Source organism: Priestia sp. FSL W8-0524 (genome assembly GCF_038005965.1).
GTDB lineage: Bacteria > Bacillota > Bacilli > Bacillales > Bacillaceae_H > Priestia > Priestia zanthoxyli.
On record NZ_JBBOUG010000001.1, the window covers coordinates 1,845,483 to 1,960,825 of the forward strand.

Below are 115,343 nucleotides of genomic sequence, written 5' to 3' on the forward strand. Positions count from 1 at the left end.
TGATTAAACGCTATAGACGTTTTTAAAAAGAAGCTCTAGCTTTTGTAAGCTAGAGCTTTTTATGATGCTCTTTTGATTGTAAAAAAGCAGCTGTAAAAGCAATTAAGCTAATTAAAATACCAAAAGGAACAACAATTGGTACGAATGATAAAATAAATGTCATAAGCGTAACCTCCATGTTGCATCGGTGCATAATGAAAAATTCAACTTTTTAAATTGAAGTTCCGCTATTATAGTATGCTAGGCTTTATGTTTGGAGCCTATATGTTTAGAAATAAACGAAAAAGGCAACATACGTTACATATAGTTTATATAGGAGGAGTTAAAATGGAAACATATTTAGTGGCTTACACAGATAAAGACGATATGGAATATAAACAAGTGACGTGCGAGAGTTATGAAGATGCAGAGCGTACGGTTCTTCGTTTAGAGAGAGAAGGGCATATGCATATTGAAGAAATATCAAATCAAGAAGCCTACCGTGGAGACGAATCATCGTACAGAGAATAATTTTTGAATAGAAACATCAAACTCAAAATGAAGAGGCAGCTGCTTCTTCATTTTTTCTATTCTATATAGATATCGTTTTATAGAAAAAAGTAAAACGGGAATGATTTTCTTCTGCATTTATGGTACAGTACTAATCAGGTGAGTTTTGAGTTTAGAAGAGGAGAGAGTAACATTATATGAGTAAAGGAAATCAGTGGTCTTCACGCCTCGGTTTTATTTTAGCATCTGCTGGGGCAGCAATTGGTCTAGGAGCGATATGGAAATTTCCATACGTAACCGGAACCAGTGGCGGTGGAGCATTTTTTGCGTTGTTTATTTTATTTACAATTTTTATTGGATTGCCGCTTCTGTTGGCAGAATTTATCATTGGAAGACATACGGGAAAAGAAGCGATTAGTGCTTATAAGGCAATTGCTCCAAAGTCCGCTTGGGTATGGATTGGCAGGCTGGGAGTACTCAGCTGTGTCGTTTTGCTTTCCTTTTACAGCGTCGTTGGCGGCTGGGTGATTTTATATACGATTATGAGCGTAACCGGTATGCTAAGCGGAAAAGAGTACGGCCCGTTGTTCAATGCCGTCATTAGCCAACCTTATGTGGTATTAGGTGCACAAGCGCTGTTTTTATTAATTACAGTGTTTGTTATTTCAAAAGGCGTACAAAAAGGCATAGAGCGTGCTAATAAATACATGATGCCACTGTTATTTATCTGTTTTATTATCATTGTGGTTCGCTCTTTAACATTAGACGGAGCTATGGACGGAGTAAAGTTCTTTTTAAAACCGGATTTTTCAGCCATTACAGGGTCATCTGTTCTCTATGCGCTCGGTCAGTCGTTTTTCTCGCTTTGCGTAGGATTATCCTGCATGGTGACATATAGCTCTTATTTAGGGAAAAAAGTAAGCTTGACGCGTTCAGCTGGCACCATTGCTATTTTGAACTTGTTTGTTTCGCTGCTTGCAGGCTTGGCTATTTTTCCAGCTGTTTTTTCATTCGGATTAAAGCCAACCGAAGGACCTGGACTTTTGTTTGTGGTCTTGCCAACAGTATTTGAGAAAATGCCGTTTGGCACCGTCTTTTTAGCACTGTTTTTAATTTTATTTCTATTTGCTACGCTTACGTCTGCTTTTTCACTGTTGGAAATTATCGTAGCTGCTTTAACCAAAGACGATCAGACAAAACGAACTCGCTACGCTTCTTTAGCAGGGATTCTTGTGTTTGTAGTAGGTATCCCATCAGCGCTTTCGTTCGGTGTACTAAAACATGTCTCACTTTTTGGCAGAAGTATATTTGACGTAGCTGACTTTTTTGTGAGCAATTTAATGCTGCCTCTTGGAAGTTTAGCTATTGCAATTTTTGTGACATTTAAAATGAAAAAAGAAGCCGTGTATGAAGAGTTTATTTCAGGAAGTACAAAAGGCGCTAAATTATTCAACGCATGGTTCTTTCTAGTTAAATATGTATTACCTATTATTATTATAGCTGTTCTGTTAAGCTTACTTGTTGCATATTAAAAAAAGCACTCATCTGAGTGCTTTTTTGTTTATTTTGCAAAAACGTGATTTCCGATTGTAATCGTAACCTGTTTTTGACGAAGCCATTGATCGCTTGTTTTATCTGGGTTAAAGAAGAATAACGAACCTTTTCCTTGACCTCTAAACGCTAGTGCTTCATTTACAGCTTTTTTTGCTTCAGCATCCGCTGCTTTATTAATTTCACCGTTTTGTACAGGTGTAAACTGTGTACCTTGATAAATGACATCATGAATAGAGTTTGGGAAAGAATCGCTATCCACGCGGTTTAAAACGACTGTTGCTACAGCCACTTTGCCAGCGTAAGGTTCACCTTTTGCTTCAGCTTGTACAAGGCGAGCTAACAATTCTTTATCGCTTTCGCTAATAGAGTTAGGGATTGTTAATGTTTCATTTGCATTAATAGAGTCGGTAGATTTGTGATTCGCTTCTTTTAACTGTTTAACCGTAACGCCGTATTCAGCGCCAATCTTGTAAAGAGTCTCTCCGGCTTTTACGCGATGGGTTGTTTCAGCGGCATTTGCCCCGTGACTCATGCCGAACATAGGAACTGCTAGTGCTCCAATAATTGCTAGTTTCTTAAACATAAAGTAAGTACCTCCTGAAATCCTTTTGAACGCCCCTTTTATCACGGATCGGTGCGTGCTGTGCACCGAACTTTATATGTACGTTTCAAAGATTAACAGGTGTCAATACATCTTGTCACTGCTTAAAACATACCAATCTAGGAAGATATTATAATAGTTAACAGATAATTTGAAAAATACGTTGACTGATAATAAAGGAGTGAATTATAATGAACGAGTAAATAGTTAACCGTTTAACTGGAGAGATTTTATGGGAGAAAAGATAACGATTCGTGATGTAGCAAAGCATGCAGGGGTGTCTGCAGCTTCAGTATCTTACGTCTTGAACGGAATTAACAAAGTATCCGATGAAACAAAAGAGCGAATTTTAACAGCGGTAAAAGAATTAAACTACGAACCAAATTTAACCGCCGTTAGTCTTTCGAAACAAAAGTCAAATATGATTGGCGTGATGTTCCCGCTTACAGATGATTCACTTTCTACTATATTTAAAGATAACCATTATTACAGTGAAATGATTAGTGGAATTGAATATGTAATCCGTAAGCATGGTTATGATCTAGTCATATCTGGAGTGAGTAGCCCAGCTGATTGCCTAAAATGGATTCGAACGAGAAATGTTGATGGTCTTCTGTTTTTAGGAGCCTTCCCGCATCGATTGTATGAGAAAATGAAAGCGTTATCGAATCCGATTGTGCTAGTTGATACATACGAAAGGTACGAACGTGATTATCATCATATTTCTGTAGACGATGAGTATGGAGGATATCTCGCTACAACACATTTAGTGAGTTTGGGGCATAAAGAAATTGCCTTTGTTGCTCATCACCTCGTCAATAGTCCAGTGGATAAAAAGAGGTATATAGGCTACGAGAAAGCATTAAAAGAAGCGGGCATTACACCATCAAAGACGTTTGTTTTTGAAGTGAACGAAAGTTCCTTTGACAACGGTTACAATTTAGGGAACAAGCTGCTGCAAGAGCATAAGGATATTCGGGCGGTTTTTGCATCCTCTGATACGCTGGCGCTTGGAATTATGAAAGCACTGCAAGAAAAGGGGAAAAGAATTCCGCAGGACTATTCAATCGTAGGGTTTGACGACATCACGTTTAGCAGCTATGCATCTCCAAGTCTAACAACCATTCGTCAAGATGTATTTAACAAAGGAGTCGTCGCCGCGACGTCTGTTATTCAAGCAATCGAACACCGTTTCAGCACGCTGCAGCATGTAAAATTATCGGTTGAACTTGTTATTCGAGATTCGACTGCTAAGCGCGAGTGAACCACAGTAAGTTAACCGGTTAACCAAAGTTTAGCATTGATAAAAAAAGGGGATATAAGTTAGCATTCACAAAAAAGGGGATATGAAAATGATTAATGTTACAGTATGGAACGAAAATCGTCATGAACAGAAAAATCCGGTTGTAAGAGAAATTTACTCTGAAGGCATTCACGGTGCCATCGCTTCTTTCTTAGAAGAAGGAGGATTTCGTACGCACACAGCAACATTAGACGAAGTAGAACACGGGTTGACTGAAGAAGTATTAAATCAAACTGATGTTTTAGTATGGTGGGGTCATTTAGCACATGACGAAGTAAAAGATGACATCGTTGAGAAAGTAAAGCAGCGCGTGCTAGACGGTATGGGGCTTATTGTCTTACACTCAGGTCACTTTTCCAAGATCTTTAAAACGTTAATGGGCACAAGCTGCGACTTAAAATGGCGTGAAGCAGATGAAAAAGAGCGCTTGTGGGTAGTAGAACCGAGCCATCCGATTGTGGAAGGTATTGGTGAATTTATCGAGCTTGAGCGCGAAGAAATGTACGGAGAGCACTTTGATATTCCAGCACCTGATGAACTGATTTTCACGAGCTGGTTTGAAGGCGGAGAAATTTTCAGAAGCGGCTGCACGTACAAACGCGGAAACGGAAAAGTATTTTATTTCAGACCTGGACATGAAACATATCCAACATACCATAACAAAGACATTCAGCGTGTCATTATGAATGCTATTAAATGGGCGAAGCCGGCAGAGAGAAAACGTCCTGTTTACGGCAATGCGCAACCGCTTGAATCAATCGCTGTTAAAAACTAATGAATAATGCTTAAGCAAAGGGGATAGGAAAGATGGCAAAAGTAAAAATTGGCGTTATTGGGTGCGGAAGCATTGCGCAACACCGTCACTTACCAGAATATAAGATGAATGAACAAGTAGAATTAGTAGCCGTTTGCGATATAAACACAGAACGTGCAAACAGCGTAGCACAGCAGTACGGTGTAAAAGCGTACACAAACTATGAAGAACTTTTAGCAAGCGGTACAGTGGAAGCAGTGAGCGTATGTACGCCCAATTATCTTCATGCGCCTATTTCGGTTGCAGCGTTAAACAGCGGAGTTCATGTTCTGTGTGAAAAGCCGATGGCAACATCAGAAGAAGAAGCGAAAGCGATGATTGAAGCAGCAAAAACAAACGGTAAAAAACTAATGATCGGACATAATCAGCGCTTTGTAGCTTCTCATCAAAAAGCTCGTGAACTTATTGAAAAAGGGGAAATCGGTAAAATTTATAGTTTCCGTACGGCTTTTGGCCACGGTGGTCCTGAAGGCTGGAGCGTGGACGGAAAAGAAAGCTGGTTCTTCAAAAAAGACGAAGCGTTTATTGGTGCTATGGGGGATTTAGGCGTTCATAAAACCGATATGCTCCGCTACATATTAAATGAAGAAATTGTAGAAGTCGGTGCATTCGTGGAAAGCAATGCAAAAGACTTTGCAAATGTAGACGACAATGCTGTGTGCGTATTAAAAACGGAAAGCGGGATTATCGGGACGCTTGCGGCAAGCTGGGCTTACAATGGAAAAGAAGATAACTCCACGATTGTTTACGGCGAGAAAGGGATTCTTCGTTTAGAGGACGATCCGACGTATTCATTAGTTGCACAATATGCAACGGGTGAAGTGGTGAACTATGAATTAGGAAAAATCCAGTCGAACGATGAAGGCGGACAAAGTAATTCTCACGTCATTGAACAATTTGTAGATGCAGTTGCAGAAGATAAAGAATCTCCGGTTCCTGGTGAAGAAGGATTAAAATCACTTGCTGTTATTTTAGCAGCTTTAAAATCAAGTCAAACGAAACAAATTACGCGCGTGTAAGAGGTGAAAAACGTGAGAATTGGCATAATCGGAGCAGGAGGGATTGCTGTAAGCAGGCATATCCCAGCATTCAAACAACTGGGTGATGAATGTGTGATTTGGGGGCTTAGCGATATTAATAGTGAAAGAGCCACAGAAGTAGCCAATGAACATAATATCCCTCACGTATTTGTTGATTACAAAGATATGTTTAAAGAAGTGGATGCTGTATGTATTTGTACACCGAATAAATTTCACGCCGAGTTTGCAGTAGAAGCGCTAAAAGCAGGCGTTCACGTTCTATGTGAAAAGCCGATGGCGATGTCTAAAGAGCAAGGTGAAGAAATGCTTGCTGCTGCTAGAGAATCAGGTAAGCAGTTAGCGATTGCGTATCACTACCGATTCATGAAAGAAGCGCAGGCTGCGAAAAAAATGATGACAGAGGTAGGGCGTCCATTAGTTGCACGTGTCAGAGCAATGCGTCGCCGAAAGGTTCCCGGTTGGGGCGTATTTACGAACAAAGATCTTCAAGGAGGAGGCAGCTTAATTGATTACGGCTGCCATTTGCTTGATTTAACGCTTTGGCTAATGGGAAACCCAAAGCATACTGAAGTACTGGGAAGTACATATAATGACCTGAGTAAAACGCCTAACCAATTAAATCAATGGGGAGCATTTGATCATGAAACATTCGGTGTGGATGATCATGTAACGGCCTATATTAAATTTGAAAATGGAGCGTCGCTTCTTTTAGAAACTTCTTGGGCTGCTAATATCGAAGATGATGAAGAGCACGTAAGCATATCAGGGGTAGAGGGCGGTTTAAGCGTGTTTCCGTTTGAACTATACACGTCCAAAAACGGTATGCTCATGAACAGTACGTCACCTTGGATAGATGGAGAAGATGATTACAGCTTAAGTCAGGCTAAAAATTTCGTTGAAGCGTGTAAAGGAAATGCTGAATTAGTAGTAAAGCCACAAGAAGCGCTTCAAGTCTCAGCTATTATTGATGAAATATATCGCACAGGGGGAAATTAAAATGAAACTTGGAGTATTCACGGTCTTATTTGCGGATCTTTCTTTTGAAGAGATGTTAGATAAAGTAAAATCAGCAGGTCTTCATGCTGTTGAAATCGGAACGGGAGGCTATCCGGGAAACAGCCATTGTCCGCTAGATGAGCTGCTTGAAGATGAGGGAAAAAGAGAAGCATATATGAAGCAAATAAAAGACCGCGGACTTACAATCAGCGCATTTAGCTGCCACGGCAATCCTATTTCACCTGAGGCAAGTTTTGCAAAAGAATCTGACGAAACGCTTCGCAAGACCATCCAACTAGCATCATTAGTAGATGTTCCAGTGGTTAACTGCTTTTCTGGAACAGCAGGAGATCACGAAGAAGCGAAGTACCCAAACTGGCCTGTTACTCCTTGGCCTAACGAGTATGGAGACGTATTGAATTGGCAGTGGGAAAATAAGCTTGTTCCTTATTGGAAAGAAATTGGAGAACTAGCGGAGGAGCATAACGTAAAAATTGGTTTAGAACTTCACGGTGGATTTTTAGTTCATACTCCGTATACGCTCCTAAAGCTTCGCGAAAAAACAAGTCCAGCGATTGGCGCTAACCTTGATCCAAGTCATTTATGGTGGCAAGGAATTGATCCGGTAGGAGCTATTAAAATTTTAGCAAAAGAAAATGCGATTCATCATTTCCATGCAAAGGATACGTACTTGGACCAGGATAATATTAACATGTATGGACTGACGGATATGCAGCCATACGGAGAAGTCCAAACGCGTGCATGGACGTTTAGATCCGTAGGATGCGGACATGATGTAAAAGAGTGGTCTGATATGATGAGTGCCCTTCGCACATACGGATACGATTATGTAGTCAGCATTGAGCATGAAGATCCAATCATGTCGATTGAAGAAGGATTTAAACGCGCGGTTACAAACTTACAAAGTGTATTAATTGAAGAAACTCCGTCACAAATGTGGTGGGCGTAAGCAAAAAGAAGCATCTCTAAAAAGAGGTGCTTCTTTTATTTTCGATGATAAATTATTTGCCTTTTGTTCACCTGAATTTCGATACAAACGGGTGATTGGTAACCCAAAAGCGCCAAGGGTAATCCTTCGCTTCACCAGAATTATCAATGCCAACGCGAGGTCCGGCGGAAATCGCTGAAGGAGTGAAGCCACGAGCAATATAAAGAGGAGGGGTGGTTAAATCATGACCGTACAAATCCATTGAAACCTCTAGTGCTTTTGTTAGTTTCCCAGGACCGTTTGTCCAATTTATTTCATTTTCCATCCCTCGACGTCTAGTTTTCATCAAATCTTTTCCGCTAAATGGCTCAATAGCTCGAATGAGGACGCCTTCTGGACAATCGATGTCGCTGCTTACAACATTGAGTAAACAATGTGTATGCATTGTATGCGTATAGGCATGACCAGGAGGACCGAACATTACCTCTGTTCTTTTTGTGCGCCGGTTATTAAAGCTATGAGCTGCTCGATCGAAAGGCCCTTTATAAGCCTCTGTTTCTACAATAAAACCAGATGCAGCTCCTTCTGCCGTTTCGTGAACAAGAAGACATCCTAACAGCGACTGAGCTAGTTCAAGCGTAGGCTGTTGATAAAACGAAAGAGGAAGTGGTTCAATTGCTAAAAGAGAACGCGTCATTTGCTGTAGTCCATCCTTTCAAAGCAAAGTCATTCACGCTGTTATTGCGCATCTTTTATTATGATGTTTTCTTTGTTATTTTGCAAAGGGAGGGACTGATTCATACAGTAGTCTTTCTTACCCACGTTCAAGTATTTATCATGATTCAACTTACTCTATGAAATTATTTTAAAGAAGGGTTTCGTTTTGCACGTGTAGGGGGAATATTTTACTACAATACTTCGCTTTTGCTGCTGGTATGATATACACAGTTCATCCATATTTTACATGCTTTTAGTTTTTAAAAATAGTGATCCGTCTTTTCTTTATTTTCGTTCTACACATGAAAGCAAAATAAAAAGATTGAATGGTAGAAAGCTCTTTATAAATGGAGATAAAGAAAAAATATCCTTCAAAGAGTATTTAAGGGATTTTAGAACATATTAAAAATAAAATTTATACACTGTGAGGAATAGCTATGAACATCCACTTTGATACATTAACGAATTTATCAATTAAACATATTTTTGGGCCTGCATCTCAAACAATCACCCATCTCACATATCATTCAAAACAAGTTCACGACGGATCCGTATTTTTTAGTATAAAAGGTGAAAATGAAGATGGACATCAATATATTAAAGAAGCTATAGCTAGAGGAGCCGTAGCAGTCTTTGGGACAAGCATCGAGGAGCTTCGTCTTTTGAGCACTCAGTATTCTCACTGTACGTTTTTAGCTGTTGACGACGTTCGCAAAGTAATGGCGTCTTTTTCTAAAATGTATTTTGATTATACGGATGAAAAAATTGAGACAATTGGCGTTACAGGTACAAATGGCAAAACAACCGTAGCAGCTTACGTAAGGTCGCTTTTAACTCTTTTAAAATTGCCAACAGGATCGATTGGAACGACCGGCATTTGGTCATCAAAGCAGAAGTTAGTTTATAAAAAAAGTACGCCTACAACACCTGAGTCGGTAGACTTGCATAAAATTTTTTATGATTTGTATACAAGAGGTGATGAAGCGGCAGTGATGGAAGTATCTTCGATTGCGATTGATCAGCAACGAGTAGAAAATATTTATTTTGATGTAGCCATTCATACAAACTTATCGGAAGAACATTTAGAGTATCATAAAACGTTTGAGCACTATAAAAAATGCAAGATGAAATTATTTCAACAGGCCAAACATGCCGTTATTAATATAGATGATCGGGACATGGGCAAAGACTTAAGCAGGGTATTTGAAGGACCTAAAGTCACGTATAGTTTATTAAATAACAAAGAGGCAACTCTGCAAGCAACAAACATCACCGTCAAAGAAGGAGGCTCTTTCTTTGATTTACTTTATAAAGGACAGTCATACAAAGTAGCAGTGCCTGTATATGGTGATTACAACATTGCTAACGTGCTAGCGGCCATTGGTACAGCTCTTCACTTTGAATACCACATTGAAGATATTATTAGCGTGCTTCCTCAATTGGAAAGTCCAGAAGGGCGATTTCAGGTGATAGAAGGTCCTAATAACCAAAAAGTGATTTTAGACTATGCCCATACGCCTGTTGCCCTTACGCGTTTGGTAGAAGAAGTAAAAAAGATGGAGTATAACCAGCTGATTGTCATGATTGCAGGGATCGGCATTCGAGATTTTAATAAAATGCCTAAAATGGCGCGTACCATTGAAGGAAAAGCTGATGAAATTATCGTAACGGTTGATCACCCAGGTTATCATGATCCTAACGTAATTGTAGATCAAGTGATGACAGGTTTTTCGAATCCGAGCGCAAGCAATATTCACCGCGCCCCTACTCGAACAGAAGGAGTATTAAAGTCGCTTTCTTTAGGAAAGGCGAATGATATTATTTTACTTACAAGCGGCTGTATTAACGGCGCTCAGCTTGTAAAAGGAAACGAAATTCCGCATTCAGATGAAGACATTATTGCCTCTTATTATGCATCGTTAAGCAATATTTCCTGATATTCTTTTTCATTTATTGAACGAACGTGGAGAAATTGAAACATCATACGAAAGAAGGTCTCTTACTGTTTTTAGAGACCTTCTTTTTGCATGGGAACTATAGGCTGTTTTCGCGCTGTGTTTTTGGTTCTTCAATTTTTACATCATGTTCTTTAGCCAGCTTTTTAATAGCTGCATTGTAATCGCGTATACCTTTTCGTGCTTCATCAAGCATAGCGTTTGCCTCAGCAATAAGGTTGCGGTCCTGCTTTTCCAAAGCACTGACAATTTTAATAAAAGCATTATACTGGGTATTGGCAGCCTTTATATAGCCTTCATGAACCTTTCGAAGATCGTCGGTTTCTACATCGATGTTTTCCAGTTCGTCAACAAATTTACGATAGGTAGGAATGACTTCACTCGTCATCGTATCGTACATAACAGCGTCACTTGTGTAGTTAGCGCCTGTAACGGAATCGTATGCGTCAATCGCCTCTTTTTCAAGCTGAGCGGCTTTCTTTAAATCTTGATTGTTATAATCGATTAAATCATCTTGAACAGGATCACTAAAGCAGGCGGATAATAAAAACAAAAGAGGGACAAGACAAAATAAAACTTTCTTCAACGAATTTCACCTCCGTTTAACAATGTATGAAACATCTGCTTGGCAAAGTCTGTTTTAATAACTGGAGAAAAAGAAGGGAGTGTATAAAAGGATTTTTAAAGGTCGACAGTGAATGTATTCATAAGTTGGTTTGTAATTGACCACCCTTTAGTAGCAGGAAGGAAGAGAAGATGATTAAAATAAAAAGAGACCACTTAACGAACAATGAAGTTATTGAGCTAGTAAGTTCTCACCTTCAAGGAATGAACTTACATTCCCCCCTGAAAGTATTCATGCTCTAGATATTGAAAGTTTAAAACAACGTCATATTACGTTTTGGAGCGTGTGGGAAGGAAGTCAGCTAGCAGGGTGCGGAGCTGTAAAAGAGTTAGATGAGCACCACGGAGAAATTAAATCGATGCGAACAGCTACCGCTCATTTGCGGAAAGGAATTGCTAGAGAGCTGCTGCAGTACATAATAAATGAAGCGCAAAAACGAGGGTACCGACGCTTAAGCTTAGAAACAGGATCCGCACCCGCTTTTGAACCGGCTAGAAAGCTATACGCCAGTTTTGGATTTTACGAGTGCGAACCGTTTTCTACCTACAAAGAAGATCCATACAGTGTGTTTATGACAAAGAAATTGAATGAGTAAAAGACAGGAAAGAAGGCGCAGATGATTTGTTTATTTGTATGCAAACTGTGCGGGCAAGCAGCTGTCATTTATCCTGTTAGCAAGTAAGCTTTTTAGGCAAAGCCTTTTTAGGAGGCTTTGTTTTGGTCATGATTCATATAAAAAGGTATAAACTAGGTTTTCTCACTAGACAAAAAGGTTTTTCCTATGTAGTATAGGTGTCAGATAATACAAAACGAATGTTCAGTATAAATAATAAATGTACGGGGCGGTGGAAATAGCTTGAATAAAAAAAAGCTTCAAAGTGAACAAACCAAAAGAAAAGTGGCAGATGCCGCTAAAGCATTATTTTCTCAAAAAGGCTATAAAGCTACATCTATTGAGGAAATTGTAGAAGCTACGGGAAGCAGTAAAGGGAATATTTATTATCACTTTAAAAGTAAAGAAGGGCTTTTTCTTTATTTAATAGACGAATGGGATCTTGAGTGGGAACGAAACTGGAAAGAAAGAGAGTCTCTTTACAAAACAACAAGAGATAAGCTTTTTGGAATAGCGGAGCAAATCATTTTAGATGATTTGAATCATCCTCTTACGAAAGCTGCGGATGAGTTTTTTAACAACGAGGAGAAGGGCAGCGACATCGAAGAGCGAATTGATGAGATGGTGAAACGACACGTGGAGTTTAACCGGGAACTTTTGCAACAGGGCATCGATGAAAGCGAGTTTTCTCATAAAAATGCAGAGCAACTTGCAGTAATTTTAGAAGGGTTGTTTGTTGGAATGAGCCGCATGTCTCGAAAAACGAGTACGGAAAATGCCCTGCAGCTTTACCATTCAGCAATCGATGTATTTTTAAACGGAATTATAGCAAGGTCTTCTTAAATAAGCGGGGATGCTTATTGCGGCAATGAGTAATCCCTCATTATTTTGTATTTTTATAGACCGAACGTTCAGTATTTTTGTAATCAGGAGGTTTATATGTCATTATTGTTAAGAAATCGAGCGGCGATTTTGCTGCTCATGCTAAATATTTTTATTATCTTTACGGGAATCGGTCTCGTTATTCCAATTATGCCAACCTATATGACGGAGCTTCATATCAACGGCAGCGTGATGGGGCTTTTAGTAGCGGTGTTTTCACTAACTCAATTTCTGTTTTCGCCTTTAGCGGGGCGATTATCCGATTCGTTAGGGAGAAAGAAAATTATTGTAGCGGGAATGATTGTTTTTGCCCTGTCTGAATGGTTCTTTGGTTCAGTGAGTACACCTCTTTTATTATTTGTGTCCAGAATGCTAGGTGGGGTCGGAGCCGCGCTTATTATGCCTGCTGTTATGGCCTATACAGCGGACGTGACGTCTGCTAAAGAACGCGCTAAAGGAATGGGCTATGTGACGGCAGCGATTACAACAGGATTTATTATCGGGCCCGGTATTGGAGGCTTTTTAGCTGAATACGGCATGCGCGTGCCATTTTACATGGCCGCAGTAGCAGGAGGCTTGGCTGCAGTGATTACGCTTTTTGTTTTGCCGGAGTCTCGTCCTGTACAAGGTCATGCTGTTTCAAACAATGAGAATCCAAAAGAAGATCGGCTGCTACTGCAGCTTATGAATTCCTACAAAGAACCTTATTTTTTAAGTTTAATTATCGTTTTTGTGACATCGTTTGGATTATCCAATTATGAAACGATCTTTTCACTATTTGTTGATCATAAATTTAGCTTTACGCCAAAAGATATTGCGTTTGTTATTACGTTTGGCTCTATTGCAGGGGCTGTTGTGCAGGTTACGATTTTTGGCTGGATTTTAAATAAATTCGGTGAAAAAAGAGTGATTTCGTTTTGCTTGATGATGACGGGACTTTTTATTTTACTTACGCTATTTGTGCACACGTACTGGCTTATTATTGTTGTAACATTTATCGTCTTTTTAGCAACAGATATTTTACGTCCGGCAATCAGCACGCAAATGTCGATGATGGCACAAGACGATCAAGGGTATGTAGCCGGACTAAATTCTGCTTATACAAGTCTTGGGAATATTATTGGACCCGTTGTCGCAGGCTTTCTTTTTGATATAAACATTAATTATCCGTACGTATCAGCTGCACTTGTACTGCTGCTTTGTTTTCTTTTATCTTTAAGAGCAGGAAAGGACCGAAAAACAGCTGTGAGAAATCAAGCGATTCAAGAGAAATGATAGAATTTTTAGGGGATAGAAGACCTCCAGTAGTTTACTGGAGGTCTTTTAATGATGCTTTTAGTAAAGCTGTAAGATTTACAACACCACTCAGCCTATAGCGAAGCTTTATTTTATGGGCAAAACAGTGAAATGGTTGCAAATAAAAAAGGTTAATAGTAAACTTTAAACGTAACAAGAATAGTATGGGAGCTTGCGCGGGGCAGGCTGAGAGTACAGGGGCGCCTGTTGACCATTTGAACCTGTTGGATAATGCCAGCGCAGGGAATGTGAGTACATACCAAAGCACTTTGCGCATGCAAGGTGCTTTTTTGTCTTTTTTTTGCAGTGTTAAAACTAAATGAAAAGAGTGAGAGAACATGGATATTAGTAAAATTTCAGCTCAATTAGAAAAAGTAAGAGATACAAGTCCGCTTGTTCATAATATTACGAATGTTGTGGTAACCAATTTTACAGCAAATGGACTGCTTGCCCTAGGAGCGTCACCTGTTATGGCTTATGCGAAGGAAGAAGTGGCTGACATGGCTCGAATCGCCGGAGCGCTTGTCTTAAATATGGGTACACTGACGGCTCAAGAAGTAGAAGCGATGAGAATAGCAGGAAAATCAGCAAATGAAAACGGCGTGCCGGTTATTTTCGATCCTGTAGGAGCCGGAGCGACACCGTTTCGTACAGAAGTGGCACGTCAGCTTGTAGAAGAATTAAATATTGCCGTTATTCGCGGTAACGCTGCTGAAGTTGCGAATGTAGTAGGCGAGTCATGGCTCATTAAAGGCGTTGATTCATTAGAAGGGCAAGGAGACGTCATTGAACTTGCTGAGAAAGCAGCGAACAAATTAGATACAGTGATTGTTATTACGGGGAAACAAGATGTGATCACCGATGGAAACACAACGTATACAGTAGACAACGGTCACCCGTTATTTACGAAGGTGACGGGTACTGGATGTCTGCTGACATCAATTATAGGAGCTTTCGCGGCTGTAGAAAAAGAATATGTCGGGGCAAGCGTTGCTGCTTTAAGTTTTTACGGAGTGGCAGGTGAAATCGCCGCAGCGAAAAAAGGTGAAGAAGGGCCGGGGAGCTTTCAAATTGAGCTGTTAAATCAGCTTCATCTTTTATCTGGACAGGATATTGAATCATATGCAAGAGTACATCAACGTTAAAAGGAGCGGGAAAATGACAAACGAAGAAATTAAAAAGCTGCTGAAAGTTTATTTTATAATGGGCAGCAATAACTGTACAAAAGATCCGAAAGAAGTGTTGAAAGAAGCAATTGAAGGCGGCGTTACCGTGTTTCAATTCCGTGAAAAAGGTGAAGCTGCACTAAAAGGCGAAGCGAAATATCAGCTGGCGAAGGAACTTCAGCAAATTTGTCAGCAGCACAACGTTCCTTTTGTTGTGAATGATGACCTTGACTTAGCGATCCGTTTACAAGCGGATGGCGTTCATATTGGACAAGAAGATGAAAAAGCTCATATTGTTCGAGAAAAAATAGGAAAAGGAATTGTGGGCGTCTCTGTTCATAATGTACAAGAGCTGCAGCAAGCCATAAAAGACGGGGCGGATTATGTAGGAATGGGACCTGTTTTTCCTACTTCTACAAAAAAAGACGCAAAAGCAGTGCAAGGTACAAAATTAATTGAAGAAGTGCGAAACCAGAATATTGACTTTCCAATTGTAGGAATCGGTGGCATCACGCCTGAAAATGCCAAACAAGTAGTAGAAGCAGGTGCAGATGGTGTTTCTATTATTACCGCGATTAGCTTAGCAGCGTCTCCAAAAGAAAAAGCAGCTCAATTGAAAGAAGCGGTAGGAAAATAAAAAAAGCGCACAGTGTGCGCTTTTTTATTATAGCTGAACGGTTTGAGGAGTTTCTTCGCCTTCATTCATAAAGCGAATTTCGTTTGGTGTAATTTCCAGAACAACATACTCAGGGTCATTTGGACCGTCAAACCATTCTTTCATGTGATCGTTCCATATACGTCCTTTTAATTGATCACCGGTACGAAGAACAGCTGTTCCGGATAATTCTAAGTATTGATCGCCATATCCTTCGCCGCTGTAGCCTAATAGTACGTGCACGTTCGGATTGGCTTCGATTTCTTCTGCCTTATGTGTATTGATATTTGTTGGTGTGTAAAGAGCGATACCATCTTCATCGCTGAAAAATGTCATATAGCGAGAGTGGGGTTTGTTGTTTACAACTGTGGCTAATGTTCCTACACGATTTCCTTCTAATACTTCATTTACTTTTTTAGCAATTTTTTGTTCATTCATTTTATCCATCTCCTTTATTACTTTTTATGTTCCTCAATCGAAGATAAATAAAACATACATGTCTAAAAAAATATAAGTTAACAATAAAATAATTATGTAAACTAATAAATAAAAAAATAAAAAAAGCTAGCTACAGCTAACTAAAAAATAAGCCCGCACTGCCGTAACCCTAAGTGTCTTAAATACCCAGATCTACTAGGTGGGTGCCCTCATAGCCGGGTTTAGCGTCCCAAGAAGGGCGTGCTATCTGCAGCTAAATTTTGAGCTCCCTTTTAACACTCAAAGGTTTAAGACAACATGAGTATACGCACAGCGCAGGTATGTATAACAAATGTAAATAAAATGCCGATATATAAATGTTTTCTAATTAATCAACTTTCATCGTACAAGAAATGATTATAACGGAATAATGAATGGAACGCAAGACTTTTATTTAAAGTTTTTCTTCTCTAACATCTTGGCGGTTATGCCGTAACAAAATAAAAAAAGGGCCCGCAACTGGAATGAAACATAAGAGAAGGTAAGGCCGGGATGCTATCTTTTCTTTTGTCATAACGGAATAAGAAAGCCACGTTAAAACAAAAAAATCAGCGGTCATCACGCTAACAAGCTGTGACTGCATAAAAGCATCTTCATAAGCTCTTATTGAACCTATGGATAGTCCGTATACGTAACCAGCAATCGTGAGTGCTAAGCATAGTCCAATCCATAGACGAGAAGAAATGATGGCAATGAAACGTGAAGGAATACGCGAACGTGTTCGAACTTTTTGTCCTTTCCAATGATAATAGAACAAAAGAGAAAAAGCTCCAAGCGCAAATGATAGGAGAGAAAATGGCCATCCAGGCAGTTTGTACGTATCTTTTTTACAAATCATTACCATGAACAATACTGGGAAAAGTCCTAAAAAAGAGAATACCATAACTACGAGCGGATCTACCTGTTGAAAATTTCCTGTGACAAGGTTTTTAAACAGCATATCATCAGCGGCGCTTGCTCCCGGAGCTAGCAGAAAGGCGTATAGTACAAGCATAGTCCATACAATGATGTACATATTCTCAACTCCTTTTAATTGTTTTAGTATACAAAAACCATTTCAGTATATTTCCCCGTTTTGTGATGAAGGGAAACGCTTGAAACTCTTCTTTAATTAGGTGTAATATTACACTAAAGACATGTGCGTGTATAGAAAGAAAGGGCTGTAAAAATGGATAAACAAGAAGTGATTAAATCCGTATCGGATAAAATACGATTAATTCGTTTAGAAAGAAACTATTCACAAGACAGAATGGCTGAAGTTATTGGTATTTCAAAAAAAACATTGGTTCAAATTGAAAAAGGGCGCACGGAAGCAGGGTGGACGACCACTGTTGCAGTATGCGGTTTGTTTCGTGACAGTGAAATCCTTCAATCGGTTTTAGGAGACGTCCCCTTAGAAGTAGTAGAAATCATTGCTCATAACGGCGTATCTTCTCCAAAAGATAAAACGCTCGGAGGAAGAGTATGGTGGAAAGAGATTCAAAAAGAAGGTTCTTTTCGTCTGCAGCAAAATATGATTAGTCAGCACTATCGTATTTTAGATGACCAAGACTATCGATGGTTTAGTTCATTTGATAAAAGCGAAGCTGTAGAAAGGTTTGAAGAATTAACGAAGAAATAAAAACAAGCACTTGTTTTCAAGTGCTTGTTACTGATTCATTAACGTGCCGGATGAAGGGCGGTTGAACCAATTCCATAGCTCTACATCTCCAAGTGACGCGTAGGTGATAGACGGATCATTTTTTAATTTCAGCAGCTTTTTGGTAGGTCCTGTAATCACAACGCCGTACACACCGACTCCATGTTTCTTTACATAAGAATATCGCTGCTTTAGCAACAAATCGGAATGGTCTAGCTGACGAACTTTTTGGACTGTTTCTTCATTATCGGCTAATAGTTTCATCATATTTAAAACGTTCGACTTGCTAGTAGAGTGCGTTTGATTTCCTTTGTGCTCGTAAGGCAAGTCTAAAAACTCTGGAAAACCAAATGTTGATGTTAAGTCAATTAAGGGCTCATCTTTTGTGCTTGTTTTTTGTTCGTTCCCTGTATTAAGCGCATACCAAGAGGTAGAAAAATCACGGCTGTCGATGGCGTTCATTTTTTGCTGAACTTCTTTTAGCGAATACGTATCATCAAAAGAAATAGCCACTTCGCTTACCGTTCCTTTTGGTAGGTTTTCTAATGCATTCCATGTTTCATTCGTCCATTCCTTATACTCTTTTGCATGTAGCTTTAGTTTTTTTTGATCAGGATAGACAAAGGAAAGGTTAAGGTCGTATTTACCGCCGGAAAATTCTTTTTCTACACCGCTCGTTTTATCAAACAGCTGATGAAATGTAAACGTCCCAATGGCCTGCTCTTCACGTCCAATTTGCTTATAAGCTTCCATTTGCGACTGCATTCGGAAAAAGGACTGTGTATCAGAAGTGGTTTCACGTATATGAACGTTCGGAAAAGCAGATTCGATAGCCGCTTGATTGACGCTATTTATGTATTCGGTTTTTGATTGATGATAATATACAATGGATAAAAAGCTGCCGATCATCCATAGCAGAACGACAGAGCTAATGACAGTTGTCACATTTGAAAGGCGCTGCTTCCATTTGGCCATATAAATGGACTTTTTCACTTTTTTATTATCCAACATCGTATCGTCATTTAGTGAAGTAGTTGATGGAGTTGGCGATAACGGTTCATCTTCGGTTAGCAAGTGCTCTAAATGAGCTGAGCATGCTTCACAATTTTCCGTATGTTGTTCAAGTGTTTCTGCTTCTTTGTCTGTCAAAGTGCCGTTTTTATATTTTTCCCATTGATGCTTCATATCTTGACAGCTCATCCGTCCTCTTCCTTTCTTTTTTTCAATTGTTGACGACCACGATACAAGTCCATTTTCACTTTTGACAGAGTAAAGCCAGTCATTTCTGCAATCTCTTCATATGTGAAGCCATGATAATCTCGTAACAGTACAATATTCTGCTTAGCCGGAGGCAAAGCAGATACATCAGAAAGCCAGCCGTCGATTTCACTTTGAATCATCACTTGTTCTTCAGCACTTGGCTGAGGAGTAAAGTGCCATTCTTCTATTTCGACAGTAGGGCGTTTTTTTTCTTTTCGATACCAGTCAATAAAGGCGTGATAAGCAATTTTGAACAGCCAAGGCTTTACTTCCTCGCCTTTATACGTTTCTAAGTGTAAAAGTGCCCGGTAAAAGGTCTCCTGCATTAAATCTTCCGCTGATTCTTTTCTGCGAGTAAGAGAGAGAAGATAGCGCAGCAAATCATGCATGTGCTGTTTATAAATGTGTTCAAAGTTATGCTGTTGTGCCATTTTCTCCCCCTTTCATTTAATCAACGCAATTTGTGGATAAAAGTTTCGGTTTTTTTATCAAAAATCGTATGTAATAGATAAAAGATGCTTAAAATACGATATATAGCTTATCATACTAAAAAGAAAATCATATGAAATTCGACATAATTCCGTGTAATTTGTCATTTTTTTAAAAAACTAAAGGGTAATTGGTGTTCGAAGGAAACAGAAAATGTTATGATAGAACAAGGATGTGCTCTTACAAAAAACAGCTACATACATAATAAAAAATACAGCGTTTGTTTGCAGAATGAAAATGGACAAACATATGGTGTTTAACCATGGATGTTTGTGGGAAAATAAACTAAGTATTTTCAACAAAAAGTAAATTAAATTGTGTTTTCACTTATAAAAAACACGGTAAATTGGAAAAGGTGGGGTCATGATGGACGTAGAAAATACACAAGGTACAGAAGAACAAGCACCTAAAGTCAAGGCAGCTAAAGTTGGCGATACGATTCAGCCTAAAAAAGGCGACTATAAAGGATTTAAAGGAATTGTTATGGTAGTGCGAGACAATTCGGTTATCGTAGATTTTGGAAAAGATGCTGAAACAGGCGAATCCATGAAAACAGTCGTTAATCATAAAAACTATAAAATCGTAAAAAAGTAGGTGAATAACCTACTTTTTTTTACTGAATATATGTTTAAAGACGGCGATTTTTCTACCGGAAACCTTAGAGAAACGCATAGGTAAAGCAATTCTTTGAGAAGAAGAATGTTTTTTAGTAAACTATAGAAAGTATGTAGAAAGAAAGGATTTTTTGTTATGTCAATTCAATTATCACAATTATCATTACCAAAAGAGGTTCTTTCGCTTTTAGCGAATCGTAAATATGAAAATCTGTCTCATGCTGATCAGCTATTAATCGGAAAAGGCGGCTATACAGCAGAAGAAGCAGATATTTTAGAAGATGCCATTATTGCCTTATCACTAGGGAAAAACGTACTTTTAAAAGGGCCAACAGGTTCAGGTAAAACAAAGCTTGCTGAAACGCTGTCGCATTTATTTTCTCAGCCGATGCATAGCGTTAACTGCTCGGTGGATTTAGATGCAGAAGCGCTGCTTGGCTTTAAAACAATTTCTGAACAAGAAGGGAAAACAGGTATCGAGTTTGTAGAAGGACCTGTTATTCAGGCAATGAAAAAAGGCCATTTATTATATATTGATGAAATTAACATGGCGAAACCTGAAACGCTTCCTATTTTAAACGGGGTACTTGACTACCGGAAAATGATTACAAACCCATTCACTGGAGATGTAGTGCGCGGTCAGCAAACATTCGGCGTAGTAGCGGCTATTAACGAAGGGTATGTTGGGACTGTTCCATTAAACGAAGCGTTAAAAAATCGTTTTGTTGTCATTGAAGTGCCATATATTCAAGGGAGCAGCTTAAAGCAAGTTCTAATGTCTCAGTCTCAGTTAAAAGACGAAAAATTAATTGATAAATTTGTCACGCTCTCTGCAGATTTAATTACTCAAGTTCAAAGCGGCCATGTATCAGAAGAAGCTGCGTCTATTCGTGCGCTTATTGATACGTGTGATTTAGCTCTTTATATGCCGCCTCTTCGCGCGATTAAACGCGGTATTATTGAAAAGCTAGAAGATGAAAGGGAAAAAGCCGCCATTCAAAATATTGCTGAAACATTATTTGAGTAAGGAGTGGCGCTATGCGATTTATTAAATTTAACGACAAAAATGTAGATTCCTTTCTCTATATGGAGCTGGCAGATTTAACGAAAACATTAACAAAAAATGATGAAATTGAAGTAGAGTATCGCGTTTCATCTTATTATGATCCTGTACACGGCATTATTTATCTCAGTCACTTTTGGGATAACCGTCCAGAAGAAGACAAAGTGTACGGCTTAAAAAGTGATGTATTTTTAAGAAGTATTGGAAGCTATAAGCATTCAAACTTCAAAGAAATTAATGCATATTTAAAGAAAATAAATAAAACGTCGGTACCTAGCTTAGCTAAGCAGCTGTTTATGCTGTTTGAAGATATTCGTTTAGAAGAAGTATGCAAACGCGAACGTCCTGGAACGAAAAAAGCCTTCGCCGTCAGAAGGCAGCTCTATAGAAAATATTTTGCTACACAAATGAGCGCAAATTTAACAAAAAGCGTGTACACGGATGCACTTTTTAACGGCATTTACTTGCTATTAACGGCTGAAAATCCGTTTGAAGAAATTCCTTCAATGAGTGAATCGATTAACTTAGCGATGCCTTTTATTCGCAGACAGCTAACAAATGTATATGAAGCGAAAACAACAAAAGACGTATCGCGCATCTGCCTTGAACTCGTAGATGTTTTTGATGATATTATCGAAAAAGATATGCTTAATACTTATTTCTTCTTGGCTGAACTTCAGTATGATCAGTTAGAAGAAGGGTTAACATTTGAAGATTTAAAACGCAAAGATTCATTAGTGAACGATGATATTTTAGAACATGAAAAAGACGGAGATGAAGACATTCACGAAGAGAAAATGGAAATGTGGCATCGAGAGACAAGCGAAGCGACGCAAAGTTTTCTGCAGTTTGATATGGATCAAGGTTCAAAAACAGATATGTTAGGCGATGGGGTTCGTGAAGGCGACGATGGAGATCAAGCAATGGGCATGGTGCAAGGATCTTCTCAAAAAACATCCCGGAACGATTATTCTCAAATCGAAGCCATGGAGCAAACGCATCCGGAAAAAGACGGGGAAGCGGATTATGAGTATGGGAAAGAAAATAAGCATGCCTATGCTGTGTTTGTAGATTCTAAACTTCCAAGCGACGATCACGTTGTTCAGTATGATGAGAATAAAAAAATCATTGCATCGTATCAAAAAAAATTAAAGCAAATGATTGAAAAAACGCTTGAACATAAAAAAACGCTACCTAGAAGCGAGCTGCACTTTGGCCGATTAAATAAAAAACTTCTAAAACTATGGACGGATGATAATCCTCGTTTGTTTTATAAAAAAGATGAAGATTCTGCCCAAATTGATGCTGTGTTTTCTCTTCTAGTTGACTGTTCGGCATCGATGTACGACAAAATGGATGAAACGAAGCTCGGGATTACGCTATTTCATGAAGCGTTAAAGTCTGTTATGGTGCCTCATCAAATTGTTGGATTTTGGGAAGATACAAATGATGCTACTGAAACAAGCCAGCCTAACTACCTGCAGACGGTGATGGACTTTCAAGCATCATTAAAGCGTAAAAGCGGTCCTGAAATTATGCAGCTTGAGCCTGAAGAAGACAACCGTGATGGATTTGCCATTCGCCATATGACACGTCGCTTGCTTCAGCGTTCTGAGCAGCAAAAGTTTTTACTTGTGTTTTCAGACGGTGAACCAGCCGCTATGGGATATGAACAAAATGGTATTGTAGATACGCACGAAGCGGTATTAGAAGCACGCAAGCACGGAATTGAAGTCATCAACGTCTTTTTATCCAACGGGGAAATTGATGAAGGACAGAAGAAAACCATTCAAAATATGTACGGGAAATATAGTATTCTAGTACCAAACATCGAAGAACTTCCCGATGTGCTATTTCCTTTACTCAAGAAATTACTTCATAAAAGCATTTAAAAAAAGTCGAAGCATATTGCTTCGACTTTTTTTGCTATTGACCGTTAATGCGGAGGGAGGTAAGTTAAATATATATGAAAAAGAGAGAAGGAATGGTAAGTGGAAGGAGTTCAAACTTCATCTAAAAGAGCGTGGGGGCTGCTGCTTGTAATCATTGGTGCCACGATGTGGGGAGTGTCTGGCACGGTAGCTCAATATTTATTTCAGCATAAGAGTTTTAACGCAGAGTGGCTGGTCGTCGTTCGTATGTTAGTATCTGGATTGCTGCTTTTGGCAATAGCCTCTAAGCAGCGCAATATTTTTGCAATTTGGAAAACAAAAGAAGAGAGGACTTCGCTGCTTTTGTTTGGTGTAATCGGTATGCTCGGCGTGCAGTATACATATTTTGCAGCTATTGAAGCAGGTAACGCTGCTACAGCTACAGTGCTTCAATATACGTCGCCAATATTTATTATTGGCTATTTAGCCGTGCAAGCAAGAAAGTGGCCGGTGAAAGTAGAAATGATTTCTGTTGCGCTCGTCATAACGGGGACATTTTTTCTTGCAACAAGCGGAAATTTTAACGAGCTGTCTATTACAGGATGGGGGTTGTTTTGGGGGATTGGAGCAGCTGTGACGTCTGCTTTTTATACGCTTCAGCCTAAACGTCTTCTTGCAAAATGGAGCTCAGTTGAAGTAGTAGGCTGGGGAATGGTAATAGGCGGCGTAAGTTTTTCATTTATTCATCCGCCGTGGCATATAGCCGGTGAGTGGTCGCTATTGTCGCTGTGTGCGGTGCTATTTGTGATTATCTTTGGAACGCTCATTGCCTTTTATTGCTACTTGGAAAGTTTGAAGCACATTAGCGCTTCTGAAGCCATTGTTCTTGCGTCAGCAGAGCCTTTGTCAGCAGCCGCGCTATCTGTTCTATGGCTTCATGTGACTTTTGGGTGGACGGAGTGGCTAGGTACAATTCTTATTATCGCTACGGTATTTTTGCTTTCTCAGCGAAAGCCAGAGGTGACATCATAAGTAAAAAGGACTTTCATTTGAAAGTCCTTTTTATTTTTATAGAGGTTTTAGCGTAAACGTGTTTGTATACGAGCGGTTGGCGTATAGTGTGTAATCAGGATGTGTTTTAGCTCCCCAGCTGTCGTCTCCGCCAACGCCCATTTGCTTGTAGTTAACCCGCACGGTTACGGAATCGCTTAACGGCAATTTGTAAAAATGATCGTAAGCCTCCAGTTCAAAAGGTGAGTAAGGTAAAGCATTCAGCTCGACTGTTGGCAAACCTTTTAGTAAAAAGCCGCGTCCTTGATCGTTTGTAATAGTTGCCCATCTAACGTCCGTTTTGTTTCCGCATTCTTGAGGGCGTAAATACGGTGTAACTTGCTCTTTTACACTGCCTTTATGAAGGCCAAGCTTAGCGCCAGTTTTACGATCCCAATAATTTTCATGAGGGCCTCTGCCGTACCATGTTAAAGAATCAAAAGCCGCATCCATCGTAAACAGCATCCCAATTTCAGGAATTTCAGGCATTGCCTCAGAAGGTGCTAAAGATTGTTCAATCTTCATTTCACCATCGTTATATAGCGTATACGTTACATAGCAAGAAGCAAGAGAGATGTCTAAAGCTAGCTCAACCGAAATGATAACAAAGTCAATTTGCGGTTGAACACTTACTTTTTTCACGTGCTGCTCTAAACTTGCTTGACGCCACGTTTGACATCTTTCATGCAATTTATTGCCGAGGTCATTATCGGTGACTGCGCGCCAAAAGTTCGGACGGAAACCCGATGCAAGCAGCTCGGTATGCTCATAGTTGTAAGAGATAAACTGCCCTTTTTGCTTGTCAAAAATAGCCGTGAAGTTAGTTCCTGTAACCGTCAGCGTTTGTTCGTTTTGGTCAACTGATAAAGCAGGATAAACAGCTTTTACTGAAGGTACAGCGGTTTTGGCAGGCAGTACAAACTGTTCGTACGCCACTTCATATCCAGCTGAAGCCCAGGCTGTATCTTTGGATAATCTGAGAGAAAGAGTTAAAACAAATTCATCAGTTTCGTTTTCTTGCTCGTAAAGAGGATAAGAAAGCGTCAGTTCGTCTGTACTATCAGGAGCTACATTTAAAAGAGACGCATGTTTTTCAAGTAGTTCACCGTTTTTTTCAACAGTCCAAGCAAAATCATAGGCGTTCAAGTTTGTAAACAGGTGTTTGTTTTGAACGGCAAATTTTCCTTTAGAAGCGTCTACTGCTGTCCACTTTACAGGCTGATAGCATTTTTTTACTTCTGCAATTTTCGGGCTAGCTGTCCCATCAGCAAAGATTAAGCCGTTTCCGCAGAAGTTGCCGTCGTTAGGCGTATCACCAAAATCTCCGCCGTAAGCTAAGTAAGAAGTACCGTCTACTGCTGTTGTTTGAAGAGCTTGATCTTTCCAGTCCCATATAAAACCGCCTTGCAAGATTGGATATTGATCGAACAGCTCCCAGTATTTGTATAGATTTCCGCAAGAATTACCCATCGCATGACTGTATTCACACAGAATATAAGGTTTTTTCGGATTCATTAAAGCATAGCGCTCTACATCTGCTGGCTTAATGTACATCGTGCTTTCTATATCAGAAGCATCATAGTCGCGGTGATGGAAGATTCCTTCATAATGAACAAGTCTCGTGGAATCTTTCTCTTTAAAAAAAGTATACATATGCTGAAAGTTTTCTCCGCCAAATGATTCATTGCCAAGCGACCAAATAATAATAGAAGGGTGGTTTTTGTCACGTTCGTACATCGAACGACAGCGATCTAGTACGTTTTCTTTCCATTCTGGCTTGCTTCCTGGAACGGCTTTTTGTTCGCCTTCTTGTAAATAAGTCCACGTTCCGTGCGTTTCTAAATTGGTTTCATCAATCACGTACAGTCCGTATTCATCACACAGCTCATACCATACTGAATCGTTAGGGTAATGGGATGTACGCACCGCGTTAATATTATGCTGTTTCATCAGCAAAATATCGTGAATCATGTCTTCGCGTGTGATGCCTGCACGGCCTTTTACTGAATCAAATTCGTGGCGATTTACTCCTCGAAGTACAATACGCTTGCCGTTGATTGTCATAAGGCCATTCTTTAGTTCAAACGTACGGAAGCCGACTTTACAGCTTTCCGTTTCGATAATAGAACCAGCAGCATTCTTTAAGCTGAGTACAAGGGTATACAAATTAGGACTTTCTGCGCTCCATTTTGCAGGGCTTTTAATGTGTGTACATAAGGACGCTGTATATTGATCGCTCACACTTACATTTGTTTGCAGCGGAGCTTGTAGTACTTCTTGGCCATTCGCGTCATACAGCATGACTTCAAATGTTAGATCTTGAGTATCGTGCTGAAAGTAGTTTAAAATATCAGCTGAAACGCTAAGTTCACCATCTTCGTAGTTGTTATCAAGCGACGAACGAACGCTAAAGTCATAGATGTGAACCGGTGGAGTAGAGTACAGATACACATCTCGGAAGATGCCGCTCATTCGCCAAAAATCTTGGTCTTCAAGCCAGCTTGCGTCACTCCAGCGATATACTTCTACTGCTATCGTATTTTCACCGTCTTGAAGATAAGAAGTTATATCAAATTCAGCTGGAGTAAAGCTGTCTTCGCTGTATCCAACAAACTCACCGTTAACCCAGACGTAAAAAGCAGATTCGACGCCTTGGAAGCTGACGTACACCGGCTGATTTTCCCATTCTGATTTAGGTGTAAAAGTACGGACGTACTGACCGACAGGGTTATATTTAGTCGGTGCAAAAGGAGGTTCGAGGTTTTCGTTTTCAACCCAAGGGTATGTCACGTTTGTATATTGAGGATAGTCATATCCTTGCAGCTGCCAGTGTGAAGGAACTGAAATAGAGTCCCATTTCTTATATGAAAATTCAGGAGCGAAAAAGTTTTTGACGCGGCCATCCGCATTTTCAGCAAAATGAAAGTACCAGCTTCCATTTAAGCTTTGGTAGTAAACAGAAGATTTTCTATCATTTTTTAAGGCCTCTTCGACCGTTTGATAAGGCATTAGTAAAGCGTGTGCTTTCGAACGGTTCAATTGAAAAATTTCAGGGTTGTTATTCCATTCAGGGTATCCGTTTGCAGGTGCTGTATAATTAAATTTTTTGCCGGTTTTTAACATGTCGATCCCTCATTTCTAGATTACTAGGTTATTAGTTTATATGAAAATGATAACGTTTTCTGAAAACCTTATCAATCTAATTATTTTCATGATAATATAACTATATTCACATAAAAAGGAGGAAGTAATGTGGACCGTATGTACTTTCCGGCTCTTTCAGATGAAGATATGAAACTGCCATTCTATGTTACAAGCGCTGGAAGCTGGAGACATCAAACGCATATTAAACGTCAGGGAGAGTTTCCTGATTATCAATGGATTCAATGTATAAAAGGAAGAGGCGAGCTTCGTGTAAACGACGAGGTTTATATTATAAAAGAAAATGAAGGGATGTTTCTGACGCCGCATGTTCCGCACGAATACTACCCCATTACAAGCGAATGGCAAGTATGCTGGGTTTCTTTTAATGGAAGTGTAATTGATGATATCATGCTTTCTCTTCAATTTATTAATTCCGGAAAAATCGTCCTTACACATGCTGAAAGCCTTTATAGGATGCTGCAAGAGCTAATGAATTTGTTAGAAGAAAATCATACCTCTAGCACCATGAAGTGCTCTGAACTACTATATAGCGTCATTTTGAAACTGCGCCAAGACAGCGTATATATAGAAAGCAAAAGTCGCCTGCAGCAAATTACTCAGCTAAACCCAGTCCTTCGCTATATTGAGGAATATTATCATCAGCCGTTAACGCTAGAAGTACTGGCGAAGCAGCTCAACGTAACAGAGCAGTATACGTGTTTGCTTTTTCAACAATCTCTTGGTATCCGGCCGTTTGAATACGTAACGCGCGTCCGAATTCAAAAAGCAAAGAAACTGCTGCTTAAAAACAACCAAATCTCTGTACAAGATATAGCAAGACAAGTAGGGTATGAACATCCAAGCTATTTTATCAAGCGCTTCAAAGAACAAGAAAACGTGACTCCAACTGTTTTTCGGAAAATGTATTTTTCATAAGTTACATACATTGGGTTTTATCTAGGTTATAAGAAGTGATGTGGATGCTAGTTATTTCGTATGAGTTTTAAAAAAAGAATTTAAATGTAGTTTTAAGTAAAAACGGGGAGGAAAAGTAGAGAGAAGAAACAAAAAGGAGGGATAAACGTGTTTGGGTTAAATGATCTTCCAAAGTTTGTGTGGTCATTCTGTCTTGTATTGCCACTTGTATCATTTGTTCATCAGCTGGGGCATTCCGTCATGGCAATTATTTTCGGAGGGAAGGTCGATTTTACTATTGGGCGGGGGAAAACGATTCTTAAAATGGGGAAGTTTAAAATTAAGTCAGTCTATTTTCTAGACTCGTTTTGTAAATATGAAAATCTTAAGAACGACAGTCGCTTTTCCCATGCAGTGGTGTATGCGGGCGGTGTACTGTTTAATTTACTTACTATTTTTATAATAAATGGATTAATTATGGCTAATATTCTGCCTGAAGATATATTTTGCTATCAATTTGTTTATTTTTCAGTCTATTATGTTATTTTTTCACTGCTGCCAATTCAATATACAGAAACATCTGCAAGTGATGGACGTGCTATATATAACGTATTACGGTACGGGAAAACGTGTGATCCAGATTAAAGGGCTGTGTGTAGCAGCCTTTTTTGGTGCCTTTTTCTGTTTCATTTAAATCAAAAAAGGAAAACTTTACGAAAAGAAAATAGTAGCGGATAATAAAGATAGTAGATGTTGGAATGGAAGAAAGGAGAGGATTTATACGATTATTGAGACAGAGCGAATGACGCTGCGAGCTATGGCTGAAAGCGATGCAGGCAATTTAATGAAAATATTTGAAGATGCTGAAGCAATGAAGTATTATTCTTCTACTAAAAATGAACAAGACACATATCGCTGGATTCAATGGATGAAGCAGCATTATCAAACATATGGCATTAGCATGTGGGTCGCTGAGGATAAACAGAATCGAGAGTTTCTAGGGCAGTGCGGCATGGTTCTTCAAAAAGTAGACGGCAAGGTAGATCCAGAGCTTGGCTATTTATTTTTACGCAGCTGCTGGGGAAAAGGCTATGCGAGTGAAGCAGCAAAAGCTTGTTTAGATTATGGCCTTCATACGCTGAAATTTCAGAAGGTTATATCATTGATAGATCCTCACAATTTTCCATCGATTAAAGTGGCTGAAAAAATTGGCATGAAAAAAGAAAAGCAAGTTAACAAATGGGATAAATCATTATTCTTTTATAGTATATATAATGAAAAATGAGAGTAAAGGAGTGTTAGCATGATCAACATTAACAACGTTTCGGTAAAACGAGGAGAAAAAGAAATTTTAAAAAGCGTGTCGTGGTCAGTGGAAAAAGGGGAACATTGGTGTTTGCTTGGGTTAAATGGTTCCGGAAAAACGACGCTTTTAAATATCATCAACGGATATATTTGGCCTACAAAAGGGGAAGTAGAAGTTCTTTCAAGGAAATTTGGAGAAACAAATCTGTCTGAGCTCAGAAAAGAAATTGGATGGGTAAGCTCTTCGCTTCAACAGCGGTTTCGAGATGACGATACGGTTGTAGAAATGATTTTAAGCGGAAAATTTGCATCTATTGGGTTATATGAACAAGTGGAGCAAAAAGATATGAACCAAGCCATAGAATTAATGAAGCTGCTAAATTGCGAAGATTTACAAAATCAGGCCTACGGAACACTTTCTCAAGGAGAGCGCCAGCGAGTGCTAATTGCTCGAGCTCTTATGGCTTCACCAAAGCTTTTAATACTTGATGAGCCATGTACAGGTCTAGATATAATGGCCCGAGAACAGCTTCTTCAGCTGATTGCAAAAATGGCAGAGCAGCCAAATGCTCCTACGCTTATTTATGTTACTCACCATGTAGAAGAAATTTTGCCTTGCTTTACTCATACGCTTTGTATGCGCCAAGGAGAAGTGTTTTCTTCTGGAAAAACGAAAGACCAGCTCACTGAGCCGCATCTTTCTAAATTTTTTAATCACTCCGTAGAGATTCAGCAGCAGAAGGACCGCACTTGGCTGTCATTAAAAGAACCGGTAAAAAGCTGAGCTAGCGTCGAGAAACCTTCTTACATACCATGGGAAAAAGAGCGCTGCTTGCAATGGAAACAAGCTCATTGTGGAGATAATGTTTACATGCTACATAAATAGTGGTGCTGCAAATAATATCAATGAGTAAAAAAGCAGCAATGTCATGTTTATCAATGGTTACAAATACAAAAGAAGAGGAATCATAAGCTGTCATCGTTGGCTCCTTTGGTTATATCGTTATGTTACTTTATTCACAAAAGGCTTGGGCTATACGAACTTTTAAAGAAGTACGATGATGACAGCTGATTCTCTCCTCTAAAGCTGATAATACTCTTGTTCGAGTATACTCATGATAATATCTGTCTGAAATGCTTCTTCAATAAAAGCACCTTCACGCTCTATTCCTTCTTTTACAAAACCGCATTTTTCATAACAAGCAATGGCTCTATGGTTGTATTCGAGCACTCGTAAATCGACTCTGTGCAAGTGAAGGTGTTCAAATGCGTAGGCCAGCACCAATTTTGTAACTTCAGTGCCGAGCCCTTGATTCCAAACGGAAGAATCGAATAAACCAATAGCATACCGTGCGCGCCGGTCGTACTCGTTAACGGTCAGCCGGGCTTCTCCAACAAACTGCTGCTGATATTCAACACACCAATTCAGCTTTTGAGACTTTATGTACTCGACGTGCCGCTTGGCATCTTGTAATGTAAGAGGTTTTAAGTTTCGGGTATCGCCTCCGTACATACGAATAAGCTCTTTTGTTTGCTTGCACGCTAGATAGTCATGTACATCGCTGTCTTTTGGTTTTCTTAGTATCACGTTTTTTCCTTTTAAAAGTGGTGAAACATTATTCATTTGATGCATCCTTTCTTTCCCAACATTAAAAAGGTATTCCACTTGTCTCCTAAAAAAACCTGCTTTTATGTACAAAAAGAGGCTGGAATAAAAGGATTTTAGACAAAGTGAAAAACGAACCATTGATCAAGATGTTTGATTCGTGGTTCGTTTTTTTTGTTAGGGTAAACATAGGTTTCATGTGTGTAAGTCTTTCTAGCAGTTGATTGGAGGGCAAGGCGAAGACTCCCGCGGAAAGCGAAGCCTTGCACGGAAATCAACTGCCGTGTCACAAGCGATCCATAGGAGCTCATGTATCCTATATGTTCGTCTTTAGATTGGATTCATTTCGTCATGTCTCAACCCCTTTATGAAGAATGTTTTTTTGCGTAGTGGGCAAGTGCAAGAAGAGGAAAAATATCATTGTAGCTGTGGTACTGAATATAAAATTGTCCAGGAAGACCAATTCCCGTGGGATAATGAATTTGCTGCTCGGTAAGATTTGGATTCAGTAAAAATTTAATTCCTTTTTCAACGGCTCGATCTTTTAACGGACATATTGTCATTAAAGCATCGAGAGCCCAAGCCGTTTGCGAAGGAGTGCTAAAGGGTAAAGGCACATATTTTTTTAAAGAAGCGCTATAGCATGATTCTCCGAATCCGCCGTCTTCTTGTTGAATGCTTTTGAGCCAATTGATGGCTTTGATGATACGCGGATCAGAAGCAGAAATTCCTACAGCACGGAGTCCAGTAATAGCGGCCCACGTTCCGTAAATGTAGCAAACACCCCACCGGCCGTACCAGCTCCCGTTATCCAACTGATGATCAAACAGCCATTTTACTGCAGCTTTAATCGAAGGATGGGATTTATTCATACCGGCAAAGTTTCCGAGGCATTCAAGCACTCGACCGGTTAAATCGGCAGTAGCCGGATCCGTTGCTGCGTCTTTTGCGTTTTCAAGCGGCAGATAAGTAAATAAAATAGAATCGGTATTTTTTTCAAATGCAGCAAAACCCCCGTCTTTGTTTTGCATGGACAACAGCCAGTTAATACCTCTTTGCCAAGACTCCAAATAATCTGTATCGGTTTGCGCTCTTCTAGAAAGAGCTCTAATAGCAGCAGACGTATCGTCTAAGTCAGGGTTATTCGTATTAATATCGGAAAATCCCCAGCCTCCAGGCGCTGTATTGGGGTTATGAAACTGCCAGTCTCCAAGCTTTGTATGCTGTCTTTTCTTTAAGTAACGAGTTGTGCCTTTAATCATGGGATCTTGCTGCGGTACACCTGCTTCTTGTAGAGCGTAAGATAGCAGGGCGGTATCCCAAACGGTTGACGTGGAGTTTTCTACGTGCACGTGGCCGCTGCATGTACTAAGTAGTGAACAAATACCGTCAATTGCTTTTTGAACCACAAAGGAATCTTTTTTATAGCCAAGAGCCAAAAGACCGTAAATCATAAAAAAAGTAGAGGTTGCGTAGCTGTAGAGTGTTCCATCTTTTTCAAGTCTTTCTAGCATGTAACGCTCGGCTGCTTGATAACCAAGCTTGTGGATGTAAGAAGGTAAAGAAGCCAGCTGTTTTAAATGGTCGACTAAAAAAATAGAAGCGCGTGATTCTTGAGCAGCTTCATCCGCTTCCTGTTTCTGCTCTCTTACATCTAAATGAGAAAGAGAAGGTGTATGCCTAGAAGTAAGTGAAAATTTTTTGTTTCCAGCTACCATCATCGGGACGAAGTGAATTCTGGCATAGGTGCTTAGTTCATAAAAGTTAAGCGGTACATAGGTAGGCACGAGCAAAAGAGAAAGCGGGAGGTAAAATAGCTTTGGCCACTCGTATAAGCCGTTAACACAAAGCATCCATCTTGTGAGAAAATGAGCGCGAGAAATGCCTCCTGAATCTATAATATATCTTTCTGCTTTTCGCAAAATCCGGTCATTTTTTTGGTAATAGCCTGAATATAAAAGAGCTGTATAAGCTTGAATAGTAGCGGATAAGTTGTGTTCTTCATCATCAAACAACGTCCAAAGACCATCTTCATTTTGAAGGGAAACGATCCGTTCGGTTAATTGTTTAATCAACACTTCTTTATCTAAATCAAAGGTGCGAAGAAGCATAATTAAAAACGCATCAGGCATAACGCCTGTTTCAAAACAGTAGCGAAATGACCCGTCATTTTTTTGTGTTGGGCGCAGATAGGCGATTCTTCGCTGAATCTCTAGCTGAACTTCCTTTAGCAATATGATCACCTCTTATGATAATGCTTTTCAATCTTTCGACCTGTTTCTTTATAACTGTATTCAAAGGAAGAGCGTTCTATGAGAGGAGAAAGTTGCAAAGAATAGAGCGCTTGCTGCACAATAAAGGTACTGGAAAATTGGAGTGATAGAAGTGAAAGAAATACAGGTAGAAGTTATTCAAGGGCGAGGCTCTTACCGAGAGCTTGGTAAAATGCAAGGGGAATTACATAAAGGAACAAAGCTGTTTGAAAATCATCAAAAAAGAAGAAAACGTTCATTACGAAGCTATCAAACGATAGCAAAAGAAGCTCGTCATTATTACGACTTATTTGCTCCCGGACTGTGGAATGAGCTATTGGGCTTAGCAGAAGGCTTAGATTGGCCTCTTGAAGACGTTATACATGAGTACAGCGGATATCAGCAAGAGTGGAAGAAAACGGGATGTTCTGCTCTTATGCAGCACGGTGTGTATGTGCGGAACTACGATTATCATCCGAAAACGTACGAAGGTCGATTTTTGCTTTTTCAGCCAAATGAAGGATATGCAAGCGTCGGGTTTGGAACAAGAATGATTGGGCGAATGGATGGAATGAACGAAAAAGGATTAGCAATTGGCTATCATTTTGTTAATCGCCGCCGTCAAACGAACGGATTTATTTGCTGTACGCTTGCTCGGTTTATTTTAGAAACATGTGAAACAACAGAAGAGGCTGTTGCTATTTTAGAAAGGGCACCGCACCGTCATGCGTTTAATTATTCCATTTACGACCGCAGCGGACAGGGAGCAGTAGTCGAAGCATCTGGACGAGGCGTTCATGTACAAAGAGGAACGATGATGGGGTGTACGAACCATTTTAATCAGCTGGTCGAAGAAAATCGTCATCATTTGGTAGAGTCAAAGGAAAGGCTCGATCATATTCGAGATCATATTGAAAAAAAGCTATCGCCTCTTGAAGCTTTTTCTTTATTTAATGAGGATGAATACGGTATTTTTAAAGAAGATTACCGGAATTCTGCTGGAACGCTTCATACAGTGGCATATGTACCGGAGACGCTGCAAGTCATTGTGGGAATTGGACGAAAAGCAAAACCTCTTACTTTCTCGTTTGAGGATTGGGTGAAAGGAGAACAATTAACTATAACGAAAATAAAAGGAACGGTAAATACAGACGAACCATTTCCGTTTCAGTAAGGAGCAGCATAATGAGAATTGTAACGAATCAAGAGATGTATCAAGTAGATGATTATATGACGAATACAATTGGGATGAGTGAAGAGTCCCTTATGGAAAATGCCGGACAGGCTGCTGCAAACGCGCTGAGTGAGCGAATCGAAAAATATGAAAAAATAGGGCTGCTTATAGGAACGGGAAACAACGGAGGAGACGGCTTTGTTATTGCCCGTGCTTTGAAGTCAAAAGGCTATGAAGTTGACGTCTGGGTAGTTCCTGCACGGGAGAAAATAAAAGGCGCAGCTAAAAAAGCCATGATCATCTATGAAAATGCTGGATTCGCGTGGCAATCGGCGGGAGACAACTTCTCTGTGAAAAAGTATACGGTCCTTATTGATTGTTTATTAGGTATAGGCGTAAAAGGCAGCATCAAATCTCCTTATGATAACATTATAAAAAAAATAAACGACTCTAAGGCTTACATATACAGCATTGATGTCCCAAGTGGAGTAATGGAACAGAAGCAAGAGCTTACGGTACATGCAGATGCTACGATTACGCTTCAGCAGCCAAAGATCACGGCATTTACATACCCGAGTAAAGAAAGCTATGGTGAATTGATTGTAGTAGATATCGGTATCCCACCGCTAGCAATTGAAAAAAGCTCACCTCTTAAAGAGGTATGGTCAACTCAGCATATTAAGAAATCTTTTCCCATTCGGAATGCTTCGTCCAATAAAGGTACACATGGAAAAGGAATCATAATAGGAGGTTCACTTCAAACACCCGGAGCGCCGATGCTAACGTCAAAAGCAGCACTCACAAGCGGAGCAGGGCTTTTAACGCTTGCGCTTCCGAATGATATTCATGCGATTGCAGCTGCTCACATGTTAGAAGTGATGTATAAGCCATGCCCAAGCAAAGATGGCTTTTTTGCAGGCGAGATTCCTTTAGAAGAAGCAAAGTACGATGCAATTGCAGTTGGACCAGGGCTTGGGAGAACGGAAGAAACGAAGAAAGTTGTCGAACAAGTACTTCAACAGCCCGTTTCTGTTGTAATCGACGCAGATGCTCTTTTTCATCTGCCGGATTTGATGAAAGAAGTAAAAGAAAGAGAACACGCAACGGTTTTAACACCTCATCCCGGAGAAATGGCTAGACTCGTGGATACAACAATCGCAGAAGTAGAAGCAAATCGATTTTCGATATCTAGCCAATACGCAGTGGAAAATGGTGTGTATCTTGTATTAAAAGGCCCAAACACGATCGTTACAACGCCGGATGGAAAACAATACGTAAATACCACTGGAAACGCAGGACTCGCAAAAGGTGGAACGGGTGACACGTTAACCGGAATCATCCTCGCTTTTATTATGCAGCATGATTCTCTTCAAGAAGCAATCAGCAATGCGGTATATGTTCATGGAAAAGCAGCGGATGTGCTGCTCGATCAGGGGCATACAATGATAGATATGTTAGCAAGTGACGTTATTTCTGCACTTCCGGCAGTCTTCGGGCAGCTGAATGAGAAGTGATTTCTTCTGGATTATTAAAATTTGTTGACAAAATCCTTCAAAAAGTTGTCAAAACTCTGTGTAAATGATAACGTTATTTTACGTAAGATTTTACATAGAAAGAAAGTGATGTTGTGTACTACTCAATGAGACCAAGAGGCATTCATTTAGCTGTGCCTACACTTTTCTTCCTTATTACAGTCGTGTTATTTGCGATGATGCAGTTTGGTTTTTATTTGGATTCCAGCATTCTTCGTAAAATTTGGGTCATCATTATGGCTTTATTGCCCATTGCTGGACTAATCACGGCTATTAAAGGTAGAAGAGGAAGCGCAAAGCCGTGGTTAATTATAGGGAACGTGATTCTTATTTTAACCGTTACAATAATGAGCGTACAGGCTATTATTTATTAAACAAAAAAACGTGTTCGCCAAACAGGCGGACACGTTTTTATTAGGAAGAAGAAAAGAGCTGTTTCGCTTATTCTTGCATCGCGGCATTTATTCCTTCTTTTCTAACTTCTAGCATATGAGTAGCTTTTTTATCAATACCTTTAGCTGTATCGGAAGAAATGACGCCTACGCTGCTTAAGTCATAGGCAAGACTTGTAACAAGCAGCTGTTCTCTTTGTGCGAGTGTGCCGTATGTAAGTGCAGCGGTTTTAGCTTGAATGCCACTCATATTTAATTCATCAGTAGAAGAAGCTGCTTCTTTTTTTGCGGCTATTGCTTCTTGATAAAGAGAATCATATCCTCCAAACCCTACTTGGGCAATTAGAAAGTTATAAATGTCATCGGCCGATTTTTTCGAAGGCTGAGAAAAAGCTCTTTGAAATTTATTGCGCGGTAAAAAGTTTAGTGCCGCCTGTCTTCCGTCTTCATAAATTTTTTCTTGTATTTCTTTAGTAGCTTTTTCGTCATTTTTTTTCTGTGCTGCATCTAGCTGTTTGCGATATTTTTGAATAATGACTCCGTCCTGCTGATTGTTTCCCTCTTTGAAAGTAGCTGCGGCTTGTGGAACATCTGACGTTGCTAGCGTCTCAGCGGCGTTCTCTGAAGAAGAAAAGAACGTATTTTTGACAAAAATAAGTGCAAAGATCAGCAAAATAAACCATAAAAACCTAAATTTCTTAAACAAAACGTTCACCTCTGTATAATATTTCTAATTATGTAAAACAACATCGATCAGTATACAACAATTTTAGTGTCTTTTTACACATTTACCCAAAAATAAGAAAATAGTAAGAGGTGGTTTTATTAATCTAATAGATATATAGGTTCATTGTTATAGTTCGAAAGAAACCATTGATCTATTTGTACTGATTTACATAGTCGAATATGTTTTTGCTAATAAGGCTTAAAGTGACAAGAATAAAAAGCGTTCGGACGTACGTCACGCCTTTTGATAAAGCGACGTTTGATCCAACGAAAGAACCCACGATCATCGCAAACCCCATAATTAATCCGTAAGAAAATACAACAGAATCAAAATACAAAAATACAAGCAAAGCACCTAAATTACTGCCGAAATTTAAAAATTTTGCGCTGCCTGCTGACTGCAGGAAATCAAATCCCATAAATAAAAAAGCAAATAAAATAAATGAACCTGTGCCTGCTCCTAAAAATCCATCGTAAAAGCCAATGATAAAAATAAGTGCAGTAAAGAAAATAAGTTTCTTAATAGACAGCGGCTTATACGTGGACGTGGTGCCCCAGTTTTTTTTGAAGATTGTATAAATAGCAACTAAAACAAGGAGAATCAAAATAACAGGTTTCAAAAAAGCAGAGGATAGAAAATGAACGGTGATTGAACCTCCCAAAGAGCCAATAAATACAAAAGGAAACCATTTACCCACAACGCGAAAATCGACTTTTCCGGATTTGACAAATCGAATGGTACTCGTTAATACGCCCATCGTTCCAGCTAATTTATTTGTAGCTAAGGCAGCAGCGGGCGGCAGGCCTAAAAATAAAAGAGCGGGTGTAGAAATTAAACCGCCTCCGCCCACTACGGAGTCAATGAATGCAGCTAAAAAACCAAAGAGTAAAAGCAAAAGAACAATCTGTAAACTTAATTCTTCCATAAAGCACCTTCCTCATGTCATAATATATATATAGTGACTACTTAAATAGTAACTATATAAAAAGCAGTTGTAAATATGTAAATGATGAAAATTTCAAATAACTTAAAAAACAGGGAGGTTTCCTTTATGGAAAATATTATTCAGCAGCTGCAGTCGCTTGGATTTAATCAGTATGAATCAAAAGTATACGTGACGCTTGTCAAAAAAGGATCTTCCACTGCTTATAGCATTAGTAAACATTCAGGTGTGCCAAGAGCGCGTGTATACGATATTTTACAAACACTAGAGGAAAAAGGCATGGTGTTAAAAGAAGAGAGTAATGATGGCACCCAGTACACGTCGCTACCCGTCGATGCTTTTTTGCATTCGCTGCAGAAAAAATGGAACGAAACGTATGAAGACGTTAGCGAAACGCTTAAACGTCTTGAAGCTGCAGAGTCTATAGAAGAAAGCCGGGTTATGACGATGAAAGGAGAAACAGCCATTCTTGCTTTTTGTGAGTCGCTGCTGCTAAAAGCAAAAAATAAAATTGTCATCTCGCTTTGGCCTGATATTTATAATGAGTTGAAGCCTCTTTTATTACAGCTAAGGAAGAGTGTCACACTAAAAGGAATTGTGTTTGAACAAGATGAAGCGATGGAGGAATTTGACCGGCACCGCCATACAAGCTATACCGAAAATATTGGGAATCAAAACTGGTTTATTATATCTGTTGACAGCAGTGAAATGATTTATGGTCATAAAGAAATGGCTTACTATACCAATAACGGAGTTAACATTAATTTACTTGAAAACTATATTTGGCATGATATCCTCGTTAACAGACTTGTAGAAAAAAGTGATCGAGAAATAGACAGGTGGATCGAAAGGGAAAGAGAAAGCTTTTTTGCGTAGAAAAGAGACTTAGACATAACGAAATCACTTCCATCGAAAGACGAACAAACGGGATAAATGATCTAGTATGAATGGCTTGTTACATCGCAGTTAATTTCCGTGCAAGGCTTCGCTTTCCGCGGGCGGACGATGAGCCTCCTCGTCGCTTACGCGCCTGTGGGGTCTCATCTGTTCCGCTTTTCCCGCAGGAGTCTGCGCCTTGCCCTCCAATTAACTGCTGGAAGCAGCCACCATGCATGAAAGCTACGTTCACTTTACCAACAGAAAAATCCGAACAAAGTTGATGCTCCATTAAGAGTCTCAAGCCCTCGTTCGGATCTTCCTTCAATCAAAATATTTTTGTTACAGCCTCTTTATATTAAAAGGTTTGGGCAAGTTTTTTTGCTTCTGCTATTCCTTTTTCTTTAATTTCCTGAGCTTTATCTGGCATTGCGTTATGCCCTTCGACAAAAATGCCGTCTAACGAAGGGACTCCAAAGAAATTCATCATAATTCCAATATAGCGATGCCCCATTTCCATATCAGCTGCAGGACCTTCAGAATAAATGCCTCCGCGCGCTTGAATATGAAGCGCTTTTTTATCCGTTAATAGTCCAACCGGACCTTCGGCCGTGTATTTAAATGACTTACCTGCTACGGCTACAGAGTCTAAATAAGCTTTCATAACCGGTGGAAACGAAAAGTTCCACATAGGAGTTACAAAAACATATTTGTCCGCTCCTACAAACTGTTCGCTCAATTCTGCAAGGCGATTGACCTTTTCCTGTTCATGAGAAGAGAGTTCCGAGCCAGACTGAAGTTTGCCCCAGCCGCTAAATACATCTGCATCAATATGAGGGATATTTTCTTTATAAAGGTCAATATGTACAACTTCGTCACTTGAATTGTGCTCTTTGTAAGCATCGATAAATGCTTTTCCAGTTGCCATACTGAATGATTGAGACTCATCGTGAGGATGAGCTGTAATATAAAGTACTTTTGCCACGTCTTATCATCTCTTTCTTGTTTGAAATAATGTACTGTCTTATCGTTATCACTCCCATAAAAAACTATACGCGCTTTGTCAGGTAAGCTAAAAAAGAGCGCAAGAAATGGACGTCTATATAGAAAATAATGGTATAATAAATGTTTGAATATTTACATAACAAGTATGTGTAACAGAAAGTAGATAAGAGGTGTCGAGATGAAAGAAAAATGGGTAATCGTCACGGGTGCAGGTGCTGGAATTGGAAAAGAAATTGTAAAAGAATGTGTGTCGAAGTGCTATTCAGTTATTGCTTGTGATAGTAATGAAGGAGCTTTGAAACAGCTAGCTGAAGATACAAAGGGCCATATTGAAACGTATGTAGTAGATGTTAAAGAAGGGAAGGGCGTAAGAAATCTTTTCTATCAAATAAAAGATAAAAATTTATATGGATTAGTTAATAATGCAGGCGTGTATTTAGGGAAAAATTTATTGGATTATGAAGAAAAGGAAATAGATTTTGTGATGGACATTAATATTAAAGGATATATTTATTTCTCCAAATACTTTGGCGAATTATTAATGGAAAAGGAAACAGAAGGAGCAATTATTAATATATCGTCCGTATCAGGAATGGAAGGAAGCTCCGATGCTATATATGGAATGTCTAAAGCAGCGATATTAGGATTAACCAAAAGCTGTGCAATGAATTTTTCTCCTTATATCCGTGTGAATGCCGTAGCACCTACAATGGTAAATACCGATATGATGAAAAATATTCCAGAGTGGCGCAAAAATGAATACATCGATCATCAGCTGATTCCAAGCTTTGTTACGCCTCAAGACGTGGCAGATACCGTTCTTTTTTTACTGAGTCCTCAAGCAAAACATTATACAGGAGCTACCTTTGATTTAAATAGCGGATGTTATTTACGATAAATTATCTTTTAAACGAGTAATCGAGGCTGGACAAAAATATTTTAGTTAAGGATAAATTCGAATGATCAATCGGTATTATTGACTGACCATTCGGATTTTTTACTGTTATTATAAACGTTGGTTTCACCGCTTCTAGCTGTTGATTGGAGGGCAAGGTAGAAGACTCCTGCGGGAAAAGCGGAACAGATGAGACCCCACAGGCGCGTAAGCGACGAGGAGGCTCATCGGCCGGCCGCGGAAAGCGAAGTCTTGCACGGAAATCAACAGAGGTGTCAAGAGCAATCCATATGAGTTTATTAATCCAATTTGCTCGTCTTTAGATTGGGTTAATTCCGTTATGTCCCATCCTCCTTTTTGTTTTCTTAAGAATTCTTAAGAAATTTACTTAACGTTTCTTTAGATTTTTTTTCTATTCTAGAAAGAAAGAGTAGAAAGAAGGAATAGAAAATGAATTTAGCTTTTATGTATCAATATTTTCACCAGCCGCGAACGGTAGGAGCGCTTTTGCCAAGCTCTACGCACTTAGCGAAAAAAATGGTGAAAGGGATTGATTTTGAACATGCAGCCTGTATAGTAGAGTACGGGCCAGGAACCGGAGTTTTTACCCGTGAATTAATAAGAAGACGAAGCGCTTGTACAACTTTGCTTCTTATCGAATACAATCGGCATTTTTACGAAAAAGTAAAGGAACAAGTAAGAGATGAAAAAAATGTGTATGTGATACACGGCTCGGCTGAACATGTTCAAAAGTACTTGATACAGTATGATATTTCAAAAGTAGATTACGTACTATCAGGTCTTCCTTTTGCTTCTTTAGCAGCTGAGGTGTCAGATTGTATTTTGCAAAACACGCGAAGCGTATTAGCTGATGAAGGGAAATTTATTACGTTTCAGTATACGAATTTAAAAAAAGAGTTGATCCGCACGTTTTTCCCCCACATTAAAGTTGAAAAAGAGTGGAGAAACGTGCCTCCCGCATACATTTTTTCATGCGAAAAGAATGAGGTATAAGGAGTTTGTAAATGAAAGACAGAATTTTAATTATAGATGACGATGAGCAAATTCGTAATTTAATTGCTATTTACTTAGAAAATGAAGGATTTGAAACGCTGAAAGTTTCTAATGCTGTATCTGGATTAGCGCTTTTAGAGGAACAAGAAGTAGATTTAATTATATTAGATATCATGATGCCGCAGATGAATGGAATCGACGCAGCTTTTAAAATACGTGAAGAAAAAAACATGCCCATTATTATGCTTTCGGCGAAGTCAGAAGATATGGACAAAATTTCTGGTCTAACAGCAGGCGCAGATGATTACTTAACAAAACCATTTAACCCACTCGAACTCATCGCACGAGTCAAATCACAAATTAGACGCTATAAAAAATACAATGAACGCGCTGAGCGTGACGTTATTCAAATTGGCGATTTGGAAATTAACCGCAGCACCCGCCTTGTATTTGTGCGCGGCCAAGAGATTCGTTTAACGCCAAAAGAGTTTGATATTTTAGAGCTGCTGGCACGCAACAAAGGAACAGTGATGAGCATGGGGAAAATATATGAAGCCGTGTGGCAAGAAGACGCGTTTAAATCGGATAATAATGTAATGGTCCATATCACAAAAATTCGTGAAAAAATTGAGGATAATCCGAAAAAGCCCATTTATATTAAAACCATATGGGGCGTAGGATACAGGATATGAGAAGAATAAGTGTAAAGCTTCTTTTTGCTATCATTATAAGTTTTTTGGCTACCAATTTAATTTTTATTTTAATTGCTAGGCTTGTTTTGAGCAGGTATATACAAGAAGAGAAAATGAATGTCCCTGCATATAATGTATTAGCGTTTGGACTTTTCTTTATCGCCGTTGTGGTCTTTGTTTTTGTTTTCTTAGCACTTATTCGTTCCCATATTCGTTATCTGAAAGAAATCTCTAAACAAGTTCAAAAAATCTCAAATGGAGATTTAGGCGCAACCATCCAGGTACGAGGAAAAGATGAACTGGCTGAATTAAGTCAAAACATTAACAAAATGTCTGCGCAGCTTCGTACAAAATTTGATCGTGAACGAGAGCTGGAGCAAGCAAAAAATCAGCTAATATCCAGTGTATCTCACGATTTGCGTACGCCGTTAACATCCATCGTTGGGTACCTAGATTTAATCAAAAAAAGAGAAAGTATGGATGATGAAACATTAGATAGCTACTTATATATTGTTGATTCAAAAGCAAATTATTTAACGGATTTAATAGATGAGTTGTTTGACTATACAAAATTAACGAGTCCGGATTTTCAGCTTCAGAGAAATGAAATTGACATGAAACGTTTGCTTCAACAGGTAATAGGAGAGTACGAGCCGATGTTAACAAGAGAAGGCATTGACGTTCAGACTAACTTTGCTTGTGAATGGCATGCATTTATTGATGTAGAAAAAATGGTAAGAGTCTTTCAAAACTTGCTCGAAAATGCCAAGAAGTACAGCGAAAAGCCTTCCGTATTAGAGGTGAATCAGGAAATTGATGAGGATTCGTTGGTAATTTCCTTTAGTAACAGCATTAACATCAGTGAAAAACTTGAGGTGGAAAAGTTATTTGATCGATTTTATCGAGGTGATGAATCAAGAACGAACGTAAATGGTTCAGGTTTAGGGCTGGCTATTGCAAAACAAATTATTCAGCTGCATCAAGGAGAGATACGAGCAGAGCGTCAGCATAATAAGCTCACTTTTTCGATAAAGCTGCCGCCTAACACAAGAAAGCCTTAAGAATCACTTGTAAAGATTCTTAAGGCTTTTTGCGACTATTTTAATGCCGTATTCAAATTCTGCAAGCGTCGCATAAGAAAAGGATATTCTGATATGCTGTGACGTTTCATGGTCATACAATGCGCCTGGATTTAAAAGAACTCCTTCGTCGAGACAGTGCTTAAATAATTTCCGCATCGAAACAGGCTTATGCAGCGTCAGCCAAAAATAAAAACCTCCGCTCGGAGTATTCCACGCAGCAAGACTTTTTAAATACTTCTCTAAAATAGCCTGCGTTTGCTGAGATTTTTCTTTTAATTTATAGCGTACGCTGGCAACGTGCTTGTCATAAATTCCGGTTTTTAGAGCTTCAGCAGCGGCCCATTGAGATAAGGAACTGGCTCCGTAGTCAACTTGCATTTTAAGGTCGGCCAATCGCTCAATTACATGTTCAGGCCCTACAATCCATCCAATTCGAAATCCCGGACTAAATGTTTTAGAGAACGTTCCTAAATAAAGAACCACTCCATTTTTATCTCGAGCTTTTAATGAAAGTGGAGGCGGTGAATGGAACCAAAGCTCTCCGTAAGCATCATCTTCAATAATCGGCAAATGCATTCTTTCACACTGGCGAAGCAGCTCTTGGCGCCTTTGTTCACTCATCGTTACATTGGTAGGGTTATGAAAGTTCGGTATTGTATATAAAGCTGTGCCTTTTTCTTTTTCGTGCTGGTCTTTTAATGAAGTTAAATGCATTCCTTCTTCGTCTAATGAAACGCCCGTTAGTTTCATTTGTGCGGACTGAAATAACGGTAGAGAATAAAGATAAGAAGGCTTTTCAGCTAATATATTGGCACCTGGAGGCAGCAGGCCGATTGAAATTAACTGAAGGGCTTGAAGTGAACCGGATACAATTAAAATAGATGAAGGAGACGTTTCAATGCCGCGTTTTTTTACATGCTTCACTAACTCTTGTCGGAGCTCATCATTTCCTCTTGGGTGCTCGTAGCCCAAGTGTACGCTTCTATGGTTAGTTCCGCTAAATAGTTCCGCAAGATGATGGGAAGGAAGCAGGTCAGGTGCTAACTCTCCAGTTCCTAAACGAATAATGCCCGGTTGAAATTCAGCTTCGTTAATATGGCGGATAGTCGGAGAATTTGGTTGGTATATTCCCGCTTCTACATACGAATTCCAGTTCATGTGAGAACCTGATGCTAGTAAGCTCCACGTATTGTTGATGACCTTGGTGCCGCCTCCTTTGTTTCCGCTGAGCAGTCCTTCAGCAATTAAGTTTTCGGTTGCCGTCACCACCGTGCTTCTATTTACAGAAAAGCTAGCAGCTAAATGGCGCTGAGAAGGAATTTTCGTTCCAATAGGCCACTCTCCATTTATGATTTTCTCTTTCATATACTCTTGAATTTGTTTGTGCATTGGCTTTTTATCAGCCGGATTTGGAGTCCAGTTCATGTGAGACCACCTTTTTATAATTTGGTTGGTATTATAAATCAAAATTTGGATGGAGACAACAAGGGATGTCAATTGTAGGATAAAAGAGAAAGGAGAGAACAACATGTTTACAGTGGTTATACATGCTTTATTGTTAGCATTCGGTTTGATTTTACCTTTAGGAGTACAAAATGTGTTTGTTTTTAACCAAGGAGCAAATCAACGAACCATCAAACAGGCGCTTCCTGTAGTGGTAACGGCTTCTGTTTGTGATACGATTTTAATTCTAGTAGCAGTGCTGGGAGTTTCAGCAGTAGCCGCTACTTTTTCATTTTTTCAAGCGCTTATTTTTGGAATAGGTTTTCTTTTTTTAGCGTATATGGGCTTTGTGACGTGGAAGAGCGAACCTTCAAAAACGTCAGTAAAGGAAGGGATGACGGTGAAAGCACAAATTTTATTTGCTGCTTCTGTATCTCTGCTAAATCCTCACGCGCTGATGGATATTATGGGTGTAATCGGAACAAATTCTCTACTGTACAGCGGAAAAGAAAAATGGATTTTTACGCTCGTTACGATATGCGTTTCATGGATATGGTTTTTATCCTTAGCTTTTGCCGGAAAAGCGGTAGGAAAAATGGATTCAAATGGGAAAATAATGATTTGGGTCAATAAGGCTTCTGCATGTATGATTTGGGGAGTAGCTCTTTACATGGCAAAAAGTATGTTTTTTCAGTGAAATAGGCGCTAAAAGAAAAGTTATATAATAGAAAGCGAGGGGTAAAGATGATTCAAGGAATTAATCATATATGCTTTTCTGTGTCAAATTTAGAACGGTCCATCATATTTTATCAAAAAGTGTTAGGGGCGGAACTTTTAGTAAAAGGAAAGTCCACCGCTTACTTTAGTCTAAATGGAATGTGGCTCGCGTTAAACGAAGAAAAAGATATTCCTAGATCAGAAATTCAGTATTCGTATACTCATTTAGCATTTTCTATTTCCATTGAAAGTTTTGACCAAGCAAAAGAGCTGTTAAAACAGCATAATGTAAATATCTTACCTGGAAGAAATCGTGACGAGAGAGACAAAAAATCTATTTATTTTACGGATCCTGACGGTCATAAATTTGAATTTCATACTGGTACGCTCCAAGACCGTTTAGCGTATTACCAAGAAGAAAAGCCTCATATGACATTTTATTCGCCAAAAGAGTAGTACTAAAATAGTTATATAAGGTTACAGTTTTATTACATTCGCATTCCTCGCTCAGTTATCATTAAATAAACGATTCTGTTGTGATATAATGGAAAAAAAGTGAGGAGGAGGAAGAATGTATACCGCAAAACAGGTGAAGTTTGGTTCGCATATTGTGATAGGCGTACTTTTCGGCATCCTAGCTGCAATGTTAATCGGCACTTTTTATCAAAATGTACCAGGTGTATTACCGTACGGGATGATTAGCGGACTTGCAGTAGGACTCATAGCAGATACATATTATACAATTAAAACAAAAATAAAGGTTATCTAATATAGTGTAGTACTATTCTCAGGAGAAATAAAAGATTCCTTTTGAAAATAGTACTATTTTTGTGAGAAAAACAGTTAATTTCTATTTTAGAAAAACAAGTTAACGCGCTAAAAAAATTGTGAATTTACTATTTTGAATCAGCAATAGGGGATTGAAATATCGAATTAACTCTAAGTATAGAATTATATATTAAAGTAACTAACCGTTTTCTAAACAGTGAAACGGTTTTTACTTAGTTTCGTTGCGCGTCAGATAAAAGGTCTAATAATTAAGCAATTGTTCGTAAAACTGAGGATAAGAGATTTTTTAAAGCTGCTACTAACAGATAGAATATTGTTGCTTTTAATGGTTTATCTATAGAAAACTTGATAATTTTTCTAAAATCGTTCTTTTGGAGTACATAATATATGCTATCATTGTTTGGTGAAAAAACTACATACCAAAAAAAGGAGAAAAAATGAAGAATTTAAGAAAAATCGGCCTAGGACTTGTAGCATCTTTGCTATCTATTAGTTTAGTAGCTTGTGGATCAACGAAAGAAGAACAAAAACAAGGATCTGCTAAGCAAGAGCAGAAACAAATGGGGAAAGAGCAGAAAAAACTCGAACAAAAACTCTCTAAATTAGAGAGTGAGTATGAAGAATATACAAAAGAAAAAGGATATATGGAATCTGATGATTATCTTGTTTTTGAAGCAGACTTTAACATACTAGCAAAGTCAATTGAAAGCAAGAATATTCTTCAGGGCGATGATGGTGAACTAGACAAACATGTAAAAGACTTAAAAACTGAGATAGACCATTTAAGTAATGATCAAGCAATAAAAGCTCAGAAGCGTTATGGTTCCGCAGTAGATGTGTACAAGGCTGCAATTGGTACTCATATGCATATTGTGTTAACTAAAGCGGATATTACTCAGCACTTTAATGCGGTGAACACTATTGAGTTAGACAAAGATTTTAATGCAGATAGCTACGATTATGAAAAAATTGATGCAGACGCAACTGAGGCTATTAAGTCTATACAAGGAATGCCTATGAAAAGAATAAAGCTTATTAAGGAAGAGTTGGAGAAATATAAAGCTAGCTTTAGTACTGAAGAATATAATCAATTGAATTCCGCAGTCACTAGCGTAACTTCGTCATTAAATAAACAAGTTGAAATGCTAGAAGTTCTACAAAAAGAAAGTGGTAAGGATAAATCAACTTTAGAAGAAAACACAAAAGCTGCTGAAACACAATTTTTAGATGCTAAAGAAAAAGTGTCTGCATTTGAATCTAAATATGATATCCAAATGTAAAATATATGCTTTAAATACAATTGTTTATTAAAATAAAAAGCCGTTTCTTAACCAAAGAAACGGCTTTTTATTATTTCTCTCTATTGATCTTTGGTGTACGTAAGAAGAGAGAGTAATAACGCAATTAGAGTCAATAGCGTCGCAAATAAGAATACATCGTTACTACCATATCTATAGTCGAAGTTGTTATTGCTTTAGCGAGGTGTTCCGTAGTTTGTTGCGTCATAATTGTAACAAGTATAGCAGTACCAATTGAACCTGCAACTTGACGAATTGTATTATTTAAAGCTGTACCGTGAGAAATTAAATGTTGAGGTAATTGGTTGATGCATTCAGTCACAATCGGCATCATAATTAATGCACCTGGCAATAATAGTAGATCTGATTGAAGCGGCGTAAAGCCTCGAATGCTTTATAGATAGATTGGCAGCGGTTTTGAAATTATTTAGGATGAAACATAAAAAATTATAATAAGATTTGTTGAAAATCAACTTGGGAATTATTGATGTAATTTTCTGAAACTTTTATTAGTGCTATAACGTATAGTAAGTATAGGGAATGTTAATTTAAATTCCTTTTTGCGGAAAAACGTTTAACATAAAGTCGAATCATCTGTTAGTTCTGTTTTGTTTAAAAGAATGTGGAGGGGATAGTTATTAAAAAACTTGCCATTTTACTTGTTGGAGGGCTTTTATCCTGCGGAGGATATATGCTGTATTACGCGACGCTAGGTGAACTAAAGAAGAAAGAGGGGATATTAAAATGACAATGTGGCTATGGGCAGGCGGATGTATAGTGTTTTTGTTAGCAATGGGTTACATTGCAGATCGTGTAGCAATAAGGAGAAACATTGAATTTAGTCCCGAGGATGGAATTAAAAATGCTACAGATGCAGAACAAATTTATGTGGAGAGCTATTTGAATGAAACAAAAAATACGAATAATAATATACCGCTTTAATAGAAATTATAAATAAAAGGTTTATCCGCTGCTACTTGCATTAGGGATAAGCCTTTTTGTTTTATACTTAGTTCCAAACTTCGTCTAAAGTATCTCTAAACAATTGATCTAATTCATATGTAGGGTCATCTAATTCTACAGATAAAGTTCTGACGTATTTGTCTAAACGGCCAATTTCTAAGTTTAAAAATTCATTAATAACATTGATGCGTGGTTCTAAATCTAGCTCATCACCACTAATTTTACGCTTTAACAGCTTACTAACCTCTTCTTTTAATTCTCCTTCTGGTAACAGTTTCTCTAAGAGAATAGGGAATTCTAGTGGAGGAAATTCATTATATTGTTCAACCCACTTAGCAGCTAACACGGGTCTTAAAACGTAAAAATATTTTTTGATTTTTACTTCGTCACCTTGTAAATACTCTCTAAAGTTATTTCTAGCCATATTTAAATAGTGGTATATACAAGAAGTAGGAGTAAAGATGTTAGAATGTAGTTTTTTCATTTTATCAAATGTTGAATACGCCTTGTAATATACAATGTTTGATTGCATCCATTCTAGTAAAGGTGGGTTTGATTTTCTAAAAAGTTTTAATGTCTTGGTTAAGTCCCAGCCGCTAACATCTAATAGGTCATTAATAGGTAGCTCTATTACATCTCGCTTTTTACCTACACCGATTGGGTCAATGCTTAAATATTTATTTTTCTTATGAATATAAATAAATCTAACATCATAATCGCTATCTTTAGATGGAAAGTCCCACGCTCTACTTCCAGATTCACAAGCGTATAATACCTTTACGTCGTAATCTTCTTCAATTTTCTTTAAAGCTGCAACAATTGTTTCTCTCATAACCCAACCTCATTTTCTTTTAATGCTTTTTATATACAAAAGCTATTACTATTTCTCCTATTATATTTCATAATGTATGGAAAATGGTAAATAAATAAAAAAAGCTTCCTTTAAGCCTCTAAAAATCTACGAAAATATAGAGAGTGAAAAACTATATCACTCAAAAAGCACTATATCCAATCCCTTTCTGCGGTAACAGGTTAGAAGCGTATACAGTTCTGCACGGTGATGGTATAAATGAGACTGAATTTCAAGCAGCCACTCAAAACATGTATACGTGCATCCCCAATAGGACGTTTGCAGTGAAAAAAGCTTTCGTTCGTCAAAAGAAGAGTAGGCCGCTTTTAGCTGATTGAAGCCATCTATTAAAGCTGTTTTGAGTTCAAGCTTTGTATAAGCTGGATGCTGCAGATAAAAGTCGTTCATTTTATCTGCAGAGTAGCCTGAGGAAATAGAATAGTCTGCACTACAAATGAGACATAAATGCTGCAGCAGCTCTTGAATAGACCGCTTGTGAGGGAGGGGACGATAAGCAAGCTCTTCTTCTGTAACCTCATCAATGATCGCGGTGAGAGACTGGACGTTGACGTGTATTTGATTAAACACCATCTCACAGTACGAATTCATGTATTCACATCCTTTTTATTCAACTAAATACTGCATTTTTTGATTCAGCCAGTACTCTGATTTTTCATTGTTATCGAGCTTGATATAGCAATCGATAATTTCATCATAAATGAATTCTTTTTCTTCTACTAAATCAATAAATTTAACGAGTAAAAATACGGCTTTCGAAACTTTTCCATTCTCACAAAGCCATTCTTTCATCCAGATTAATAGATCAAGAAGAATAATCTCTATTTTCACTCGGATATCAAGGAACCAGTCGTCATAAATCGTTGTTAAATAATGAGGAACTAATTGATGCAGGCGCTGTTCAGCCTCCTTGAATTTCAGAGACGGGTCAGACTGTTCGGTTATCCACTGAAGGTCAGTTAGTAAATCTAATCCATCGCTTGACACATCGGCATTTAAAGAAATGAGCTGCCTGTTAACAAGTAAAACCGGCTCTGAATTTTCTGCGTTCAATAATTTTTTTAAATGAGACAAGTAGACGCGTAAATTCTTTTTGGCGTTGCTTAAAGGCATTTCGGGCCACAGCGCTTCGCATAGCTGTTCCCTGCTGATAGAATGATGAAAAATAAGATATAGTAAAATTTCTTGAGCAAAGCGCTTATTCCAGCCTTCTGTAATAAGCTGACCATTTACATAGACGGAAAAAGAGTATAAGAAATCTACTTTAAGAGAGGGTGTGTGGGCATGGAATTCTTTTTGTATGTCTATAGCCGTATCACTTTCCCAGTTCTTAAGTATTTTCATAGGATCATTCTTTAAAGAAGGCAGCTGAGATGTATTACTTTTAATAAAATCTATGACAATTTCTCTGAATAAAGCTGTTTTTTCTTTTATTAGAAATAAAGAGTGTGCGTTAGGTATGGTCATATGACTGTAGTTTTTTAAAAACATCGTTTTTGAAATCAGATACTGAGATGAAAACAGCAAATCATGTTGGCCAGATAAAGTGAGTACAGGAAGTGAAATGCTGCTTAGCTCTTGAAATAGACTGGCTGTAATAGAAAGTTTAACGAAGCGGAAATATACATTGGGATCCATTTGTTTAAGTCTTTCAATAACCTCTTGTATGTTTGTATATTCCAGACTTTCCAGTTTGCCTAATTCAAGGATTTTATTTACCGGTATTTGATTTTTGCTTTCTTCGTTGTAACATCTCTTAATCTTTTGAATGGTGCTATCTGAATAAAAAGGAAGAGACAGTAGTATCAGTCCTTCAATAAGAAATTCATAGCGGGCGGTAAATTTAACAGCGATTTGTCCTCCAAATCCCACTCCAACTAAGTAACACTTCTTTATATGTAACGTATGTAATAAGAGAAAAAGATCTTCAATATGAGCCTCAAACGATAATTCTCCTGTAGCAGAGGCGCTCTTTCCTGTCTCTCTCAAATCGTAATGAATAACACGGTAATGTTGGGTTAATTCCGCAGTAATAGAATCAAAAAGCGTATGATCAGTGACACAAGAATGAACCATAACAACGGTTTCTGTCTTGTCAGTGAACACGGGCGAATGAATTTCATAGTAAATTTTTTCTGTCGCCGTATGCAGAAAAGGCATAAAAGCAATCCTCCTAGTGTCTAACTGTAGCGTTTGTGTAACGGTAAAATCATTATGATAGGAATAGACAAAAATTTCAAAAAAATTGGTTCTTTTTAGCAAATATAAAATGTCTAATGTTCTAGTAATATCCATTATACTGTAAAACCATAGTGAAAAATAAGGGAGAATGCCCAAAAACAGAAAAAAGAAAACGTTCTCAATTCCCGGAAAAGAAGAAAGGAAGCGAATTATGAATTTTAAAGACGAAAATGCGTTAGACTTAGAATGGGTTATGCTCATAATGGAAGCAAAAGAAACAGGTATAAGCATTGAGGAAATTAGACAATTTTTACAAAGTATTAGTTCAAGTTCTTAGCCGATACATCAGTAAGGAAATAAAGAATTCGTTACGCATAGCTAACCTTTATAGCGGGTCTCAAGCTATGTCCACTAGATGTATAATTATCCCTTTACAGTAAGAACGTTTATTTATAATGCACGATAAAGTGAAATTATGGTATTATTATCGATAAGTAAGCATTAGTAAGGGTGATTATAATGACAATTGGTCAACGTATTCGAGATCTTAGAATGAAACAGGGAATATCGCTAACAGAACTTGCAAACCGAGCGGGTGTTGCTAAATCGTACATATCTTCAGTAGAAAGAGGAATTCAGCTCAACCCATCTATTCAATTTCTAAACAAAATTTCTACCTCATTGAACGTGAGTATTGATAGATTGATTCATGAGCCTATGGATAAGTCTGAATCGTTGGATATTGATAATGAGTGGCTTGAGTTAGCAAAAGAAGCAGCGGAGTCAGGAATAAGCAAAGAGCAGTTTAAACAATTTCTTGAATTTCAAAAATGGCAGCGGGCAAAGCAAGATTAACTTCGCGGAATATACATAAAAGAGAACTTACATAGCACAACTGCTAAAAAATCATGATTGCAAAAAAGAGATTCCATTTATCTATGGAATCTCTTTTTTGTTGACTTAAGAAGAAATAAAATGAGACGGGAATTCTTTTTCTCGCTGAAACTGAATACGTTCAAGAGTTATTAATCTTGGCTTTCTTTTCTGTTCAAACTGTCTCAATGTTTCTGAAATCTCTTTGTTTTGATAAAAAACTTGATGCAGTAAGTCAGACAGTAAGTCAGCATCTTTTAATGACTCGTTTAATCCAAAAGCGCCAGTAGGAGTCATCGTATGAGCAGCATCACCTAACAAGAGCAGGTGATGTTTTGACCACACTTCGCTTATGCTGCTTTGCACAGAAAGAAGCGTAAAGTCTGACCACGACTTAATAAACCTTTCAATTGAAAGGTTTAAGCTAGGGAAAGCCTCTATTAAACGCTGAATAAACGGTTTAAACGATTGTTTTCGAAGAGCAGGATAGCTGTCTTTTTCAATATTCCATCCGATTTGAACAAAGCCTTTTGCTTGAGAAAAAAGCGCTACCTGCTGCTGCTTCACAAGCGCAAATTTAATAGAAGGCTCCCAGTTGGCAGGTGCAGGAATTTTCGCCCAAAGCAAATCGTATCCATGATTATGAATATTGTTTTTTATGTGCGCAAGTTTGCGAACAGTTGAATATCGACCATCTGCTCCAATAATGATTTTACTTTCAACTATTGTTTCACCCCGGCCTTTTTGCTGAGCTTTTATTCCAGTATATTGTCCTTTTTCATTTTGCGTTAGCTCCGTTACTTTTGTGCCCAGCATAAGTTTGTAGGAGGGATGGCTGCTTGCTCGGCTATCTATAGACTGAAGAAGATGCTGCTGTGGAACATGAATTCCTGCATGTCCAAGTTCAGATTCTATCGTTTTGAATACATGTCCATCTTTCCAGTATTCGACCCTAGACATTCGAAGGAGGCCTAAGCTTTCAATTTCTTCAAATATATGATGTTTTTTAAGAATCATTTCTCCATCTTCATTTAAATGTTCGCCTCGAAATTCTTTTCCAAGCTTATCAGATCTCTCTATCAGTATAGTTGATATATTTTGTTTAGCCAGTAGATAGGCTAGTAGAGCACCGCCTGGTCCGGCTCCTATTATACACACATCTGTTTGATAGTTCATTTTCTTCACCTTGTTTGTTATATGCAATTAAGTTACTTTTAGTAAGTATATTAACTTTTATAAATGTTAATGTCAACTTTTTTATAGCTTTTCTTCTATGGAATTCGTTCTTTGGTCGAAACACAAATAAGGTTTTACATAAACAAAGTCAAAGATTAAGTTTTATGGTAAACTAAAATATACAAATTATTTTGAATAATTTGTATAAAAAGGTGAAATTTAAACATTGTTGAGAAAAAGCACGGTTGGAAAGCTGCAGGATTTTTAGCAAGAAGAGTAGAGAACGTCTCTGAAAATTCTAGCAAACTCCAATTTCGACTGGAGGATGATTATGACAAAAGTAGAACATTATATTCAAACATTGGGTAACAGTGCAGATTTGCTAACGAAAAAGCAGACAAGCATTTACTTCGAAAAACTTTCAAACACCTTTCCTTTTTTAACAATCATGCAAATTAATTGGAGAAAAGTATTAATTAAAAAGTCCGCCCGGCATATTGAAGAAATCAAAAAATGGCTTCAAGAGATGAATATAAAAGAACATCAGGTTGTTTTATTTTGGAAACGAGCAACTAAAGCCGTAAGCGTCGATTTAGCTCAGGCTCTAACGTTTTTCCAACAAACAGCTGAACTTACAGAAGAAGCGTTTATTTACTGTCCGTCTGTTGACTATGTCATTGAATATTTTAAAGACGGTAAAATGATGATTGGTTTAGCAGCACGTTAATTAAAAGGGAAAAAAGCTGAGGGAAGAGGGGGAATGAGAACTTCTTCACTCGGCTTTTTATGCATATAAACTCTAAAAAATACGAAACATAACGTTATTTACAACATAAATTACCTTCTCTTTATAATTAGTGGGAAAAGTATTGACATTTTCCATAAAACAAATATAATTAACATTAATCATATTGTTAATTGTAAAAAGAGTGATCAGGAGAAATGCTGAATGTCGAACAAAAAAGCAATGACGAATCAAATGAAAAAAGAATACCCTAAACCCTATGGCTATACGTCAGATATTGCTGTATTTACGATTGTGACGGAAGAAAAAGAACCATACAAACCACCTAAAATGAATTTAAAATTAATGCTTATCCAGCGAGCAATGCTAAACGCGGAGGGAGAAAAGAACAGCGAAGCAGGAAAGTGGGCGCTTCCCGGCGGATTTGTCCATCCTGATGAATCAGCTTTTGAAGCGGCTAAAAGAGAGCTCGAAGAAGAAACGGGCGTGAACGATATCCATTTAAAACACTATGGTGTCTATGATGAGCCCGGAAGAGACGATAGGGGATGGGTCATCACAAACGCACATTATGCAATTGTCCCAGAAGATAGTCTAATAAAACGAAAAGCGAATGATGATGCTGCTCGAGTTGAATTATTTAAAATAGATGAAATCTTTTCATTGCCTTTAGCTTTTGATCATGAAATCATCATTCGAGATGCAATCAAGGAAATTAAGAAAGATTTATTGCAAACGACTATTGCTCAGAAGTTTCTGCCTTCTCAGTTTACATACTCTGAACTGCAGGCTGTGCTGCTTACCGTAACAGATGATGCGGCAATTAAAAGTGATCAGGCGTTTGCACGAAAAATAAGAATGCTGCCATTCATTGAAGAAGTAGACGGAAAAACAACGACGAGAACGTCTAAAAAGCCAACAAAGCTCTACCGGTTTGTTGAGATGAATGTGATGAAGCCAATCTATACAGCACGCTATTAAAAGAAAAAACTTTCAATTCAAATAATTAACAATATGTTAACTGTTAATTTTTATTTATGAGGGGGAAACATAATGAAAAAAGCACTGATTAACATTGATTATACCAATGATTTTGTAGCTGAAAACGGGGCTTTGACATGCGGAGAACCAGGGCGACACATTGAAACATCCATAAGCGATATCACGCGTCAATTTATTGAGCAAGGCGAGTATGTCGTCTTTGCTATTGATTTTCATAAAGAAAATGATTCCTTGCATCCAGAATCAGCGCTGTTTCCGCCTCATAATATTGAAGGTTCTGCAGGCAGGAAGCTATACGGAAAGTTAAATGATTTATATAATGTGTATCAATCAAAGGCAAATGTAGAATGGATAAATAAAACGAGATACAGCGCATTTGCTGGAACAGATCTGGAGATTAAACTGCGAGAAAGACAGATTACCGATGTCTACTTAGCAGGTGTATGTACGGATATCTGTGTACTTCATACAGCAGTAGATGCTTATAATAAAGGATTTGCTATTTATATTTATGAAAAAGCCGTAGCGAGCTTTAATCAAAAAGGCCATGAGTGGGCGCTCGAACACTTTAAATCTTGCCTCGGAGCAGAAATTATTTAAGGACATAAAAGTGGAGGAAATCAATGAATATGTTTACAGATGACAGCGTAATGTTACACACCGATTTATATCAAATTAATATGGGAGAAACGTATTGGGAAGATAACATTCATCAAAAGAAGGCTGTTTTTGAAGTTTTTTTCCGCAAACTTCCTTTTGGAAATGGGTATGCTGTTTTTGCTGGATTAGAAAGAATTATTGAATATATTAAAGCATTTAAATTTAGCGAATCTGATTTAACGTACTTGCACGAAGAATTAGGTTTTAAAGAAGATTATTTAGCTTACTTAAAAGACCTTACATTCACTGGGACAATTCGATGTATGCGTGAAGGTGAGCTTGTGTTTCATAATGAACCAATTTTACGTGTAGAGGCACCGTTAATTGAAGCTCAGCTTGTAGAAACAGCGATATTAAATATTGTGAATTACCAAACGCTGATTGCAACAAAAGCAGCCCGAATCAAACATGTAGTAGGAGATCAAGTGGCAATGGAGTTTGGAACGCGACGCGCTCAAGAAATGGATGCTGCTATTTGGGGAACAAGAGCAGCCTATATTGGCGGATTTGGTGCTACTTCTAACGTGCGTGCAGGAAAGAAATTTGGAATTCCAGTTGCAGGAACGCATGCCCATGCAATGGTGCAAGCTTATAAAGATGAATATATTGCATTTCATAAATACGCTCGTCGCCATAAAAACTGTGTGTTTCTAGTTGATACGTACGACACCTTAAAATCAGGAGTTCCCAATGCGATTAAAGTAGCAAAAGAATTAGGAGACAAAATTAATTTTACGGCGATTCGTTTAGACAGCGGCGATTTAACTTATTTGTCTAAAAAAGCTCGTCAAATGTTGGATGAAGCAGGGTTTACAGAGACAAAAATTGTTGCTTCCAACGATTTAGATGAAGATACGATTATGCATTTAAAGTCGCAAGGTGCACAGATAGATATGTGGGGAATTGGTACGAAGCTCATTACTGCATATGATCAGCCAGCGCTTGGAGCAGTGTATAAACTCGTCTCTATTGAAGGAGAAAATGGCGAGATGATGGATACGATTAAAATTAGTGCGAATCCTGAAAAAGTCAGTACACCAGGGTTAAAGCGGGTATATCGTATTATTAATAATTTGAATGGGAAATCTGAAGGGGATTATATTACGATGGAAGACGAAGACCCTCAAAGCGAAGAGCGTTTAAAAATGTTCCACCCTGTTCATACGTTTATCAGTAAATTCGTCACAAATTTTGAGGCAAAAGAACTTCATCATGATATCTTTGTAAACGGAAAGCTTGTGTATGAAACAGAAGAACTTCAAGAAATTCAGCAGTACGTAAAAGATAATTTAGATCTGCTTTGGGATGAATATAAGCGCACGCGCAATCCAGAAGAATATCCAGTAGATTTAAGCGAAAAGTGTTGGGAAAATAAAACGCGTCAAATTGCGTACGTAAAACAAAAAGTAGCGGAAGCCCTAAATAAAAAATAGTAGGGAGCTGGAGACATGTCAGATACGCTTGCTTATTTTCAACAGCTAAACCCTGATAAGAAAATAGATACGCTTTTAGAAAAAGGAGCGAAAATTGGGATTTATGGTTCATCTTTTGATCCGGTTACCAACGTTCATCTTTGGACGGCATCAACGGTTGCGCATCGAAAGAAGTTAGATGCTATTATCTTCTTGCCTTCATCGCACAAACGGACAGATAAAAAGCTCCAAACGTCCGATGAACACCGTGTAAATATGGTTAGCTTAGCGATTAAAGACAACCCGAAATTTTTGCTCGATACGTATGAGCTAGACGTATTGCCCGGCTATCATTACACATACTACACTATGGAGCACTTTAAAAAATTGCTCCCACACGCTGACTTATTTTTTATTATGGGAGCCGACTTACTGCAAGATATTGGTGAGGGCAAGTGGAAGAAAGCAGATGAACTTATTAGTGAAAACCAGTTTATCATCATGGCAAGAGAGGGAATAGACATGTTGAAAGCTATTAGTCATTCTCCTTTGCTTCGAAATTATGACGACGGCCGGTTTCAGCTTCTTGATAAGGGGCTAGCAATGGAAATCAGCTCTACTTATATTCGTCAAGAATTTGCCAGGGGCGGAGAACCACGATATTTAATGCCTGATCTCTGTTATTTTTATAGTAAAAAACATGGATTGTATCAGTAAGAAATCTACATATAATGGAAGGAGAGCATGTATCATGTCAGACATGCAAGAAAAAATAAGAAAAGAGCTACATGTGAAATCTGAAATTGATCCAGCACAAGAAATTCGTGCCCGTGTTGATTTTTTGAAAAACTACCTAAAGTCAGCAAATGCAAAAGGCTTTGTATTAGGTATAAGCGGAGGGCAGGACTCTAGTTTAGCTGGACGATTAGCGCAGATTGCTGTAGACGAATTGCGCAAAGAAGAATATGAAGCAAAATTTGTAGCCGTTCGCTTGCCTCATGGCACGCAGCATGATGAAGCGGATGCGAAGGCGTCACTAGAATTTATTAAACCTAATGAAACATATACATTTAATATTAAAAACACGGTGGAAGCATTTGAAAGTTCGTTTACAGGTGCTACAGATATAGCGCTGTCTGATTTTCATAAAGGAAATGTCAAAGCACGTACGCGTATGATTGTACAGTATGCAATCGGAGGAGAAAACGGCCTTTTAGTTATCGGAACCGATCATGCAGCAGAAGCAGTAACAGGCTTTTTTACAAAATACGGAGATGGCGGAGCAGACGTGCTGCCTCTAACGGGATTAACAAAACGTCAAGGGAAAGCATTGCTAAAAGAATTAGGTGCAGATAAACGATTGTACGAAAAAGTACCAACAGCTGACTTATTAGATAATAGTCCTGGTCAATCTGATGAAACGGAACTAGGAATTTCTTATGATGAACTAGACGATTATTTGGAAGGAAAAGAAGTATCACAAGAAGCCGCTGAAAAAATTGAACAGCGCTATCGTATTACTGAACATAAGCGTCAGTTACCGGCTAGCATGTTTGATGAATGGTGGAAATGAGAGAAATGCCCATATTAGAGATCTAATATGGGCATTATTTTGACTGATTTCTTTCATAAAACAAAAAAGTGGCGGAAAAAGTGTAATTTAACAAATTGTTTTCTCATACACACTTTGTTATTCTTACGCACTTTGGTATAATGAAGTGCTTTTAATATTATTGAGGAGGAACATTTTTTATGGCAGTTGAAGTAGGTAGCAAGGTACAAGGGAAAGTAACAGGTATTACTAATTTTGGAGCATTTGTAGAATTACCTGGAGGTCAAACTGGGCTTGTACATATTAGTGAGGTAGCTGACAGCTATGTAAAAGACATTAATGACCATCTTAAAGTTGGTCAAGAAATTGAAGTGAAAGTCGTTAATGAGAAAGACGGAAAAATTGGATTATCGATTAAAAAAGCGATAGATAAACCGGAAAGACCCTCATCTTCTTATTCACAACGCCCGCCACGTCAGGCAAGAAATAATGATAATCGTTCTAAAAGCAACTTCCAACCAAAGGAAAACTTCGAACAAAAAATGGCGCGTTTCTTAAAAGATAGTGAAGATAATTTATCTACACTAAAACGCAGCACTGAATCAAAACGAGGTGGCAGAGGCGGAAGACGCGGATAAATCCCTTTCACTCTAACTACTTTATTATATAGTCGAAGCAAGCCAGTAAAAATTGGCTTGCTTCTTTTTTGTGATAGCTTAAGTACATACGCTAGAAGAGTAAAGAGAAGGTTAAGCATTTACTTAGTTGTAAAGTAGATGCCAATCGTGACAAGCGATGAAAGAAGATCAAGGATGAGTAGGATGAAATTTAAATCTATCATAATCATACCTCCCTTTTTGCGAGCGTTGACGTTAGTATCTGCACGAACTACTTTTATTATTCGTAATTTTTAAAAATTTCATTTAATTAAGTGCAATATTTTATATTAAATTAAACTATGTTCTAAATAATAATTTATAAAATAAAAAACGCTTATAAGAACAATTTTCTTAAAATAATAAAAAAACCTTATAAGTAAACGAAGAGAAAGTAGGAATGAGTCCCTCATCGAAATAGCTAAATTAACAGAAAATCGCCAGTATTCTTGTATATTCATCTAATTCCTTCATAATTTTAGGAATAAAAAAGTGCTGAAAAAGCAAAGAACAGACAAAATTCTTCCTTTTTTGAGCAGTAGTGCTCAGTTTGGAGAAATATATAAAATGATTCCATAGACTCAAGGATTTTATAGTAATATATAGAACTTCCATACTATTCTAGTTTTTAGCTCATTAGCTAAGTAAAAGATGCGTATGTTTTGGGGATGAAGACATACATAGTCGTACGAATTATAGAGAGAAATGGAGAGGGAAAAACGATGAAAAAAGTATCAATTCGGGCTGTATTGAGTACAGTAGCATTTTCGGTTGCTTTATCTTCTTTTGCAATGGGAGCATCGGCTAACGGGAATTCAAAGCCGGCGCTGGAACCGTCACTAGTTAAAATTCAAGGAGACTATAACTTAAAATCGGCTAAAAAAGTAAAAGTTATTGTGGAGTTAAATGAAGAGTCTGTAGCGGAAGCAAAGAAAAAAGGAGTAGCGCAAAGTAAAGGAAAGATTAAAAAAGCGCGTGACGAAGTGAAAAAAGAGCTTTCAAAAGCTTCTAAAACTTCAAAAGTAAAGCGAGAATACGACCAAGTGTTTTCCGGGTTTTCAGCGGAACTTCCAGCTAATGACCTTGAAAAAGTAGCAAGTTTACCCGGAGTAAAAGCTATTTATCCAAGCGTTGAATATCATACAACAGAAGTGAAATCGAAAGAAGTGAGCGCCGAAGAATACGGTTCTGAAATGGATAAAAGCATTTACTACGTGGGAGCAGATCAAGCGTGGAAATCAGGATATACAGGTAAAAATATGACCGTAGCTGTTATCGATACAGGCGTTGATTACGACCACCCGGATTTAAAATCGGCGTTTGAGAAATATAAAGGATGGGATTTTGTTGATGATGACAAAGACCCTCAAGAAACGCCGGCTGGAGATCCAAAAGGCGAAGCGACAACGCACGGTACGCACGTAGCGGGAACAATTGCAGCGGACGGAAAAATTAAAGGGATAGCTCCTGATGCTCATTTACTTGCGTATCGTGTACTAGGTCCAGGAGGAACGGGTTCAACAGAAGACGTGATTGCCGGTATTGAACGTGCGGTAGAAGACGGGGCGGATGTAATGAACCTGTCGCTTGGAGATACGATTAATAATCCGGACTTGGCAACGAGTATTGCATTAGATTGGGCAATGGAAGAAGGAGTAGTAGCCGTTACATCAAATGGAAACAGTGGACCAGCTAACTGGACAGTAGGCTCTCCGGGAACGTCTCGTGAAGCTATTTCAGTTGGTGCGACTCAGCTTCCTTATAATTTGTATAAAACGACATTAACCGTAGATAACGCAAGCTATGCTTCAGCTGAAGTAATGGGCTTTCCAAACGACAAGGCGTTACTGGATGCAAGCGGTAAAAATTATGAATTTGTACCTGTCGGACTTGGAAAACCAGAAGACTTTGAAGGAAAGGATGTAAAAGGAAAAGTAGCGGTTATTTCCCGCGGTGACATTGCATTTGTAGATAAAGTTGACAATGCGAAAAAAGCCGGCGCTGTTGCAACAGTCATTTACAATAACGTAGAAGGAACAATTCCTGATATTCCAGGTACATCTCTGCCGAGTATTCGCCTATCGAAAGCCGATGGACAAGCTTTGATATCTTCTTTAGCAAAAGGATCCGTCACAGGCTCTTTTACTGCAACCTTTAATCAGACAGTCGATGAAACAATGGCTGACTTTTCATCTCGCGGACCGGTTGTGGATACGTGGATGATTAAGCCGGACATTTCGGCACCGGGAGTCGATATTATCAGTACAGTGCCAACCAATGATCCAAGCAATCCTCATGGATATGGATCAAAACAAGGCACAAGTATGGCCGCACCGCACGTAGCAGGAGCAGCAGCGTTAATTTTACAGGCGCATCCCAATTATAAAGTAGAAGACGTAAAAGCATCTTTAATGAACACAACGGAACTGCTTCGTGACCGCAACGGGCTCATTTACCCTCATAATACGCAAGGTGCAGGAAGCATGCGCGTAGTAGATGCAATTAAAGCAAAAACGCTTATTACCCCAGGAAGTCACTCGTACGGCGTCTTTTATAAAGATAAAGGGAAACAAGTAGAAAAACAAAGCTTTAAGATTAAAAATCTATCAAATCACAGTCAAAAATACTCGGTCAAAGTGAAATTTAAGAAAAGCCATCAAGCAATTGACGTTAAATCAACAAACGATTTAGTTGTTAATGCAGGAAAAACGCAAAAAGTAAATCTCAATGTAAAAGTAGATGCAGGGAAATTATCTCCTGGCTATTACGAAGGCACAATTACGGTAAGTAACAATAAAGAAACGTACGATGTTCCAACGATCTTATTTGTAAAAGAGCCGGATTATCCTCGCGTTACTTCTGCGTATGTAGATGTACTAGGAAATGGCTCGTTTGAATACGGCAGTTATTTACCAGGAGGAGCAGAGAAGCTTAGCTATTACATTTACGATGCAACGCTAGAAAAAGGGGAATTGTTAAGTTCGTATACGAATGTAGGAAAAGGATTCTCTAGCGCAACGTGGGACGGAAAAATTAATGGTGAAGCTCTTCCAGCGGGAACGTATTATTTATACGCAGAAGCAGTAAAAGCAGGTCAGACGACCGGTTCTTTAGGAGAATTTGAAATTCAATAAATAAAAAAGAGTGCCAGTCTAACTGACACTCTTTTTTTATTGAGCCGTATATCCTCCATCGATCACAGCAGCTTGGCCGGTGACGCCTTTTGCTAAATCACTTGCTAAAAACATTGCGTAGTCTGCAATTTCATCAACTGCCAGCAAGCGTTTTTGAGGAACAAGAGGATAAATAACTTCTTCTAGTACTTTTTCAAGCGCTACATTTCGCGTACGTGCTAAATCTTTTAATTGATTTTGAACAAGCGGTGTATCAACATAACCAGGGCAAATGGCATTTACCGTAATGCCGTGCTCCGCACCTTCAAGAGCAGCCACTTTCGTTAAGCCAATCACGCCGTGCTTAGCACTGTTGTATGCCGCTTTTCCTGAGAAACCAATCAATCCGTTAATGGAAGACATGTTCAAAATGCGGCCGAATTTTTGCTTTTTCATAATAGGAAACGCATGCTTAGTCGCAACAAAAGGTGCAACAAGCATAATTTTCGTTAAAAGTTCAAATTTTTCAGTAGGAAATTCTTCGAGCGGGGAAACAAATTGCATGCCAGCATTGTTAATTAATACATCAAGGCGGCCATATGTTTCAACCGTTTGAGCAATCATTTGTTCAATGTCACTTTCATTTGTCACATCTGCTTTAATGCCTAATGCTTCGTAGCCTTTTGTCTTCAATTTGTCTGCTGCTTTCTTAACTCCGTCTTCATTCAAGTCAGTTAAGACAACAGTCGCTCCGTCTTCAGCAAAGCGCTCACCAATTTGATAACCAATACCTTGAGCTGCACCTGTAATTAACACAATTTTGTTTTCAACCATCGTTTTTTCCCCCTTATATGTAGATGATATAAAATCGCTTACTTTTCCATTTTATCAAAAATTATCTTAATTTAGCGAGTATTTTAACTGTACTTTACGCGAAAAGAATGGGTGTGGGAAGGGGTGTTTACTACCTTTACTTCCACATTGCTGACAGAAGCGAACGGCGAGGGACCTTTTTTAATTTCTTCAATAAATTTTTGGATATTACTTTCTTCACCTTCAGCATCAATTTCTACTTTTTGATCGTCTCGATTTCGTACCCATCCGTTAATGGAGCATTCCATTGCTTTTAGCTGCGTGTAGTGACGGAACCCAACCCCTTGAACGCGTCCGTCTACAATCATATGCACATGTTTTTTCACTGTTCTCACCTCACAGGCAATTTTCCCTTTTTTATAAAAAAGAAAACAACTATAATCTTACTTTTCACTGTATAATAGAAAAAGACATTGTAAGACTTTAACAGTTTTAATGTAGATTAAATAAGAAAGAAGGGTTATGAATGCAAGCAGCAGCACGAACGCAGCAAGCGCAGCCGGCGACAATTTACCGTATTTTATTTGCTATTAGTTTAGGACATTTTCTAAATGATTGTATGCAGTCTGTTATACCGGCACTTTTTCCAGTCCTTGAAAAATCGATGAATTTAAACTACACGCAAATCGGCTGGATTGCCTTTGCTTTAAACATGACGTCATCGATTATGCAGCCGGTATTCGGCGTATTTGCCGATAAGCGTCCCTCGCCGTTTTTATTGCCAATTGCAATGTGTTTAAGCATGATTGGTATGGTTGGACTCGCTTTAGCGCCAAATTTTTATTTTGTGATTATATCTGTTTTATTTGTAGGATTCGGATCCGCTATTTTTCACCCGGAAGGTTCTCGCGTAGCGTATATGGCAGCAGGAGGAAAGCGGGGGCTGGCACAGTCTATTTATCAAGTTGGCGGGAATACTGGACAGTCGATGGCTCCGCTGTTTACGGCATTTATCTTTATCGGACTTGGTCAGTTTGGAACAATTTGGTTTACGTTAATTGCAGGTATCGGCGTAGTGGTTCTATACAGCGTCTCTAAATGGTATAAATCAGAGTTAGCTACTCGTCAACGCTTGAAGAAAAAGCAGTCAGATGCTTCATTTACGATGAACAAGCAAATTATTTTTGCGATTGGACTTTTAATTTTTCTTGTTTTTGCACGTTCATGGTACGGAGCCGGCATCCTTAATTTCTTTCAGTTTTATATTATTGAAAAATTTAATTTGCCTATCAAAAGCGCTCAGCTTTACGTTTTTTTATTTATGATTGCAGGGGTGTTTGGAACATTCTTTGGAGGTCCGCTTGCCGATCGTTTCGGAAAACGAAATATTTTATTGTTTTCTATGTTAGGGTCAGTACCGTTTACTTTATTACTCCCTCACGTTTCTCTCGGAGTCGCAGCGCCTCTTTTAATACTAATCGGCTTTATTCTCCAGTCAAGTTTCAGCGTCACGGTCGTCTATGCTCAAGAGCTGATGCCGGGGAAAATTGGCTTGGTTTCCGGCTTAATTGTAGGTCTTGCTTTTGGGATGGGAGCTTTAGGAGCTGTTGTATTCGGTAAATTAGCCGATGTCTTCAGCCTTCAGTTTATTATGCTGTTTTGCAGCTATTTACCAATCCTAGGGCTGTTAACATGGCTGTTGCCGAGCGATAAGCGTGTGAAAGAAATACACGAAGCAAAATAAGAAAAAGAAAAAGCAAACGCGCCTTAGCGTTTGCTTTTTTTATGAGCGTGAAGCAAATTTCAAGACGAATTCATATTTTTCTCCTACAATAGATACAATAGAAATTGAAAATCGAAAGGAAGAATCAGCTATGATTAAGCTAAGCGTATTGGATCAGTCTCCAGTTTCAAGCGGATCAACACCAAAAGAAGCGTTAAAACGTACGGTGGAACTGGCAAAATTAACGGAAAAGTTGGGCTACCACCGCTTTTGGGTAGCGGAACATCATAATACGAACGGTCTTGCAGGCTCATCTCCAACTCTTTTAATGACGCACTTAGCTTCTCAAACGAGCCGAATCCGAATTGGATCTGGAGGAGTCCTTCTTCCTCAATACAGTCCGTATAAAGTAGCAGAAGATGCTCAGCTGCTTGAAAATCTGTTTCCGAATCGAATTGATTTAGGTCTTGGACGCTCACCGGGAGGAGATGCGCTGACGCGGCTAGCGCTTACAGATGGAGTACGTAAAAGCCTCAATGAATTTCCGCGGCAAATTCAGGCGTTAAAAGGGCATCTTGAGCATAATTTGCCGTCTGACCATCCGTATTACGGGGTGACAGCTTATCCGTTAAGTGAAACAAAACCTGAACTGTGGCATCTTGGTATCAATAAAAGAGGAGCAAGATCAGCTGCTGAGCTGGGCATCTCTTTTACGTTTGGACACTTTATTTATTCAGTTGGTGGACAAGAAGCCATTCGTCATTATAAAGAAGAATTTGTCCCTTCTTCCTATCAATCAAAGCCTAACACCAACGTATGTGTATTTGTTGTATGTGCAGAAACAAAAGAAGAAGCCGAGGAGCACGCCAAAACGCTGGATGATTGGCTGTTGAAAGTAGCCAAAGGCGGAGACACAACAATTTCATCGATAGAAGAAGTGCGTAATCGTTCTTATTCAGAAGAAGAGCTCAAAAAAATAAGCACCAATCGTCCTCGTATGATCGTAGGGAATCCAGCTGAAGTAAAACAAGGATTAACGCAGCTGCAGCAAAAATACGATAACGACGAATTTTTAATTATTACAAATATCCATGATTATGAAGCAAAAAAGAAGTCTTATGAACTGCTTGCAGAGCTATTTCCTCAACCCTCATTTTTTTAAGAAAAAGATGGGGTTTTTTTACGGGATTAAATGTTAGAATATTTAAAAAGGAGGAGTGACATGCAAGTAGAGCAAAAAAGTGTAAGCAGCCAAACTAATAAGATTACATATACATATATTAAAACAGGAGGGCCTCGCATTTGCTTTATGTTTTCAGGGCTAGGCTATACGTACGAAAAGCCCCTGTTGTATTATGTAACGATGCTGATGATAAAACACGGAATTGACGTGGTTCAGATTCACTATACATATTCCAAAGAGCTGATGACAAAGTCTACAGATGAGATTGCAGACGTTATGATGAAAGACATTTGTTTAGTGCTGCAAGACGTTTTGCCTCAAAATAGCTATAAAGATATCATATTTGCAGGGAAATCGCTTGGGACCATTCCTCTAATTCAGCGAGTTATGAAAGATGAAGTTTACAAAGACGCAGTGATGCTTTTACTGACGCCGCTTTTAACAAGAACAGAACTGTTTGAAAGTTTACTAAAAAGCTCTCACAAAGGTCTTCTTGTAATAGGAAGTGGTGATCACTATTATACGGAAGAAGTTTATCGATTAAAAACAAATCCAATGAATATTGCGGTCATCGAAAATGCCGATCATTCATTGGATGTTTTATATGCTCCAGCAGAATCGTTAAGGGTGCTGGGAACCGTTTTGGACGGCATAGAACAGCTTCTTTGAGACAGGAAATAAGGAAAGGAGAACAAAATGGATACGCTACGTGAAATTATTTGCGAAAAAAGAGCCTACAGCTATTCACCTCATACTCATGATCATAACTACAGTCAGCTTTTGTTTCCGCTAGCAGGCGCTCTTGATATTCAAGCAAGCGAGCAGCACTTAACGCTGCAAGAAGGATGCTTTTACATTCCGCCTCGTCAACTGCATACGTATCAAGCTAAAAATACAAATGAATGTTTGGTTGTTGATATTCCTTTGAAATTTACAGAAAGTGCGCATCTTTCTCAAGAAGCAGTTTTTATTCAATGGGATTCAACCTGGAAAGCACTTCGCTACCTGTTACTTGATGGGCTTCAAAAAAGCACTGACAGGGGGGCGCTTGAAGATTTAGTCCGTTACGTTCAGCATTATTTACCAAAGAAACAAACGTTTAAATCCATTGATTACCTTCATGTTAACTTTAATCAAGAGTTAAACATAGAAAGTCTTGCTACGCTGGAAAATTATCATCCTGCCTATTTTTCCGCTTGGTTTAAACAAAAAACGGGTTATTCGCCTCAAAGCTATGTAGCGCGTATACGTTTAAATAAAGCAAAAGAATTGTTAAAAGAGAGCAGCTATTCGATAACGTATATTGCGCACGAAGTCGGCTATCACAGCTTGTCTTCATTCACTAAATGGTTTGCAAAACAAGAAGGAGTCTCACCGACGCAATATCGAAGTATCTTAAAAACAGACAAATAAGATCATAAAAGCGGAAAAACTTTTTTCTTTCTTTTAGCTATGATAAAAGAAAGGAGATGAAACGATGAATACTTCATTATCAAAAATACTTATTTTATGTGCCGCAGTTTTGTGGGGAACAACAGGAACCGCCCAAGCTTTAGCATCTGCTGAAGCGCATTCCGTGGCTATTGGAGCCGTACGTTTAGCGGTAGGGGGACTATCGCTTCTTACAGCTTGTCTTATACAAAGAAAGAATGTGGACGTAAGACGTCTTCCTATTTTGCCTCTTGCGGTTGCTGCAGCAAGTATGGCCGCTTATCAGCCGTTATTTTTTTCCGCTGTCATTAAAACGGGTGTTGCAGTAGGCACAATGGTGGCAATTGGCAGTGCGCCTGTTTTATCAGGAGTATTAGATTACATAGTGTACCGCAAGAAACCTACAAAAAAATGGTTGCTTGCTACGGTTACTGGTATTATAGGGTGCAGCTGCTTGTTGTTAAAAAAAGATACTCAAATCGACGTGATAGGTTTGGGTATGGCGATAGGAGCAGGGGCGTCTTTTGCTTGCTATACGACTGTCAATAAAAAAATTGTTCAGCATGTTGATCCGCAAGTAGGAGCTTCGCTTGTGTTCACAGCCGCCGCGGTTTTACTGATACCATGCTGGTTTATGTACGATATGAGCTGGCTAGTCTCTTTAAATGGAATGGGGATTGCTCTTCATTTAGGAATACTTACGACGGCGATTGCTTATGTATTATTTTCTACAGCGCTTAAGTCAGTGCAAGCGTCTACCGCCGTAACGTTATCGTTAGCAGAGCCCGTTACCGCTTTTTTACTTGGCGTCTTTTTCTTAGGAGAATCTCTAACTTTGGTAAACATATGCGGAGCAGCACTAGTGTTGGCTAGCTTAGCGTTTTTAACGTATTCTCCGAAGTCATCGCTAAATCAAGAGGTGCATATATAAAAAATCCCCCCGTTCTTTAAAGAACGGGGGGATTTTTTATTAAGCGTACATGCTAGCTACTTGTTTTTGCAGGTTGCTGTCTTCTAAATACTCATCGTACGTCATTTGCTTGTCAATTACTCCGTTTGGCGTAATTTCAATCACACGATTCGCAATCGTTTCAACGAACTGATGGTCATGAGATGTGAAAATCATTGAACCTTTGTAGCTGATAAGTCCGTTGTTTAGTGCTGTGATTGATTCTAAGTCAAGGTGATTCGTAGGATCGTCTAGTAAAAGAACGTTCGAACCGCTTAGCATCATTTTAGAAAGCATACAGCGAACTTTTTCTCCTCCGGAAAGAACGTTGGCTTTTTTCAACACTTCTTCACCAGAGAATAGCATTCTGCCTAAGAAACCGCGTAAGAAGCTTTCGCTTTGATCATTAGGTGAATACTGACGCAGCCAGTCTACTAAGTTTAAATCTCCGTTTTCAAAGTACTCGGAGTTGTCTTTTGGGAAAAAGGCTTGAGAGGTTGTGACACCCCATTTGTACGTACCGCTGTCTGCTTCCATTTCACCCATTAAAATCTTCATTAATGTTGAATTTGCAAGTTCGTTTCGGCCTACAAGAGCAATCTTGTCATCTTTATTCATAATAAAACTTACGTTATCAAGTACTTTTACGCCGTCAATTGTTTTTGTTAAACCTTCAACGCGAAGTACGTCATTTCCAATCTCACGTTCCGGCGTGAAGTTCACGTATGGGTAACGACGAGAAGAAGGACGGATGTCATCTAATGAAATTTTATCAAGCAATTTTTTACGAGACGTTGCTTGTTTTGATTTCGATGCATTTGCGCTAAAGCGAGCGATAAAGGCTTGAAGCTCTTTAATTTTTTCTTCTTTTTTCTTGTTTGCATCTGACGCCATTTTTTGTGCTAATTGACTTGATTCATACCAGAAATCATAGTTACCAACGTAGACTTGGATTTTACTGAAGTCAAGGTCAGCAATGTGCGTACATACTTTGTTTAAGAAGTGACGGTCATGTGATACAACAATGACTGTGTTTTCAAAGTTAATTAAGAACTCTTCTAACCATTGAATTGCTTGGATATCCAAGTTATTCGTAGGCTCATCTAGAAGTAATACATCAGGTTTTCCGAATAAAGCTTGTGCAAGAAGCACTTTTACTTTTTCACTACCCGTTAGTTCAGCCATTTTTTTGGCGTGAAGATCTTCAGAAATACCTAATCCTTTTAAAAGAATAGCCGCTTCTGATTCTGCTTCCCAACCGTTTAATTCAGCAAATTCACCTTCAAGCTCAGCTGCTTTCATTCCGTCTTCATCTGTGAAGTCTGCTTTCATATAAATAGCATCTTTTTCTTGCATTACTTCATAAAGGCGAGCGTGCCCCATAATAACGGTTTTCATAACTTCTTGATCTTCATATTCGAAGTGGTTCTGTTTTAAGACAGCAAGGCGTTCGCCAGGGCCCATATGTACATCACCAGTCTGAGATTCAATTTCACCAGATAAAATTTTTAAAAACGTTGATTTTCCAGCACCGTTTGCGCCGATTAATCCATAGCAGTTACCAGGCGTGAATTTAATATTCACATCTTCAAATAACTTTCGGTCGCCAAATCGTAAACTTACATTACTAACTGTAATCATGTATGAGCAGTCCTCCAAATTCAATATCTATAAAATTATACCATTCTTTTGAGATAAGAGCGATATGAATACAATATTTCAAACATAAAGTGTAACCGACACTTTAAGCACTCGTCAACCATTTAAGGGATTTTTTGAGCGGTAACGCTTGATTATTCTAGCATTCACCAAAACACTGAGTGACAAACTAATATATTCAGGGAAACAGAAATTGTTGAATATACATTGTTTTTCATTTTATCGAGCTATACGGATACAATCTATGAAAAACATAGACGGTTTAAAAAACGACTCTTCACGCTTCACTTTTATGTTCAAAACGAAAGAAAGCTCTGAGGAATAACCTGAGAGCTTTCTAAATTTATTATTCAAAAATATAAGCTAGTGCTTGAAGAGCCTGTTCTGGCGTTTCGACTACAACTTGGGCTTTGTTTGACAGTTCTTTAAGCGGGTGGTGCAGTTTTTCAGGGCGAACCAAAATTAGCGGTTTATCTAATGCGATGGCTGTCGCCGCATCCATTGCGCTGTTCCACTGTTTGTATTTTTCACCAAATAAAGCAATGACCACATCAGATTTTTTAAGGAGCACCTGTGTGCGTAAATTATTAATTTGAGAAGCAGCTTCATCTTTTAAGACAGCATTAGGCTGTTTTCCTAAAATTTCTTCTCCAATGTTGTCGGAGCGGTCATGGTCTGTCATAGGACCGACAAAGGTAAGGGGAAGGTTTAATTGTTCCGCTTGGTTTTTAATTTCGTCTCGCCAGTTATCGTGAATTTGCCCGGCAAGGTATACGGTTAAGTTCATTATGTAGAAGTCCTCCTCTAACTAAGATTTGTTTTATTTTATCAAATGTAAGCGGATAATACGAATGATTTGAATGGGCTGCTTTTCCAAAAATAAGGTTATAGTAGACAAATAGTTAAAAAAGAGAAACAATAGAAGGCGTATTGCTAATTAAAGAAAGGATGTACATGATGACAGAAACAGTGCTACAAGTAGATCATGTCAGTAAAGTAATTGGGAAGAAAACCATTTTGCATGATGTATCCTTATCGGTTGAGCGCGGTGAGATTTTCGGATTGCTTGGTCCGAACGGATCTGGAAAAACAACGCTCATTCGTACCGTCGTAGGACTCATTAAAGAAACAAAGGGAACAATTACCGTCAATGGGTTTCCTTTAAAAGAACAGTTTACATCAGCTATGAAATCAATTGGAGCGATTATTGAAAACCCTGAGTTTTATGATTATCTGACGGGCTATCAAAATTTAAAACACTTTGCGAATATGCATGAAGGGATCACGGCAGAACGCTTGGATGAAGTGATTGCGCTAGTAAAGCTTGAAAACAGCATTCATGCAAAAGTGAAGACGTATTCCCTTGGGATGAGACAGCGTTTAGGAGTAGCTCAAGCTATTTTACATAAGCCTGCATTGCTTTTACTAGACGAACCAACAAATGGTCTAGACCCAGCGGGAATGAGAGAATTTCGTACATATTTACAAACCCTCTGCAGGGAAGAAGGTATTTCAATTTTAATCGCGAGCCACTTATTAAAAGAAGTGGAAGCATTATGTGACCGCGTTGGTATTATTCAAAACGGCGAGTTAAAAGCTGTTCAAGATCTATCTCCAAATCGTCAAGATCAAGGGATGTATGTAGAATTTGAAGTATCTGACGTGCAACAAGCAGCGGATCTTTTATCTCAAGAATTCCAAGTAACAATAAAATCCGATAGTATTGATGTAGTGATTATGAAAGAACAAATTCCAGCTGTGAATAGAAAATTAGTGGACAGCGATATTTTAGTCTACCGAATCACTCCTGTTTATGAGACGCTTGAAGATTCGTTTATGTCCGTTACGGAGGGAGAGCACCATGCTTAAGTTAATTCAAAATGAACACATGAAATGGTTTTACAAAAGAAGTACAAAAGTCACGTTTATTACAATCGGCATCTTAACTCTTTGTATGGCTCTTTTAATGAAGAAAGTAGCAAACAGCGCAGGAACGGAAGACAACATATTGAATTTCCTGTCATTTAGTGCAGGCATGCTGATCCTCGTTCAATTTTTCGCGCTTGCTGTTGGAGGATCAATGGTTGCAAAAGAGTTTGAAGCGGGTACCATTAAGCTTCTTTTAATTCGCCCTGCTAGACGTTCAACGATTTTAACGTCCAAGTACATAACGCTCGTTTTAATTAGCTTGTATTACTTGCTGAGCTATTTGCTTTTTTCGTTTGTATGGGGAGCATTGTTCTTTGGATTTGCCAGTCTAGAAGGAGATGCGCAGCTGCTTAAAAACATTACGCTTACGTATGACAGCGCGTATATGGAAACGTTTATGATGATGACGTTTGCTTTTATGCTGTCGTCTTTATTTAGAAACAGCGCGCTTGCTTCAAGTCTAGCTATTGTCATAAGTATCGGCGCAAAAGCTGTAACAGGACTAGTATCAGAGCTAGGTTTATGGTGGGGGAAATTTTTACTGTTCGCCAACACAAACTTTGTGCAGTATATGGACGGAATGAAGACGATGTTTGACGGAATGACAATTCCATTTTCAATCTTCATCTTAGTTGCACACTTTGTCTTCTTTATGGGCGTAGCGTGGGTGGCGTTTTTAAAACGTGACGTAGCTAATTGATGTGAGAATTTTCACACTATATATTTTTCTAAAATAGCATTTGACAATTAAATAAAAAGAGATTACAGTAGTGAAAGACTATTTTTAAAACAACTATAAACTTCTTATCAAGAGAGACGGAGGGACTGGCCCTAGGATGTCTCGGCAACTGGCTGTACGCAGTGCGGTGCCAAATCCAGCAGACGATGTTTCGTTTGGAAGATGAGAAGGGTAATCTTATGATACAAATAAGAGACCTCTTCTTATCAATAAGAAGAGGTCTTTTTTTATTACGTAAACAAGAGGTGTTAAGAATGGAACAACAAAAAGGAAACGGCTGGGCGCTGTTACCGCTGGGCATCTTTTTAGTCCTGTTTGTCGGATCAGGAATTATAACGGGAGATTTTTATAAGCTGCCTGTATTAGTAGCTATTATCATTGCAGCCATCGTGGCGCTGGCTATGAACCGCAAAGATTCACTTAATGTAAAAGTGGAACGTTTTGCTAAAGGAGCAGGGCATCCTGATATCATTATTATGGTACTTATTTTTATTTTGGCAGGTGCTTTTTCTCAAGTCGCTAAAGGCATGGGAGCTGTTGATTCAACGGTAAACTTAGCTCTGTCTGTGCTTCCGCAAAGCTTAGTGGTAGTCGGAATCTTCGTTATTGGCGCATTCATTTCAATTTCGATGGGAACGTCAATGGGAACGATCGCTGCGTTAGGGCCTATCGCTGTAGGAATCAGTGAGCAGGCGCATGTATCCATTACATTGGCAATTGCTGCTGTTGTTGGTGGTGCAATGTTTGGAGATAATTTATCCGTAATCTCTGATACGACCATTGCGGCAGTTCGTACGCAAAAAACAAATATGTCAGATAAATTAAAAGTAAACTTTTTTATTGTCCTTCCTGCAGCGATTGTTACAGTGATTTTATTACTTGTAATGACGCTAGGCAATACGTCATCAGTAGAAATTAAAGATTTTAGCTGGTTTAAAATCTTGCCTTATGTCGGCGTACTCGTTGCTGCCATATTTGGTGCAAACGTATTAAGCATTTTAACCGGAGGAATTGTATTAGCCGGCGTAATTGGATTAGCTGACGGAAGCTACACGCTTTCTTCTCTTGCTAAAACTGTGACAGAAGGTATTGGCGGAATGTCGGAATTAATTATTTTATCTCTTTTAATTGGCGGAATGGTTGAACTCATTCGCTATAACGGTGGTATTCAGTTCTTATTGAACCTATTAACACGACGCATTCAAACAAAAAAAGGCGGAGAATTCAGCATCGCTGGATTAGTAAGTTTAACCAATTTAGCCACGGCTAATAACACGATTTCAATTATTACAGCAGGTCCGTTAGCGAAAGAAATCTCTGATAAGTATTCAATTGATAATCGTAAATCAGCCAGTCTGCTCGACTTGTTTTCATGCAGCGTTCAAGGGCTTATCCCTTACGGTGCACAAATGCTTCTCGCAGCAGGATTTGCTAAAGTTTCACCGGTTGAGATTATTCCATTTACATTCTATCCAATGTTAACAGCGGTTTGCGGTATCATTGCGATTGTAATTGGCTTTCCTCGTTTAAATAAAAAATCAAAATCATCTAAAGAAGCTGCGTAATATCAAACCCTTAAAAAGAACATTCTTTTTAAGGGTTTTTTACTGTTTGAAAAAATCAGTCGGCTTTTTTTCATCTAGCTCCTTCCAAAGTGTCTCATTTTGTTTAAGTGCATAAGCCGCTCCTCCGATTTCAATTCCGCATAATAAAATGAATAATAAAATACCCATGATATGACCTCCTTATATAAGTGAATAAAAACATGATTGTAACGGGTTTAGCTTATTGCTGTTTCACTTTATAATGAGAATAAAGTATGAAACGCGTTTCAGCGCAAGAGAAAAAGGTGAAAACATGACAAATATCCGAGATATCGCAAAAAAAGCTGGTGTATCTGTTTCGACCGTGTCACGGGTTTTAAATCATCATCCGTATGTAAAAGAAGAAAAGCGCCGTCTGGTAGAAGAAGTAATTCAAGAACTTAATTACGAACAAAACATTAATGCCGTTCACTTATCAAAAGGGAAAACAAATATGATTGCTGTCGTCTTGCCTTTTATTAATCATCCTTATTTCAGTCTGCTTTTAGAAGGAGTGGCCTCTCAAGCGTTAGAAAAGCAGTATCAGCTTGTTATTTGTCAGACGAACTATGATGTAAAAAAAGAAGAAGAAGCGCTTCATATGCTAAAAACAAAGCAGGTTGATGGAGTGATTATTTGTTCTAGAGCAGGCAGCTGGAGCACGATTGAATATTATCAGCAGTACGGGCCGATAGCCGTGTGCGAAAACGTAAAAAATCGTTCTATTCGCTCCGTATACGTTGATCATTATGCAGCTTTTAAGAAAGCGCTCATGTATTTAAAAGAAAAAGGATATACGGATATTGGCTACTGTATTGGAAGAATGACGGGTACAAATAGTCAACAGAGGCAGCAAGCATACAAAGAATATGTAGAAAGAATAAATGAGCCTTATCATCCGGAATGGGTGTTTCAAGGCTGTTTGAACGTGACAGATGGTGAAAAAGTGGTGAAAAAATTGGTGCAGATGAAAAATCGGCCTCAGGCGCTTTTAGTAACAAACGATCAAGTCGCTATTGGTATAAAAGCTCAGTGCGAACAAGCGGGTATATCAGTTCCAGGCGATTTAGCTATTATTGGTTTTGATAATCATCCGCTTTCTTCTTATTTACAAATCACAACGATCGAACTTCCTCTCAAAGAAATGGGCGAAACGCTTTTTAAACTAGTCAGGAGCAAGGATCCTCAAAAAATTGAGCTTCCTTTTCGGTTTATTGAGCGTAAAAGCGTATAAATTCTTGATGATCTCACCGCGTGTTTTTATCGGATAAAATGAGTAAAAGCGGACATCATACGAGTAAAGAAAAAAGAAAAGGATGATGATCGTGGAGAAAAAAGAATATCAAGTAGGAGATCAAGTATTTGTTATTTACCGAAATCCTCATACGGCAAACGTTGCCAATATTAATCAAGCTGAAATTGTTGAACATCCTGAAAATAAAGGTGAAAAAGCGCTGTTTCTGCATGAGTCTTATCATTTGTTAGCTGAAGATGATGCTGTGTATTCAACGTATGAAGAAGCAGAGAACATGTATAACAAGATATTTGATTATGAACAATATAATTGACGCAAGGCTCTCTTAAATAGAGAGTCTTTTTTGATCTAAAAAATAATTACCACGGATAGAGTCTTTTTATTTTTCAAACGCTATTAGTATTAGAAAAAAGGAAGTGTACATGATGATAAAACCTTTTGTACCTCAATTAGTATACATTGAGCCAGGAGCAATGGAGTACCCGCTTGGTGTTCAATTAAAAGAAAAATTTGAGAAGATGGGAATTGAGATTCGTCAAACAACTTCTCATAATCAAGTGCGTAATATACCGGGAAAAAATGATTTGCAAAAATACCGCAATGCCAAGTCTACTTTAGTAGTTGGTGTGCGTAAAACCTTGAAATTTGATACATCTAAACCGTCAGCTGAATATGCAATACCTTTTGCAACAGGGTGTATGGGGCACTGTCACTATTGTTATTTGCAGACAACAATGGGAAGCAAACCATATATTCGCACGTACGTGAATGTGGAAGAAATATTAGGTCAAGCAGAGCAATATATGCAGGAAAGAGCCCCTCAAATAACGCGATTTGAAGCGGCTTGTACATCTGATATCGTAGGAATTGATCATTTAACACATTCATTAAAGCGCGCAATTGAATATTTTGGGGAAAGTGAACTAGGTCAACTGCGCTTTGTGACTAAGTTTCATCACGTGGATCATTTATTGGATGCTAAACATAATGGTCGCACGCGCTTTCGCTTTAGCATAAACGCAGATTATGTTATAAAAAACTTTGAACCTGGTACATCTCCTCTTGATTACCGGATTGAAGCTGCTAATAAAGTTGCAAAAGCCGGATATCCACTTGGCTTTATTGTGGCGCCTATTTACATCCATGAAGGTTGGCAAGAGGGATACCGTCAGCTGTTTGAAAAGCTTGATGCTTCTATACCTGAAGAGTCAAGAGATGATATTACATTTGAAATGATTCAGCATCGCTTTACCAAGCCGGCCAAACGGGTGATTGAGAAAAACTATCCGAAAACAAAGCTTGAGATGAATGAAGAAGAGCGCCGCTACAAATGGGGGCGTTACGGGATTGGAAAGTATGTATACGCAAAAGATGAAGAACAAGAATTAAGAGAGACGTTGGAATATTACATTGATCAGTATTTTCCAAATGCGAAAATCGAGTATTTTACGTAATTATTCTACAGTAATTGAAGAGTTATTTTGACATCTTAGTCGAGATAGCTTTTCAATTTTTAATGTGAAAAATAAATTGGTTGCTAATAAGCTGAAAAAAGAGGTTATTTGTATCTCTTGTCGTATTACATACATAAGGGAGGTGACTGAGATGTTAAAAAATGAAGAGTTTGCGCTAACAAAAGAATTAACAAAAGAACAGCAAGAAGCTGCACGAAATTTTATTCAAGTGTTGTTCCAAGAAGATTTATCTGAATTTTGGAACATATTATGTGATATCGATAAGTCTCGTATTTACGGCTTGTATGAAGCAAACCACTATTACGATTCGGATGTTGAACTACATGGATTTGTACAAGAAATTAGAGATAATGTAAGAGCGGTTTATGCGCCTCTTCAAGGGCAAGGAGGTATTTCGACGAAAGTTCGATATACAAGCGAAGGAAAGATGTATGTATACATATTAGGAAGCGGCGAAAACCCGAGGGTATATCCTGTTGGATTAATGCCTGAGACCTACATTGAAGAAGAACGTTTTTCTCAGCGTCTTCAAATTAGCATTTATAACGATGAGTTTCGAAACGTTGCGCTGTAAATTATATACAAATGGAAAAATAAAGAATAATAAAATTAATTTGTTAAAATAGCAATATTTGGGGTATGTAATAGGTATAACATTAAAAAGGGGTGAAAGAAATGCATTATTATCGTATTTCAGAGGGAGACCATGAAGAGTATTGTGAAACGATTCTGCTTCATGAAAAGAAGTTTTGCAAAGAAACATTTCAATCTATGGTGCGAGAAGCAATGAACAATAAGCCAGTTAAAATTGACCGTGTGGATATTGTTAAATATTTAATTGGTCATCATAGCTTTCAAGTAGCCCACATTGAAGCGGGATTTCATAGTACATACAGCGAGAAAGTGACATAAAAAAGGCAGCACATCCTATACAACGAACTTTTCTTTTGAAAAGGGCGCTGTATTTTTTTTTGCTAAAAATAGAATGTTTCTAAGTGATATTCCTTTTAATGGTATAATAGTTAAGTGCTGTAAGGTATACATATAAAAATCACAAATACTTTAAAGAGAAAGGGTGAGGAAATATGGAAAACGAAAGAATAGAAGAGCTTGAACGAAAAATAAGCAGTTTAGAAGAAGACGTAGCCAAGCTAAAGTCGCTTGTATATAAAACAAATTCTCCAAGACCACCAGTTCACGCTCCTCCCAAGCTGCGCCAGGAGACGACTAAACGTCCTGCTCAAACAGCAGCTAAAAGCTCACAGGCAATAGAAGAGCCTGTTGATTGGGAAAAAGTCCTTTTTCAAACATGGCTGCCGAGAATTTTTATTTTCGTATTTATTATTGGCGTGCTATGGGGATTTAAAGCAGCCTCTGACTATGGATTAATGAATGAAAAAGCAAAAGTTGTTCTCGGTTTCGTTGTTTCGATAGGTTTTGCTGTAACAGGTCATTTCCAAATCAAAAAGGGTAGGCTGGTGCTCGGGCAAGTACTTGTAGGAGGAGCTATTCCTATTCTCATGTTAACGACGTTTGCGATGCATAGCCTATATCATTTAGCAGGACCAACGCTTGCTTTTATACTAAATACGAGCTGGATTATCTTAGGGATGATCGCGACAGTCTTTTATCGTTCACAGGCATTAGGGATTATTAGCGCGGTTGGAGGCGTACTAGTTCCTTTTCTTATTGAAAGTAATTCGCCTAATGCTCTGGTTTTCATTGGCTATGAAACGCTTCTGTATATTGCCTTTTTATATGTGGCAATCAAACAAAAGTATTCAATTTTATATGTTCTTTCCGCGGTACTATTAAATCTTACGCTACTCCTTTATTACTCGTTTGTTGGTGATAATGGTGTAAAAGCGTTATTAGGTATGGCGATTCTGATTCAGCATTTATGCTTAATTTCTAGCTTTTTTCTATCACAATCCGTACTCCAAGTATATGCGTTTACCCTTCTATCGAGTTTAGCAGCTACGTACGGCTGGCTGCTTGCCGTTTTTGACGATGGCACGACCACCATGGTGCTGCTTGCGCTAGTTATTATTTACGCATTAGGTGTTTACACAGTAAGAAGTTCTAAGGAGAAATTTGAATTTTTTATTACCTATTTAATTGTTGCAGTAGCGTTTTTTATTCATCAGCTCGTCGATTTAAGAGAAGGAGTCATTTTATATGTGATTCAAGGACTTGCTGTTTACTATATCGCCATGACGTATAAAAATCTACTTCATCAACTGTTTTCTTATACGATTTATATACTGAGTGCCACGTATATCTTAGTTACACCAATCGAACAAGTGCTGTCCCTTCCGACATTAAATTGGGTTGTTGTGTTAGCTTCTATTCTAGTATTTGTATGGATCAGTATTCAAAAAACAGAAAAAGATGAGCACGATACATTCAAAATTGGAGGAAGTATTGTTTTTTCTATTCTTTCTTTAATTTTTGCAACGGAAGTGACGGTCGCTGGAACCACTGATCTTTCCGCTAATACACAAACGCTTATTATGACGGCCGTTTGGCTATGCTTGTCCATTGCTGCATTCGTAATAGGATCACTTCGAAATTTTAAAACAGCAACATATGTCGGCGTGGGCATTTTGTTCTTAACACTTTTTAAACTCGTTTTATATGATTTACCTTTTATCCCAATGGCTATACGAGCCTTGTTATTTATCGTTTTAGGAGCTATCGGTTTAATTATCTCGCGACTATTTTATAAAAAGAAGTAGCTAGAAGCTGAAGAGAAATTCTTCAGCTTTATTTATTATAATATGGTTATGTAAACTTAATCTTGAAGTCGTACAAAAAGTATACAATCATGTATAATGGAACAAGTGAATTGGAGGTATACATAAAATGAAATCACTTGTATTAGCAGAAAAGCCAAGTGTAGCACGTGATCTTGCGCGCGTGCTTGGCAGCACACAAACAAAAAAAGGGTATATTGAAGGGCCAAAGTATGTCGTAACATGGGCACTCGGCCATTTAGTTGAATTACAAACACCAGAGGATTATGATAACCAATATAAAACATGGCGATTAGAAGATCTGCCAATTATGCCTGAGAAAATGAAACTAAAAGTAATTCGTAAAGTGAGCTCTCAGTTTCGTACAGTATCCGATCTAGCAAAAAGAAAGGATATTGGCGAGTTAATTATTGCGACTGATGCAGGGCGTGAAGGAGAGCTTGTAGCACGCTGGATTATGGAAAAGGTACGCTGGAACAAGCCGTTTAAACGTCTTTGGATTTCGTCTCAAACGGACAAAGCGATTCGTGACGGGTTTAAACAGCTAAAACCAGGAAAAGAGTTTAATCGTTTGTATGATTCAGCAGTTTGCCGTTCAGAAGCCGATTGGCTTATCGGTTTAAACGTAACGAGAGCGTTAACGACTAAATACGAAGAACCATTATCAGCAGGACGTGTACAAACACCGACGCTTGCGATGATAATTGAGCGTGAACAAGTAATTAACACATTCAAACCTAGTGAATATTGGACGCTTACAGCTCAGTTTTCGTCGTTTGAAGCAGCTTGGCAAAAGGGCGATGAAAAGCGCATTTTTGATGAAAAACGTGCAAAAGAGCTGCACTCAAAATTATCAGGTGAAGCAGTTGTGAAAACAATCAAGCGTAAAATCCATAAAGAAGCGCAGCCGCTTCCTTATGACTTAAATGAACTGCAGCGCGACGCTAACAAACGCTTTAACTTCTCTGCTAAGAAGACATTGAATGTACTTCAAAAGTTATATGAACAGCATAAGTTAGTCACGTATCCACGTACAGATTCTCGTTATTTAACAACAGATATGGTTTCCACTATGAAAGAGCGCTTGGAAAGCATCTCTGCTGTATATAAAGAAGAAGTTCGTCCAATTTTAAAAAATGCACAGCTGCCAAAGCGAGTGGTTAATAATGAAAAAGTAAGTGATCACCATGCGATTATCGTAACGGATCAGCCTGTGTTTTTACAGGACTTATCAGCTGATGAACGAAAGCTGTATGACTTAATTGCAAAGCGATTTATTTCATTGTTTTATCCTGCATATGAGTATGAAGTGGTTAAAGCAGAGCTTGAAGTAAACGGGGAACTGTTGGTAGCGAGCGGAAAGCAAGTTGTGAATGCAGGCTTCAAAAAAGTTTCTGGTGGAGACTCAGAAGCAACGGTGAAGCTGCCTGATATGAAAGAAGGCAGCAAGCTGCTCATTCAAAATGTAACGATGAAAAGTGCATTTACAGAGCCGCCGCAGCGCTATACAGAAGCCGATCTTCTTGGACAAATGGAAAAACACAACTTAGGTACGCCGGCAACACGCGCAGATATTATTGAAAAACTTCTGCAAAACGAATCCATTGATCGCCAAAATAACCGTCTGCACGCAACAAAAAAAGGAAAGCAGCTGATTGACTTAGTAGCAGACGAGTTAAAGTCTCCTGAGCTTACGGCTAAATGGGAACGTGACTTAGAAGCAATTGCTAAAGGAAAAGGAAATGCAAAAGAGTTTTTAACGAATATTCGCGAACAAACAGAAAAGCTAGTCAAGCAAGTAAAAACAAGTAATCAAACGTACAAACCTCATAATTTAACGGGCTCTAAATGTCCGGAATGCGGTTCGTTCTTAAAAGAAAAGAAAACAAAGCAAGGAAGAGTGCTCGTTTGTTCAAGCCTTGAGTGCAGCTATAGACGCGCAAAAGACCCTAAACTATCGAACCGACGCTGTCCGCAGTGTCATAAACGAATGGAAATTCATTCAGGAAAAGCAGGTACGTATTTCCAATGCCGTTCATGTCAAGTAGTGGAAAAAGCCGAGGATAAAAAGAAAAAGATTTCAAAACGAGAAGAACGAAAGCTTCTTAACAAATACAACGATGACGGAGCATTTGGTTCAAGCTTGGGAGATGCTTTAAAACAAGCTCTTCAAGATAAAAAAGATAAGTAAAGTAGAAAAGAGACTAGGACAAAAAGATTTTAGACAAAGTGAAAAACGAACCATTGATCAAGATGTTTGATTCGTGGTTCGTTTTTTTGTTGTGGTAAATGTAGGTTTCGTGTGTAGGTCTTTCTAGCAGTTGATTGGAGGACAAGGCGAAGTCTTGCACGGAAATCAAAGGCGGTGTCCAAAGTGACTCCGCTCATGTGTACTAGTTGTTTGTTTTTAGAATGGATTCGTTTCGTTATGTCTCGTCCTCTTTTTGGTATAATACGGATTGAATCATAAGTAAGGTGGCATGGAACAATGAAAAGAAAAAGCAAGGGAATGGATCGTTTAATTGCGTTCTTTATAGCAGGAGCGATGGTACTAATCATTTTAGCTATCTTAATGGGAAGCTACTTTTTTGGTTTTATAGGCTTCCTTAGAGTGATGGGAGTGGAGTATGACTCTTACTGGGCCATATGTTTATTTCTATTTTTTATTTTTGTGTTTGGCTCTATCACAGAGCTTTTTTCAAAGGCGCTTATTTTTTTAATGAAGAATGCTAGGATGAACAGAGTATTATTTGTAGCATCTGCAGCTTTTGTGGACATATTTTTTACTTTTCTATCGGTTTATATAGCAGACTTGCTTGTAAGCGGAATCCGTGTATCTATTTTAGCGATGATTATTTTATCCGGTTTATTTTTTTTGTTAGAGAGTGCATTGGATAGTGAGTTTCTACGTAAAAAAACAAGCTGATGAAATTGTTCATCAGCAGCGCATCAACAAAAAAAGTGCATCATATCAAGCTTCAATGCTATTTAAAGAACTCTGTAACATATTTTTTTAAAAAAGTATGTGATTTTTTTCACATATCTCTTGAAAAAGAACAAACATGTTTGTATAATAAGAATTGTAAAAGATATGTGAAACATTTCACAATATATGTGAAAAACTTCACAAATTATATTTTCTATAATCCTAAGGGGGATATCATCTATGAAAATTGCAGTAGTAGGGTGTACACATGCAGGAACAGCAGCAGTGAAAAATATGGCAGCACTTTATCCAGAAGCTAAAATTACAGTTTATGAGCGAAATGATAATGTTTCATTTTTGTCTTGTGGAATTGCGCTCTATGTAGGCGGGGTCGTAAAAGATGCAAATGGTTTATTTTACTCTTCACCGTCTGAATTGCAAGAGATGGGTGTAAATATGAAAATGAAACATGAAGTGACGAATATTGATACAGAAGACAAAAAAATAGCGGTGCGAAACTTAGAAACAAACGAAGAATTTGAAGATACATTTGATAAATTAGTGATGACGACTGGATCATGGCCGATTATTCCAAACCTTGAAGGCATCGATTTAAATAATGTTGTGCTTTGTAAAAACTATCAGCATGCTAATCACATTATCGAAAAAGCAAAACAAGCAAAAAAAATCGCCGTAATTGGTGCGGGTTATATTGGTGCAGAATTAGTAGAAGCCTTTGAAGTGTATGGAAAAGAAGTCACGTTCATTGATAGTGCTGATCGTATTTTAAATAAATATCTTGATCCAGAGTTTACAAGCTTGATGGAAACGGAATTTAAAAAGCGGGGAGTTACATTAGCATTAAACCAAGCGGTTACTAAATTTGCAGGCAGCGATGGATCTGTTGAAAAAGTAGTGACAACTGCAGGTGAATATGAAGCGGATCTTGTTATTTTGTGTGTTGGCTTTCGTCCAAACACAGACTTAGTAAAAGGGCAGGTAGACATGCTTCCAAACGGCGCAATTGTGGTTGATGAATATATGCAAACAAGCAAAAAAGATATATTTGCGGCCGGAGATAGCTGTGCGATTTACTACAATCCGATTAAGAAACATGCCTATATTCCGCTTGCTACAAATGCGGTTAGAATGGGAACATTAGTTGCTCAAAACCTTGTTAAACCGACGATCAAGTATATGGGAACACAAGGAACATCAGGCTTGCATATTTATGATTACAATGTTGCATCTACCGGCATAACTGAAACAGCGGCTTCTCTTTTTGATATGAATGTGAAAAGTATCACAATATCAGAAAATAACCGACCAGAATTCATGCCAACGTACGAAAATATTACGTTAAAAGTAGTATATGAAGAAGAAACGAGACGAATTGTAGGTGCACAGGTTATTTCTAAAATTGATGCTACTCAAGCAATTAATACATTGTCCGTATGCGTACAGCAGGAAATGACGATCGATGAGCTTGGCTTTATGGACTTTTTCTTTCAACCCCACTTTAATAAGCCTTGGCATTTCTTAAACCAAGCAGGGCTTCAAGCGCTTCAAGCATAAAAAAGCAGGTGACTACCTGCTTTTTTTATGTGGATTTTATTATCTTTTTTATTTTTATTTTAGCTGGTTTAAAACGAATCCATCCTATGATAAGAAGAATAAAAGGATATAAAGCTCCCATCAAAAAACTATAGGGAATCCACGTTTCGGCTAACCATGTTTTTTGATAGGTAATGGTTGGGTACACAATAATGGAAAAAGTCGTAACAATTAATCCCATCGGTAACGTTAGAAATCGAGTTTCATTGATGTTAAAAATATGACAAAGTCCAGCGATGGAAGCATGAAAATAAAGAGAAACTTTAAAGAAAAGAGTAAGAAACCATATAATGGCAATAATTACCTCGATTCCTTGCAAAAAATTTCCCACCTCAATTCGCTTAGCCATTTCATATACGGGAAACATGGTAGTTGAAGAATGATAAGAACCAATAACGATTATACAAGAAAAAATAACAATTACCATAATAAATCCACCTAGCAGGCTGCCGCTCATTAAAGCTTTAGCTCCTTTTTCAGGTTTTCTTAAATGAAGGGGGAAAATCATCATCAAAGGAGCAAAAGTAAAATAAGTAATGCTAAGAAAGATAAGAACCGAATGAGTCAGCGGTTTTAAGTGAATGTCCATTAAAGGCATAAGATTTTCAAGTTTCATTTGAGGAGTTAGTGAAAAAATAAAAATTCCGAGAAGGCCAACAAACCACGGGAAAAAGATTTCACAGCAGCGTGCAATTGTTTCTAGCCCGAGTCTTGCCCTGAACACAACTACAAGCATAAAAATAATATGAATAGCAAGCAGCGGCGTTTCCATCATAATATGGGTATTTAAAAAACTCCCGACGTAGTATACAATGCGGCTGCACGTTATGACAGTAGATAGGACAAATAAACAAGATACACCTTTTCCTAGATATTTTCCAAATACTACATCATTGATTTCTACCAGATTTTTATCTTTAAATAAAAGTCCGAGAGCTATATATACTTTCACTAATACAAATCCGCATGCTACTCCGAGAATAGCCGGAATCCAAGCAGTTTGCTTAGAATCAACAGTCATAGCCGCTGGAGCAATAACAATTGTGCTTCCAATTGTATAAAGCATGACGAGCATGCGAAATTGAATCGTTGAAATTTTAACTACAGGTTTCACGGTATTCACTTCCTCGTCTTACGTATTAAGATAATAAATGAAGTAAAAATATGCTGATTGGTCTAAAGATAGCAGCTGATAAATCAGAAGGATTTGGAACATACAAACCCAGTGCTTTACAGATGCTTACGGACGTTCCAATTGCAAGAACTGTGTAGAATAGCCATAATTCTTTCTTCGCTTTTTTTTGCCGTAAGTTAGGTACTTCAAACCAAATGACGAGCGTGCAAACAATAAGTAACCCCAATACCCCTAGCATAGACTAGCTCCTATACATGAATAATTAATGTTATATTTTCCAGAAAAATAACTACTTATACTGAAGGTGCATTCTCTATTAAAGGTTTTTGATTTTTTAGTCGCTGTTAGAAGAATGCTGCTTTTTGTTTTGAATAAATCCTGCAATTAAAAGGAAAAGCGGATATAAGATGCCTACAAGTAAGCTGTAGGGAATCCACGTTTTTGTATCCCAATCTTTTTGATAAGAAACGCTTGGATATACAATAAGGGAAAGTGTAATCATGATGAGTGCGACTGGAAAAGAAAATAGCTTGTAGTCCTTTATATGAAATACATTGGCAAACCCCAAAAGAGTAGCGTAAAAGTAAATGCAAAGCTTAAAAAAGAGAGTAATAAACCACAAAATAGCAATGACTACTTCAATTCCTTGAAGAAAGTTTCCTACATCAATTCTTCTTCCTAATTCATAGCTTGGAAACATGGTGATTTGGGAGTAATAAGGACCAAGCACTAAAATTCCGAGTAAGATTAACGTAACCATCACTAGTCCACCGGCTATATTCCCTATATAAAAAGATTGAGTGGACTTTTTTGTGTCTGGTGTATGAGAAGGAAAAATCATAAGCAAAATCGTATAAGTCAAAGAACTCATGCTTAAAAACGTTAAAACAGCCCGAATAAAAGCTTTTGGATGTATTTCAAGCACAGGCTGAATATGCTCTATTTTAATTTGCGGAATCATAGACAAAATCAGAAGTCCGAATAATCCGACAAACCAAGGGAATAAAATCTCGGCACTTCGTGCAATAACTTCTATTCCTAGGCGTACTCCTACGATAACCACACCCATAAATGCAATGTGGATGGCTGTAAGCGGCGTGTAGGGAAGAATTTGTGTAGTGAGAAAATTCCCTACATAGTAAAGAACTTGACTGCTGATAAACAAATTGGATAATACAAAAACAGCAGAAACAATCTTTCCAAACAGTTTACCTAAAATTTTTTCGTTCATTTCCATCAGCGTAAGCGTTGGAAACATTTTTCCAAGTGAGGTAAAAAGCAAAACTAAGCCAATTCCTGATGCTACACCAAAAAGTGCTGCAATCCAGGCATCTTGATGAGCATCAGCCGTAATAGCGGCAGGCACAACAATAATTGTGCTTCCGATGCTATATAAAGTTACTAGCTTGCGAAATTGCGCAGCCGAAATATTGATTTCATTAAGCAAAATGAGCACATCCTTTTGCCATATACACGAATTAAGTGATCCAACGGAATAATAAGTGACTTAAAGGCTGAAACATTGCTTCTACCCAATCAGAAGGGTTCGGTAGAGGCAGCCGAAAGATTTTTGCAAGAGCGATCATGATACTGATTGTCATGAATACAATAAAAATTTTCCGTTCTTTTTTATGAGAGTGTTGAGGTAATCTTTTTATTTCCATCCATATAATCCCTGCACAAATGATCAAAAAGGAAAGAAACAAGTGCATGCAGTCAACCCCAATATATTTTGACGTTCAAATAAGCTATTCGTATGATGTCCGCTAAAGAAAGTGATTATACATTTATGTAAAATATAGAAAGTATTTCAAGGGATAAAAGATATCATTGGACGCTCTTAAATAATAAAGGAAGTTGTTATGCGGAATATTTACGCAGCTTCAACCTATTGAAACGTCGTATGAATAAGTGGAAAAATGCCACACTATAGAGTGAACAAATGGAAAGGAGCACTATGATGAAAAAATTCCCATATAACAAAGATAAACAACAATCGTTTCAAGCAGCACAGCAGGGGCATAAAGAAGCAGTAGATGCATATGAACAGGCAAATGAAGCTAAAAATGATGCATCCTATGGACATGAAGCGAAGCAAGCGATAGGTGAAGTGAACGAAGCCTCTCAGCAAATCGAGAATGCGCTTGAAAATGCTTCTGAAACACAGCGCCAGCGTTTAACTGAGTTTCAGCAAGACATAAAAGATATGGAAAACGACCTTAATCAATAAAAGAGCCGCTGTTTTACTTACACTTAGAGCAGGTTCACAATAGGGTATAAATTGCAAAAGCAGAAGATAATGAACTTCTGCTTTTTTTTATTGGCAGAGTGAATGTAGGTTTCGTGTATATAATAGCTTCTAGCAGTTGTTTAGAGGGCAAGGCGAAGGCTCCTATAGGGAAAACAGAATAGGTGAGACCCTGCAGGAGCGGAAGCGAAGGCTTGCACGGAAATCAACAGTAGTGTAACAAATAATCCATCGTTCCATTCTTATTTTAAAAGGTATAGAAGTTAAAAAAGTAAGAATCCTAATAAAAACAGAACGATAAGAATGGAAAGGGATTGTGACAGGAAACATGCTAATAAATATACTAATAATGATTGTCGTATTGTACTTCATATATGTATTCGTAACTGCATTGGTACTGTTTTATGTCCCTTTGCACAAGGGAAAAGACTTAAAAGTAATGAATACTGAGAATTTTTACGGAAAGAAAGAATCCACAGACCGCGTTATGCTTTTGGAAAACGGTTATTTTTCAGGACTTGTTCGGATGCAGATGATTCAAGAAGCGAGGCATACAATCGATATTGCGTACTTTTCCATCGGCAAAGGTCGTTCGTCGGATTTACTTATGGGTGCTTTATTCGAAGCTGCGGACCGAGGTATACGTATTCGAGTGCTGTTAGACGGGATCTCTCATGGGTTAAAAGGCAAGAGAAAAAATGTTCTTTATGCTCTAGCTTTCCACAGTAATATTGAATTAAAGTACTATGAGCCCTTTACTATTCTTAAACCTTGGACATGGCATAACCGTCTTCACGATAAAATAATAGTAGTCGATGGCCAATTAGGTATTAGTGGAGGACGAAATATTGGAGATAAATACTTGGCCAGTCAACCGGATAAAAATTTTGTCTATGACCGTGATGTGCTGATTTATAATACAAAGCAAGAAAGTAATAGTGTCATTCTCTCAATGGAGAAGTATGTAGAGAAATTATGGAACCACCCGTATACGCGCAAAGCTTTTCCAAAGCTCAAGAAAACTAAACAATTTCGTGGCCTTTCAGGAAAGAAATTGTTAATAGATCAATACGAAGAGGCCAAAAAGGCAAACGAACCCTTTGTCCATCCCTATATTGTATGGAGAGAATCAACGATGCCTACAAGAAAGGTTTCTTTTATTACAAATCCTATTCAAAGAATGAATAAAAGCCCTTTTATATGGAAAACGTTTATTAAGCTTTCCGAGCAAGCTGAAAAATCCATTGTCATTCAAAGTCCTTATATTGTACCAACAAAAGAGATGGAACAGTATATAGATAAGTCAGTAAAATCTAAAGTGCAAAGAATTATTTTAACGAATTCTATTACGTCCACTCCGAATGCTATGGCTTTTTCTGCATACTTAGGAGTGAAAAATCGCGTCATAAAAGCGGCTTCAAAGCTTTATGAATATCAACAGCCTTATTCCATTCACGGGAAATCCGTTGTTTACGACCAGCGTTTGAGCGCAGTTGGTTCTTTTAACTTAGATTCACGTTCTGTATTTTTAAATACTGAATCTATGGTTATGATAGATAGTGAAGAATTTGCAGCCGAGCTAACAGGGGCTATTGAAACTAAAATTTCTCACAGTACGCTTGTGGGAAATGAGGGGGAACCTGTGGATTTTAATACGGATTCTCAAAAAAACGTGCCTCCTGTAAAATCTGCACTCCTCCATATTCTTTCAGTCTTCACGCGATTTTGGAGACATTTTGTATAGTTCTGCACTTTTCCTAAAAAGTGCTTTTGCAGAAAGCTTATAAAAATAAATGGTAGAGGATAAAAGGTGCTGCAACTGGGGGTGGGAAGTGTGAAAAGCTGTGATATGCCTCACAGTTTTTTTTGAAGTCGCCAGTACTAGTCATGATTCATAAAAAGACCTATTGACGAAATTCCATATATGTTTTATTATAATATAGCGTCGTCAATAAACGAGGTTCTTTTGAAGAAATCATTTCTAGGGGCATAGTTTAAAGGTAGAACTACGGTCTCCAAAACCGTCAGTGTGGGTTCGATTCCTACTGCCCCTGCCATTTTGGAGTTATTTTTCAATTCACACGCGGGTGTGGCGGAATTGGCAGACGCGCTAGACTTAGGATCTAGTGTCTTATGACGTGGGGGTTCAAGTCCCTTCACCCGTATCTTTACTTTTATATATTGCGCGGAAGTAGTTCAGTGGTAGAACACCACCTTGCCAAGGTGGGGGTCGCGAGTTCGAACCTCGTCTTCCGCTTCTTTTCAAAAGCAGTTTGCATGTGCAAACTGCTTTTTTTGTTGTAGAAATAAAGATTTTTACTATGCTGTTTTTAATTAGAAATAGTTTATTCAATCAGTGCTGCTTATACGTATCGTTTTCGTGAATATACACATATTATTGGGGTTACATTAAAAGCTAATGAACGATACGTGAAGACGTCTAATATGGTTTTTAAGATAGGGGAGAGTCCTATGGAATCTAGTTGGTTTTCAATTATACCGTTTTTAATTGTTATTCCAATAGCTATTTTCACCAAACAAGTGCTGCCAGGGTTGTTTTTAGGCTTATTAGTAGGCGCTTATTTGATTGATCATTCGATTGTCGGAGGTGTTGAAAAGTTACTTCACTACGTTGTACAAGCTCTTAGAAATAAAAGTAATATAGAAATCGTTGTCTTTTTATACGCGTTTTCAGGGCTTATCGGAATGATTAAGATGGCTGGAGGAGTTAAAGGTTTTGTGGAAACAGCTGCAGAAAGAATTGATACAAGAAAAAAAGCTCTTATTTTAACCTATGTTTCAACCATTGGAACCTTCAGTGCTCCCACATTTCGTTTTGTGACGATCGCGCCCATTATGAGAGCGCTGCTGAAAAAAGTGAAAATGACGACAGCAGAGCTAGGGTTTGTTATTGAAACAACTGCTACTCCTGTTATCGTCTTAATTCCCGTGGCAACGGCATTTGTAGGATATATGGTCTCAATCATTCAAATGGCAATTGATCATCAAGGCATAAAACAAGACGCTTATTCTTTGTTTATTCAAAGCATTCCTTATAATTTCTTTTCGATTGTGATTATTTTAGTAGGGATTTATTTCAGCTTTTTTCATCATTCAACGTCTACGGCTCCTATGAAGCTCGAGGAAGAAGACGAAAAAGATTGGCATGATTGTCATCCTTGCGTATCGAAGGATTTGCCTTCTAAGCCTTGGAATTTGTTAGTACCTTTACTTGTTGTGATTTCACTTACCTTACTTTTAACATGGTGGAGTGGACATCGTAAGAGTCACACCTTTTTTGAAGCATTTATTAAAGCAGACGTGTTAGAAGCGATGGTAGTAGCTTTAATTATGACTACGTTAATTACCCTCATTTTTTTCTTGTTTCAGCGCTTTACATTACAGAATTTGCTTAATGGTTTTATCACAGGAGGCAATGACTTGATGTCCGTTATTTTGTTGTTATCGGTAGTATGGGGATTATCCGCTGTGACAGAAGACTTAGGTTTTTCAAATTTCGTGACGGCACATTCTAAGTGGATTCCTCAAATGTTTGTCACTCCGTTCATGTTTATCTTTGGAGCCGCTATTTCTTACTTTATCGGATCTGCTTGGGGAACGTGGGGGATTTTAATGCCGCTTGGCGTATCGCTTGCAAGTTCTGCAGATCTTTCTTTGCCTTTAATTATCGGTGCGGTGTTTGCGAGCGGTTCCTTTGGAGCGTTTTCTTCACCTTTAAGCGACGATACGAATACCATTGCCAAAATATTAGATTTATCTGTTATTGAATATGCCAAGTATAAATTAAAGCCAGCTTTAATTGCAGCGGGAATAACAGTTGCTTTCTATCTTGTTGTATCTTTCTTATTTTGAATGAGAAAAATAGCCGTCTAGTATCAATTTTTCATTTTTTTTAATTTAAAGTATGCATACAGTCCTAATGACAGGCACACTAGCATGATACAAGTAAGCGGAAATAAGATGGTATTAACAAAATGATCATAAAACCATATATACACGAACATCACCTCAATAATTTTAACGCCATTTTTTCTATTTAGTAGAGATATACTATCTGTGCTGCTTCTTCCTATTTTTTAAAAAGGCGATAATCAGAAGCAGTAGGGGTACGATAGAAAATAGCGGCATATGCAAAAGAAATCTTGCTACGTGCAGCCCTTCATAAAGGTGTTCTTGAAAATTACTAGCGATTGTAATCGACAAAAACAGCACAATGATACCTAAAGGATACGCTAGACGGGAAGGAGATTTAATTTTAAATAAAGTAGCTGTACCTATTATAGAAGCATAAAACAAGATGCTAACTTTGAAATAAATCCCAATCACCATAGCGAACATAAAAAATACATCTAGACGCTCTAAAAAATCAGCTACTTGGATCGTTTGGACAGTACTAAGAAGAGGAAACTGTGATCTTGTCGTTAGATCAACTCCAAGCACGCTAATGTTAATGATCATCGTAATAATTAGATTAATTCCGCTTAATCCCGTTGCGCATAGCATGGTCACACTTGCTTTTTTTGGGTTGCTTAAGTAAGGAAGAAGCATAGTAAATACAATAGCTTCTGTGAAAGGAAAATATAGCGTTTCGGTCAAAGCAACTTTGGCAACAGGAAGTATTCCTTCTTTTAATACCGGCTGCAAGTTCTTAAAATCAACTAATCCTGAGCTAATAATTAAGATGAAGCCTGCAATAGCTAGAAAATACATAAAAATAAACAGAAGCTCTCCCGACCGGGCTATCGCTTCAATTCCTTTTCGGGTTATATAGATAATGACCAGCATCAATAAGGCATTGGCAATAAATAAAGGCGTATCCGGATAAGCAAAAGTAAGAAGCATTTCTCCGAAATCTCTTAGAACTCGTGATGCATCGTATAAAAAATAGACAATATATACGAATGCAAGAAGTGTTCCCAGTGCCTTACCTAAAATTTTCTGCATGTATTCTGTAGGGAGGAGGTCCGGATAGTAGGAATAGAGCTTATGATAGACTAAGAAGAAAAAAAAGCTGCACAGCATTCCAATTAAAATAGCTAGCCATGCATCTTGCTTCGCTCTCATTGCAAGAGGAACTAATAAAGCGCTTCCCAGTTCGAATAATACCATGAGAATGAATAATTGAATGGCGCTGATTTTTGCTTTTTCCATATAGCCAGAACCTCCTTACCTCATTGTTGTTTTTCTTTTACGCTAGAGAGAAACGATTTATTGCGCAGACCCGTTCGGCGAATGTAAGCTTCTACTGTAACGTCTACATCTAATTTTGGAAAATAAACGTCATCCCATTCTGATTTGAATTTTTCCCATTGGTTAGGGCGCGTGCGTTCCAGTGCTTCTCCAAACCCAAAGATGTCAACTTTGTCTGTCTGAGCTTGTTTAATAGCTGTTTGTAATTCTTTTTTTATTTCTTTACCCGCAGCTTTTTCCATTTTTTTGATTACAGCAGGTTGACGGGTATCAACAGGGACCTCCACTTCTCCAAGATCGCCTTCTACGCGAGTGTGAACGGACACATAAGGTTTTCCTTTTTTCATTTTTACAGATACATCCGTTTTTTGACGAACTGTTTGATAGGCAAGCGCTTCTTTTTTTCCTTTCCAGTCTATATTAATATCCGTTCCTTGTATTTTATCAAGAATCCAAACGCTGCCTCTGGCTGGACTATTGTACAACCAGTCGATTAACTTTCCATTTTTAAAAACAGCAATGCCAGAAGCGCGAAGGGTAGCTTCTGGTGCGCTTTGCTGGAGGTTATCTAATTTTTCTGCTTGTTGAGGATTTCCAACTAAACGAAAACCCGAGACTAGTGCTTCTCCTCCGGGAGATTCGAGAGACCTCATCACTTCTTGAAAGGAAACCTTTAGATTTTCTCCCCATTTTCTTTGAGTGAACTCCAGCGTTTTCATAATTTTGTTTGCTGGAATTTTATCGACAGGCGTTAGTGCTTTTACCAAATCAGCAGCACTTGACTGGTTTGCGATTACTAAGGAAGTCGTAATTCTAAACTCAGGATCGCGATCAATAGAATCAATAAGAATGTTAATTCCTTCTTCACGCGCTAGCTTTTCTCCGATCACGACTAAGTTGGTATGGGCATAATAAAGTCTTCGGGAAATTCTAGCCGAAGCGCGTCTGCTTGCTTCAACTAAATTATCACCGGAAGCAGAATAGATCGTAACAGGCGGACTTTGGGTACCGCCGCCCCCTTGTAACCCAGCTACGTTTCCCGGGTTAATAATTTGAAAGGTAAGCTCATACCGCCCGTCTTTCGTTTTATCAATGCCCATTGCTGATACAAATGCAAGATCCGTTAACTCTTTTTTACTCCAGCAGCTAGTAAGCAATACCATCATTATGGTCATTAGCAGTAAAAATAAACTTTTACGTTTCATTTTGATCACCTTTTTCAAGTTCCTGGTTAATCATACCTCTTGAAGAAGGAGGCTCAGGCTTTTGATGTTTGCTTTGACGAACTTTGTTATCACTAATTAATTTAGGTCTTCTTCTCATCGTCCACCAAGGTAACCGCAGCAATGTATCTTCATTGCTTGCAGGAATAAAGGGTGCCAATGGGGTCATGTAAGGAACACCAAATGAACGTAAGCTGCACAGATGTCCAACCCCCATTAAAAGAATAAGGATAATGCCATAGAAACCGAATGTAGCCGCTCCTAGTATAAATAAAAAACGAATTAAACGCGCTGAAATAGCCATATCGAAAGACGGTGTGGCAAAGCTAGCAATGGCTGTAATGGATACGATAATAACCATAGCTGGTGAAACGATTCCCGCTTGAACTGCTGCTTGCCCAATAACAAGAGCTCCAACGATCGATACAGCTGAGCCGATAGCTTTTGGTAAACGAATCCCTGCTTCACGCAAAATTTCAAAGGTGACTTCCATAAAAAAAGCTTCCACGAACGCGGGAAATGGAACAGATTCTCGCTGTGCTGCAAGAGCTACAATAAGCGTTGTAGGTACCATCTCTTGATGAAATGTTGTAACCGCTACATACGTAGCAGGCGCGATAAGTGAAATCATAAACATAAACACCCGCAAAAGACGAATGGACGTGGCAATATCAAAGCGTGCGTAGTAATCTTCAGCCGATTGGAAAAATTGAATGAACAACGCTGGAGCAATAAGGACAAAAGGAGTTCCGTCCACAAAAATAGCAATTCTTCCTTCCAAAAGGTTACCTGCCACCACGTCGGGTCTTTCTGTGTTATAAATAGTGGGAAAAGGAGTGATTGTTTGATCTTCAATCAGCTGCTCAACATAACCTGATTCCAAAATACTATCAATATCAATGTTTTTTAATCGCTTTCGAATTTCTTTTACAACTTTATCGTTTGCGATGCCATGAATATACATAACAGTGACATCCGTTTTAGTTACCCGGCCAATCTTCATCGACTCTAGCCATAAGTCAGGTGTTTTAATAATTCGGCGCACCATAGCTAAGTTTGTGCCAATAGACTCAGTAAAGGCGCCTTTTGGTCCCCGCACTACCATTTCTGTAGTAGATTCTGCAATGGCACGCTTTTCACCGCCTTGTGTACTCACGCTGAGTACGCGGTTTATGCCATCGACAATAAGAAGGCTGTCTCCTGACATCAAAGAAGACAGTAAATCATTCCAGTTATCTGCAAACGATACGTTGCCGATTGTTACGATGTCTTCGGAAATTAACTCTAATGCATTTTTATCGTTTAGTTCGTTTTTTTCATTATCTTTCATAAGAGACTGCAGTAAGTAATCTTGAATAGCCTGATCATCTACAATCCCTTCTATGTAGACGATAGCAGCAGCTAAGCTGTTATTGCTGCCTATTTTAAAATGACGAATCACAATATCTGAGCTGTTTCCAGTTTTCTCTTTGATTAAGGTAAGGTTCTCCGACAGCAGATTCTTAAGAGAAGAAGCTGTTTGTTCGCTGTTTGTTTGATCTGCCTGAGGTTCAAGCTTATTTTTAGATTTTTGATTTTTAAAAAACGAAGGCATAAATGAAAGCACCCTTACTATAGTTTTTATTAATTTGACCAAAAACCGTATAATTATGTAATTTTTAACAAAATATCTTTTGCATGACGGTAAATGAAAATGACGACCCTATGAGGTAAGTAACCATTAGGTAAGGAGTGAAAGGAATGAAAATTATTGGAGTTAGCCTGCTGCTATTTGGATCTGTGATTGCTCTTTCTGTAGGAATTGATCTTTTTCAAGGAGCGAACGTACTGCAGGCACTATACAATGCTTTAAGCCCGTTTCGTGTAATGGAAGTGGCCGAATTATTTGTCCTTTTTTCTCTTTTGTTTTTCTTTTTTGCAGAGTCACTTTACCTTGTTTTAAAGAAGCGTCAACAAAAACAATAGTAACTTGGTGCAAAGAGGTTTTTATCTCTTCGCTATCGAAACAAGCGTATAGAAAGATAGCTTTGAGATAGGGGAGAACCACATGAACATTGAGACTAGCAGACTACTAATACGCAAATTTAAATATGAAGATTGGCAAGATGTCTACACATATACATCTGATGCTAATGTCATGAAGTACATACCAGAAGGTGTTTTTAGTAAGGATGATGCGAAGAAATTTGTAAATGAAAATATGAAAGAAAACGTTAAAAATTTTCCAGTTGTATTAAAAAACGAAAAAATCCTAATTGGTCATATCGTCTTTTTTAACTATTTTGGGGACCATACTTATGAAATTGGCTGGGTATTTAATTCCCTCTATCATCAGAAAGGATATGCGTCAGAAGCGGCAAAAGCAATCGTGGACTATGGCTTTAATACCATGAAACTGCATCGGGTTATTGCTACTTGTCAACCTGAGAATATGTCTTCTTATCGTGTTATGGAGAAGATCGGGATGAGAAGAGAAGGGTATTTCAAAAAATGTATTCCAACTGAAAAAGGATGGTGGGATGAATATTATTACGCGATTTTAAAGGAAGAGTGGAAATGAGCTTTACTCTTACGGAATTACATTTTCCGAGTTGTAAAGACGAAAACAAGCCCAATTTTTTAAAAAATGAGCAGGACAGCAAACCAAAACGTCTAGGCAGACATACAATAACCTATCCATGAGAAACACCCCATGTTTGAACCTTCTTTGTTTTAGCAACAGAAAATTACGTTGAAAGGGAGTGCTTGTATGTCTAATGCTGGATGTGGATTCGGTTCTGGTTTCGCTTTATTAGTTGTATTATTTATTCTATTAGTAATCATCGGATGTAGTTGTTATAGCGGTGGTTATGGTGGCGGCTACGGCTGCTAATTATATCACTGAATAGCCTAAAGAAATTTCTTTAGGCTTTTTTGTGTTTAAAACGTCCGTTAGCTTTTAAGGGAATTACATGCTCACTAGCAGCTATGATGAACGGTTGAACAATTAAAAACCCTATTACGATTCATATCTGCTATACTTTTAATAAAGATAATAACGCTTACATTTATGAAGAAGCAAACAAAAAAGAGAGGGCATAAGGTGAACTTTCCTATTTCGAAAAGTATTACAACTAAATATCTTCTTTTATTTACGGTTATTTTAATTGTACCGGGCATCATCATTTATTACATCATTACAGGTTATGCAAGCAAAATTATTAAAGAAGATGTAAAGGTTCAAAACATTGCAAGTAAAGATATTATAGCTAAAAGGCTGAATTCAGAAATTGAGCATGTGGCTTCGCAGCTGCAGCTTATTGCAGGAGAGGGGCTAGAGTCAGATCTTAACATAAATAGAATGTATAACCGAGCTAAACAAGCAAATTCACAAAGTTCAGTTATTCATTCCATTTACTATATCAATGAACAAAAACGCGTAAAGTTTGAAACGCCTTTTGCTTCAAGTCAAAACAATTTAATTTATCATCACCCTAATTTTACCCAGGTGTATTGGACACATACGTACGCTTTATCGGATCTTATTCAAAATTATCGTCATCAAAAAGTAGTAACCATTTCTGTACCCGTTCTTACTAAGGATAAAGAATTTAAAGGAATTATTGTTGCAGAACTAAGCCGGGATTATTTATCAGAGGTGTTAAAAAGCGTCAGCCTGTCACGAGGACACTTCGGTTTTTTAGCAGATCGCAAAGGAAATGTCATCGCATCTACAAGCGATAAGCAGCTTAACAAGAAGTTTTCAGTAGACAAAATACCAAACGTTTCTGGCTATACTCACATAAATCATAATGGACAAGAGAGTTTAGCAGCTTATCAAACGAACCAAGAAGGCTGGAACTTGGTTTATGGTGTACCGACTAACGTAGCCTTTTCTCCTTTACATAAATTATCTCTTTTACTGCGCGTTAGTTTTATTAGTATATTGCTGCTTGCTTTATTTTTTATATGGTTAGGCATCAAAAATATTTTACAGCCAATCGTAAAGCTTACAAGCTATGCAAAAACGTACCGGAATTCTCAAACGTTCGTGCCATTAAATAAAGAAGCGCCGGCAAGGGATGATGAGCTGAGTATATTGACACGTACAATTATTGAAATGGGAAATAGCAATTATGAAAAACAAAAAATGCTTGAGCAAAGTGAGAGATACCTTCACGATGTATTAGAAGGAATTCCTTATGGAATTATTACAATTGACCCGAGGAGTAAAATTACATACGTGAATCAGCAGTTTGAAAGAATGGTTGCTTTTCAGCGTCAGGACATGATTGGTGTTAACTTAGAAGATTTACCAATAAAATCGGAAAGCGTAGATTTTATTTTGCTTCACACATTGGCATCGGGAAAAGACATGGAAGAGATAGAAAGCTATATTCTCGATTCAGACGGCAGAAAAAGAATTGTTAAAGTTACGACCTCTACTTTTTATACCGACACAAGTGAAGTGATGGGGATTATCGCGGTCATGCAAGATATTACCGAAATAAAGCAGTTACAGCTAAGACTGCAGCAAAGTGATAAGCTGGCGTCTATTGGACAAATTACGGCAGGAATTGCCCACGAAATAAAGAATCCTTTAGCCATTTTATCAGGATCAGCTGAACTTTTGCTAGATGAAGCGGAAGAAAGCGCCTGCTCAGAAGAAGTAAAAGAGCTTGCTGCGGATGTATTCATCGTTGTAAACCGTCTCAAAGAGATTACAAATAATTTTCTTAATTTTGCAAACATGAGTCAAAAGGAAAAGAAGGAAGTGTCACTTGTACAAGTGTTAGAAGAAGTGTTTCATTTACTGCGTTTAAAGTGTAATGAAGCAAACATTAGCATTGTAAAAGACTTTGAGGAAAAATGTTTGATTGCAGGGGTCTATGATCAATTGATTCAAGTGTTTTTAAATATTGTCTTAAACGCAATGGAAGCAATGGATGAGGGCGGGTATATTATCGCTTCCATTCAAACAATGAATATGAACGAAGAATATGTGGTTGTTCGTATAGAAGATACGGGTTCAGGCATCAACAAGCAGGACTTAGAGTGGCTGTTTAATCCCTTTTACTCCACGAAAGAAACAGGTTCAGGACTAGGATTAACGATTGCAAGAGATATTGTAAAAGAACATGGAGGAGAATTATTTATTGAAAGTATAGAAGGCAAAGGGACAACCATTACATGTCGTTTTCCCAAACAGAAAAATACAAAAGGAGGCAAAAAACATGGAGAATAAGTGCAGTGTGTTAATGATTGATGATGAGCAGAACCTTTGTAAGCTGGTAGCCAAAAAGCTTCAGAAATCTGGTTTTCATACGCACGCCGCATATACTGGAGAAAAAGGAATCCAAATGGCTAAAACGCTGGATATCGATGTGGTGATACTAGATTATATGCTTCCGGATATGACGGGGATCGATGTATTAAAGAAGTTAAAAGAGGTAACGCAATCAAAAGTAATCATGCTTACTGCATACGGAAATGTTGAGAGCGCTGTGCAATCTATGAAAATAGGGGCTGCTGATTATTTGAATAAGCCTATTGAACTTGAAGAACTAAAAAATATTATTGCTTCGCTATGTACGGACAAGCAACCGGATGCCGTGATGGAAAAAGGTAAAGACAAAGACTTTATTTCAAAAAGCCCAGAAATGAACAAGTTAGTGGAAATGGTAGAGTACGTAAAAGATACAGACGCTAGCATTTTAATTCTAGGTGAAAGCGGAGTAGGTAAAACCGCGATGGCTAAATGGATACATGAGCAGAGTCATAGAAAAAAGAATCCTTTTGTCGCTATCAACTGCGCAGCCATACCAGAAGCCCTTCTTGAAAGTGAACTGTTTGGCTATAGAAAAGGAGCGTTTACAGGGGCTGCTTCTTCTCAAAAAGGTAAGTTTTCTGCTGCGGACGGCGGTACAATCTTTTTAGATGAAATTGGAGAAATTTCGTTAAGCATGCAGGCAAAGCTATTGCATGTGATCGAGGAAAAAAAAGTAATGCAGCTCGGAAGCAACGAGTATGAATCCTTGGACGTCCGAATTATTTCAGCTACAAATAAACCACTTCAACAACTAGTAGAACAAAAGAAGTTTCGGGAAGATTTATACTATCGATTAAATTTAATGGAGGTCACCATTCCTCCTCTAAGGCATCGAAAAGAAGACATTGAGCCGCTCATTCATCACCACATTATAAAGTTAAATACAAAATACAATAAGACGCTTGCTGTTTCAAACGCGGCACTTCAACAGCTAATTTCTTATGATTGGCCGGGAAATATTCGTGAGCTGTTAAATGCGATTGAAAGAGTTCATATTTTAAAACGGTATGGCACAATTGAGCTCTCTGATTTAACATATCTTTTTAATAAGCAAGAGTCTCATTCATATAGGAATCAGCAGGTGAAAGCAAAACAAACAAATTTATCACATGCATTAGGTGAAGTAGAGGAAGAAATGATTAAAAACGCTCTTGAAGAAATGAAAGGCAATCAAACGAAAGCAGCTCAAAAACTAGGAATTGCTCGCCATACGTTAATTTATAAAATGAAAAAAATGGGTCTTAAATTTTAGAAAAAGGATATGAAAGAAATGACCTATCGTAAAATATTCAGCTTACTAGTACTGTGTTTTACAGTACTGGGAGCATGTCAGCAGCAAAGTACTACCCCTCTTAGGGAAGAAAAGAAGTCTCTCGATTCTGTTAGTATTACAGTTGGGTCGAAATCTATGACAGAGCAATATCTACTAATGAAAATGACCGCGCTTCTATTAAAAGAACAAGGAGCTACTGTACACGAAAGGCGCTTTTTAGACAGCGATTCTATTCGAAAAGCAAGCTTGGCGGGCTATATTGATATGTACTGGGAATATACGAGTACGGCAAGGATTGTGCATCAAAACCAAGAGCCGGTTTATAATGAAAAAAAGTTGTATCAGCTGGTGAAAGAAACGGATGCGAAAAACCACTTAACGTGGCTGAACACTAGCCATTTTAACAGCAGCTGGGGGGTTTTAGTTAACCGTTCTTTTGCAAAGGAGCATCATTTAAACTCTGTTTCTGACTTGATTTCCTACATAAAAAAGCAAAATAAAGAAGTAAAAATAGCTACAAACAATGAATTTCTAAAAAGAAAAGACGGCTTGATGCAATTAGCTAATAACTATGAATTAAAGTCCGTTTCAACTGAAATCATTGGAATTGATTCAGAAATTATTCCTTTGGCGGTGAAAGAAGGCAGAGTAGACGTAGGGATTGGAATGATATCTGATAGTCGAATTCAAGCATACGACCTTGTGTTACTAAAGGAAGATCAATCTCTTTTTCCGCCTTATTATGCGGCTCCCGTAGTAAAACAATCATTAGCAAGCCGTTATCCGTCTGTTGTTTCCACTTTAAATGAACTATCAAGTAAACTAACGAATAAAAAGATGGTAGAGCTGAATTACCAAGTTGATATTTTACACAAAGACGTATCAGATGTTGCCTATAAATTTTTACTGGAAAATCACTTGATTACTCGTTGATAGATATAATAAAAAAAGAGGCGGAACAAAAGTAGTTGAGCTCAAGTAAAAACCGAACCATTCATCAACCTGTTTGATGAGTGGTTCGTTTTTTTTGTGATGGTGCATATCGTTTTATTTGTTTCGTTGCTTCTAGCAGTTGATTGGAGGGCAAGGCGAAGACTCCTGCGGGAAAAGCGGAACAGGTGAGACCCCGCAGGAGCGAAAGCGACGAGGAGGCTCAGCGGCCGCCCGCGGAAAGCGAAGTCTTGCACGGAAATCAATTGCGGTGTCATAAGCAGTCCAGCTCATGTATCTCATTTGTTCGTCTTTCAATTGGATTTATTTCGTTATGTCTCAACCTCTTTTTTATTGTAGAGTGTAGAAAATTTCTACAGTTAATTGTGTGAATTTTCTACAATTTATTTTTTGTTTTCTATTAAGTAGTGATTACGTCAGCTATTTAAACTTGGCACGCATCTTGCAATAGATATAAGTGAAAGTAAAAATGCTGAAATGTAAGGAGATTAGTATTCAATGAAAATTACGGGAATAGAGATCAAACATTATTTACTGCCTTTAAATCCGCCTTTTAAAGCAGCTTGGGACCCCGAGCCCCGCAAAAAGTTTGCTTCTACCGTTGTCTATGTACATACGGATGAAGGAATAACGGGAGTGGGATCAGGAGATTTAATGATGGGGCTTGAGGGACATGAACATTTGTTTATCGGTCAAGATCCTTTTGCCATTGAACGACATGCACAAGTGATACAAAATATAGATTTTCACTATGGAAGATGCTGGCCGCTTGATTTAGCTCTATGGGATTTGATGGGAAAAGCAACAAAACAGCCCGTCTATAAACTGCTTGGAGCCCGATCTAACAAGCTTCTCGCTTATGCTTCAACGGGAGAAATCGTGACTCCTGAAGAACGTGCGGAACGTGCGGTTCGATTTGTAGAGCAAGGGTTCAAAGCAATGAAAATTCGTTTTCATCACAAAGATGTAAAAGACGATATTCAAGTAGTGGAAGCGGTCAGAAAAGCAGTTGGTGACAAGCTAGAAATTATGGTTGACGCAAATCAAGGATGGAAAATGCCTTGGGACGTTGAACGGACGTGGGATTTAAAAATGGCCTATCAAGTAGCGAAAGAACTTGAAGAGCTGAAAGTTTTTTGGCTTGAAGAACCACTGCCTTCTCATCAGTTTGAACTGATGGCAAAACTTCGGGACTCAGTAGGTATTCGAATCGCAGGGGGAGAGATGAACCGTCATATGCATGACTTTAGAGAGTTGAACAAAGTAAATGCATTAGACGTTTATCAGCCGGATGTAGCATTGTCAGGAGGAATTACGCAAACGAAAAAAGTTGCGGATCTTGTTCAAGGAAGCGGCGCTTGGTTCAGCCCGCATACATGGACAAACGGCATTGGTTTACTGGCAAATTTACATCTAGCAGCGGCGGTCAGCCACTGTCCGTATTTAGAATTTCCTTATGATCCTCCCGCATGGTCTAACGAACGAAGAGATTATATTCAGCAAAAACCGCTTATGATCGACAAAGATGGTTACTTAGTAGCTCCAGAACAGCCGGGTTTAGGTATCGATTTGGATGAAGAAGCTTTAAAGCAGTACGAAATTAATCATTTCTACGTGGGTGAAAAAAATACAGTTTCTATTTAACTGATATAAAGGGTGAACACAAAGTGAAGAAATATAGTGCTTATATAAACGGAGAATTTGTTCAAAGCAGCAATCAAATGAATGTTACGTACCCAGGAACGGGTGAAGTCGTAGCCCAAGTCTCTTCCTGCAGTATAGAAGAAACAGAGCACGCTGTTTATTGCGCTAATCAAGCTTTTAAAGAGTGGAAGCTTCGTCCTTCATATGACCGGGCTGAACAAATTAAAAAATTTTTAACAAACATGAAAACAGAAGAACATATTGAACACATTGGAACAGCTATTACACAGGAAATGGGAAAACCTTTAAATGCAGCGAAATCAGAGGTGTTTTACGGAGCGGAGCTTGGCGAATACCAAACTCAGTGGGCAAGACGCATTGAAGGTCACGTAGTAGACAGCGATAACGTAAAAGAAAAGATTATTTCTTATAAAGAGCCTCTTGGCGTAGTCGCGGTGATTGTACCTTGGAATTTTCCAATTTATGTTTTGATGAGAAAAATCGTGCCGGCGCTTGTCGCAGGTAATACGGTTGTGGTCAAGCCAAGCGTAAAATCTTCTTTATCTGCTTTAGCATTAGCGGAGTGCATTCATCAATCCGGCTTTCCAAAAGGTGTTATTAATATCGTAACAGGTATGGATGACATTGTAGGAGAAACGTTAACTTCATCTCCTGATGTGAACATGGTGACATTTACCGGAAGTACCAAAGTAGGCAAAGGCATTATGGAAAAATGCTCTCGTCACATGATTCGTACATCGCTTGAATTAGGCGGAAAAGCTCCTGCTATTGTAATGGAAGATGCCGATATTGATTTAGCGGTTGAAGCAATTAAGGGAGGCAGGTTAGCTAACTCCGGTCAAGTCTGCAATAACACTGAGCGTGTATACGTTCATAAAAGTGTAAAAGAAGCGTTTACTACTAAACTATTGAAAGCGTTTCAAAATGTAGAAGTGAAAGATGGTTTGGCTAATCCAGATGCAGAAATGAGCTGTCTGATTAACAAATCTGAAGCAAACCGCGTTCATCAAATGGTACTTGAGGCCGCAGAAGAAGGAGCCGCTATATTATGCGGAGGCTATTTGCTAGAGGAATTAGGTGACAGCTTTTATCCGCCAACGCTATTAGATCAGTGCACGCAACAAATGAACATCGTGCAAAAAGAAGTGTTTGGACCCGTTCTTCCAATTATCTCGTTTGAATCTCTTGAAGAAGCAATTGATCTAGCGAACGATTCTGAATACGGCTTAACCGCTAATGTATATACATCCAGCTATCGCTACGTAATGGAGCTGACTACGCAGCTAGAATGCGGTGAAGTATACGTGAACCGCCAGCAGGGCGAGGCGTATCAAGGCTATCACTCCGGCTGGAAGCAGTCGGGAATCGGCGGAGACGATGGCAAGCATGGATTTGAAGAGTTTTTACAGGTAAAAACAGTTTATATGAAATTTTAATTTTAAAAAGCAGGTGAACACAGGTGGAGAAAACGCGTGTGGAAGAAGATAGTGTAGGAAAAGTTGAGCTCCCAGCAGAGGTTTTGTATGGCATTCACACGGCCCGGACAATTGAAAATTTATCATTTTCTAATAAAAGATTGCATGAATATCCGGACTACGTGTATGCACTGTTAACCGTAAAAAAAGCAGCTGCCTTAACAAATGTAGAAGCTAGCGTAATTCCAAAAGACATTGGAGAATCCATATCAAATGCATGTGACCAATTGCAAAGCACTGCTTATCAACATCATTTTTTGATTGATGTGCTGCACGGCGGAGGCGGTATTGGGACGAATATGAATGTGAACGAAGTAATAGCAGGCTGGATAAACCAGCAGTGGCCACATCATCTTCCCGTTCATCCGATTGAACATGTAAATGCATCTCAATCAACTTCTGATGTGTGTCATACCGCCATTCGAATTGCGATTATTAAAAGCTATCATTTTTTAGAAAAAGGAATGGAGCATCTCCATTCTATTCTTCAAAAAAAGATTGAAGAGTTCCAGCCTGTGATGACAATCGCAAGGACTTGCTTGCAAGATGCGATGAGTATTTCGCTTAGTAATATATTCAGCGGATATGAAGCGGTTTTTTCACGGCGTACGCACTATTTAAAAAGAGTTGTAGAAGAACTGCACGCTGTTAATCTTGGAGGTACGGTTATTGGTTCGGGGATAGGAGCATCAGAAATATACCGAAGCAAGGTCGTTCAGCAGCTGTCTAGTCTATCTGGTATGGGGCTTTACCACCGCGCTAATTTATTTGATGCAGCACAAAATATTGATGATTTAGCTAATGTTTCGAACGAATTAAAACAGCTGGCTACATCTTTTATAAAATTTGCTAAAGATTTAAGACTGCTGTCTTCCGGACCAGAAGCTGGCTTTGGAGAAATTCAATTGCCGTCTGTTCAAGCAGGTTCCTCATTTTTTCCGGGCAAAGTTAACCCGGTTGTACCAGAAACGTTGATTCAATGCTGTTTTCAAGTGTTAGGGTGTGACAGAACCGTTCAAGCTGCCCTTGAACATGGAGAATTGAATTTAAATGTATTTGAAGGAGCTGCTGGAATTAATATTTTAGACAGCATTCAGTTTTTAACAAGAGCTGTAAGGAATTTTGCGACTTTTTGTGTGCAAGATTTATCAGCTAATTCAGAGCGCTGTCAGCAGCTTTCTCAATCGTTTATTCCATTGATTGTGGAAATGAAAGAAAAGCATGGCTACAGCCGCGTTGCAGATCGTTTAAAAAAGACAGGATATGAAGGACTCAAAAAATGGAGGGAACGTGAATATGACAAAACTAAATGAAAAAACCTTATTTAAAGGAATGGAACAACCTGCATTGGTATGGGCAAAAGAGTGGCTGAAAGAGCCTAAAAAACTATACATCAACGGCAAGTGGCAAGAGAGTTCAAGCGGCGAATTAATAGATTCTATTAACCCTGCAAACGGAGAAATTAATGGTCAAATTCAAAGTGCAGCAAAACAAGATATCGATGAAGCAGTAGCCTCAGCTAGACACGCGTTTGACCACGGTCCTTGGCCAAGCGTTACAAGAAAAGAACGCGCGCGAATTTTAAGAGAAATAAGCAGCTTAATTAAAAAACATCAGGCAGAGCTCGCCACATTAGAGTCTCTTGATAACGGCAAGCTTTATACAGAATCATACCATGATGATGTGCAAGAAGCGTCCGATTTATTTGAGTATTACGCTGGCTGGACAGATAAATATTACGGTGAAAATAATCCGGTGGAAGGAGATTTTGTGAGTTATACAACCCGCGATCCGATCGGTGTATGCGGTCAAATTGTACCATTTAACTTTCCAATCGATATGGCCGCATGGAAACTAGCGCCGGCTCTAGCAATGGGGAACACCGTTATTTTAAAGCCGTCTAGCACCACATCTTTTTCTGCGATTCGCTTGGTAGAAATCATCGATGAAGCAAACATCTTACCGCCAGGTGTTTTAAATTTAATTCTAGGAAAAGGATCGATTGGTTCTCATATCAGCCGTCATATGGGAGTTGATAAAGTATCTTTTACTGGAAGCACAGGAGTAGGCAAACAATTGGTTCACGATTCTGCTGACTCTAATTTAAAGCCTGTCACGCTTGAGCTTGGAGGGAAATCACCTAATATTATCTTTAGCGATGCACCGGATTTGAATGAAGCGATTGAACGTTCTTTTTACGGCTTGTTTACACATAAAGGAGAAAAATGCTCAGCGCCTACGCGCTTGTTAGTACAGCGTGACATTTATAAGCAAGTAGTTGATAAGCTAGCAGATTATGCAAATAGCTACAAATGCGGCAGCCCTTTTGATCCTGATTCAAATCAAGGAGCTCAAGTCTCTGAATCTCATATGCAGTCAATCTTGTACTATATCGAGAGTGGCATACGTGAAGGAGCTACGCTAGCAGCGGGCGGCGAGCGCGATATGAGCGGAGATAATAAGCACGGGTATTTTATCCGTCCTACTATTTTTGCAGATGTTGATAATAAGATGACTATTGCACAAGAAGAAATTTTTGGCCCTGTCCTGTGTGTGATTTCATTTGATACAGAAGATGAAGCGGTGCAAATTGCGAATGATACGATTTATGGTTTAGCAGCTGGACTCTGGACAAAAGATGTATCAAGAGCCAATCGTGTAGCAAAAAAGCTAGAAGCAGGCATGGTTTTTATCAATAAATACGGCTGCTATGATTTTGCTAGCCCGTTTGGAGGATGGAAACAAAGCGGATGGGGGAAAGAATATGCGATTCATTCTCTTCAATCTTACACAAAAGTAAAAGCGATATGGATGGCTTATTAAATTAAAAAGCTGGAGGAAAGTATGATGAAGATGAAAGCAGCGGTCATGACGGGCGTTAATGCGCCTCTTGAAATTTTAGCGGTGGATTTAGCAGCACCAAAAGCCAATGAAGTACTTGTGAAAATAGAAGCAACGGGCGTGTGCCACAGTGATTTAAATGCTTTGGAAGATCCTTCTACACCAACGCCTACTATTTTAGGACACGAAGGTGCAGGTATTGTAACCGCAGTCGGTTTGAATGTGAAAACGGTAAAAGTAGGAGATAAAGTAGCGCTTAGCTGGGTTCCTTACTGCGGCACGTGTGAGTTTTGTGTGACGGGGGACGTACATCTGTGTGATTCAGCTTTTGGTCCGATGTTTAACGGAACGCTGTTAGACGGTACTTCTCGATTAAGCAAAGATGGAGAGCTGGTTTTTCACAACTCGCTGCTTTCCACTTTTGCTGAATATGCGGTGGTGCCGGAAATGTCTTGTATTAAACTTCCTGATGAGATGCCGATGGCTCAAGCCTCTTTAATTGGATGCGGTGTAGCGACGGGGTACGGAGCAGCTGTAAACGCAGCCAAAGTTACGCCGGGTTCTACCGTAGCCGTCTTTGGCATCGGAGGAGTAGGCATTAACGCCATTCAAGGGGCTCGGATTGCAGGAGCGAGCAAAATTATCGCATGCGATGTAAAACCAGCTAATTTGGAACTTGCTAAAACATTCGGAGCTACTCATACGATAAATGTAGCTTCAGAAGAAGCAAGTGAAGCTTTAAAAGCTTTAACAGGAGGCCACGGCGTCCATTTCGCGATTGACTGCTCGGGTCATACAAAAGCTACTGAATCTGCTTGGAATGGAACGAGAAAAGGAGGCACGGTAGTTGTAGTAGGAGCCTTTAACCCATCCATGTCTATCAGTTTACCAGGCGGAGGGTTTCATCGTGTCGGCAAAATATTGAAAGGAAGCTTTTACGGAGACACGCAGCCGTTTCGTGATTTCCCTAAAATTGCTCAGCTTTATTTAGACGGAAAATTTATGTTAGACGAACTGATTCTTGGGCGCATGCAGCTTGACGATATTAACGAAGCTTTTCAATCATTTCACGATTGTAATTGTATAAACGTAGGCCGGTCAGTAATCGAATTTCCATCAATTGCATCTCAAGATTCGTTAGAAAACGGAGATGAATTTGACATCGTTTCATAATGTAAATGAGCTAAGAAAGGGGAAAAACAATGAATTCAGTATTTGAATTTACAACAAAAACAAGCATAGCGTATGGAGTAGACCGAGCTTTGCAAATTGGAAAAGATGTTGAAGCAGTGAGCGGGGAAAAAAGAGCCGTGTTAGTGACGGATCCAGGGGTAATAAAAGTTGGTTTAGCAGACGTTGTATTGAAAGCGCTTCAAAGTGAAGGTGTAGAAACGTTCGTTTTTCATGATGTGAAAAGTGATCCTACGGCCGCTTCAATAGATGCTGCTGCACAGCTAATTCGTGAACAGCAGATAAAGTGCGTCATTGGTCTTGGAGGCGGTTCAGCTATGGACGTGGCTAAAATGGCTGCGCTAGTTGCAGGAGATCAGTATGAAACGATGCATTATGCTCTCATGGCGAACCCTTTTGCGAAAAAGAAAGTGAAAACGATTATGCTTCCCACTACTTCCGGTACAGGAGCAGAAGTCACGAGCACGGTTGTCTTCTCTACACATAATCAAGTCAAGGTGTGGGCGTGGGATCAAGATATGGCACCGGAACTAGCGATACTAGAACCGCGATTTACTACAAAACTGCCGGATTTCTTGACAGCTGCCACTACGTTAGATGCGCTTGTACATGCAATTGAAGCATGCACAGGCAAGCGTACGAACCCTTTTATTCAAGCGCTGAGCCTTCAAGCGATTTCATTAGTGAGTCAAAATTTAGAAACAGCTCTGCAGCAGCCTGAAAACTTAGAGGCAAGAGGAAACCTCGCGATAGCGGCAACGCTTGCAGGAATGGCAATCGAACAAGGAGGAACGGGGCTTGCACACTGCATAGGACACGCCTTGGGAACAGTCGGGAAAATCCATCACGGCCGTGCGGTTTCAATTGCCTTGCACGCTGTGTACGACTGGAATACTGAAGGTGCAGTGGAACTGTATGCAGACGTAGCAAGAGCTTTGGGAGTAAAAGAAACATTTTCAACGAAGGAAGAGCTTGCTTATGCAGGGGCAGAAGAATTTAAGCGTCTAGTGGCTGTAAGTGGATTAAACCTTGCGATTGGAGAGGGGCATGAACCGGCTGTGAACATCTCTGACTTTGTGGACGTGATGCTTTCAGTTGAAAATGAACCGATGAGAGTAAATAATGCACGTTTTGCCAGTGAAGATGATTTACAGCAGTTTGCACATGCAATTATGAGCGTAGGAGCGTCGAAAGTTTGATAGAAGCACATACCGTTTCCAAGAAGCGGTATGTACCATCTCATTAATTAGGCAGGAGGAAGCGTAATGAAAAAGATCAGACATGCTGTATTTTGGCCTCCATTTTTATTGTTAATTGGAGCTGCATTACTAAGTTTTACAAACCGTGAAACATTTACTACAGTTACAACTAATGCAAATAATTGGGTTATTTCCAATCTAGGCTGGCTGTTTAGCATTAGCGGGCTGCTGATGGTAATTGCATGCATTGGTGTTTATTTTTCACCGCTTGGCAATGTTAAAATAGGAGGACCTGATGCAAAACCCATTCTTAAATTTGGCAACTGGTTTGCGATTACCTTATGTACAACAATAGCTGCAGGCGTTACGTTTTGGGGGATTGTGGAACCGATTTACCATGTATCTGCACCTCCTGAATCGTTAGGAATTAAACCGAATTCTCCAGAAGCAGCCATTTTCTCTATGTCTTCTATGTATCTTCACTGGACCATTTCGCCATATGCAATTTATTGCGTACCTGCAATTGTATTTGCATTTGCTTATTACAATATGAAAAAACCGTTCAGTCTAGGGTCTACGCTAGCTCCGATTTTAGGGGATAAAATTAACGGGAAAACAGGAAAAGTAATTGATGCGGTGTGTTTGTACACTCTTGCTCTTGGAATGGCCTCTTCTCTTGGAACGAGTGTTTTAAATTTAGCAGGAGGCGTTAATCATTTGAGCGGTATTGCCAGCAACCCTTTACTGTGGGCGATTATAACGGCTGCCGTTACCATTACCTTTATTTTATCCGCATCAAGCGGCTTAATGAAAGGAATTAGAATTTTATCAGATATTAATATGAAAGCATTCTATGGAATTGCCATCTTTATCTTTATTGTAGGACCAAGCTCTTATATTTTAAATTTAGGAACGGAATCGGCGGGTAATTATTTTACTCATTTTTTTGAAAAAAGTTTATTTACAGGAGCGGCAGCAGGTGATACGTGGCCGCAGTCATGGACTACTTTTTATTGGGCAAGCTGGTTTTCATGGGCCGCTATCACCGCATTATTTTTAGGAAGAATTGCATATGGATATAAAGTGAAAACGATGATTCTTGTTAACTTTATTTTACCAGCCTTTTTTGGAGGCGTATGGATGACGATATTTGGCGGAACATCGATTCATATGCAAATGACAGGGGGGAAACTCGCAGATATTATGGCACAAAACGGGCCTGAAGCCGTTTTGTATGCAGTATTTGCTGCTTTACCATTTGCGAAATTTGTTATTCCGTTTTATTTGTTTATCGTGTTTATTTCATTCGTCACAGCCGCGGATTCTAACATGGAAGCGATGGGCGGAATCAGTTCATCGGGGATTTCTCCTCAAAGTCCGTCTCCGGGCATTATGATTAAAGTAGTATGGGGTGTCACCGTAAGTTTGGTAGGATGGGTGATGATTAGTTTTGCAAAGCTAGACGGAATTAAAATGTTAGCCAATCTAGGAGGAGTTCCTGCACTGTTTTTAGGTATAGGTGTTCTTATTGCATTAGTCAAAATTGCTCAAAATCCAGCCAAATACGATCGAACTACAAAGGTAGATAAAAATGCTGCGATTAAAGAAGCGGATGAAACAAAAGCTGTATAAATAAAAGCAAGGAGGGCTTACTCCTTGCTTTTTTATGTTTTAATCAGCAATGTCACTATGAACATGTGATTTAGGTTTTTTCTCTTTTGGCAAGGATTCATTAGAAGCCCAAGGCACGCGGCGAGGCTTGTATTCAATCGCATCAGTAGAGTACACGGCCACGCTTACGACGCCGCCATGTACCTGCGCTCGAATCAACAAAGGATCACTGTACGTATTTTTAAAATGAAAGTCAGGTCCATACCAGCTGACGGTAGCGTCTCGCCCAGGAGGTACGTAGGAAACACTGCGGCTGTGTGAGTAGCGCTGCGTAATCGTGACGCCAGCGTTATCGACGGCGTTAAATAAAGTAGAAGAAACTTGGCAAATTCCTCCTCCAACTCCTTCGGAATACTCTCCTTTTACAATGATTGGCGCACGCATATACCCTTTTGCTGCCGTTCTTTTTCCAACGGTTTGATTAAAAGAGAAAACTTCCCCAGGAAATATGACGCTGCTGTCTAGTGATTCAGCCGCAAGAGAAATATTGTGAGAACGATTTTTATTATGGGGGTTAAATACCGTATGATAATGACCGATTTGCTTAATACGAATCGTTGCAAGCAGCTCCTTATCCACGCGAGGCGGAACAGGAAGCGTCGGGATTTCTAAGATTGACGTACCGCCGTTAAAAAAATAAGTATAAAATTTCTCCGCAAAATCTTTATGATATAGTTTGACACCCGCTTGCTCAGGAACAATTTGTCCGCTTTTATCAATGCGGGCATTTATGGGCTCTCTATATGTTTTTTTATCCAATTCTTTTAGAAGAAGATTGTATCGATCATGATCCACCATGGGTACAGGAAGAAGAGGTACTGCCACTTTGTCCCGTTCAATCCGTTCAATTGGTTTACCGTCATGAGTAATAGATAGGTGGTCTTGTGTAGAAAGAGGTTGAATAAGCATTAAAAGTCCAACCATCCAAGTGAAATTCATATCATATACCTCGCTTTCACCTGTTAGTATGAATAAAATGAACCGTTTAATGTATAGGATCCACAAGCTCTTTTTTGTATTATTTTCCATGAGCCGAGCGTGTAAAAATTTCTATTTATAATTGTATGTGTACTTTCGCATATTACATAGAGAAACTACAAGGTAATGAGGGTAGACAATGATAAAATTAATGATTTTAGTCTTTATGCTTATTAGTTTTTTTGTGCATCCCCAAAAGATGAAAGCAGAAGAAAACCTTACGTACTTTCCGGTAAGCGACACAGGAAAAGTATTAAAGTGGAAACGTGTAGAAACCTTACTGCCGAAGGGGCAAAAATTTAAAGTGATCGATGTAGAAACCGGTTTTTACTTTTATGTGCAGCGAAGAGCAGGTTCTCACCATGCAGATGTTCAGCCGCTTACACGTCAAGATACGAAAGTAATGAAGCACTTATATAATGGAAAATGGAGCTGGAACCGAAGAGCTGTTCTTATTCCATTTAAAGGCCAAATGCTTGCAGCTTCCATGAATGGAATGCCTCATGGAGCCGGTGCGCTTGACAACGGATTCCCCGGTCATTTTTGCATTCATTTTGCAGGAAGTACGACTCACAAGTCTCAAAATGTGGATCCAGGTCATCAGTTAATGGTATTAAAAGCAGGAGGCAAGCTTGATGAATATGCATTAAAAGCTGAGCCGGCAGAAGTCGTCAATATGTTTTTAACCGGATTAAAGCAAGATGACGATGCCTTAATGCAGCCGGTTTTGCGCGTAAAGCAAGAGCATAAGCTATGGGCAAAGCTGCATAGTATCTCCACCATTTATTATAAAACGGACTTATTTCATGCAAAAAAGTATAAAACAAAAGAGAAAATCTCCGTAGATTGCCTTATTTATTACGAAAATAAAGGGGCTCACAAGACAACGATGGTTTTTACTTTAAAAAGAAATCCGTTAACAAACGGGTGGGAAATTTCTTCTCTTACACTGTAATGAACCATTATTTTTTAAAAACACATCTGACAGAAAACAGATGTGTTTTTAATCATTTGTTTAGCTCTTTAGCCGTTTGCAATGTTATAGTGAAAAACATACTTACATACGATAGAAAAGAATTAAAAAGGGTATAAGTAATAATATTACTCTTTCTACAAAGAACTTTACAGCACGAAAGGAGAGGGTGTTTATTTTTTCATATTGGTTTAGTCGCTTAGTCGCTGCAGATCCTGGACGAAAAAGGCTCAAAACAGCTTCTAAAGCTACAATCAGTGTCATTACAGCGGTCGTTATTATGCTGATTGTATTAAAAGCAGCGGGAAGCTCTCAAATTACCGCTGCTATTTTATCCGGCGTAATCGGCCTGATGGGTATATTGGTTGTAAATGATGAAACAACAAAAGCAAAAAAAGTGACAACCGTCTTAGTAGCACTTTCTAGCGCCGTTTCTCTTGGAATTGGCTCGTTTTTATCACGATATGGACAAGCAGAAAATGTTTTTCTCGTTCTATTGGTGTTTTTGTCTTTTTATTTACAGAAATTTGGTATTCGCTACTTCTCTCTGTCGATGGTAGCATTTATGTCGTTTTATTTTGCTGCTATTTTACACGTTACATTTTCTCAGCTGCCGTGGCTGTTAGCTGGCGTTATAGTAGGAGCCTGCTGTGCATTTATCTATAATTTTGTTATTTTTAAAGACCGGCCTTCCAACGTGCTAAGGTCTTCAATGAAATCCTTTCATATTCAAGTAAATTTGGTGCTTGATTTAATTATTGAGTTAATTCAAAAGAAACAAATTGAACCAGCTCAAATCAAACAGTATAACCGCAATATTAAAAAACTAGCGGAGTATGCCCGTGT

Annotated in this window: 115 protein-coding genes, 3 tRNA genes, 1 other RNA gene, 2 pseudogenes and 2 riboswitches (2 of these 123 cut by a window edge); of the genes and pseudogenes, 86 read left to right on the forward strand and 35 right to left on the reverse strand. The window is 38.6% G+C overall.

Annotated elements, in window-relative coordinates:
* The 3 genes from NST66_RS09230 to NST66_RS09240 all read left to right on the forward strand — a co-directional run.
* On the forward strand, positions 1 to 26 hold the 3' end of the coding sequence (locus NST66_RS09230; RefSeq protein WP_033578849.1) for a TspO/MBR family protein. It extends 721 nt beyond the left edge of the window; only the last 26 of its 747 coding nucleotides appear in the window; the start codon falls outside the window, past its left edge; its stop codon occupies positions 24 to 26.
* A gap of 301 nt (positions 27 to 327) precedes the next feature.
* Positions 328 to 510, forward strand: coding sequence for a hypothetical protein (locus NST66_RS09235; RefSeq protein ID WP_013056847.1), 183 nt, complete (start codon positions 328 to 330; stop codon positions 508 to 510).
* Between the two features lie 176 nt (positions 511 to 686).
* Positions 687 to 2,021, forward strand: a complete 1,335-nt coding sequence (locus NST66_RS09240; protein WP_028413519.1) for a sodium-dependent transporter — start codon at positions 687 to 689, stop codon at positions 2,019 to 2,021.
* 29 nt (positions 2,022 to 2,050) lie between these two features.
* On the opposite strand, the gene NST66_RS09245 is transcribed toward NST66_RS09240, so the two are convergent.
* A complete protein-coding gene (locus NST66_RS09245; protein WP_028408694.1) occupies positions 2,051 to 2,626 on the reverse strand; it encodes a cell wall hydrolase in 576 nt (191 codons plus the stop codon).
* A 250-nt stretch (positions 2,627 to 2,876) separates the two neighbouring features.
* On the opposite strand from NST66_RS09245, the gene NST66_RS09250 reads away from it, so the two are divergent.
* The 5 genes from NST66_RS09250 (at position 2,877) to NST66_RS09270 (ending at position 7,767) form a co-directional block, all read left to right on the forward strand.
* Positions 2,877 to 3,908: a LacI family DNA-binding transcriptional regulator gene (locus NST66_RS09250; RefSeq protein ID WP_033578850.1), complete on the forward strand. Its 1,032-nt coding sequence runs from the start codon at positions 2,877 to 2,879 to the stop codon at positions 3,906 to 3,908.
* Positions 3,909 to 3,996: 88 nt separating this feature from the next.
* Positions 3,997 to 4,722, forward strand: a complete 726-nt coding sequence (locus tag NST66_RS09255) for a ThuA domain-containing protein (RefSeq protein ID WP_028413517.1) — start codon at positions 3,997 to 3,999, stop codon at positions 4,720 to 4,722.
* A gap of 32 nt (positions 4,723 to 4,754) precedes the next feature.
* Complete coding sequence (locus NST66_RS09260; RefSeq protein WP_033578851.1) at positions 4,755 to 5,780, forward strand: Gfo/Idh/MocA family protein; 1,026 nt, start codon at positions 4,755 to 4,757, stop codon at positions 5,778 to 5,780.
* 12 nt (positions 5,781 to 5,792) lie between these two features.
* Complete coding sequence (locus NST66_RS09265; RefSeq protein ID WP_033578852.1) at positions 5,793 to 6,797, forward strand: Gfo/Idh/MocA family protein; 1,005 nt, start codon at positions 5,793 to 5,795, stop codon at positions 6,795 to 6,797.
* Position 6,798: 1 nt separating this feature from the next.
* Positions 6,799 to 7,767, forward strand: a complete 969-nt coding sequence (locus NST66_RS09270; RefSeq protein WP_028413514.1) for a sugar phosphate isomerase/epimerase family protein — start codon at positions 6,799 to 6,801, stop codon at positions 7,765 to 7,767.
* A gap of 67 nt (positions 7,768 to 7,834) precedes the next feature.
* Here NST66_RS09270 and NST66_RS09275 read toward each other — a convergent pair whose 3' ends face one another.
* On the reverse strand, positions 7,835 to 8,443 hold the full coding sequence (locus tag NST66_RS09275; RefSeq protein WP_033578853.1) for a DNA-3-methyladenine glycosylase: 609 nt from the start codon (positions 8,441 to 8,443) through the stop codon (positions 7,835 to 7,837).
* 457 nt (positions 8,444 to 8,900) lie between these two features.
* Between NST66_RS09275 and NST66_RS09280 the strand changes: the two genes are divergently transcribed.
* On the forward strand, positions 8,901 to 10,400 hold the full coding sequence (locus NST66_RS09280; RefSeq protein ID WP_340843282.1) for a UDP-N-acetylmuramoyl-L-alanyl-D-glutamate--2,6-diaminopimelate ligase: 1,500 nt from the start codon (positions 8,901 to 8,903) through the stop codon (positions 10,398 to 10,400).
* A gap of 97 nt (positions 10,401 to 10,497) precedes the next feature.
* Here the strand turns inward: NST66_RS09280 and NST66_RS09285 are convergent, their stop codons facing one another.
* Positions 10,498 to 11,004 carry a hypothetical protein gene (locus NST66_RS09285; protein WP_013082979.1) on the reverse strand — a complete coding sequence of 169 codons (507 nt, stop codon included), beginning with the start codon at positions 11,002 to 11,004 and terminating at the stop codon, positions 10,498 to 10,500.
* A gap of 170 nt (positions 11,005 to 11,174) precedes the next feature.
* On the opposite strand from NST66_RS09285, the pseudogene NST66_RS09290 reads away from it, so the two are divergent.
* The 5 genes and pseudogenes from NST66_RS09290 to thiE all read left to right on the forward strand — a co-directional run bounded on the left by NST66_RS09290 (position 11,175) and on the right by thiE (position 15,637).
* Positions 11,175 to 11,638 (forward strand): annotated as a pseudogene (locus tag NST66_RS09290) (GNAT family N-acetyltransferase).
* Positions 11,639 to 11,899: 261 nt separating this feature from the next.
* Positions 11,900 to 12,499, forward strand: coding sequence for a TetR/AcrR family transcriptional regulator (locus tag NST66_RS09295; RefSeq protein ID WP_340843283.1), 600 nt, complete (start codon positions 11,900 to 11,902; stop codon positions 12,497 to 12,499).
* A 96-nt stretch (positions 12,500 to 12,595) separates the two neighbouring features.
* Positions 12,596 to 13,813: an MFS transporter gene (locus NST66_RS09300; protein WP_028413509.1), complete on the forward strand. Its 1,218-nt coding sequence runs from the start codon at positions 12,596 to 12,598 to the stop codon at positions 13,811 to 13,813.
* A gap of 175 nt (positions 13,814 to 13,988) precedes the next feature.
* Positions 13,989 to 14,097: riboswitch (TPP riboswitch) on the forward strand.
* Positions 14,098 to 14,172: 75 nt separating this feature from the next.
* Positions 14,173 to 14,979 (forward strand): hydroxyethylthiazole kinase, encoded by an 807-nt coding sequence (thiM, locus tag NST66_RS09305; RefSeq protein ID WP_033578856.1) that lies wholly within the window; start codon positions 14,173 to 14,175, stop codon positions 14,977 to 14,979.
* 13 nt (positions 14,980 to 14,992) lie between these two features.
* The gene (thiE, locus tag NST66_RS09310) at positions 14,993 to 15,637 is read left to right on the forward strand and encodes a thiamine phosphate synthase (protein ID WP_033578857.1); all 645 of its coding nucleotides are present in this window, start codon (positions 14,993 to 14,995) and stop codon (positions 15,635 to 15,637) included.
* Positions 15,638 to 15,664: 27 nt separating this feature from the next.
* Here the strand turns inward: thiE and NST66_RS09315 are convergent, their stop codons facing one another.
* The 3 genes from NST66_RS09315 to NST66_RS09325 form a co-directional block, all read right to left on the reverse strand.
* Positions 15,665 to 16,093 carry a pyridoxamine 5'-phosphate oxidase family protein gene (locus NST66_RS09315; RefSeq protein ID WP_013082985.1) on the reverse strand — a complete coding sequence of 143 codons (429 nt, stop codon included), beginning with the start codon at positions 16,091 to 16,093 and terminating at the stop codon, positions 15,665 to 15,667.
* 146 nt (positions 16,094 to 16,239) lie between these two features.
* Positions 16,240 to 16,417, reverse strand: a non-coding RNA gene (gene ssrS, locus NST66_RS09320) — 6S RNA.
* 109 nt (positions 16,418 to 16,526) lie between these two features.
* Positions 16,527 to 17,147, reverse strand: coding sequence for a hypothetical protein (locus tag NST66_RS09325; protein ID WP_034265740.1), 621 nt, complete (start codon positions 17,145 to 17,147; stop codon positions 16,527 to 16,529).
* A 153-nt stretch (positions 17,148 to 17,300) separates the two neighbouring features.
* Here NST66_RS09325 and NST66_RS09330 point away from each other — a divergent pair, with 153 nt between their 5' ends.
* Positions 17,301 to 17,753, forward strand: a complete 453-nt coding sequence (locus tag NST66_RS09330; RefSeq protein WP_033578859.1) for a helix-turn-helix transcriptional regulator — start codon at positions 17,301 to 17,303, stop codon at positions 17,751 to 17,753.
* Between the two features lie 27 nt (positions 17,754 to 17,780).
* Here the strand turns inward: NST66_RS09330 and NST66_RS09335 are convergent, their stop codons facing one another.
* The gene (locus NST66_RS09335) at positions 17,781 to 18,971 is read right to left on the reverse strand and encodes an anti-sigma factor (RefSeq protein ID WP_033578860.1); all 1,191 of its coding nucleotides are present in this window, start codon (positions 18,969 to 18,971) and stop codon (positions 17,781 to 17,783) included.
* Positions 18,968 to 19,462: an RNA polymerase sigma factor gene (locus NST66_RS09340; protein WP_013056868.1), complete on the reverse strand. Its 495-nt coding sequence runs from the start codon at positions 19,460 to 19,462 to the stop codon at positions 18,968 to 18,970. Before NST66_RS09340 ends, NST66_RS09335 begins: the two co-directional genes overlap by 4 nt.
* Positions 19,463 to 19,883: 421 nt before the next feature.
* Between NST66_RS09340 and NST66_RS09345 the strand changes: the two genes are divergently transcribed.
* The 4 genes from NST66_RS09345 to NST66_RS09360 all read left to right on the forward strand — a co-directional run bounded on the left by NST66_RS09345 (position 19,884) and on the right by NST66_RS09360 (position 24,100).
* Positions 19,884 to 20,114 carry a YkvS family protein gene (locus NST66_RS09345; protein WP_013056869.1) on the forward strand — a complete coding sequence of 77 codons (231 nt, stop codon included), beginning with the start codon at positions 19,884 to 19,886 and terminating at the stop codon, positions 20,112 to 20,114.
* Positions 20,115 to 20,270: 156 nt separating this feature from the next.
* Positions 20,271 to 21,161, forward strand: coding sequence for an ATP-binding protein (locus NST66_RS09350; RefSeq protein WP_014460283.1), 891 nt, complete (start codon positions 20,271 to 20,273; stop codon positions 21,159 to 21,161).
* A gap of 11 nt (positions 21,162 to 21,172) precedes the next feature.
* Positions 21,173 to 23,089, forward strand: a complete 1,917-nt coding sequence (locus NST66_RS09355; RefSeq protein ID WP_028413502.1) for a vWA domain-containing protein — start codon at positions 21,173 to 21,175, stop codon at positions 23,087 to 23,089.
* 99 nt (positions 23,090 to 23,188) lie between these two features.
* Positions 23,189 to 24,100: an EamA family transporter gene (locus NST66_RS09360; protein WP_033578861.1), complete on the forward strand. Its 912-nt coding sequence runs from the start codon at positions 23,189 to 23,191 to the stop codon at positions 24,098 to 24,100.
* A 36-nt stretch (positions 24,101 to 24,136) separates the two neighbouring features.
* Here NST66_RS09360 and NST66_RS09365 read toward each other — a convergent pair whose 3' ends face one another.
* The gene (locus tag NST66_RS09365; RefSeq protein ID WP_154991394.1) at positions 24,137 to 27,241 is read right to left on the reverse strand and encodes a glycoside hydrolase family 2 TIM barrel-domain containing protein; all 3,105 of its coding nucleotides are present in this window, start codon (positions 27,239 to 27,241) and stop codon (positions 24,137 to 24,139) included.
* Between the two features lie 138 nt (positions 27,242 to 27,379).
* On the opposite strand from NST66_RS09365, the gene NST66_RS09370 reads away from it, so the two are divergent.
* The 4 genes from NST66_RS09370 to NST66_RS09385 all read left to right on the forward strand — a co-directional run bounded on the left by NST66_RS09370 (position 27,380) and on the right by NST66_RS09385 (position 30,266).
* Positions 27,380 to 28,198: an AraC family transcriptional regulator gene (locus tag NST66_RS09370; protein ID WP_224980575.1), complete on the forward strand. Its 819-nt coding sequence runs from the start codon at positions 27,380 to 27,382 to the stop codon at positions 28,196 to 28,198.
* Positions 28,199 to 28,345: 147 nt separating this feature from the next.
* Positions 28,346 to 28,822, forward strand: coding sequence for a site-2 protease family protein (locus NST66_RS09375; RefSeq protein WP_028413498.1), 477 nt, complete (start codon positions 28,346 to 28,348; stop codon positions 28,820 to 28,822).
* 157 nt (positions 28,823 to 28,979) lie between these two features.
* Positions 28,980 to 29,462: a GNAT family N-acetyltransferase gene (locus NST66_RS09380; RefSeq protein WP_340843284.1), complete on the forward strand. Its 483-nt coding sequence runs from the start codon at positions 28,980 to 28,982 to the stop codon at positions 29,460 to 29,462.
* An 18-nt stretch (positions 29,463 to 29,480) separates the two neighbouring features.
* Entirely contained in the window at positions 29,481 to 30,266 is a 786-nt protein-coding gene (locus tag NST66_RS09385; RefSeq protein ID WP_034265762.1) for an ABC transporter ATP-binding protein, read from the forward strand.
* A 1-nt stretch (position 30,267) separates the two neighbouring features.
* Here the strand turns inward: NST66_RS09385 and NST66_RS09390 are convergent, their stop codons facing one another.
* The 3 genes from NST66_RS09390 to NST66_RS09400 form a co-directional block, all read right to left on the reverse strand.
* A complete protein-coding gene (locus NST66_RS09390; RefSeq protein WP_013056879.1) occupies positions 30,268 to 30,462 on the reverse strand; it encodes a hypothetical protein in 195 nt (64 codons plus the stop codon).
* A 101-nt stretch (positions 30,463 to 30,563) separates the two neighbouring features.
* The gene (locus NST66_RS09395) at positions 30,564 to 31,106 is read right to left on the reverse strand and encodes a GNAT family N-acetyltransferase (RefSeq protein ID WP_028413495.1); all 543 of its coding nucleotides are present in this window, start codon (positions 31,104 to 31,106) and stop codon (positions 30,564 to 30,566) included.
* Between the two features lie 347 nt (positions 31,107 to 31,453).
* Positions 31,454 to 33,331 (reverse strand): terpene cyclase/mutase family protein, encoded by a 1,878-nt coding sequence (locus tag NST66_RS09400; protein WP_048021135.1) that lies wholly within the window; start codon positions 33,329 to 33,331, stop codon positions 31,454 to 31,456.
* Positions 33,332 to 33,473: 142 nt separating this feature from the next.
* On the opposite strand from NST66_RS09400, the gene NST66_RS09405 reads away from it, so the two are divergent.
* From NST66_RS09405 to NST66_RS09415, 3 genes are all read left to right on the forward strand, one after another.
* Complete coding sequence (locus NST66_RS09405; protein WP_099330901.1) at positions 33,474 to 34,514, forward strand: C45 family autoproteolytic acyltransferase/hydolase; 1,041 nt, start codon at positions 33,474 to 33,476, stop codon at positions 34,512 to 34,514.
* Positions 34,515 to 34,525: 11 nt separating this feature from the next.
* Entirely contained in the window at positions 34,526 to 36,028 is a 1,503-nt protein-coding gene (locus NST66_RS09410; protein ID WP_099330902.1) for an NAD(P)H-hydrate dehydratase, read from the forward strand.
* Positions 36,029 to 36,141: 113 nt separating this feature from the next.
* On the forward strand, positions 36,142 to 36,420 hold the full coding sequence (locus NST66_RS09415) for a hypothetical protein (RefSeq protein WP_223260155.1): 279 nt from the start codon (positions 36,142 to 36,144) through the stop codon (positions 36,418 to 36,420).
* A gap of 67 nt (positions 36,421 to 36,487) precedes the next feature.
* On the opposite strand, the gene NST66_RS09420 is transcribed toward NST66_RS09415, so the two are convergent.
* Both NST66_RS09420 and NST66_RS09425 read right to left on the reverse strand, forming a co-directional pair.
* Positions 36,488 to 37,153, reverse strand: coding sequence for a hypothetical protein (locus NST66_RS09420; protein ID WP_223260154.1), 666 nt, complete (start codon positions 37,151 to 37,153; stop codon positions 36,488 to 36,490).
* A gap of 163 nt (positions 37,154 to 37,316) precedes the next feature.
* The gene (locus NST66_RS09425; RefSeq protein WP_013056888.1) at positions 37,317 to 38,090 is read right to left on the reverse strand and encodes a sulfite exporter TauE/SafE family protein; all 774 of its coding nucleotides are present in this window, start codon (positions 38,088 to 38,090) and stop codon (positions 37,317 to 37,319) included.
* A 126-nt stretch (positions 38,091 to 38,216) separates the two neighbouring features.
* Between NST66_RS09425 and NST66_RS09430 the strand changes: the two genes are divergently transcribed.
* Complete coding sequence (locus NST66_RS09430) at positions 38,217 to 38,984, forward strand: TrmB family transcriptional regulator (protein ID WP_155008146.1); 768 nt, start codon at positions 38,217 to 38,219, stop codon at positions 38,982 to 38,984.
* Positions 38,985 to 39,063: 79 nt separating this feature from the next.
* Here NST66_RS09430 and NST66_RS09435 read toward each other — a convergent pair whose 3' ends face one another.
* A complete protein-coding gene (locus NST66_RS09435; protein WP_034265776.1) occupies positions 39,064 to 39,276 on the reverse strand; it encodes a hypothetical protein in 213 nt (70 codons plus the stop codon).
* 66 nt (positions 39,277 to 39,342) lie between these two features.
* Entirely contained in the window at positions 39,343 to 39,969 is a 627-nt protein-coding gene (locus NST66_RS09440) for an FMN-dependent NADH-azoreductase (RefSeq protein WP_028413489.1), read from the reverse strand.
* Positions 39,970 to 40,167: 198 nt separating this feature from the next.
* On the opposite strand from NST66_RS09440, the gene NST66_RS09445 reads away from it, so the two are divergent.
* The 5 genes from NST66_RS09445 (at position 40,168) to NST66_RS09465 (ending at position 43,651) form a co-directional block, all read left to right on the forward strand.
* Positions 40,168 to 40,887, forward strand: a complete 720-nt coding sequence (locus tag NST66_RS09445; RefSeq protein WP_155008145.1) for an SDR family NAD(P)-dependent oxidoreductase — start codon at positions 40,168 to 40,170, stop codon at positions 40,885 to 40,887.
* Positions 40,888 to 41,030: 143 nt separating this feature from the next.
* On the forward strand, positions 41,031 to 41,207 hold the full coding sequence (locus NST66_RS09450; protein WP_223546567.1) for a hypothetical protein: 177 nt from the start codon (positions 41,031 to 41,033) through the stop codon (positions 41,205 to 41,207).
* 127 nt (positions 41,208 to 41,334) lie between these two features.
* Positions 41,335 to 41,898, forward strand: coding sequence for a class I SAM-dependent methyltransferase (locus NST66_RS09455; RefSeq protein WP_033578874.1), 564 nt, complete (start codon positions 41,335 to 41,337; stop codon positions 41,896 to 41,898).
* Positions 41,899 to 41,909: 11 nt separating this feature from the next.
* Positions 41,910 to 42,590: a response regulator transcription factor gene (locus NST66_RS09460; RefSeq protein ID WP_099330907.1), complete on the forward strand. Its 681-nt coding sequence runs from the start codon at positions 41,910 to 41,912 to the stop codon at positions 42,588 to 42,590.
* Complete coding sequence (locus NST66_RS09465) at positions 42,587 to 43,651, forward strand: HAMP domain-containing sensor histidine kinase (RefSeq protein ID WP_235918754.1); 1,065 nt, start codon at positions 42,587 to 42,589, stop codon at positions 43,649 to 43,651. The genes NST66_RS09460 and NST66_RS09465 overlap by 4 nt, the downstream gene beginning before the upstream one ends.
* Before the next feature lie 3 nt (positions 43,652 to 43,654).
* Here NST66_RS09465 and NST66_RS09470 read toward each other — a convergent pair whose 3' ends face one another.
* Complete coding sequence (locus NST66_RS09470) at positions 43,655 to 45,097, reverse strand: aminotransferase-like domain-containing protein (RefSeq protein ID WP_033578877.1); 1,443 nt, start codon at positions 45,095 to 45,097, stop codon at positions 43,655 to 43,657.
* 103 nt (positions 45,098 to 45,200) lie between these two features.
* Here NST66_RS09470 and NST66_RS09475 point away from each other — a divergent pair, with 103 nt between their 5' ends.
* The 4 genes from NST66_RS09475 (at position 45,201) to NST66_RS09490 (ending at position 47,901) form a co-directional block, all read left to right on the forward strand.
* Positions 45,201 to 45,812, forward strand: a complete 612-nt coding sequence (locus NST66_RS09475; RefSeq protein ID WP_033578878.1) for a LysE/ArgO family amino acid transporter — start codon at positions 45,201 to 45,203, stop codon at positions 45,810 to 45,812.
* A gap of 47 nt (positions 45,813 to 45,859) precedes the next feature.
* Positions 45,860 to 46,288 (forward strand): FosB/FosD family fosfomycin resistance bacillithiol transferase, encoded by a 429-nt coding sequence (fosB, locus tag NST66_RS09480; RefSeq protein ID WP_033578879.1) that lies wholly within the window; start codon positions 45,860 to 45,862, stop codon positions 46,286 to 46,288.
* Between the two features lie 115 nt (positions 46,289 to 46,403).
* Positions 46,404 to 46,601, forward strand: a complete 198-nt coding sequence (locus NST66_RS09485) for a hypothetical protein (protein ID WP_016763981.1) — start codon at positions 46,404 to 46,406, stop codon at positions 46,599 to 46,601.
* Between the two features lie 457 nt (positions 46,602 to 47,058).
* The gene (locus NST66_RS09490) at positions 47,059 to 47,901 is read left to right on the forward strand and encodes a hypothetical protein (protein WP_098626818.1); all 843 of its coding nucleotides are present in this window, start codon (positions 47,059 to 47,061) and stop codon (positions 47,899 to 47,901) included.
* Between the two features lie 196 nt (positions 47,902 to 48,097).
* Here NST66_RS09490 and NST66_RS09495 read toward each other — a convergent pair.
* A pseudogene (locus NST66_RS09495) lies at positions 48,098 to 48,331 on the reverse strand (hypothetical protein); the annotation flags it as partial.
* 332 nt (positions 48,332 to 48,663) lie between these two features.
* Here NST66_RS09495 and NST66_RS09500 point away from each other — a divergent pair.
* Positions 48,664 to 48,861, forward strand: a complete 198-nt coding sequence (locus NST66_RS09500; protein WP_045290429.1) for a hypothetical protein — start codon at positions 48,664 to 48,666, stop codon at positions 48,859 to 48,861.
* Positions 48,862 to 48,928: 67 nt separating this feature from the next.
* Here NST66_RS09500 and NST66_RS09505 read toward each other — a convergent pair whose 3' ends face one another.
* The 3 genes from NST66_RS09505 to NST66_RS09515 all read right to left on the reverse strand — a co-directional run bounded on the left by NST66_RS09505 (position 48,929) and on the right by NST66_RS09515 (position 51,910).
* Complete coding sequence (locus tag NST66_RS09505) at positions 48,929 to 49,714, reverse strand: nucleotidyltransferase domain-containing protein (RefSeq protein ID WP_154991391.1); 786 nt, start codon at positions 49,712 to 49,714, stop codon at positions 48,929 to 48,931.
* 156 nt (positions 49,715 to 49,870) lie between these two features.
* Positions 49,871 to 50,341, reverse strand: coding sequence for a DinB family protein (locus tag NST66_RS09510; protein WP_034265804.1), 471 nt, complete (start codon positions 50,339 to 50,341; stop codon positions 49,871 to 49,873).
* A gap of 15 nt (positions 50,342 to 50,356) precedes the next feature.
* Complete coding sequence (locus tag NST66_RS09515; protein ID WP_154988883.1) at positions 50,357 to 51,910, reverse strand: alpha/beta hydrolase; 1,554 nt, start codon at positions 51,908 to 51,910, stop codon at positions 50,357 to 50,359.
* Between the two features lie 232 nt (positions 51,911 to 52,142).
* Here NST66_RS09515 and NST66_RS09520 point away from each other — a divergent pair, with 232 nt between their 5' ends.
* Both NST66_RS09520 and NST66_RS09525 read left to right on the forward strand, forming a co-directional pair.
* On the forward strand, positions 52,143 to 52,268 hold the full coding sequence (locus NST66_RS09520; RefSeq protein WP_154991390.1) for an anti-repressor SinI family protein: 126 nt from the start codon (positions 52,143 to 52,145) through the stop codon (positions 52,266 to 52,268).
* Positions 52,269 to 52,450: 182 nt separating this feature from the next.
* A complete protein-coding gene (locus NST66_RS09525) occupies positions 52,451 to 52,786 on the forward strand; it encodes a helix-turn-helix domain-containing protein (protein WP_033578883.1) in 336 nt (111 codons plus the stop codon).
* Between the two features lie 105 nt (positions 52,787 to 52,891).
* Here NST66_RS09525 and NST66_RS09530 read toward each other — a convergent pair whose 3' ends face one another.
* Positions 52,892 to 53,980, reverse strand: coding sequence for an FAD-dependent monooxygenase (locus NST66_RS09530; protein ID WP_328158816.1), 1,089 nt, complete (start codon positions 53,978 to 53,980; stop codon positions 52,892 to 52,894).
* 331 nt (positions 53,981 to 54,311) lie between these two features.
* Here NST66_RS09530 and NST66_RS09535 point away from each other — a divergent pair, with 331 nt between their 5' ends.
* The 8 genes from NST66_RS09535 to NST66_RS09570 all read left to right on the forward strand — a co-directional run bounded on the left by NST66_RS09535 (position 54,312) and on the right by NST66_RS09570 (position 63,141).
* Positions 54,312 to 54,707 (forward strand): CDI toxin immunity protein, encoded by a 396-nt coding sequence (locus tag NST66_RS09535; RefSeq protein ID WP_098627173.1) that lies wholly within the window; start codon positions 54,312 to 54,314, stop codon positions 54,705 to 54,707.
* A 222-nt stretch (positions 54,708 to 54,929) separates the two neighbouring features.
* On the forward strand, positions 54,930 to 55,706 hold the full coding sequence (locus NST66_RS09540; RefSeq protein WP_028413475.1) for an NUDIX domain-containing protein: 777 nt from the start codon (positions 54,930 to 54,932) through the stop codon (positions 55,704 to 55,706).
* 72 nt (positions 55,707 to 55,778) lie between these two features.
* Positions 55,779 to 56,327, forward strand: coding sequence for a cysteine hydrolase family protein (locus NST66_RS09545; RefSeq protein ID WP_063248064.1), 549 nt, complete (start codon positions 55,779 to 55,781; stop codon positions 56,325 to 56,327).
* Between the two features lie 23 nt (positions 56,328 to 56,350).
* Entirely contained in the window at positions 56,351 to 57,820 is a 1,470-nt protein-coding gene (locus NST66_RS09550) for a nicotinate phosphoribosyltransferase (RefSeq protein ID WP_099330944.1), read from the forward strand.
* Positions 57,821 to 57,835: 15 nt separating this feature from the next.
* Positions 57,836 to 58,516: a nicotinate (nicotinamide) nucleotide adenylyltransferase gene (nadD, locus tag NST66_RS09555; protein ID WP_098627175.1), complete on the forward strand. Its 681-nt coding sequence runs from the start codon at positions 57,836 to 57,838 to the stop codon at positions 58,514 to 58,516.
* Between the two features lie 34 nt (positions 58,517 to 58,550).
* Positions 58,551 to 59,372, forward strand: a complete 822-nt coding sequence (gene nadE / locus NST66_RS09560) for an ammonia-dependent NAD(+) synthetase (protein ID WP_014460241.1) — start codon at positions 58,551 to 58,553, stop codon at positions 59,370 to 59,372.
* A 179-nt stretch (positions 59,373 to 59,551) separates the two neighbouring features.
* On the forward strand, positions 59,552 to 59,989 hold the full coding sequence (locus NST66_RS09565) for a S1 domain-containing RNA-binding protein (protein ID WP_013056909.1): 438 nt from the start codon (positions 59,552 to 59,554) through the stop codon (positions 59,987 to 59,989).
* A 740-nt stretch (positions 59,990 to 60,729) separates the two neighbouring features.
* Positions 60,730 to 63,141 carry a S8 family serine peptidase gene (locus NST66_RS09570; protein ID WP_098627176.1) on the forward strand — a complete coding sequence of 804 codons (2,412 nt, stop codon included), beginning with the start codon at positions 60,730 to 60,732 and terminating at the stop codon, positions 63,139 to 63,141.
* A 36-nt stretch (positions 63,142 to 63,177) separates the two neighbouring features.
* Here the strand turns inward: NST66_RS09570 and NST66_RS09575 are convergent, their stop codons facing one another.
* Positions 63,178 to 63,954: a 3-hydroxybutyrate dehydrogenase gene (locus NST66_RS09575; RefSeq protein ID WP_013056911.1), complete on the reverse strand. Its 777-nt coding sequence runs from the start codon at positions 63,952 to 63,954 to the stop codon at positions 63,178 to 63,180.
* A gap of 83 nt (positions 63,955 to 64,037) precedes the next feature.
* Entirely contained in the window at positions 64,038 to 64,319 is a 282-nt protein-coding gene (locus NST66_RS09580; RefSeq protein ID WP_013083031.1) for an acylphosphatase, read from the reverse strand.
* 140 nt (positions 64,320 to 64,459) lie between these two features.
* Between NST66_RS09580 and NST66_RS09585 the strand changes: the two genes are divergently transcribed.
* From NST66_RS09585 to NST66_RS09605, 5 genes are all read left to right on the forward strand, one after another.
* Positions 64,460 to 65,677, forward strand: coding sequence for an MFS transporter (locus tag NST66_RS09585; protein WP_028413468.1), 1,218 nt, complete (start codon positions 64,460 to 64,462; stop codon positions 65,675 to 65,677).
* A gap of 130 nt (positions 65,678 to 65,807) precedes the next feature.
* Positions 65,808 to 66,818: an LLM class flavin-dependent oxidoreductase gene (locus tag NST66_RS09590; protein ID WP_328158819.1), complete on the forward strand. Its 1,011-nt coding sequence runs from the start codon at positions 65,808 to 65,810 to the stop codon at positions 66,816 to 66,818.
* 60 nt (positions 66,819 to 66,878) lie between these two features.
* Positions 66,879 to 67,508 carry a hypothetical protein gene (locus NST66_RS09595; protein ID WP_028413466.1) on the forward strand — a complete coding sequence of 210 codons (630 nt, stop codon included), beginning with the start codon at positions 66,879 to 66,881 and terminating at the stop codon, positions 67,506 to 67,508.
* Positions 67,509 to 67,535: 27 nt separating this feature from the next.
* Positions 67,536 to 68,252, forward strand: a complete 717-nt coding sequence (locus NST66_RS09600) for a helix-turn-helix transcriptional regulator (RefSeq protein WP_098627179.1) — start codon at positions 67,536 to 67,538, stop codon at positions 68,250 to 68,252.
* 64 nt (positions 68,253 to 68,316) lie between these two features.
* Complete coding sequence (locus tag NST66_RS09605) at positions 68,317 to 69,201, forward strand: DMT family transporter (protein WP_033578893.1); 885 nt, start codon at positions 68,317 to 68,319, stop codon at positions 69,199 to 69,201.
* Between the two features lie 39 nt (positions 69,202 to 69,240).
* Here the strand turns inward: NST66_RS09605 and NST66_RS09610 are convergent, their stop codons facing one another.
* On the reverse strand, positions 69,241 to 70,860 hold the full coding sequence (locus NST66_RS09610; protein ID WP_013083037.1) for an ABC-F family ATP-binding cassette domain-containing protein: 1,620 nt from the start codon (positions 70,858 to 70,860) through the stop codon (positions 69,241 to 69,243).
* 364 nt (positions 70,861 to 71,224) lie between these two features.
* Positions 71,225 to 71,665: a YtoQ family protein gene (locus tag NST66_RS09615; RefSeq protein ID WP_025752263.1), complete on the reverse strand. Its 441-nt coding sequence runs from the start codon at positions 71,663 to 71,665 to the stop codon at positions 71,225 to 71,227.
* A 170-nt stretch (positions 71,666 to 71,835) separates the two neighbouring features.
* Here NST66_RS09615 and NST66_RS09620 point away from each other — a divergent pair, with 170 nt between their 5' ends.
* The 3 genes from NST66_RS09620 to NST66_RS09630 all read left to right on the forward strand — a co-directional run bounded on the left by NST66_RS09620 (position 71,836) and on the right by NST66_RS09630 (position 75,111).
* Positions 71,836 to 72,747, forward strand: coding sequence for an ABC transporter ATP-binding protein (locus NST66_RS09620; RefSeq protein WP_034265850.1), 912 nt, complete (start codon positions 71,836 to 71,838; stop codon positions 72,745 to 72,747).
* Positions 72,740 to 73,507 carry an ABC transporter permease gene (locus NST66_RS09625; RefSeq protein WP_098627180.1) on the forward strand — a complete coding sequence of 256 codons (768 nt, stop codon included), beginning with the start codon at positions 72,740 to 72,742 and terminating at the stop codon, positions 73,505 to 73,507. Before NST66_RS09620 ends, NST66_RS09625 begins: the two co-directional genes overlap by 8 nt.
* Before the next feature lie 101 nt (positions 73,508 to 73,608).
* A riboswitch (SAM riboswitch) is annotated at positions 73,609 to 73,715 on the forward strand.
* Between the two features lie 85 nt (positions 73,716 to 73,800).
* Complete coding sequence (locus tag NST66_RS09630; RefSeq protein ID WP_098627181.1) at positions 73,801 to 75,111, forward strand: Na+/H+ antiporter NhaC family protein; 1,311 nt, start codon at positions 73,801 to 73,803, stop codon at positions 75,109 to 75,111.
* 39 nt (positions 75,112 to 75,150) lie between these two features.
* Here the strand turns inward: NST66_RS09630 and NST66_RS09635 are convergent, their stop codons facing one another.
* On the reverse strand, positions 75,151 to 75,279 hold the full coding sequence (locus tag NST66_RS09635) for a hypothetical protein (RefSeq protein ID WP_255219815.1): 129 nt from the start codon (positions 75,277 to 75,279) through the stop codon (positions 75,151 to 75,153).
* A 124-nt stretch (positions 75,280 to 75,403) separates the two neighbouring features.
* Here NST66_RS09635 and NST66_RS09640 point away from each other — a divergent pair, with 124 nt between their 5' ends.
* The 9 genes from NST66_RS09640 (at position 75,404) to NST66_RS09680 (ending at position 85,116) form a co-directional block, all read left to right on the forward strand.
* Positions 75,404 to 76,363, forward strand: coding sequence for a LacI family DNA-binding transcriptional regulator (locus NST66_RS09640; RefSeq protein ID WP_034265859.1), 960 nt, complete (start codon positions 75,404 to 75,406; stop codon positions 76,361 to 76,363).
* A gap of 85 nt (positions 76,364 to 76,448) precedes the next feature.
* Positions 76,449 to 76,697 (forward strand): transcriptional regulator SplA domain-containing protein, encoded by a 249-nt coding sequence (locus NST66_RS09645; RefSeq protein WP_436669254.1) that lies wholly within the window; start codon positions 76,449 to 76,451, stop codon positions 76,695 to 76,697.
* Positions 76,698 to 76,809: 112 nt separating this feature from the next.
* Positions 76,810 to 77,838 (forward strand): spore photoproduct lyase, encoded by a 1,029-nt coding sequence (gene splB, locus NST66_RS09650; RefSeq protein WP_025752275.1) that lies wholly within the window; start codon positions 76,810 to 76,812, stop codon positions 77,836 to 77,838.
* A gap of 151 nt (positions 77,839 to 77,989) precedes the next feature.
* Positions 77,990 to 78,433: a hypothetical protein gene (locus NST66_RS09655; protein ID WP_033578900.1), complete on the forward strand. Its 444-nt coding sequence runs from the start codon at positions 77,990 to 77,992 to the stop codon at positions 78,431 to 78,433.
* 101 nt (positions 78,434 to 78,534) lie between these two features.
* Complete coding sequence (locus NST66_RS09660; RefSeq protein WP_098627183.1) at positions 78,535 to 78,771, forward strand: hypothetical protein; 237 nt, start codon at positions 78,535 to 78,537, stop codon at positions 78,769 to 78,771.
* Positions 78,772 to 78,944: 173 nt separating this feature from the next.
* Positions 78,945 to 80,597, forward strand: coding sequence for a DUF2339 domain-containing protein (locus NST66_RS09665; protein ID WP_033578901.1), 1,653 nt, complete (start codon positions 78,945 to 78,947; stop codon positions 80,595 to 80,597).
* Positions 80,598 to 80,724: 127 nt separating this feature from the next.
* Complete coding sequence (locus NST66_RS09670; protein WP_340843285.1) at positions 80,725 to 82,806, forward strand: DNA topoisomerase III; 2,082 nt, start codon at positions 80,725 to 80,727, stop codon at positions 82,804 to 82,806.
* A gap of 297 nt (positions 82,807 to 83,103) precedes the next feature.
* Entirely contained in the window at positions 83,104 to 83,541 is a 438-nt protein-coding gene (locus NST66_RS09675) for a YrvL family regulatory protein (protein ID WP_033578903.1), read from the forward strand.
* Positions 83,542 to 83,781: 240 nt separating this feature from the next.
* On the forward strand, positions 83,782 to 85,116 hold the full coding sequence (locus tag NST66_RS09680) for an FAD-dependent oxidoreductase (protein ID WP_340843286.1): 1,335 nt from the start codon (positions 83,782 to 83,784) through the stop codon (positions 85,114 to 85,116).
* Positions 85,117 to 85,141: 25 nt separating this feature from the next.
* Here NST66_RS09680 and NST66_RS09685 read toward each other — a convergent pair whose 3' ends face one another.
* The 4 genes from NST66_RS09685 to NST66_RS09700 form a co-directional block, all read right to left on the reverse strand.
* Positions 85,142 to 86,269: a GerAB/ArcD/ProY family transporter gene (locus NST66_RS09685; RefSeq protein ID WP_340843287.1), complete on the reverse strand. Its 1,128-nt coding sequence runs from the start codon at positions 86,267 to 86,269 to the stop codon at positions 85,142 to 85,144.
* A 25-nt stretch (positions 86,270 to 86,294) separates the two neighbouring features.
* On the reverse strand, positions 86,295 to 86,528 hold the full coding sequence (locus tag NST66_RS09690; RefSeq protein WP_033578905.1) for a hypothetical protein: 234 nt from the start codon (positions 86,526 to 86,528) through the stop codon (positions 86,295 to 86,297).
* Positions 86,529 to 86,624: 96 nt separating this feature from the next.
* Entirely contained in the window at positions 86,625 to 87,746 is a 1,122-nt protein-coding gene (locus NST66_RS09695) for a GerAB/ArcD/ProY family transporter (protein ID WP_230624625.1), read from the reverse strand.
* A 22-nt stretch (positions 87,747 to 87,768) separates the two neighbouring features.
* The gene (locus NST66_RS09700) at positions 87,769 to 87,954 is read right to left on the reverse strand and encodes a hypothetical protein (RefSeq protein ID WP_028413446.1); all 186 of its coding nucleotides are present in this window, start codon (positions 87,952 to 87,954) and stop codon (positions 87,769 to 87,771) included.
* Positions 87,955 to 88,250: 296 nt separating this feature from the next.
* Between NST66_RS09700 and NST66_RS09705 the strand changes: the two genes are divergently transcribed.
* From NST66_RS09705 to NST66_RS09730, 6 genes are all read left to right on the forward strand, one after another.
* Entirely contained in the window at positions 88,251 to 88,520 is a 270-nt protein-coding gene (locus NST66_RS09705) for a hypothetical protein (protein WP_014460213.1), read from the forward strand.
* A gap of 367 nt (positions 88,521 to 88,887) precedes the next feature.
* Positions 88,888 to 90,282 carry a phospholipase D-like domain-containing protein gene (locus tag NST66_RS09710; RefSeq protein WP_445326392.1) on the forward strand — a complete coding sequence of 465 codons (1,395 nt, stop codon included), beginning with the start codon at positions 88,888 to 88,890 and terminating at the stop codon, positions 90,280 to 90,282.
* A 239-nt stretch (positions 90,283 to 90,521) separates the two neighbouring features.
* Positions 90,522 to 90,595: transfer RNA gene (locus NST66_RS09715), tRNA-Trp, on the forward strand.
* Between the two features lie 26 nt (positions 90,596 to 90,621).
* Positions 90,622 to 90,703 (forward strand) — tRNA-Leu (locus NST66_RS09720).
* A 20-nt stretch (positions 90,704 to 90,723) separates the two neighbouring features.
* Positions 90,724 to 90,795: transfer RNA gene (locus tag NST66_RS09725), tRNA-Gly, on the forward strand.
* Between the two features lie 215 nt (positions 90,796 to 91,010).
* Positions 91,011 to 92,411: a Na+/H+ antiporter NhaC family protein gene (locus NST66_RS09730; protein WP_028413444.1), complete on the forward strand. Its 1,401-nt coding sequence runs from the start codon at positions 91,011 to 91,013 to the stop codon at positions 92,409 to 92,411.
* Between the two features lie 198 nt (positions 92,412 to 92,609).
* Here the strand turns inward: NST66_RS09730 and NST66_RS09735 are convergent, their stop codons facing one another.
* From NST66_RS09735 to NST66_RS09745, 3 genes are read right to left on the reverse strand one after another with little or no spacing between them, the layout of a single operon-like run.
* Entirely contained in the window at positions 92,610 to 93,710 is a 1,101-nt protein-coding gene (locus NST66_RS09735) for a GerAB/ArcD/ProY family transporter (protein WP_325075528.1), read from the reverse strand.
* 20 nt (positions 93,711 to 93,730) lie between these two features.
* The gene (locus NST66_RS09740) at positions 93,731 to 94,954 is read right to left on the reverse strand and encodes a Ger(x)C family spore germination protein (protein ID WP_325075527.1); all 1,224 of its coding nucleotides are present in this window, start codon (positions 94,952 to 94,954) and stop codon (positions 93,731 to 93,733) included.
* Positions 94,944 to 96,566, reverse strand: a complete 1,623-nt coding sequence (locus NST66_RS09745; RefSeq protein WP_325075525.1) for a spore germination protein — start codon at positions 96,564 to 96,566, stop codon at positions 94,944 to 94,946. Before NST66_RS09745 ends, NST66_RS09740 begins: the two co-directional genes overlap by 11 nt.
* Before the next feature lie 146 nt (positions 96,567 to 96,712).
* Between NST66_RS09745 and NST66_RS09750 the strand changes: the two genes are divergently transcribed.
* The 14 genes from NST66_RS09750 to NST66_RS09815 all read left to right on the forward strand — a co-directional run bounded on the left by NST66_RS09750 (position 96,713) and on the right by NST66_RS09815 (position 112,507).
* Positions 96,713 to 96,937 carry a hypothetical protein gene (locus NST66_RS09750; protein WP_033578912.1) on the forward strand — a complete coding sequence of 75 codons (225 nt, stop codon included), beginning with the start codon at positions 96,713 to 96,715 and terminating at the stop codon, positions 96,935 to 96,937.
* Positions 96,938 to 97,019: 82 nt separating this feature from the next.
* The gene (locus tag NST66_RS09755; protein WP_098627186.1) at positions 97,020 to 97,532 is read left to right on the forward strand and encodes a GNAT family N-acetyltransferase; all 513 of its coding nucleotides are present in this window, start codon (positions 97,020 to 97,022) and stop codon (positions 97,530 to 97,532) included.
* A 189-nt stretch (positions 97,533 to 97,721) separates the two neighbouring features.
* On the forward strand, positions 97,722 to 97,844 hold the full coding sequence (locus NST66_RS09760) for a YjcZ family sporulation protein (protein WP_013056948.1): 123 nt from the start codon (positions 97,722 to 97,724) through the stop codon (positions 97,842 to 97,844).
* Positions 97,845 to 98,054: 210 nt separating this feature from the next.
* Positions 98,055 to 100,196 (forward strand): sensor histidine kinase, encoded by a 2,142-nt coding sequence (locus NST66_RS09765; protein WP_033578914.1) that lies wholly within the window; start codon positions 98,055 to 98,057, stop codon positions 100,194 to 100,196.
* Positions 100,186 to 101,532: a sigma-54-dependent transcriptional regulator gene (locus NST66_RS09770; RefSeq protein WP_033578915.1), complete on the forward strand. Its 1,347-nt coding sequence runs from the start codon at positions 100,186 to 100,188 to the stop codon at positions 101,530 to 101,532. The genes NST66_RS09765 and NST66_RS09770 overlap by 11 nt, the downstream gene beginning before the upstream one ends.
* Positions 101,533 to 101,550: 18 nt before the next feature.
* Positions 101,551 to 102,486, forward strand: coding sequence for an ABC transporter substrate-binding protein (locus tag NST66_RS09775; RefSeq protein WP_157876214.1), 936 nt, complete (start codon positions 101,551 to 101,553; stop codon positions 102,484 to 102,486).
* A gap of 139 nt (positions 102,487 to 102,625) precedes the next feature.
* Entirely contained in the window at positions 102,626 to 102,763 is a 138-nt protein-coding gene (locus NST66_RS09780) for a hypothetical protein (RefSeq protein WP_165573317.1), read from the forward strand.
* Between the two features lie 239 nt (positions 102,764 to 103,002).
* Complete coding sequence (locus tag NST66_RS09785; protein WP_033578916.1) at positions 103,003 to 104,148, forward strand: mandelate racemase/muconate lactonizing enzyme family protein; 1,146 nt, start codon at positions 103,003 to 103,005, stop codon at positions 104,146 to 104,148.
* Positions 104,149 to 104,171: 23 nt separating this feature from the next.
* Positions 104,172 to 105,605 carry an aldehyde dehydrogenase gene (gene aldA / locus NST66_RS09790; protein WP_311264500.1) on the forward strand — a complete coding sequence of 478 codons (1,434 nt, stop codon included), beginning with the start codon at positions 104,172 to 104,174 and terminating at the stop codon, positions 105,603 to 105,605.
* Positions 105,606 to 105,628: 23 nt separating this feature from the next.
* Positions 105,629 to 106,957, forward strand: coding sequence for a lyase family protein (locus NST66_RS09795; RefSeq protein WP_340843289.1), 1,329 nt, complete (start codon positions 105,629 to 105,631; stop codon positions 106,955 to 106,957).
* Entirely contained in the window at positions 106,941 to 108,467 is a 1,527-nt protein-coding gene (locus NST66_RS09800; RefSeq protein ID WP_080754420.1) for an aldehyde dehydrogenase family protein, read from the forward strand. The genes NST66_RS09795 and NST66_RS09800 overlap by 17 nt, the downstream gene beginning before the upstream one ends.
* Positions 108,468 to 108,488: 21 nt before the next feature.
* Positions 108,489 to 109,658 carry a Zn-dependent alcohol dehydrogenase gene (locus NST66_RS09805; RefSeq protein WP_230624627.1) on the forward strand — a complete coding sequence of 390 codons (1,170 nt, stop codon included), beginning with the start codon at positions 108,489 to 108,491 and terminating at the stop codon, positions 109,656 to 109,658.
* A 29-nt stretch (positions 109,659 to 109,687) separates the two neighbouring features.
* Positions 109,688 to 110,875, forward strand: a complete 1,188-nt coding sequence (locus NST66_RS09810) for an iron-containing alcohol dehydrogenase (RefSeq protein WP_033578919.1) — start codon at positions 109,688 to 109,690, stop codon at positions 110,873 to 110,875.
* 66 nt (positions 110,876 to 110,941) lie between these two features.
* The gene (locus NST66_RS09815; RefSeq protein WP_033578920.1) at positions 110,942 to 112,507 is read left to right on the forward strand and encodes a BCCT family transporter; all 1,566 of its coding nucleotides are present in this window, start codon (positions 110,942 to 110,944) and stop codon (positions 112,505 to 112,507) included.
* 39 nt (positions 112,508 to 112,546) lie between these two features.
* Here NST66_RS09815 and NST66_RS09820 read toward each other — a convergent pair whose 3' ends face one another.
* Positions 112,547 to 113,485, reverse strand: a complete 939-nt coding sequence (locus NST66_RS09820; RefSeq protein ID WP_033578921.1) for a VanW family protein — start codon at positions 113,483 to 113,485, stop codon at positions 112,547 to 112,549.
* A gap of 178 nt (positions 113,486 to 113,663) precedes the next feature.
* Here NST66_RS09820 and NST66_RS09825 point away from each other — a divergent pair, with 178 nt between their 5' ends.
* On the forward strand, positions 113,664 to 114,479 hold the full coding sequence (locus NST66_RS09825; RefSeq protein ID WP_033578922.1) for a hypothetical protein: 816 nt from the start codon (positions 113,664 to 113,666) through the stop codon (positions 114,477 to 114,479).
* 187 nt (positions 114,480 to 114,666) lie between these two features.
* A protein-coding gene (locus NST66_RS09830; RefSeq protein ID WP_033578923.1) for an FUSC family protein crosses the window boundary here: on the forward strand, positions 114,667 to 115,343 show its start. It continues 1,501 nt past the right edge of the window; the window shows 677 of its 2,178 coding nt (coding positions 1–677); the start codon lies at positions 114,667 to 114,669; the stop codon falls past the right edge of the window.

Coding starts and splice junctions, on each gene's coding strand:
- NST66_RS09235 (WP_013056847.1), top strand. CDS start 328: ATGGAAACATATTTAGTGGCTTACACAGATAAAGACGATATGGAATAT.
- NST66_RS09240 (WP_028413519.1), top strand. CDS start 687: ATGAGTAAAGGAAATCAGTGGTCTTCACGCCTCGGTTTTATTTTAGCA.
- NST66_RS09245 (WP_028408694.1), bottom strand. CDS start 2,626: ATGTTTAAGAAACTAGCAATTATTGGAGCACTAGCAGTTCCTATGTTC.
- NST66_RS09250 (WP_033578850.1), top strand. CDS start 2,877: ATGGGAGAAAAGATAACGATTCGTGATGTAGCAAAGCATGCAGGGGTG.
- NST66_RS09255 (WP_028413517.1), top strand. CDS start 3,997: ATGATTAATGTTACAGTATGGAACGAAAATCGTCATGAACAGAAAAAT.
- NST66_RS09260 (WP_033578851.1), top strand. CDS start 4,755: ATGGCAAAAGTAAAAATTGGCGTTATTGGGTGCGGAAGCATTGCGCAA.
- NST66_RS09270 (WP_028413514.1), top strand. CDS start 6,799: ATGAAACTTGGAGTATTCACGGTCTTATTTGCGGATCTTTCTTTTGAA.
- NST66_RS09275 (WP_033578853.1), bottom strand. CDS start 8,443: ATGACGCGTTCTCTTTTAGCAATTGAACCACTTCCTCTTTCGTTTTAT.
- NST66_RS09280 (WP_340843282.1), top strand. CDS start 8,901: ATGAACATCCACTTTGATACATTAACGAATTTATCAATTAAACATATT.
- NST66_RS09300 (WP_028413509.1), top strand. CDS start 12,596: ATGTCATTATTGTTAAGAAATCGAGCGGCGATTTTGCTGCTCATGCTA.
- thiM (WP_033578856.1), top strand. CDS start 14,173: ATGGATATTAGTAAAATTTCAGCTCAATTAGAAAAAGTAAGAGATACA.
- thiE (WP_033578857.1), top strand. CDS start 14,993: ATGACAAACGAAGAAATTAAAAAGCTGCTGAAAGTTTATTTTATAATG.
- NST66_RS09315 (WP_013082985.1), bottom strand. CDS start 16,093: ATGAATGAACAAAAAATTGCTAAAAAAGTAAATGAAGTATTAGAAGGA.
- NST66_RS09325 (WP_034265740.1), bottom strand. CDS start 17,147: ATGTACATCATTGTATGGACTATGCTTGTACTATACGCCTTTCTGCTA.
- NST66_RS09330 (WP_033578859.1), top strand. CDS start 17,301: ATGGATAAACAAGAAGTGATTAAATCCGTATCGGATAAAATACGATTA.
- NST66_RS09335 (WP_033578860.1), bottom strand. CDS start 18,971: ATGAGCTGTCAAGATATGAAGCATCAATGGGAAAAATATAAAAACGGC.
- NST66_RS09340 (WP_013056868.1), bottom strand. CDS start 19,462: ATGGCACAACAGCATAACTTTGAACACATTTATAAACAGCACATGCAT.
- NST66_RS09345 (WP_013056869.1), top strand. CDS start 19,884: ATGATGGACGTAGAAAATACACAAGGTACAGAAGAACAAGCACCTAAA.
- NST66_RS09350 (WP_014460283.1), top strand. CDS start 20,271: ATGTCAATTCAATTATCACAATTATCATTACCAAAAGAGGTTCTTTCG.
- NST66_RS09355 (WP_028413502.1), top strand. CDS start 21,173: ATGCGATTTATTAAATTTAACGACAAAAATGTAGATTCCTTTCTCTAT.
- NST66_RS09365 (WP_154991394.1), bottom strand. CDS start 27,241: ATGTTAAAAACCGGCAAAAAATTTAATTATACAGCACCTGCAAACGGA.
- NST66_RS09370 (WP_224980575.1), top strand. CDS start 27,380: ATGTACTTTCCGGCTCTTTCAGATGAAGATATGAAACTGCCATTCTAT.
- NST66_RS09380 (WP_340843284.1), top strand. CDS start 28,980: ATGACGCTGCGAGCTATGGCTGAAAGCGATGCAGGCAATTTAATGAAA.
- NST66_RS09385 (WP_034265762.1), top strand. CDS start 29,481: ATGATCAACATTAACAACGTTTCGGTAAAACGAGGAGAAAAAGAAATT.
- NST66_RS09390 (WP_013056879.1), bottom strand. CDS start 30,462: ATGACAGCTTATGATTCCTCTTCTTTTGTATTTGTAACCATTGATAAA.
- NST66_RS09395 (WP_028413495.1), bottom strand. CDS start 31,106: ATGAATAATGTTTCACCACTTTTAAAAGGAAAAAACGTGATACTAAGA.
- NST66_RS09410 (WP_099330902.1), top strand. CDS start 34,526: ATGAGAATTGTAACGAATCAAGAGATGTATCAAGTAGATGATTATATG.
- NST66_RS09425 (WP_013056888.1), bottom strand. CDS start 38,090: ATGGAAGAATTAAGTTTACAGATTGTTCTTTTGCTTTTACTCTTTGGT.
- NST66_RS09430 (WP_155008146.1), top strand. CDS start 38,217: ATGGAAAATATTATTCAGCAGCTGCAGTCGCTTGGATTTAATCAGTAT.
- NST66_RS09435 (WP_034265776.1), bottom strand. CDS start 39,276: ATGGAGCATCAACTTTGTTCGGATTTTTCTGTTGGTAAAGTGAACGTA.
- NST66_RS09445 (WP_155008145.1), top strand. CDS start 40,168: ATGAAAGAAAAATGGGTAATCGTCACGGGTGCAGGTGCTGGAATTGGA.
- NST66_RS09455 (WP_033578874.1), top strand. CDS start 41,335: ATGAATTTAGCTTTTATGTATCAATATTTTCACCAGCCGCGAACGGTA.
- NST66_RS09460 (WP_099330907.1), top strand. CDS start 41,910: ATGAAAGACAGAATTTTAATTATAGATGACGATGAGCAAATTCGTAAT.
- NST66_RS09465 (WP_235918754.1), top strand. CDS start 42,587: ATGAGAAGAATAAGTGTAAAGCTTCTTTTTGCTATCATTATAAGTTTT.
- NST66_RS09470 (WP_033578877.1), bottom strand. CDS start 45,097: ATGAACTGGACTCCAAATCCGGCTGATAAAAAGCCAATGCACAAACAA.
- NST66_RS09475 (WP_033578878.1), top strand. CDS start 45,201: ATGTTTACAGTGGTTATACATGCTTTATTGTTAGCATTCGGTTTGATT.
- fosB (WP_033578879.1), top strand. CDS start 45,860: ATGATTCAAGGAATTAATCATATATGCTTTTCTGTGTCAAATTTAGAA.
- NST66_RS09485 (WP_016763981.1), top strand. CDS start 46,404: ATGTATACCGCAAAACAGGTGAAGTTTGGTTCGCATATTGTGATAGGC.
- NST66_RS09490 (WP_098626818.1), top strand. CDS start 47,059: ATGAAGAATTTAAGAAAAATCGGCCTAGGACTTGTAGCATCTTTGCTA.
- NST66_RS09500 (WP_045290429.1), top strand. CDS start 48,664: ATGACAATGTGGCTATGGGCAGGCGGATGTATAGTGTTTTTGTTAGCA.
- NST66_RS09505 (WP_154991391.1), bottom strand. CDS start 49,714: ATGAGAGAAACAATTGTTGCAGCTTTAAAGAAAATTGAAGAAGATTAC.
- NST66_RS09510 (WP_034265804.1), bottom strand. CDS start 50,341: ATGAATTCGTACTGTGAGATGGTGTTTAATCAAATACACGTCAACGTC.
- NST66_RS09515 (WP_154988883.1), bottom strand. CDS start 51,910: ATGCCTTTTCTGCATACGGCGACAGAAAAAATTTACTATGAAATTCAT.
- NST66_RS09520 (WP_154991390.1), top strand. CDS start 52,143: ATGAATTTTAAAGACGAAAATGCGTTAGACTTAGAATGGGTTATGCTC.
- NST66_RS09525 (WP_033578883.1), top strand. CDS start 52,451: ATGACAATTGGTCAACGTATTCGAGATCTTAGAATGAAACAGGGAATA.
- NST66_RS09530 (WP_328158816.1), bottom strand. CDS start 53,980: ATGAACTATCAAACAGATGTGTGTATAATAGGAGCCGGACCAGGCGGT.
- NST66_RS09535 (WP_098627173.1), top strand. CDS start 54,312: ATGACAAAAGTAGAACATTATATTCAAACATTGGGTAACAGTGCAGAT.
- NST66_RS09540 (WP_028413475.1), top strand. CDS start 54,930: ATGTCGAACAAAAAAGCAATGACGAATCAAATGAAAAAAGAATACCCT.
- NST66_RS09545 (WP_063248064.1), top strand. CDS start 55,779: ATGAAAAAAGCACTGATTAACATTGATTATACCAATGATTTTGTAGCT.
- NST66_RS09550 (WP_099330944.1), top strand. CDS start 56,351: ATGAATATGTTTACAGATGACAGCGTAATGTTACACACCGATTTATAT.
- nadD (WP_098627175.1), top strand. CDS start 57,836: ATGTCAGATACGCTTGCTTATTTTCAACAGCTAAACCCTGATAAGAAA.
- nadE (WP_014460241.1), top strand. CDS start 58,551: ATGTCAGACATGCAAGAAAAAATAAGAAAAGAGCTACATGTGAAATCT.
- NST66_RS09565 (WP_013056909.1), top strand. CDS start 59,552: ATGGCAGTTGAAGTAGGTAGCAAGGTACAAGGGAAAGTAACAGGTATT.
- NST66_RS09570 (WP_098627176.1), top strand. CDS start 60,730: ATGAAAAAAGTATCAATTCGGGCTGTATTGAGTACAGTAGCATTTTCG.
- NST66_RS09575 (WP_013056911.1), bottom strand. CDS start 63,954: ATGGTTGAAAACAAAATTGTGTTAATTACAGGTGCAGCTCAAGGTATT.
- NST66_RS09585 (WP_028413468.1), top strand. CDS start 64,460: ATGCAAGCAGCAGCACGAACGCAGCAAGCGCAGCCGGCGACAATTTAC.
- NST66_RS09590 (WP_328158819.1), top strand. CDS start 65,808: ATGATTAAGCTAAGCGTATTGGATCAGTCTCCAGTTTCAAGCGGATCA.
- NST66_RS09595 (WP_028413466.1), top strand. CDS start 66,879: ATGCAAGTAGAGCAAAAAAGTGTAAGCAGCCAAACTAATAAGATTACA.
- NST66_RS09600 (WP_098627179.1), top strand. CDS start 67,536: ATGGATACGCTACGTGAAATTATTTGCGAAAAAAGAGCCTACAGCTAT.
- NST66_RS09605 (WP_033578893.1), top strand. CDS start 68,317: ATGAATACTTCATTATCAAAAATACTTATTTTATGTGCCGCAGTTTTG.
- NST66_RS09610 (WP_013083037.1), bottom strand. CDS start 70,860: ATGATTACAGTTAGTAATGTAAGTTTACGATTTGGCGACCGAAAGTTA.
- NST66_RS09615 (WP_025752263.1), bottom strand. CDS start 71,665: ATGAACTTAACCGTATACCTTGCCGGGCAAATTCACGATAACTGGCGA.
- NST66_RS09620 (WP_034265850.1), top strand. CDS start 71,836: ATGACAGAAACAGTGCTACAAGTAGATCATGTCAGTAAAGTAATTGGG.
- NST66_RS09625 (WP_098627180.1), top strand. CDS start 72,740: ATGCTTAAGTTAATTCAAAATGAACACATGAAATGGTTTTACAAAAGA.
- NST66_RS09630 (WP_098627181.1), top strand. CDS start 73,801: ATGGAACAACAAAAAGGAAACGGCTGGGCGCTGTTACCGCTGGGCATC.
- NST66_RS09635 (WP_255219815.1), bottom strand. CDS start 75,279: ATGGGTATTTTATTATTCATTTTATTATGCGGAATTGAAATCGGAGGA.
- NST66_RS09640 (WP_034265859.1), top strand. CDS start 75,404: ATGACAAATATCCGAGATATCGCAAAAAAAGCTGGTGTATCTGTTTCG.
- NST66_RS09645 (WP_436669254.1), top strand. CDS start 76,449: ATGATCGTGGAGAAAAAAGAATATCAAGTAGGAGATCAAGTATTTGTT.
- splB (WP_025752275.1), top strand. CDS start 76,810: ATGATAAAACCTTTTGTACCTCAATTAGTATACATTGAGCCAGGAGCA.
- NST66_RS09655 (WP_033578900.1), top strand. CDS start 77,990: ATGTTAAAAAATGAAGAGTTTGCGCTAACAAAAGAATTAACAAAAGAA.
- NST66_RS09660 (WP_098627183.1), top strand. CDS start 78,535: ATGCATTATTATCGTATTTCAGAGGGAGACCATGAAGAGTATTGTGAA.
- NST66_RS09665 (WP_033578901.1), top strand. CDS start 78,945: ATGGAAAACGAAAGAATAGAAGAGCTTGAACGAAAAATAAGCAGTTTA.
- NST66_RS09670 (WP_340843285.1), top strand. CDS start 80,725: ATGAAATCACTTGTATTAGCAGAAAAGCCAAGTGTAGCACGTGATCTT.
- NST66_RS09675 (WP_033578903.1), top strand. CDS start 83,104: ATGAAAAGAAAAAGCAAGGGAATGGATCGTTTAATTGCGTTCTTTATA.
- NST66_RS09680 (WP_340843286.1), top strand. CDS start 83,782: ATGAAAATTGCAGTAGTAGGGTGTACACATGCAGGAACAGCAGCAGTG.
- NST66_RS09690 (WP_033578905.1), bottom strand. CDS start 86,528: ATGCTAGGGGTATTGGGGTTACTTATTGTTTGCACGCTCGTCATTTGG.
- NST66_RS09700 (WP_028413446.1), bottom strand. CDS start 87,954: ATGGAAATAAAAAGATTACCTCAACACTCTCATAAAAAAGAACGGAAA.
- NST66_RS09705 (WP_014460213.1), top strand. CDS start 88,251: ATGAAAAAATTCCCATATAACAAAGATAAACAACAATCGTTTCAAGCA.
- NST66_RS09710 (WP_445326392.1), top strand. CDS start 88,888: ATGATTGTCGTATTGTACTTCATATATGTATTCGTAACTGCATTGGTA.
- NST66_RS09730 (WP_028413444.1), top strand. CDS start 91,011: ATGGAATCTAGTTGGTTTTCAATTATACCGTTTTTAATTGTTATTCCA.
- NST66_RS09735 (WP_325075528.1), bottom strand. CDS start 93,710: ATGGAAAAAGCAAAAATCAGCGCCATTCAATTATTCATTCTCATGGTA.
- NST66_RS09740 (WP_325075527.1), bottom strand. CDS start 94,954: ATGAAACGTAAAAGTTTATTTTTACTGCTAATGACCATAATGATGGTA.
- NST66_RS09745 (WP_325075525.1), bottom strand. CDS start 96,566: ATGCCTTCGTTTTTTAAAAATCAAAAATCTAAAAATAAGCTTGAACCT.
- NST66_RS09750 (WP_033578912.1), top strand. CDS start 96,713: ATGAAAATTATTGGAGTTAGCCTGCTGCTATTTGGATCTGTGATTGCT.
- NST66_RS09755 (WP_098627186.1), top strand. CDS start 97,020: ATGAACATTGAGACTAGCAGACTACTAATACGCAAATTTAAATATGAA.
- NST66_RS09760 (WP_013056948.1), top strand. CDS start 97,722: ATGTCTAATGCTGGATGTGGATTCGGTTCTGGTTTCGCTTTATTAGTT.
- NST66_RS09770 (WP_033578915.1), top strand. CDS start 100,186: ATGGAGAATAAGTGCAGTGTGTTAATGATTGATGATGAGCAGAACCTT.
- NST66_RS09775 (WP_157876214.1), top strand. CDS start 101,551: ATGACCTATCGTAAAATATTCAGCTTACTAGTACTGTGTTTTACAGTA.
- NST66_RS09785 (WP_033578916.1), top strand. CDS start 103,003: ATGAAAATTACGGGAATAGAGATCAAACATTATTTACTGCCTTTAAAT.
- NST66_RS09800 (WP_080754420.1), top strand. CDS start 106,941: ATGACAAAACTAAATGAAAAAACCTTATTTAAAGGAATGGAACAACCT.
- NST66_RS09805 (WP_230624627.1), top strand. CDS start 108,489: ATGATGAAGATGAAAGCAGCGGTCATGACGGGCGTTAATGCGCCTCTT.
- NST66_RS09810 (WP_033578919.1), top strand. CDS start 109,688: ATGAATTCAGTATTTGAATTTACAACAAAAACAAGCATAGCGTATGGA.
- NST66_RS09815 (WP_033578920.1), top strand. CDS start 110,942: ATGAAAAAGATCAGACATGCTGTATTTTGGCCTCCATTTTTATTGTTA.
- NST66_RS09820 (WP_033578921.1), bottom strand. CDS start 113,485: ATGAATTTCACTTGGATGGTTGGACTTTTAATGCTTATTCAACCTCTT.
- NST66_RS09825 (WP_033578922.1), top strand. CDS start 113,664: ATGATAAAATTAATGATTTTAGTCTTTATGCTTATTAGTTTTTTTGTG.